This window comes from Psychromonas sp., assembly GCF_047632955.1.
Lineage (GTDB): Bacteria > Pseudomonadota > Gammaproteobacteria > Enterobacterales > Psychromonadaceae > Psychromonas.
Genome location: NZ_JBLIED010000002.1, coordinates 57,672 through 173,014, shown reverse-complemented (window position 1 = coordinate 173,014; position 115,343 = coordinate 57,672). Strand labels below are relative to the sequence as shown.

Sequence of the window (115,343 nt, the reverse complement as noted above, 5' to 3'; positions counted from 1 at the left end):
GGACAGCCAGTATCCTTCGTTGATCACTCTGGGACGGTTATTGTTTATGAATATTTTCCCGATGCGATTTGCTAACGAGTGGATGGCGGTTTTACCCGGGATTGCCGATCAGCATGGCCGCGCGCCTTTTTGGGAGCATGTGGGGCGGAAGTTCTTTGGTATTGATTACAACCAGGTTGAGCATTACAACGGCACGCGTAATAAAACCTTTATTGCGGAAATGATGCCCTATCATCCTCTGTACGTGGCTTTGATTGATGAAGAGGCACAAGCCGTGATGGGGTTAGTACATAAAGATGCGGAATTACAATGCTCCCTGCTCAGTGATCAGGGATTTGAGGCGGATAAGTATGTTGAGATCTTTGATGCAGGGCCTATTTTAACGGCTCCGCGCAATGGGCTTTCCCTTTCGCAAAAGATTCAACAGGTCAAACTGACGCCTATTACCAGCAAGAACGCGTCACACACTTATTTACTGGGTTTAGCGGAAGGTAATAGTTTTAAGGCTTGTTTAGTACAAGCGGTGTTACAGGGCAACCAACTTCAGGTGTCCCAAGAGAATATTGAGCAGCTCAATTTGAGCCCGGAGCAGCGCGTTTTCTGCATTAAATTGTAAGTAATGGCACAAAAGTCTAAGGAAATATAACCATGATGTTCATTCGCCCGATCCACAGAGAGGACAAGCAGGCTCTTTTGCAGCTTGCCGCAAAAACAGGCTCAGGTTTTACTTCTTTACCTCATAATGAAAACCATCTTGAACAGCGCATTGAGAGAATGATAAACACATGGGAGGGAACAAGTCCGTTGTCAAAACAGGGTTATTTGTTCGCATTGGTTGACTCTGAAACCCATACCTTAGTAGGGGTAAGCGGTGTTGAGGTTGCCATCGGCCTTAACGATCCCTGGTATGATTTTCACGTGGGAACGCAGGTCCATGCATCCAAAGAACTGGGTATCTATAGGCAGATGAAAAAGCTCAGTTTAAGCAATGACCATACGGGTAACAGTGAATTATGCACGCTATTTTTAGATCCGGACTATCGAATGGATAAAAATGGCCAATTGTTATCCAAAAGTCGTTTACTGTTTATTGCTGCATTTAAAGACAAATTTTCGAAAAGAATTATCGCAGAAATGCGCGGTGTCAGTGATCAGGATGGCAGATCTCCTTTCTGGGAAAGCTTGGGCCGACATTTCTTTACCCTTGAATTTGATCAGGCGGATTATCTGACCGGCATCGGCAAAAAATCCTTTATTGCCGAGCTGATGCCTAAACATGCTTTTTATGTTGATTTTTTAACGGAAGCGGCACAAAAAGTGATTGCAGATGTCCATCCAAACACACAGCCTGCGCGCAGAATTTTAGAAAGTGAAGGAATGCGCTATGAAGGTTACGTTGATATTTTTGATGCCGGCCCCACGCTTGAGGCATATACCGAGGATCTGCGCATCGTCAGAAAAAGCCGACTGCGCGAAGTTTGCATTAGTGAGGCAGCGTTATCAGGCGATCAAACCTTGTTAATGGGCAATGAAAAGTATCAAAACTTTCGTGCCATTATCGGCAACCCGATGATCGACGCGACTCAGATTTATCTAACGAAAACACAAGCAGAAGCGCTCTCTGTTATTAACGGGGAGCCATTACGTGTTGTCCCTTTATTTGAAAAGGAACATTTTTTATGAACATAAAATCACACTTTATTAATGGTTGCTGGGAAGCCGGCAATGGCGAATATTTCGAAAAAACCAATCCCGGTGATAATACCGTTATTTGGACGGGTCATGCGGGTTCAGAGCAGGATGTAAGGCTTGCGGTTAATGCAGCAAGAGCCGCTTTCCCGCAATGGGCGACAACGACGTTACAGGAAAGAGTTGCATTATTACAGCGTTTTGCAGAGAACCTTGCAAAACAGGCAACTCAGTTAAGCCAGGTTATCTCCCAGGAAACAGGTAAACCCGAATGGGAAACAAAAACTGAAGTGCAGGCGATGATCAATAAGGTCAAGATTTCGATTCAGTCTTACCATGAAAGAACCGGCGTAAAAGTCACCCCAATGGCGGACGGACAAGCCGTATTAAGGCATCGGCCTCATGGTGTACTGGCGGTTTTTGGCCCTTACAATTTTCCCGGGCATCTGCCTAACGGGCATATCGTCCCGGCATTATTAGCGGGTAATTGTGTGGTATTTAAAGCCAGTGAATTAACCCCCTGGACGGCTCAACTGACACTGGAAATTTGGCAAAAATCAGGTTTGCCAAAGGGGGTCCTTAACTTAGTACAAGGTGCTAAAGAAACCGGTATTGCGCTGTCTAAGGATCAGGGCCTCGATGGTTTGTTATTTACGGGCAGTGCAAATACGGGTTATCAATTGCATCGCCAATTATCAGGCCAGCCGGAGAAAATTTTGGCGCTGGAAATGGGCGGCAATAATGCCCTGATTGTTGACAGTTTTACCGATTTGGATGCCGCGGTGAATATTGTGCTGCAATCGGCTTTTATCAGTGCCGGGCAGCGTTGTACTTGTGCACGTCGTTTATTAGTGCCAACAGGTGCGCAGGGCGATCAATTTATCGCGCGTTTAATTGCGGTAACAAAAAACATAACCGTGGGAAAATGGGATGCTCAACCCGCGCCTTTTATGGGCTCGGTGATATCGAATCAAGCTGCGGATAATCTCTTCGCTGTGGAGCAAAATCTGTGTTCTCTCGGCGCTGTCTCACTGTTAAAACTGACTCGTTTACAAGCGGATTGCGCGTTGTTATCGCCCGCTATTGTGGATGTGACGCGGGTCGATAATTTACCCGATGAAGAATATTTTGGTCCCTTGCTGAGTATTATTCGCTATGAAAGTTTTACTCAAGCGATTGAAATTGCAAATAAAACACGTTTTGGTCTGGCGACCGGTTTAATTTCGACTGAACGTGAAAATTTTGAGCGTTTATTAATTGAAGCCCGTGCCGGCATAGTGAATTGGAATAAGCCATTAACCGGTGCTTCAAGCAATGCGCCTTTTGGTGGAATTGGCGCTTCCGGTAATCACCGCGCCAGTGCCTATTACGCTGCTGATTATTGTGCCTGGCCAATGGCATCAATGGAATCAGAAACTATCGCGTTTCCTGAAACCAATTTGCCCGGTTTACACTTTAATTAATAATTAATAATTTGAAGGACAATTTAGATGTCAGCATATGAAGTGAATTTTGATGGGTTAGTGGGTTTAACGCATAATTATGCCGGACTTTCCTTTGGTAATGTCGCCTCGACATCCAATAAAAGTGCCGTTGCCAACCCCAAACTTGCCGCTTTGCAGGGGCTGGAAAAGATGAAAGCACTGGCCGACATGGGCTTTAAGCAAGGGGTTCTGCCGCCACAGGACAGACCTTGTATTAAAACCCTGCGTGAGGTTGGTTTTAGCGGTGATGATCTCAGCGTGCTTAGGCAAGCAGCAAAAACAGCGCCGCATTTACTGACCGCGGTAAGCTCAGCGGCCTCGATGTGGGTTGCCAATGCGGCAACCGTGTCGCCTTCGGCTGATACGGCCGATGCAAAGGTGCACTTTACCGTGGCCAATCTTAACTGCAAGTTTCACCGCGCCATTGAAGCGCAGACAACCGGTAATGCACTGCAGGCTATTTTTTCTAATAAGCAATATTTTGCGCATCACCAGGCACTGCCTCAGCAGAGTATGATGAGTGATGAGGGAGCCGCTAACCATAACCGCCTATGCGCAGCTTATGGCGAACCCGGCGTTGAGGTTTTTGTCTATGGACGGCAGGCATTGGGTGGCTCGGTTGAGCCGACAAAATACCCGGCAAGACAAACGCGCGAGGCCAGCGAAGCGGTTGCCAGACTGCATCAGCTTGCTCAGCAACAAACGGTTTTTGTGCAGCAGAATCCGAGCGTAATTGACCAGGGGGTCTTTCATAATGATGTGATCTCAGTCAGTAACGGCAATGTATTATTTCATCACCAGGAAGCGTTTTTAAATCAAGCCTCAGCCTTTGCTGAAATTGATCAAAAACTACAGCGACTGGGGACGCAATTTATACCTATCGAAGTGCCTAGTTCAAAGGTCAGTATTAAAGATGCAGTGACTACCTATTTGTTTAACAGCCAACTATTGAGCAAAAAAGACGGCAAAATGATGATAGTGGTGCCTGAAGAGTCACACCGTAATCCTCGGGTTTGGGCTTACCTTAATGAACTGCTTCAAGCTGATAATCCCATTGATGAAATGCGAGTTTTTGATTTGCGTGAGAGCATGTGTAATGGCGGTGGCCCCGCGTGTTTACGTTTGCGTGTAGTCCTTAACGAGGCGGAGCTGCAGGCAACCAACCCGCGAGCTTTGCTGAGTGATGGTTTATATCATTCGTTATGTGATTGGGTTAATAAACATTATCGGGACCGTGTCAGCGAAGCTGATCTCGCTGATCCTAAATTACTGATGGAAAACCGCATTGCGCTGGATGAATTAACGCAAATCATGAACCTCGGTTCTATCTACTCATTCCAGAAAAATTGAGGTTAATATGTTTGATTTTCTAGCCGAAACGCTAGCAGGGGATGAAATCATTGACGCTTCAGGCGAGACCGGCGACGTTGCCTGGTCTCGACCTGAGCCTGGGGTTATGATTTTTGAACCTAGTTGCGGCTATAGCCAAAATATCATTATATCCGCGGCGATTCATGGTAATGAAACGGCGCCGATTGAAATTATTAACCGCTTGATAGGGGATATTTTAAATCATCAATACCCGCTTAAAGTACGTTTAATGGTTATTTTCGGCAACCTTGAGGCTATGCGTAAGGGCGAACGTTATTTAAAGGTCGATTTAAACCGTTTGTTCAGCGACCATTATTTACAGCATGAGTGTTGTTATGAAACCAAAAGGGCGGCGACTTTACAGCAACTAGTTGCCAATTTTTACAGTATCGGTCCCGATAAACCAAGGGCGCATTTTGATCTTCACACGGCGATCCGCGCTTCCCGGCATATTGCTTTTGGCTTGTTGCCTTATCAGGCATCAGGTTGTTATCAAGCGACAATGATAACTTGGTTACAAAGTGTCGGACTTGAAGCGCTCGTGGTTAATCATGCTCCAGCTGCAACATTTAGCTATTTTAGCAGCCATCAATTTGGCGCAAACAGTTGCACATTAGAGCTAGGCAAAGCAAAACCGTTCGGGCAGAACGACTTGCAGCAGTTTTCAGGCATCAATCAAGGGCTGATTAACTTAATCACCGAGCAAACCCCCGATACAAGCATCGGCAATACCTTAACTGTCTATAAAGTCGCCGAAGTAATTAGCAAAAGGAGCGAGCAATTTATCCTTAATGTTGCCGATGATGCGGCAAATTTTACGGCATTCCCAAAGGGTTTTATTTTGGCATCGGATCGGGATGTTAAATATCAAGTGAAGGCAGAAAATGGTTATATTCTCTTTCCAAATAATAAGGTTAAAATCGGTTTTCGAGCCGGCTTATTGTTAAGCAAAGCTGACTTATCTGCGCTTACTCTGGTTTGATAAAAATAAATTAACTGAACCGAACTCGGCTTAAGGAAAAAACTAGATTACGTCATTCCAGCAGTATTTTAGCTCGAATATCAGTAAGTTAAAATTTGAATAGGTCTTCTCACATCTAGATCTTCGATTAAAACAACTCGAAGATGACAATGTTGAATTATAAAGATGACAAGAAGAAGTAATGTCCAATTTAACCTTTCTCCCTTCTTAAAAATTGTTTCTGCCTTACCGCCCTGAGCGGTGAAATTATCTGTTATCCCCTCTAAATATCATCCTAAAGTATGAGTTTTTTCATGCCGATGGCGCATGGTCGTATTCGCTTTACTCGCGTTATTATAATTCCCGTAAAACACCTACTACTTCAATAAATAACCAGGCAGATATAATCCATCGGCCGACTATAAGAGGTTCATTATGATCTATGCAAATCCAGGCAATGAAGGTTCTGTTGTTACATTTAAAGAAAAATATGAAAACTTTATCGGTGGGAAATGGGTTGCTCCGGTAAAAGGGAATTACTTTAATAATATAACACCAGTCACCGGCGAGCTGATCTGTCAGATTCCGCGTTCCAGCGCCGAAGATATCGACTTGGCACTTGATGCTGCACATGCAGCCGAAGATGCCTGGGGAGCTACGTCCGTGCAGGTGCGCGCAAATATTCTATTGAAAATAGCCGATCGTATTGATACCAACCTTGAACTTCTTGCGGTTGCCGAAACCTGGGATAACGGTAAACCGGTTCGTGAAACAATGGCTGCCGATCTGCCCTTAAGTTCCGATCACTTTCGCTATTATGCCGGCTGTATCCGTGCGCAGGAAGGTAGTCTGTCACAGATAGATACCGATACTGTTGCTTATCATTTTCATGAACCTCTGGGTGTGGTCGGACAGATTATTCCCTGGAACTTTCCGATATTAATGGCTTCCTGGAAACTGGCTCCCGCCTTAGCGGCCGGCAACTGTATTGTTCTGAAACCTGCCGAGCAAACGCCCGCCAGTATTTTGGTGCTGATGGAATTAATCGCTGACCTGCTGCCGGCCGGTGTATTAAATATTGTTAACGGCTACGGCAAAGAAGCCGGCGAAGCCTTAGCTACCAGTAAACGTATTGCTAAAATAGCCTTTACCGGTTCAACCCCCGTGGGCGAGCATATATTAAAATGCGCGGCGGAGAATCTTATTCCCTCTACCGTTGAGCTTGGTGGTAAATGTGCCAATGTATTTTTCAGTGATATTACTCAGCATGAGGATGATTATCTGGATAAGTGTGCCGAGGGTTTTGCACTGGGATTTTTCAATCAGGGCGAAGTCTGTACCTGTCCTTCCCGTGCTCTGGTTCAGGAAGACATTTTCGATAAGTTTATGGAAAAAGTCATTGAAAAAGCGAAAAATATTGTTCGCGGAAATCCACTGGACAGCAGCACTATGGTCGGCGCTCAGACATCGGCACAGCAGTTTGATAAAATCATGAGCTATCTTGATATAGGCGTAACAGAAGGGGCGAAAGTACTGACCGGTGGTCATCAGGAGATCCTCGATGAAACACTCAATAAAGGTTTTTACATTCAGCCGACCATCATGCAGGGTGATAATTCCATGCGCATCTTCCAGGAAGAGATCTTCGGACCGGTTATCGCGGTAACCACCTTTAAAGATGAAGCTGAAGCACTAGAAATTGCCAACGACAGTGATTTTGGTTTAGGCGCAGGGGTTTGGACACGAGATGCCAACCTTGCACATCGAATGGGCCGCGGCATTCAGGCCGGACGAATTTGGACTAACTGCTACCACTTATATCCCGCGCATTCGGCTTTTGGTGGATACAAAAAATCCGGTATCGGCCGTGAAACACATAAGATGATGCTCGACCATTATCAGCAGACTAAAAACTTATTAGTCAGCTACAGCACAAAACCGATGGGTTTCTTTTAACGACTAGCGAAGGCCTGCGAGCTGCGAGTCACTAGTGACGGGCAGCTCAAAGCTTGAAGGTTCGAAGCTCGAAGGCTCGAAGCTCGAAGCTCGAAAGCTGGAATCTCTAATATCGTAGGGTGCGCTCCGCGCACCGATTGCCACTGCTTGCGGTGCATAGAATGCACCCTACCGATAACTCTGCTCGAATCCCGATACTCGAATCTCGTAGGGTGCGCTTCGCGCACCGATTACTACTGCTTGCGGTGCATAGAATGCACCCTACCGATAACTATTCGACTCGACGCTTGAATCTCGCAACTCGAAGCTCAACTCTCGCTTTCCCGCCCTCAGTCTCGTTTCCCATCGACCATCTTTGTTATAGTTTTGCCTCATTTTTTAAAATTAACCTTTCTCACGCATTCATTTAAAAACCGGGATTTCCCATGACTAAGATTAAAACCATCACTGCGCTGAGCAGCTTAAGCGATGCCCGGCTGGCCAGTGAAGAGATACATCGGCAGCTTAATCATGATGATATTGGTTTTATCCTCTTTTACTGCTCCTCCGCTTATTCGTTACCGACCTTAGCGTTGTCGATGCAGGCTCTATTTGACAACATTAAAGTGGCCGGCTGCACCACTGCAGGCGAAATAAGCTGCGCAGGTGACCAGCAGCATTCAATTGTCGCTATCGGATTTTCTACAAACTATTTTTCTATCAGCGCAGAGTTAATTGAGTCGATGGCCGGATTTGATCTGCTTGACGCGCAAAAAACCATTAACAGACTCAGTGAACAGTGCAGCTCAAAAGCATTAACGCCTATTAAAAATAATACTTTCTTACTGACTTTACTGGATGGACTCTCCTTTGAAGAAGAGCACTTTTTAGCGTCTTTAAACTCGGCCGCTGCCGGCATTCCGCACTCTGGTGGATCTGCAGGCGGGGATGATAATCTCAGCAATACCCATGTCTATTATAACGGTCAGTTTTATCAGCAGGCGGCCGTGGTTATTATGGTCAGCACCCTCTGCCCCTTTGAAGTATTCAACTGCCATCATATCAAGCGCGCCACCGAAAAACTGGTGGTGACCAAGGTTGATGCGCACAGCCGCACCGTATACGAACTCAATGCCGAGCCAGCTGCACTGGAATATGCGCGCTTATTAAACCTTGAGGTTAAGGATCTCGGTCCGACGGTTTTTTCGCTTAATCCGCTGGCCGTAAAAGTGGGGGGTGAGTATTACATCCGCTCTATTCAGAAAGTCAATGAAACCGATTTAAGCTTAACTTTTTACTGCGCCGTAGATATCGGTATTGTGCTGACGGCCGTAGAGATGGACGATATTCTGCATTCTTTATCCGCTAAGCTTATGGAACTATCCGAGCGTTACGGTAAACCGGAACTGGTGCTTGCCTGTGATTGTGTTTTAAGGCGCCTGGAAATTGAGCATAAAAATTTAAACACTCAGATACAGGCATTAAACAGTGAATATAAAATAGCCGGCTTTAATAGCTATGGTGAACATATTAACGGCATTCACCTGAACCAAACCTTTACCGGCGTTTACATCGCGGGTGGCGCCAATGAATGAGATGCTTTTAAACGAAGAAAACCAACGGTTGAAATATCAAAATGCCAAACTGCTGAAAATTAATAGGGCGCTGATGCAGCGCGTCGAAGAGGGCGGTAACCAGTCGGCACCCTATGCAGCTTTTGAGCATTCAGTACATTTAGCCAAGCAGGTCAGAGAGAAAACCCAAGCCTTGAATGAAACACTGTCGCAGCTGGAACGCCGCAACCGTCAATTGAAAACATTTCAGCAGCGCTTTACCGATGCCATCGAAAGCCTTTCCGAAGCCTTCGTTTTATTAGACAGTGACGGGCGAATTATTTTTAAGAACAGCAATTTTGAAGCTTTTCTGCAGACATCAAATCTGCCCTCGGAAACCGTGCTTAACCTTAAAAGAGTGACCGAAAAAAACCACGGTAATAATAAGCAGCTTAAACCGGTTTACCTGTTGTCCGACGGACGCTGGTTTCAGCTTAACGAACGCTCGACCGTGGAAGGCGGAAGGGTTTTGCTTTATACGGATATCAGCGCATTAAAGGAAGCTGAAACAGTACGTTACGATCAGGCGATGGCACAAAAATCGGTGCAGCTTCATCATCTGGTGGATAATTTGTCCCAGGGTGTGGTGCTGCTTAGCCGTGAAAAACAGATTGAAGTCTGGAACAGCCGTTTTGTTCAACTTAGTCAGTTAGACGTGGCACAGCTGCAAACTGATTCGAGCTTGTCTTTTCTGCAGACATTGACTGAGCTACCACTGCCCGCGCAACCACGCTTGGGTAGTGACTCTGATGTGCAGACTTTAAGTGATGGCACCGTACTGGAAATAAGAGTGCACCAGCTTCAAGACGAAAAAACCATTATAACCTACACCGACATTACCGAGCGCCACCGCTTTCAGCAGTCTCTGCAGGAAAATGAGCGCCGACTGCGCCTGATAACAGATAACGTACCGGCGATGATTGCTTATATCAGCGCCGATCTTAAGTTTGAATTTACCAATCAGGTTTATATTGACTGGTACGGCAGATCGCCGCGCGGGCTGGGTATTTCAGCGCTGGATAAAAGCCTTAATTATAAGCAGATTCAGCCCTTTGTTAAGCGCGCTCTAAACGGTGAAAGTGTCATTTTTGAAAGCAAAGAACTAAACCGTGCAGGAGAGCCTAATTATCTGCTCAAGTCCTATGTTCCAAACCGTGATAGCAGTGGCGCAGTACTGGGTTTCTTTGTGTTAATTCGCAACATTACCGAGCGCAGGATAAATGCATTAGCCCTGCAGAAAGCCCATGATCAGCTGGAAATAAGGGTCGTTGAACGCACTGCGCAGCTGCAAAGCCTCAACCAGAAACTGCTCGATGAAGTTGAAGAGCGTCGCCGAGTACAAACTGATTTACTGGCGGCAAGCAAAGAAGCAGAGCAAGCTAATTTTTCTAAAACAAAATTTCTGGCGGCGGTCAGTCACGATTTACTGCAGCCGCTTAATGCCGCGCAACTGTTTACCAGCTCCATTATTGAGAGCAGCCGTGATGATAATTTAACCCCTTTAATTAACTCGGTCAGTAGCTCGCTTAATGATTTAGAAAACCTGATCTGCACGCTGGTTGATATTTCTAAATTAGATGCTGGGGTGGTGAGGGCGGATAAATGCACTTTTAAACTTTCCGATTTACTGGATAACTTAGCTAAAGAGTACCAGCAGCAGAGCGGCCTTTATGATGTGCAGTTACGCTACGTCAGTTGCGGTAGCCTGGTGTACAGCGACAGTTTTTTATTAGCGCGCATCCTGCGTAATTTTTTGTCTAATGCCTTTCGTTATACCGACAAAGGCAAAGTCCTGCTTGGCTGCCGGCGTGTTGGTGATCAGATCAGCATCGAAGTATGGGATAACGGCGCAGGGATCGAGCAGGATCAGCGCAGCGAAATATTTAAAGCATTTAAACGTCTGAAATCATCACGCAGCGCATTCACCAACGGTCTTGGTCTGGGGCTGGCGATAGTTGATAAAATATCCAAGGTACTTGAGCATCCGGTGAAGGTCTCCTCTACATTCGGTAAAGGTTCGCTGTTTGCAGTGACAGTGCCGCTCGCTGATAAAACTTATTTGCCCGAGGTGGCAGCGCCGCAAAATCTGTTATTAACTAATACAGAATTAGCCGGGAAGACAGTGTGGCTGGTAGATAACGATTTTAATATTTGTTTGGCAATGAAACAGCTGCTTGAAACCTGGGGTTGCTCAATCATCAGTGCGGCAAGCCTTGCTGATTTACAAAAGCGGATTGATATTGGCAATGACCATGCGGATATTTTAATCGTTGATTATCATCTTGATGATGGCACTAATGGTCTGGAGGTTGCAGAGCAAATTAATCAGCTGCGCAGCGCACCGTTACCGGTATTAATGATCACCGCCAATTACAATAAATCATTACAAAAAGAAATTAAAGAGCACGGTTTATTGTTATTACATAAACCGGTCAAAGCGATAAAATTGAAAACAACCATGCTGTATTTATTGAATAAGAAATAAAAAAATCTGCTGTCGGCTGTCGGCTGTCGGCCGTTAGCCGTTAAATGTGAGTTACGGGCTGCGAGTTTCGAGTTTAGAGCTTCGAGCTCTCGAACATCGAGTTTTTAGCTCACAGCTCGCAGCTCGCCACTCGCTTTTATCCTTCTCGCTTTTAGCCCTCGCCCTATCCGCTACTCACAGCTTATTGCTCGCAGCTAGTGGCTCGATACTCGTTGCTTGTTTATAGGTGCTGATTAAAATCAATATCACTGCAGCCGAGCACCACTTTAACGCGGTTAGATGCGCCCAGTTTTTTGAGAATGGAAGAAACATGGCTTTTAACCGTTGCCTCTGAAATAAACAGATTAACGGCAATCTGTTTATTTGCTTCTCCCTGGGAAAGGTTTTTTAATACCATCAGTTCGCGGCGTGTCAGCGTTGCAATTTTTTCCGGTAAAACAACAAATTCATTATTCGGTTTTGGCACTTTCGGCAAACGCATGATATCCGCCGGCAGGCAGACATTACCCGCAAAAACACTTTCAAGCGCATCAACAATGCACGTTTTAGAAGATGATTTAGCAATAAACCCGACCGCACCGTAGGAGAGTGTCTGCAGTATTGTGTGTTTATCCCGTTCTGCCGAAATAATCACCACGGGTATTGTCGGGCATTCATTACGCAACGCTAATAACCCCTGCAGACCGGACATTCCGGGCATATTAAGATCTAAAAGAATGAGGTCAAGATCGTCATGGTGTTTAACAAATTCAAGCGTTGATTCAATATCTTCTGTCTGTTCTACGCGCGATCCATCAAAGCTTTCAGCAATAATATTGGCGATTGCATCTCTGAACAAAGGATGATCATCTGCGACTAAAATTTTATACATACGAAGGGCCTCTGCGTAATAAATAATGCAGGCACTTTAACAGTTTTTTTGTGCGTACAGACAAGGATACGCCAGCCATGTGATGTTTGACGCCCTTTCAAGTTCATTATTATGAACGCTTTGGTTTATGTCTATTTTTTGATGTTAAATTTATGTTTTTTCGCGAGGAAGAAAGAGCGGCGAGTCTTGAGCTTCGAGCTCTCCACTCCTAGTTATCGGTAGGGTGTATTTTATGCACCGTTAAAGATGTTCGGTGCGCGGAGCACATCCTACGGGTTATGTTATCGGTAGACTGCCTTTTATGCACCGCAAACAGGTAATCGGTGCACGGAGTGCACCCTACGAGCCTTAGTACCGAAACGCACCAATATTGCATGCTTAGAACCCCGATTAAAACATCTCGGGGATGACGTTTGGAGGACGCATGTTTTTCCTGTCATTCCCGAAGTCACTTAATCGGACAGTGACAAATTTGTCAGGAACAAATTTGAACGTTGGAATTTACGACAACGACCTGAAAGGCGGAGGGCAGGACGCCCAGAGTAATTTACGGGAGTTCAGTCTTATGAACGGGCTAAGCTCTGCGTGCCCTTTCTCAGTTCCAAAAACACAAAAGCTCTACTTTTAAGTGGCACTCTAAATTGGAATCCCGCCTTCAGGCGGGCAAAAGCAATAACGAGTGCTAACCGGCATAAACTTGCAAGCACCGAGCATGAAGGCTCAGTCCCAAAAACACAAAAGCTCTGCTTTTAAGTGGCACTCTAAATTGGAATCCCGCCTTCAGGCGGGCAAAAGCAATAACGAGTGCTAACCGGCATAAACTTTCAAGCACCGAGCATGAAGGCTCAGTCCCAAAAACACAAAAGCTCTGCTTTTAAGTGGTACTCTAAATTGGAATCCCGCCTTCAGGCGGGCAAAAGCAATAACCAGTGGTAAGCGATTTAAATCCTAGGACACTAGCAAGTGCCGAGCCTGAAGGCTCAGTTCCAAAAATATCCCGACATCGCCTTCAGGCCTTTAGGCCCTCTAGCCGTTCTTCCTAGCCTAAGTTAGGTTTTAACACCTCAAACATGGCTTCAATATGATCATCGCGATCATTTAACGCGGCGATATAGCGATATTTTTCACCGCCGGCGTGTTTAAATATCTCGCGATTTTCAACTTCAATCTCTTCCAGAGTTTCTAGACAATCCGCGCTAAAAGCAGGGCTGATAATGGCGATATCTTTAATGCCTTCTGCAGGATAACTTTTTAAGGTTGCATCGGTATAGGGTTTTAACCATTCGGCTTTACCAAAACGACTTTGGAAAGTGCTGACAACGCACTCCTTATCCAGGCCAAGTTTTTCGACTACCAGACGGGTTGTTTGCAGGCACAAACAATAATAAGGGTCGCCATTATTCAAAAACTGTTTGGGCATTCCGTGATAGGAGAAAACTAATTTTTGCGGCATGCCATTTTTCTGTAAATCCTCACTGACACTGTTGGCTAACGAATTGATGTAGGCTGCATTTGTGTGGTATCCATTAATAAAGTGCAGCTCGGGTACCCAGCGCCATTTGCATAAAACTTTAGAGACAGCGTCAAATGTTGAACCGGTTGTAGGGCTTGAATATTGCGGATACAAAGGAAATACCACAATGCGCGTAAAACCCTTTTCACGTAATTCTTCCAGACCCGCTTCAATGGAGGGATTACCGTAGCGCATGGCCATCACTACCTCGGTATTTTCATACCCCCGGTCTTTTAAAAGGGCGCTCAGTTTATCGCGCTGAACACCTGTCATATGCGTTAGAGGGGAACCATCCTTGGTCCAAACACTTTCATACAGTTTGGCAGAGCGTTTAGGCCGTGTTCTAAGAATAATGCCGTGTAAAATCATCATCCACAGTAAACGCGGGATTTCAACGATACGCCGGTCGGATAAAAACTCTCTTAAATAGATGCGTAACGCTTTGGGGGTCGGGGCGTCGGGGCTGCCGAGGTTGGTAAGTAAAATGCCGGTTTTTTGATGAAAACGTCCTTCATGGGGGTTGTCGGTAATACCTGAAAATCGTGACACACAAAGCTCCTTTTGAGCAGATAGATTTAAAATAAACACTGCGCTCTAAACGTCAGTGGTTTTAGAACATTTTCTGAGTGAAGTGATAGGGCACTCATTTTGATCGCCTAGGAAGCACAAGTCAGCGGTTTTATGCTAGTGGTGACATAATTGACCGATAGATCCCATTTTGAAATCGACCAGCGCCATAACAGCGGATTAAAGGCAAAACCCTTTTTATCTAACGGTCTAAGCCCGGCTTTTTCGGTAATACCGGAAAGCTCGTTTGGGGTGATAAACTTGCCCCATTGATGCGTGCCGACCGGCAGCCAGCGCATCACCCGTTCAGCGCCGATAATGGCCATCATATAACTTTTAGGATTACGATTGATAGTGGAACAGATCATTAATCCGCCGGGCTTTAATAAAGCCGCGCAGGCATTGAGAAAAACCTGCGGATCAGCAACATGCTCGATCACCTCCATATTAAGGATCACATCAAACAGCTCACCCTCATCCACCAAAGCCTCGGCCATGGTATGACGATAATCAATGCTTAGTCCCGATTTCTCCGCGTGAATTTGCGCCACGGGAATATTCCGCGCAGCCGCATCCGCTCCGACCACCTCAGCACCGAGCGATGCCATCGGCTCGCTTAACAAACCACCCCCGCAGCCGATATCGAGCAACCGTAAACCTTCAAAGGGCTTATGAGAATTGCGGTCACGGGCGAACTTGGTGGTTATCTGCTCAACAATATACTCTAGCCGCGTGGGGTTGAGCATATGCAGGGGTTTAAACTTTCCCTTTGGATCCCACCACTCGGCTGCCATCGCTTCAAATTTAGCAATTTCGAATTGGTCAATCGTATTTGTGGATTGTGTTGCACTCATATTATTAACCTACCATTATTAATCTGAATTCGGATTACAGCTCAATATTTTCATCTTCGCCTTAACACCGTCAGCTTCGCCTCAACACCGTCATCTTCGAGGTGTTTTAATCGAAGATCTCGATGCGATAAGGCTTCTTAGAAAGAAAAATAGTTGGCTAACATTATGGCGCTATAAACCATTTCGGTGGCGCTCTTTTAGTCCATTTCGCAAATTTGCTTTTATCACCCCGATAAAAATTTCGATAAGCCGATACCGGATCGTTGATCACTTTATACTGATTAGGCATGGCCTGAGGAAAGGTGGTTAATCCGATAGGCAGAAATGAATAATCAGACATTTCAGTCAGCACAGCGATAGATTTGTGATCACAATGCTTGTCGTATCGATATTTGTATTCTTCATTCAGCTCAAGGACTAATTCACTCAGCCACTGAAAATTATCAAAAGAGGCTTCGGCCCATAAAACCGAGGGATGATTTACATGCGTTGATTTATAAGGGGTAGAAAAGCCTTTTTTATTCAATGCAGTACAAAGTATTTGCACACTTTCCAGAATCATTTTAACGACGTGCTGATCACAATGATATTGTGCACATGTTCTAATATCATTATCCAGAATGAAAATATTCATTAAAGCCTCACTATCTGTTTTCCTGATATTTTATGCTAATACTGAAAATATTCTTTTATAAATTTTCATTGTCAGCCAATAAATTTGATATTCTTTTAAAAAAAATGTCCAGAGTCTCTTTTTTCTGATAATCAAAATCGTGTGAACCGTGAAACATTAACGTAACAGTCAAATCCTTATAGGCCAACCAGCAGGTATATCCGTCGAAATCCTGAGATGCACGAATACCGGAAAGCTCATAAACGCCATCAAGCTTGCTGCCCTTAGTGGTTACTAAATTAAATATCTGTAACAGGTTTTGTTTTTTTATTCGATCTAAATACATAACTTCGCTCTCCTGAATATCTTAAAGTCATTTATTTAAAAACTGAGCTTATTAATCATTGAATCAATCAGTTCAAAGGTTAAAAGCCCGACCGATCATAAATTTTGGCTATCAGATCATTTATATACGAGTCAAAAGGGGATAAAGATCAATTGTTGTAGCAGCTCAGCATATTGAAGCTAATTTAAAATCAGTCGAATATATATTTTGCGTAAATTGTTTCACTTAGTTTAATGAGATAGTCTTTACCGTAAGGTCCATTTTCAATGTCCTGTTCAAGAAAATCCGGTAAATCTTTAACGTACTCATCGCAGAAATACGCAATACCACAAGCAATGGATGCCACGCTATCGGTATCTCCGCCAAGCTTGACAGATTTATCAAGCACCTCACTCAGAGAACTAGATTGAGATAAAACCGTTAAAACGGCATCAATAGTATCAATCGCATTACATTCTGTTCTGCTCGCTTTATCCTTTTGAAATATCTCCTGTGTCTGTTGGCAAACATAATCAAACAAACCCTCTTTTTTGCCTAGTTGATTAACAAAATAGTACACCGCTAAAGCGACGGCTTGTGAGGCAACAATGCCTTCATAGGAATTATGAGTCACTGCAGCTTGAATGCGCGCTTTCTCAAGCATCTCGGTTTTATCTTTAATCAAACCTAAGGGCACCGAGCGCATCGCCGATCCATTACGCACGCTGTCAGAAAACATATTTTCAATAAATTCCGTTGCTGTTTGGGTATTCACTAAAAAACCATAAAAATCGTTGGAATAAGATGCGCGGGGATCGCGTTTAAAAGCCTTTAAAAAGTATTCAGCGACCAGATGTTCGTTCCACGGACCAGACTCATTAACCATTAATTCAGCAATCGCTATCGACATTTGCGTGTCATCCGTATAACAACCGGCAGGGGTTTTATCTAAGCAAGCCTGATGATATTTGCTAAGGCAGTGGTTTTCTTTAATATACTCGTCTTCAGTAAACTCAAATCCCGCACCGTAAGCATCGGCCATGGCAATCACTAATAACATTTACTCGTCCTTTTTGTCTCGATAGGGATATGCGCTTGATAATGTTAACTATTCAGTCTGCTGCGCACTAGTAGTTAGATTACCCCCTTTGATTTAAAATACCATTGAGTTGTTTATTTGTGCATTTTTTATCTCACTATTGGTTATTAACGAGCTTGCCATTCAGGAATTGGCTTCTAAGCAGGCTCTACCTTGTATAAAGCACTACCAATTTCGCTTGGGGTTTAATATGCCTGTCCTGATTTTACATACCTTTATTTTTCAGTCTAAAATCTTCAATCCAAATGGCCAGCGTTTGTCGTTCTTCAGAGGACATATTCGTTAAGTTAGCTAAGGGCATATCCTGGTTAATCACAGTGCGCGTATAAATTTTTTCAGATTGTGTTTTAACCGACTCCATGGAGTCAAACATCAAACCCGCCGGTGCGCTGCTAAACATAGCGGAACGTGGTGTTGCGCTATGGCATTCAGTGCAGCGTTTTTCTATTATTGACCATGCTTGCTGATTAGAAACCTGCTTTGCATTAGTCCGTGGAGCAAAGCTTGACCAGGGTGCAATGGCAAGCATCAATGCAAAGAATGCCGCTATGCCACTGATTAAAATAGAGGGTTTATTAATGTGACGCTGTTTAAGGTTAAAAAAGTGTCTGATCCACATGCCGATCATAATTAAAGCGATTAAAACTAACCACCCATATTGATGGGTATAGGTATGAGAAAAGTGATTACTCAGCATAATAAAAATAATGGGTAGCGTCGCATAGTTATTATGTATTGAGCAACGTTTAGCTTTTAATCCGACCTTGGGGTCCGGCGTTCTACCCGCTTCTACTTCGGCCACTAAATAACGCTGACCGGGCATTATAATATGGTAAACATTGCCCGCCATACAGGTGCCGATCAGCGCACCAATATGAATATAGACCGCCTTATCTGCAAATAAGCTATCTAATCCCCATGCCCAAAAAGCTAATAAGACAATGATTGTTGCTGTAAACAAGTAACTTCTTTCAACTAAAAATGAGTTACATAACAGTCGATAAACCGTGTAACCAAGCGCAATACTTGCAAGCGATGACAAAATGGCGTTTATTTTGGAAAGGTCACTTTTGCTGCTGTCTAATAAATTGGCATCAGCCCCTACGTAATAGAGTAAGCTGAACAGTAAAATACCAGTGATCCAAGTAGTATAGGCTTCCCACTTAAACCAATGTAAGGTTGTGGGCATCTGCTGTGGCCCGTTTTGATACTTGGCTATTTCGTAAAAACCACCTCCGTGTATTGCCCATAAGTCACCACTGATCCCTTTGTCTGATTTTTCCTGCGGAGGTGTTTGTAAGCTATTGTCTAGCCAGGCAAAATAAAATGATGCTCCAATCCATGCGATGCCCGCAACCACGTGAAAATACCGTAAAACTAAATGAGCAATTTCGATTAAATAATTTTCCATAAAACATCCTATTTATTTCTATCCGTTTTTTACGTTGCGATCGAGTCTGCAATGCCCGCCGTTTTTGCAGTGTTACAAGGTGAATTTTGAAAAAGGGCTGCTTAATAAAATCAGCTTCCCCGGTAAGTTGAGTAGCCATAAGCCGCCAGAAGTAAAGGAATATGATGATGTTTGCTATCTTGTATTCGAAAACATATTTCTGCGCTTGGGTAAAAAGCCGGGGTGTTTTGCTGCAGCCAATAATCATCCAGTTCAAAAACTATTTTGTAGGTCGCAAAAAGTTGTTGCGGATCCTTATTTTTGTACCAGGTATTGCTTTCCCAGTGGTTAATTCGGCCATCATCATTGGTCACCGCGCTAGAGAGCAGTTGCCACTCTTTACCGTTTAGAACAAATAATTGGGTTTGTACATTAGCGGCCGGCTTGCCCAGTGATGTATTTAATATGTGGGTAGTAATAGGAGATTTATTCATAATAATTTTTCCAAACGTAGTGTGGTTATTTTAGCTTGTTCGTTAGCGGCGATATTAAGCTCGTTTAAGCTGTCATTGCTGATTCTCTTTTTGATTAATTCCAACATTTGCGGTGCACTTTTACCCGACGCACAGACAATAAAAATGAAACCAAATTTTTGTAAATATTGCTGGTTTAGGTTGTGCATTTCCTCAACGACTGATTTTTCTGCATCGGACATTCCTGCCTGTTCGTGACCTGCGCTATCTGACGTGTTGGCATACTTTGCAAGCAAGGTTGTTAAATCGCCTATTTGCGGGTGCCCCGCAAAAGCGGCAAGATAATCGTTTTTGGTCAGCTGCAAAAAGCTTTTTTCTGATGCTGTCAATAAAGCAATGGAATCAGCAAAAGGGCGCGCACTAAGCATGCTTTCTACCCAGTTCGGTGCACAGCAGCAGTTTTCTAACAGCGCATAGGCTTGCGCTAAATTTGCACTGTTTATCTCATTCAAACTCATTCTTTTTCCTTTTCAATATTGATCGCTATTAAGCACCAGGCAGCGCTTTTAAAATAATTGATATGCAGCAATGAATATTGCATATCTTTGCTCCGGCATATCTCCACTATGGTGCGTAAGTCATTTAAAATGTGCATTTTTGGTGCTGCTTGTGCATTTTTTAGTTGCACATATTCAGTCAGTCAGTGAACAACTTTATTTCCTTTTTTTTACTCCTTCCCTTGCCAGTAAAGGTTTGTCAGGCTTTTTTATTGACATGTTGTTAACATTTTTAGAACAATTAATTAATAGTTGGTAAGGTTCTTGCTTAGATCATACCAACTTTGACCGATCGGACAGATTGTTTCATCAGTCATATCACGCTGAGCGAGATAACCTCCAGCTGGCAGGTCGTAATCCAGGCTTTATTATTCAATTATCATGGCAGAAAAAGGGAATTATAAATGAACAATGGTAAGCGCTTAGCGATGCTTGGAATTACTAAACAATACCCTGGTTGCAAGGCTAACGATAAGGTTTCTCTGACTATAGAGCACGGTGAGATTCATGCGTTATTAGGTGAAAATGGTGCGGGAAAAAGTACCTTGATGAAGATGTTATATGGTGTTGTAAAACCTGATTCCGGAGAGATATTGTGGAATGGTAAAGCAGTAAAAATAGACCAGCCGGCGGTCGCCCGAAGTTTGGGTATAGGCATGGTTTTTCAACATTTCTCACTATTTGAAACCCTTACTGTCACTGAAAATATTGCTTTGGTATTAGGCCGTGAAGCTGGCAACCCCAAAATCTTAGCGGATCGTATTAAAACAACCTCCGAGCGTTATGGTATGCCATTAGATCCCGACCGTCGTATTTCGAGTTTATCCACCGGTGAACGTCAGCGGGTTGAAATTGTGCGCTGTTTATTACTGGATTTACAATTACTCATTTTAGATGAACCTACTTCTGTATTAACGCCGCAAGAAGTGCAGGCGTTATTTAAAACATTAAAAAAATTAACCAATGAAGGCTGCTCGGTGCTTTTTATCAGCCATAAATTGCACGAAGTGGCAGAGCTTTGTGATAGTGCGACTATCCTGCGCGCAGGCAAAGTTACCGGGCATTGTAATCCCAAAAATGAGACCCCGGCATCCATTGCTCGAATGATGGTGGGTGACGATATCGCCATCAGTAATGAAACTCATCGCTCACTGGGGGGGGAGGTGTTTGCCCGGATTGAAAATTTATCAACCGCGTCGCAAGGGGACTTTGATGTCGCACTAAAAAACATCAATTTAGAGGTTAAAAAAGGTGAGATTGTGGGTGTCGCCGGGGTTGCCGGTAATGGGCAGGAAGAGTTACTGAAGGTGCTCTCCGGTGAGGTGATTAACCCTCACTCAAAGGCGATCAAATTTGCAGGTAAGATTGTCGATCAATTATGTCCATTACAGCGTCGTCGTTTAGGGTTAGCTTTTGTGCCGGAAGACCGCCTGGGAAGAGGTGCCGTCCCCGATTTGGACTTATGTGATAACACCTTGTTAACCAGTTTCGATTCTAACTTGGTGAAAAAAGGGTTTCTAAGAAAACCAGAAATAACCCGTCTGACAAATAAAATAATCAAAAATTATAAGGTAAAAACAGCGGGGAATCATAGTCATGCAGCAAGTTTATCAGGAGGGAATTTACAAAAGTTTATTATCGGCCGCGAGATTGAACAGGAACCGCGCTTTTTATTGATGTCGCACCCAACCTGGGGAGTTGATATTGGCGCTCAGGTGGCTATTCACGATGCCATTTTAAAGCTCAGAGATCGTGGCTGTGCGATTTTAATTATCTCTGAAGATTTGGATGAACTGTATAAAATTTGTGATCGCTTAGGGGCTATTTGTGATGGCAGTATTTCAGATTTTTTACCACCAGAAGAGCTTCCGCTAGTTCAACTGGGACAGTGGATGGCAGGTGTTTTTGAAAACGCGTCAGTCGCAGGCTCAATGAATGCAAATTTAACTGGAGCAATGACATCATGATCAAGTTAGTACCTCGAGGTCAAACCTCTGAAAAATGGCGTTATTTGTCGCCAATCCTGGCTATTTTTTTGACTTTACTTGCCAGTTTAATACTTTTTTGGGGATTAGGGCAAAATCCTCAAGAGGCTATTTACACCTTTTTTATTAGCCCTATCGATGATTGGTATGGTGTTAGCGAATTACTGGTTGTTGCTATCCCCATTTTGCTGTGCGCCTATGGACTCGCTTTATGTTACCGCGCTTCGATTTGGAATATTGGTGCTGAAGGGCAACTGTTATTCGGTGCGGTAGTGAGCACCACCATGGCGCTGCAGTTTGTTGATTCAACCAGCGACTGGGCAATGCCTTTAGCCTTGCTGGCAGGTGTCGCCGGCGGCATGGTTTGGTCGGGCATCGCGGCTTTTTTAAATTTGCGTTTAAATTGTAATGAAACATTGGTCACCATCATGATGAATTATATCGCCCTGAATACCTTGTTATGGGCGGTCTACGGACCGTTAAGGGATCCTAATGGTTATAACTTCCCTGAAAGTGCATTGTTTGGGGACAGTACTTTACTCCCGGTTATCTTTGAGGGAACCCGGCTGCATTTAGGATTGTTGTTGGTGTTACTCGCTTTAGTCATTGTCTGGGTATTTATAAGTAAAACCTTTTTAGGTTTTCAAATAAAAGTATTAGGCCTGGATAAATCAGCGGCACGGATGGCTGGGTATAAAGAGCAAAAATTGGCATTTATGGTTTTTTTGGTGGGTGGTGGATTAGCAGGTCTTGCCGGGGCAATCATAGTCACAGGAACAACCGGCCAATTAATTCCCGCAATTTCTCCCGGTTATGGTTATTCGGCAATTATTGTCGCCTTTCTTGGGCGTTTACACCCAATAGGAATAACTCTGGCAGGCTTGTTAATCTCTTTGATTTTTATGGGAGGAGAAATGTCGCAAATGACCTTAGGGCTGCCGAGAGCGATAACCGGTATTTTACAGGGATTGATACTGTTTTTCTTGCTCTCCTGCGATGTGCTTATTCGATACCGAGTGGTAGTGAACTATAAAATGGCTGAGAAGCCATTAAAAACGATATAGGAGATCAGCAGATGGATCTGGATTTAATAACTAACATTTTGTACGCCATGATCATGACGGGCACGCCACTGCTGCTGGTTGCGCTCGGTGAAATGGTTTGTGAAAAAAGCGGTGTTTTGAATTTGGGGCAAGAGGGCATGATGTTAATCGGTGCTGTTGCGGGTTTTATCGCCATGTATCAGACCGAAAGTTACTTTATTGCCTTTGCCTGCGCCGTGCTGGCGGGTATTTGTATGTCGCTGTTGTTTGGTTTTATCGTCCTGAACTTTAATGCTAACCAAGTTGCTGCAGGATTAGCCTTGACCATTTTTGGTAGCGGGTTGTCTGCCTTTGCCGGCAGTGGTTACGAAGGCAAACAGATTGCGGTTTTACCAACCTTATCGATTGACGTATTACAAAATATTCCACTTATAGGTAAACCCTTATTTGCACAGAATTTTATTGTCTATTTAAGTTGGATTTTAGTGTTTGCCGTGTATCTGTACTTTCGTTATAACCGTCATGGTTTGGCGGTTCGTGCGGTAGGAGAAGATCCAAACGTTGCCAGTAATTTAGGTTTGCCGGTTATGCGTATTCGCTACTTGACCGTCATTTTTGGTGGCGCAATGGCAGGCCTCGCAGGAGGCTATTTATCAATTGCTTATACTCCCATGTGGAGCGAGGGAATGGTTTCAGGTAAAGGCTGGATTGCACTGACATTAGTTGTTTTTGCCAGTTGGCGAATCGAGCGGGTGATTTTAGGTGCCTATCTGTTTGGTTTGGCAAGTATCATGCATTTAGTTGCGCAAGGGCTAAATTGGTCTGTTTCATCAAACCTGTTAGCTATGTTGCCCTATCTGGCGACCCTCGGAGTGCTTATTTTACTTAGTCGAGATAAACAAAAATTAAGACTGTTTGAGCCCATGGCGCTGGGTAAACCGTGGCACAAAAATCACTAAATAGAGAGAACCAAATAAAGAGAACCAAATAAAGAAAATCATGATATCACCAGAATGGGTTTGTTTATCATGGGGTTGCAGGGAAAGGGTTGGATTTAAGTGGTGAAAATAGCATGTAAGCTCATAACTAAGGAACTATTATGAACAGAGAAACACAATCAGAGCTGATTTATCAATTAAACGATAAACCTTCAGCCAAAGAGTCATTTTTTGCTGCGGTGCAGCATGTTCTGGCCAGTTTTGTTGGCATTATTACCCCGACATTAATTATCGGAGGCGTCTTAGGTTTAGGGAGTGAAATTCCTTATCTGATCTCAATGGCTTTAATGGTTTCTGGGGTTGGCACTATCATTCAAGCAAAGACAATTAAGCGTATTGGTGCCGGAATGATTTGTGTTCAAGGTACCAGCTTTGCATTTTTAAGCTCTATTTTAGCAGCGGGTTTTATTGCAAAAGCACAAGGTGGCGGTCCTGATGAAATTTTATCTCTGATTTTTGGGGTTTCTGTATTGGGCGCATTTGTTGAAATTGGCGTGAGTCAATATTTACACAAGCTTAAACGTGTGATTACGCCCATTGTGACAGGTACAGTGATCACCATTATTGGTGTGAGCCTGATTAAAGTCGGTTTTACCGATCTTGCCGGTGGTCAGTGGGTAATGGACAATAAACCTGAGTTCTTTGGCAGTTTTCAGAATCTCTTTTTAGGTTTTATTGTCATGGCAACTATTATTTTGGCGCATAAGTTTGGCAATCAATGGGTAAAACTCTCTTCTATTGTAATTGGTATGTTGGTGGGACTGGTTGTTGCCATCTTTATGGGGAAAGTTGATTTACATCTTATGACCGAAGTACATTCAGTGGTAAGTATTCCCATACCGTTCAAATATGGTTTTTCCTTTGATATTGCCGCTTTTATTCCGATTGCACTGATTTATTTGATCACCTCTATTGAAACGGCAGGAGATCTTACTGCAAATTGTCTTGTTTCCAAAGAACCTATTCAAGGTGAAGGTTACCTTCAACGTATTAAAAGTGGTGTTTTAGGTGATGGTGTTAATTCTCTTATTGCAGGTGTTTTTAACACTTTTCCCAACACAACTTTTAGTCAAAATAACGGGGTTATTCAAATGACCGGTATTGCCAGCCGATATATCGGTATTTGGATTGGTGCTATTTTGATGATTCTTGGTTTGTTCCCTCATATTGGCGCGCTTTTTAGAGCTATTCCAAATTCTGTTCTGGGTGGGGCGACGATCATTATGTTTGCAACTGTTGCAATCGCCGGGATTAAAATCTTGTCAACCGTTGATTTAAACAGAAAAAACATGATGATTTTAGCGGTCTCTTTTGCGATAGGGCTGGGTGTGCTATTAGTTCCTGAGGTTGTTAATGCTCTTGCCGCTAATATAGGCGGTAGCCCAGGGAAAATATTTGCCAGTATATTTGGCTCTCCGATTACAGCAGGTGGTTTAACCGTTGTTGCTCTGTCTTTATTTTTAGGTGAGTACTCCGATGATTTTGACCCTGTTATTCAGGACTTTCCTTTTGAAGAGGATCTAGTCACTACTGATAAGGTTAAATAACCACAGAGATATAAAAGCATGCGCTTATTTGGCGCTATGCTTTGATTGATATTTTAATCTATTCTCTTGTTTGTTGAGTATTGAAACAAAGATAAATGTTAAGAAAGGGGCAAAATGAATAAAAAAATTTGGATTAAATCACCTTTAGCGATATTGGCTGAGAATGCCGACAATGGCATTGTTATACAAGGCAGTAAGATAGTTGAATTAGTTCCTAAAGGCGCGCTGCCAATGAGTGCTTTTGATGAGATTTATGATGCCGCTGAGAGTGTTGTTCTTCCTGGTCTTATCAACACTCATCATCATTTCTATCAAACCCTGACACGTGCTCATCCCGATGCGCTTAACAAGGAACTGTTTCCGTGGTTGACTTCACTTTATAAGGTCTGGACTCACCTTGATGAAACCATGATTTACCATTCTACAAAGTTGGCCCTGACCGAATTATTGCTCTCAGGATGCACCACCGCCAGTGATCACCATTACGTTTTTTCAGAGAACTTGGAAAATGCAATCGATATCCAAGTTGAAGTTGCGCGTGAACTTGGCATGCGAGTGGTCTTAACGCGCGGCTCTATGAGTCTCGGGCAAGATGATGGCGGCTTACCGCCGCAGAGTGTTGTTCAAGATGAACAGCGTATTTTAGATGATTCTACTCGGCTGATAAATACTTATCATGAAACCCATCAAGGTGCGATGACGCAGATAGCGTTAGCGCCATGCTCACCATTTTCCGTCTCTACTGAACTGATGATAGAAAGTGCAAAAATAGCGAAAGAAAATAAGTTGTGTTTACATACACACTTAGCCGAAACTATCGACGAAGAGAATTTTTGTCTTAAAAAGTTCGGTATGCGCACCGTCGATTATCTTGAACATGTTGGTTGGCTTCATGATCGAACATGGTTAGCGCACGGTATTCACTTTAATGATGAAGAGATACAAAGACTCGGTGCGGCGAAAGTCGGTATCGCACATTGTCCCACTTCGAATATGATGTTGGCTTCAGGCATTTGTAAGACCCTTGAGTTAGAAAAACAAGGGGCAATTATCGGCATTGGCGTGGATGGTTCCGCATCAAATGATGGCTCCAATATGATAACTGAGGTGAGAATGGCCATGTACCTGCAAAGATTAAAGTATGGCTCTTCGAAAATCACCCATCAAAAAGCCTTTGAATGGGCGACCAAAGGCTCTGCGCAAATACTTCGGCGTGATGATATCGGTGAAATTGCGGTGGGCAAAGAGGCCGATTTGGCACTGTTTAAATTGGATGAACTTCGTTTTTCAGGTTCTCACGACCCGCTTGCTGCACTGCTTTTATGCGGCGCAACCAAGGCTGACCGAGTGATGATCGCGGGAAAATGGAAAGTGATTGATGGGGAAGTTTTAGAAATGGATATTAAGCAGCTGATGTTGCAGCATAGCGCGCAGGCAAAAAAATTATATACCGCCGCATTAAATAATTAAGGGCAGATTTTTATTAGTTGCACTACATGTTTCAATGACTGACCCGCTTAATGCGAACACGTGCTTATTGCCCGTGTCGCTTTGAGCATCTGCCGATTGTCTTCACTCTCCTTTTTGGTAGGCGCATTCGCCCATGATATAAGTTTCACTAATAATCCGGTCATCGCCGAGCATCATCAGGCTAAATAATCTCTCTTCTAAACTTGAACACTGCTTTAATCGAAAACCCAAGAATGGTGTGGGCGCATTATCTAAGACCAAAAAATCAGCTTCACAGCCGGGCATGAAATTACCTATTGTTCCCTCTAAATCCAGTGCTTTAGCACCTGCCAACGTGGCCAGATAAAAACCTTTAAAGGCCGACATTTTATTACCTTGTAATTGCTGCACTTTATAGGCTTCATTAAAGGTTTGAAACAGTGAAAAACTGGTGCCTGCACCCACATCTGTTCCCATAGCAACGGTAACACCATGTTGCTCGCAAGCTTTTAAATTAAACAAGCCGGAGCCAAGAAATAAGTTTGAAGTAGGACAATGGGAAATAGCGGCCTGATGTTTGGCTAAACTTGTTAACTCTCTCTCGGAGAGATGAATGCCATGCGCAAAAACGGCGCGTTTTTGCACCAGATCCGCAGACTCATATACCGCAAGATAATCTGAATGTTGCTCAAACAAATTTTTAACTAAGCTGCATTCGTCAATATTTTCCGACAAGTGAGTATGTAGATATAAACCCGGGTATTCTTTCAGTAATTTACCGCAGTTGTTGAGTTGCTCCGGCGTTGAGGTCGGGGCAAATCTGGGTGTTACGGCGTAGCTTAAACGGTCAACACCGTGCCATTTTTCGATCAATTTCTTACTCTGTTGATATCCGCTTTCCGCCGTATCGGCAAGCTCTGTCGGGCAGTTCCTATCCATCATCACTTTACCCGCTATCATACGTAAATTGCGCTTTTGTGCCTGACTGAAAAAAGCATCGACAGATTGCGGGTGCACGGTACCAAAAACTAATGCTGTGGTGGTGCCATTGCGTAATAACTCATTGATAAATATATCTGCAATCTCCTTGGCGTAGGTCAGATCAGCGAATTTTTGTTCCGCAGGAAAAGCATATTTATTCAACCAGGTTAATAATTGCTCGCCATGAGCTGCAATCATTTCCGTTTGCGGAAAATGGATGTGGGTATCGATTAAGCCGGGAATAATCAACTGACCGGTAAAATCTTTAATCTGGCTGTCTGGTTGCGCTAACAGTGACGCATATTGCGCTTTTATTTCTTCAGCAAAACCGGCCTTTACCACTTTCCCTTGTTGAATCAGCAGCGCGCCCGGTGAAAAATAACGATGTGCCTGTTGGTCGAGTTCATTGGGATCGCCAACACAATCTAAAATGTCGCCTAAAACTAATAAAATTTCTGACTTTGTAACTGTCATATTTTGTTACCTTTATGAATGGAAAGTATGGGGCGTTCGGCTCGTCGCTAGAGATAAAGTGACTAATAGCGCTGCAACGGTAAGAGATCAGGGGAGTATATAAAATCTTAATCATATGATTTTTTGCTGTGTTCAAATTCTGACTCAGTTAAACGGGTTAAAGTGTTTTTAAGGGTTTGCCACTGTAATCCTTGTCGTTTTTGCTGTTGTTGTTGTTGCTTATGGGCCTGTGTGCCTTGGTATAGCTCAATTAATTGCCCGGCAATAGAAACGGCCACTTCCATTGGTAATTTACCCGTCACTTGGCTTAATCCAACGGGGCAGATCATTTTTTGGATCTGTGCGGGAGAGAATCCTCGATGGGCCAATCTATGCTGGAATTTTTTATTTTTAGTGTTGGAGCCTATCACGCCCAACCACAGTGCATCATCACGTTTGATAATGGCCTGGCATAATTCAAAGTCTAATTGATGGTTGTGGGTTAAAATTAAAAAGGCACTGTTTGCCGCTGCGCTTGAGACTTGTGCTACGGGCTCGTGATCGATAATTTGCTGAACATTAGCGGGCAGTTGTGCAGGGAAAATATCCGCGCGACTGTCAATCCAGCGGATTTTAATAGGTAATTGAGCCAGCATCGGAATAAGCGCCTGCGCGACATGACCGGCTCCATAGATATCTAATGGTAAATTATCACAGCTAAACACCTCCAACATGACAACCGCATTGCCACCGCAACATTGCCCCAGGCTTGCACCCAGTTGAAAATTTTCAATTGCCTGGCAAGCTTTACCCTGCTCTATTAAGCAGCGCGCTTGTTCAATGACTTTAAATTCTAAATGGCCACCGCCTATGGTGGCGTAAATATTGTTTTGGCTGACCACCATTTTTGTGCCGCTGCCACGAGGTGTTGAACCGGAAGTCCCTAACACAGTCACCAATACATAAGTTTCACCGCTTGCCTCGAGCTCCGTTGCGGCTTGTAACCAGCTATGGCCGTGTAAACCTTGGCAAGATACGTTAAGCATAACTATCCCTTCTCTTTGTCGGCTGGCTGATTTTTCTGCCACTGCTGCGCTTGTTGTACTGCTGCTAAAATAGCTTCAGGTGTCGCCGGGGTATTTAAACTTGGCGCAAATTGATACTCGGTGATACTGGCGATCGCATCTCGTATTGCACACCACACACTAATGCTGAGCATTAAAGGGGGTTCGCCTACCGCTTTTGATTTAAACACTGTCGCCGCTGGATTTTGTGAATCATAGAGTTTTACATTGAACTGTGCAGGTGTATCTCCTATCGCCGGGATCTTATAGGTAGCAGGGCTGGCACTCGCCAGTTCGCCACTGTCATGCCAACGTAAATCTTCAGTTGTTAACCAACCCATGCCTTGAATAAAGCCACCTTCGATTTGGCCAATATCCAAGGCGGGGTTAATTGAGTTACCCACATCATGTAAAATATCGACCCGGGTAACGGTGTTTTCACCCGTTAATATATCTATTTCCACTTCACTTAAAGCCACCCCATGGGCATAGTAAAAAAAAGGATGACCTTCAGCTTTTTCTCGGTCGTAATATATTTTTGGGGTGGCATAGAAACCCGTGGCTGATAATGAAATTCGGTTTTGATAAGCGAGATTGATAAGTTCTGTAAAACTAATTTGACCTTTGGCATGAACAACTTGGTTATCAATCCATTCAATGGAATCGGGAGCAACAAGAAAGTGCTCACAAACAAAATCGAGCAGCCTTTGCTTAATGATATTTGCAGCATTTAAGGCCGCCATGCCATTTAAATCTGTCCCACTAGATGCCGCAGTGGGCGACGTGTTGGGTACTTTATCGGTACGGGTGGCATTGACTAAAATGTGTTCCATATCTATCGCGAGGGCTTGTGCAACGATTTGTGCAATTTTGGTATTTAAACCCTGGCCCATTTCGGTGCCGCCGTGATTTACGTGTACAGTGCCGTCGGAATAGATAACCAGCAGTGCACCCGCCTGGTTTAAATGTTGAACGGTAAATGAAATACCAAATTTAACGGGGGTTAATGACAAGCCTTTTTTAATAAGAGGGGAGTGTTGATTAAACGCTTTAATGGCAGCTTTACGCGCCCAATAATCAGCCTCTTGCTCGACCTGAGTGATCATATCCTGCAATATAAACTGTTCAACTTTTTGCTTATAGGGGGTAATGTCCCGGCCGGGCTGATATAAATTAAGTTTACGAATTTGCAGCGGATCTTTACCCAAATAATAGGCGATATCATCGATGATCCGTTCGGCTATGAGAGTCCCCTGCGGTCCGCCAAATCCTCGAAATGCGGTATGGCTGACGGTATTTGTTTTACAGCGATTACCGTTAATATAAGCGGCTGGATAATAGTACGCATTGTCGGCGTGAAACAGTGCTCGGTCGACGATCGCATCAGATAAATCAGCAGAATAACCGCAATCCCCATTTACGTTGATATCGGTGCCCTTTATCAGACCATTGTCATCAAAACCGACCCGATAGGTATTGTAAAAGGGATGGCGTTTACCGGTAATTTTAAAATCGTCACTGCGTGCCAGCCGAATTTTAACGCTTCTGCCCGTGTAATAAGCGGCAAGTGCTGCAAGGCAAGCCCAAGGTGCTGCTTGTGTTTCTTTGCCGCCAAAAGCACCGCCCATACGGCGCATTTCAACGGTCACAAAATGAAAGGACTGGTTAAGCACTTTAGCCACTAAATGCTGAATTTCGGTCGGGTTTTGTGTTGAGCAGTGAACAAACATACCACCATCTTCAGTCGGTGATGCGATGCTGACCTGTCCTTCTAAATAAAAGTGTTCTTGGCCGCCTATGTACATTTCACCGCTTATTTGATGCTTTGCCTGCTGAATCGCTTGCTGTGGGTCGCCTTTATGTAATGCATGCGGGGGACGTACCCAGCTTTCATTTTCGATTGCCTGTTTAATATCAAGTATCGGTGGGGTGCTTTGATATTCAATTTTCACACGTCGCGCGGCAATACGTGCTGTTTGATAACTGTCTGCAACCACTAATAAAATTGGCTGACTATGGTATTGAATAAGGTCATCGGTTAATAATATATCACCCGAAAAAACCGGGCTGACATCATTTTTACCGGGAATATCCTGGGCACCGTAAATAGCGATAACACCGCTTATCTTGAGCGCTTCCGAGGTATCAATCGAGATAATTGTACCGCTGCTGATGGTCGATAATACCGGGTATGCATGCAGACTGTTTATCTCTTCAGGCCGATCGTCAATATAAACAGCTTTACCCGTTACTTGCTTAATGGCGCTTTCATGGATAAATGATCGGCCAATCGCATCGCTTGCCGGGTTGCCGAGTTTATCGGTTTCAAAGTGCCGCATGATTTATCCTTGTGTGAATGACGTTGCTGGAATCGTCATCTTTCGCGAGTTGAATTTGACCCGATGCTTGAAACCAAATACGGTCAAATAAATTTTTACTGACTTGCAGGCGATAGGCAGAAGATGCTCTGACATCAGATAAAGGCTTAAAATCGAGTTCAATTTGTTGTGCTGCCAGTTGTAAATTTTTCAAACTGAGGGTTTTGCCATTTAATGCAGCTGCTACGTGTTTCGCTGCTGCCGGGATTGCTGCCATTCCCCCCATCACACATTTCACTTGCTGCATTTTTTGATCATTAAGCTGATAACTCAATACTAAACAAATGGCGGAGATATCATCTTCCATGCGTTTAGATATTTTGTGACAGCTTAATTTAAGTGTGGCATTGCGTTTGGGGAGATGGATTGCAACGATCACTTCATCGTCTGCTAATTGCGTTTGACGGTAATCGATAAAAAAATCTTCTAATGCCATAACCCGTTGGCCGCGAATGCTGTGTAGCTCAATCTTGGCATCTAGCGCAATCAGCAAGGGGGCAGGATCCCCGATCGGTGAAGCATTACCTATGCTGCCACCAAGCGAGCCGGCATTTCTAATTTGCAGCGAGCCTAAGCGTTCCAATAGTTCACTGGCTTCGGGGTAAATCTGGCAAAACGGTTCAATAAATTCACTATAAGGCAGTGCGGCACCAATATGCATGCCATCATCGTTTTGACTAAATTGCATTAGCTCAGGGCAATAACGTACCGAAATTAACTGCTTACTCAATTTCAATTGCTGATTAAACTCGACGGCTAAATCCGTTGCTCCTGCGACAAATTTTGCCTGCGGATGTGTGGCTTTAAGGTGATAAAGTTGATCTAAATTTTGTGGTAAATAAAAATATTGTTCAGCACTTTCAATGAATGGAATCTCATTTAAAGCCAGTGCTTTTTTCAGCGTCATGGTTAAGGCCATCACTTGGCGGCTGAAACGATTGTCTTTATGGGCAATATTTTGCTGCGCGTTATTGTCATAACTGAAACATTTTTCAGCCGCTTTTAAAATAGGCTGATAACCGGTACAACGGCATAAGTTACCCCCTAACGCTTGAATAACGACTTCTTTGCCCGGATAAGCAGAATGATTCATATATAAAGCAAACAAACTCATGATAAAACCCGGAGTACAAAATCCGCATTGAGATCCATGGCATTCAACCATCGCTCTTTGTACCGGATGCAAATTTTCTATAGCCGGTTTTCTGCTGACCGTTAAGGCTTCAACTGTTATCAGATGTTTACCGTGTAAATTGCCCACTAGCATTAAGCAGCTATTAATGCTTTTGTAATGCCATTGACCATTAACCAAATCACCCACCACGACGGTACAAGCACCACAATCTCCAGAAGCGCACCCCTCTTTGCTACCAATTTGCCCTATGTTGGTGCGCAACCAGTCCAAAATGGTCAAACTTGGTACGAATGATGTCAGTTCAATCATTTCGTCGTTAACTAAAAACTGAATCACATAAACCTCTCTTAACTTTTCCGGCCCTTTATTCGCAGGCTGTTAACGTTGTGTTTTGCTGGTGGTTGAAAATATTTACAAATAACTAACCAGTTGGTCAGTTTATTGCATTGCATAGTCTGTACCAAAATTAATCTGGTGTTCAAAATGATCGTTGTGCTGGGCGCTATTAAGCGATTTTTAATAACTTAATAATGAATGTAAGTATTTTTAAGGGTGTCATCGAACCAATTATCGAATCATCCATTTCTTATTTTTAGCTTTATACAGGGTGTATAAAGCTAAAAAATCAACATTAATACATTGGAGAAAAACTATGAAAAATACGTTTAAAATATTGTGCCTAATGCTTAGCTTAAGCATTTCGGCCTTTTGCTTTGCAAAAGAACCTTTAAAGATTGGATTTGTTTATGTCAGCTCAACGGGTGAAGCCGGCTGGACCTATACCCATGATCAAGCCAGACTTAATTTAGAGAAAGTGTTTGGCGACAAAATTAAAACTACTTTTATAGAGAACGTCGCCGAAGGCCCTGATGCTGAACGCGTCATTACGCAATTGGCACAAAGTGGTCACGAACTGATATTTACTACTTCATTTGGTTATATGAATCCAACCCTGAAGGTCGCTAAAAGATTCCCCAATGTAAAATTTGAACATGCGACAGGTTATAAACAAGCGGCCAATGTGGGCACTTATTTTGACCGTATTTATGAAGCGCGATATCTAACCGGAGTCGTTGCCGGGTATATGACTAAAACCAATATAGTAGGTTACATAGGTGCTTTTCCAATTCCAGAAGTTGTACGCGGTATAAATGCCTTTACGCTAGGTCTGCGTTCTGTAAAACCGGATGCAGTGGTTAAAGTCGTATGGGTAAATACCTGGTTTGATCCGGCAAAAGAGCGCGAAGCGGCAAACAGCCTGATAGATCAAAAAGCCGATATCATTACCTTTCATACCGACTCGCCAGCAGCAGTGCAAGCAGCTGAAGATGCCGGAATATATGCGGTTGGTTATCACTCGGATATGAGCGCCTTTGGGCCAAAAGCCCATTTAACCGCCGCGGTTCACAATTGGAATGGTTTTTATGTTAAAAAAGTTCAAGCAGTGTTGGATGGTACTTGGAAGGCTGACGATGTATGGGAAGGCATTGGTTCAGGTATGACCGAAATTGCGCCTTTCAATAAGGCGGTACCTGAAGATGTAGTGAATAAAGTGAACGCACTGTCAAAACAGATTGCTGCCAAAACGTTCCACCCATTTACAGGGCCGATAAAGGATCAATCAGGTAAATTAATCCTAGCAGAAGGTGAGGTGATGCAGGACAAAGACTTGCTCGGTATGAGTTATTATGTGCAGGGTGTGGACGGTAACTTAAAATAGAAGCATGGAGTTATCATCACAATGAGAATATTTAGTGTGACGACTAAATATTCTTTTTTTTACGCACCTATTTGCTCAGAAAAAGAACGGGATTCGCATCTTCTTTTATCTTTTTCTTATTCAGATAGTGAGTGAATAAAGGGGACAGCAAGGAGGTTAAAATCATTGCCCCCATCAGCGAATATTGATGAAAATCAAAAGACTCATTCAATAAAAATAACCCCATTAAAATTCCCGCTATCGGATTGCTAATACCTGTAAAAGTAAATTCAACCACACTCATGCGGCTTAATAACCATACATATAAGGTATAAGCTAAAACCGTATTCGGCAGAATTAACCACAGTAATCCTAATCCGTTTAAGCTGTTAATATTTTGCCACACATTAATATATTGTGCAGGTGAAACAATGGCTTGCAGACTTGCTGCCAGCGCTAACAGCGCTCCCCCTAAAATTAACTGCCAGGATAAAACCGTCCACCAGTGAATATTATTACTTAACGATTTGGTGATGTTGCTGCCAACCACAACACAACCAATCGCAGCAGCTAATGCCAGTAAACCGAGACTGCTTAATTGTATCTGCTGTGGATCAAATAAATTCCAGGCTAAGATAATTAATAATATTCCGGAGAGGGTTTGTACTTTAGTGGGCAATTTTTTATTAACAAGCCAATGGAATAACATCGCAAAAACAGGAACGTAAATCATTCCCATACTTGAAATGGCCGAAGGCAGGGTTTGTGACATAACAAATAATAAGGTAAAAAATAGCGCAATATTAATGGCACCTAAACGCAATAAAACAGCCCAGTCATTAGGTTTGGGTAAATTGGGTTTAATCATCAATAACAGTAAACCCGCAGGTAAAGCGCGGAGTGCGCCCAGTAATAGTGGTGGCCAACCTTCAAGGCTGTATTGGGTGACTGCATAGGTCGTACCCCAACAAAAATAAGTCACCATTGCCAATATAATATTCATTTTTGTATCTCTGTATATCTTTACGCTAAGATAAATACTTTAGGAAGTTTCACTCGTCGAAACTATCTTTACGTTAAGGTAAATAGTCTGCGCTAATTTAAGCTTTATGTAAAGTATCTTTACGTGAAGATATGTTGCATCTGTAGCCATGATACTTCAAGATACAATTCGGCTTACCCTAATGGGATTGGCTTAAAAATCAGCGCAAAGAGACACTACCTTATTCCCGTTGAGTAAAGTCGCTGGATGGAAGGCGTAAACATCAATATTAATTTAAGGGTAACATTTTGGATAAATTAGATCTGGTGGTTAAGCAGTGGCATATCGAGAAACCGCATCTAGATACAACCCCGATGGCGTTAATCGGACGTTTATTACGTATCAGCAAACATTTAGAAACACGCATAACCCAATGCCATAAAAATTTTGCTTTAACCTTGGGTGAATTTGATGTCTTGGCGACGTTAAGGCGCGCTGCTAATAATTCCTGTTTAACCCCTTCTGAGTTAATTTCTGCTTTATTATTAACCTCGGGGGCAATGACTCATCGGCTAGATACATTAAGCGAAAAAAAATTAATCCTACGCGCCCATAATGCACAGGACCGGCGCAGTGTGACGGTGGCGTTAACGGATCAGGGGCGCGCTTTAATTGATCAAGCGATTGAGGCGCATGTAGCGGTACTGAAGGAATTAGTTAACTCATTAAGTGCTGCCGATAAAAGTATGTTAAATGGCACGTTAACTATTTGGTTGGGGCAGTTTGAAGCCGAGTGTGTTAACGAACTTTGAGCTGATTTTATGATTTCTCTAACTTCACAATAAAATATAAACGTTTTTACCGGTGCCTGTCAATCTATAGAGTATTGCCAATATATGAATAAAAGAGTAATAAAAAGTACTAAAAGTCGGCGTAAGTTAGCCAATATACGTAAAGATAATTTGCAGCAAATTCTACAAGTCGCTGAGAATATATTTGCCGAGCGTGGTTATAGTGGAACGACCATTTCATCTATTGCCGATGAAGCGGGTTTACCAAAAGCCAATATCCTTTATTATTTTAAAACCAAAGAAGGTCTCTATAAGGGAGTGCTCAATCATTTATTGATTATATGGATGAATCATATGAATGAAATGACGGAATGCTCACATCCCAGAGACGCCCTGCGAAATTACATTGTCAAAAAAGTGCGTCAATCTAAAGATCATCCTAATGCTTCTCGTATTTTCGCCGCTGAGATTTTACATGGCGCACACTACCTGAGAAGGGCACTTGAAGAGGAATTAAAAGATCAATTTGATGATACTTGTCGAGTATTTCGTAGCTGGATTGCCAAGAAATGGATGGATCCAATCAACCCGGAACATTTGTTATTTATGCTTTGGACTTCAACCCAAGCCTATGCGGATCATAGTCTGCAAATCAGCATCTTAATGGGAAAAGAACGTTTAGATGAGCATGATTTTGAACAGGGGATCGAATTATTAACGCAGGTGATTTTAAAAGGGTGTGGCGTTCAACCTAAGTAGATAATATTTTAAATTAGGATTCGATTGGCATATATCCCCGGTCTTAAAATGAATTTAATAAACCGAATATTAGCTAAGTGGCTTTAGATTCTTTGTATCAGCTCATAATAAATAACGGCAGCTACCGCTTATATTAATCCCTATTGATAGCAATACAGTCCTATTACTACAGAATTGAGGAGATACAGAATGGATCAAAATAACCCGCGTGATTATATTGGTTACGGCAGAGATAATGTACCTGATGCTGACTGGCCAAATAAGGCCAAAATAGCGCTGCAATTTGTTCTTAATTACGAAGAAGGGGGTGAACATTGCGTATTGCATGGCGATCAACATTCAGAAACCTTTCTTTCTGACATTGCCGGTGCTGAGGCCTACCCTGATCGCCACATGAGTATCGAATCCTTATATGAATATGGATCCCGTGCCGGCGTGTGGCGCGTATTGAATGAATTTAAAAAGCGCGAATTACCGCTCACAGTGTTTGCTGTGGCAACGGCACTGCAGCGCAATCCGGAAGTGACTCAAGCATTCATTGAAGATGGTCACGAAATCGCCTGTCATGGTTTAAAATGGATTAGCTATCAAAATACGCCCATCGAGCAAGAACGCCAGGATATGCAGCAGGCATTACAGATAATTACCAACTTAACAGGCCGGAAACCTTTGGGTTGGTACACCGGACGAGATTCACCGAACACACGTTTGCTTGTCGCTGAACAAGATGAGCTGCTTTATGATTCCGATTATTATGGTGATGATCTTCCATTTTGGACGCAGGTACCATGCCAGCACAATAAACAGCAGACACGCGGGCATTTGATCATTCCCTATACATTAGACAGCAATGATATGCGTTTTCATTCACCCTATGGATTCAGTCACGGGGAGGAATTTTTTCAATATTTAAAAAATCATTTTGATTGTCTCTATGCCGAAGGGGCGACTAAACCGAAAATGATGTCGATTGGTTTGCATTGTCGTATTATCGGTAAACCGAGCCGTTTTATGGCGCTGAAAAAGTTTTTAGATTACGTACAATCCCATGAGGGTGTATGGATAAGCAAACGCGAAGATATCGCCAAGCATTGGATAAAAACCCACCCTTATCCTGGTTAGAAAGGGCTCAACGGCTGCAATCATAAGGTCAGGCCGTTTATTGGCAGCTCAAGATAAGGTTACGATCTTGTGCCGCCAATACTGTTTTCGTTCACAAGTTATAAAGCCGTATTAAATGTTCCTGCATCAGATTTCCCCTTCAATCTCGATAATTTTTTCTGCTGTTATCTTTTTTTGCACCAACAAAGTGCTTTCCTGCACCATTTTTTGTTTTTTGTCTTCCTAATATATTTGCAATGTAAGTTTAACTAATTGTTTTTAAATGGTTTAAATTTCATATCTTTTTTGGCGCGATTGTTGCAGTTATGTTTGTTGTTGTTCCAATCGATTTATTTTTTAATGCAGTTATACGGAGATAGCAGATGAAATTATGTAAAGTATTATCAAGTGTATTCACATCTTTATTGTTAGTGTTTACGATCCATTCAGCGCAAGCTGATCAGCTCGAATCTATCCAAAAAAGTGGGGTGCTAAGAGTCGCTGTCCCGCAAGATTTTCCACCCTTTGGCTCTGTGGGTACTGATTTCAAACCTCAGGGTTATGATATTGATATGGCTGCCTATTTAGCTGATGAATTAAATGTGAAGCTTGAACTTGTTGCTGTCACCAGCGCCAACCGCATTCCTTACCTGCAAACACGTAAAGTAGATCTTGTTATATCGAGTCTGGGGAAAAATCCGGAGCGGGAAGCCGTCATTGATTTTAGTTCAGCTTACGCGCCATTTTTCCTTGGTGTCTTTGGAACCGATGATGAAATAGTTTCTTCTCCAGCGGATCTTAAGAATAAAACAGTCGGTGTTACTAGAGGTTCAGTGGAAGATCTTGAACTGAGTAAACTGGTCACATCAACGACGACCCTGCAACGTTATGAAGATAATAATGCTACTTTATCAGCCTTCTTATCTTCTCAAGTGAGTCTTATTGCGACAGGTAACTTAGTTATTGCTGAAATTGCGACTCGCTTTCCAGAAAAAGCCCCTAAAACAAAATTTTTATTAAAAAATTCACCTTGTTATATTGGCGTAATGAAGGGTGATGCAGTGTTACTTAAAGAAATTAATCGCCTTGTTGCTAAAGCTAAAAAAGTTGGTGTACTTGAAGGATTTTCACAGAAATGGCTAAAAGCTCCATTCCCTGCAGATCTCAGCGTATAACTTACTGACAATAAAGGAACTTTTCTATGAGCTATAATCTTGATTTTTATGGGTTGGTTCCTTACCTGCCACAGTTTGTGGCAGGTGTCGGTACAACAATACAATTAACTGTTATTTCTACCGTTTTGGGGTTAATACTCGGAACATATTGTGCGGCAGGGCGTATTAGTAAAGTGCGTTGGTTAAATTGGGTTTGCGCTGTTTATATCGAAGTGACGAGAAATACGCCTTTTATTATTCAATTGTTTTTTATCTTTTTCGGGTTGCCCGCATTAGGCATCAAGTTGTCTGCGTGGCAGGCCGGAATGATCGCGATGGTGTTTAACTTAGGTGCTTACAGTGCCGAAATTATTCGCGCAGGTATTGAGGCAACGGCAATAGGCCAATGGGAAGCTGCAAAAACCTTAGGTCTTACACACCGCCAAATTTTCATGCACGTTGTTTTGCCACCCGCCTATCAACGTGTTTATCCGGCGCTGGTAAGTCAATGTATTATTGTGATGTTAGGCTCTGCCGTGATATCACAAATATCAGTTGAAGAACTGACTTTTGCGGCGAACTTTGTTCAATCGCGTAGTTTCTTGAGTTTTGAATCTTATATGTTGACCGCGTTGATTTACCTCGTGTTGGCTATTTTAATGCGTCAACTATTCTCGCTGATAAAAAAATTCATCTTTAAATCATCTGCTGTGTAGGGAACCAAATAATGATGCAATTTACAGATTGGGATATTTTAAGAAATTTATTGTTTGCAGCGCGTTGGACCTTGCTGCTTTCTCTCTTTGCTTTTATTGGCGGAGGGCTGGTAGGACTGGCTTTGACCTTTATAAGAAGTATTAAAAATCCGTTTCTGACTAAACTGGTGCAAATTTATGTGGAGTTATTTCAGGGAATTCCATTATTGATGCAACTGTTTTTAACTTTTTTTGGATTGTCTTTAATTGGCCTTGATGTTGATGCCTGGTCTGCCGCTATTATATCACTGACTTTATTCAGCAGTGCTTTTTTGCATGATATTTGGCGTTCATGCATTGAAGCCTTACCCAAAGGTCAATGGGAAGCTTGCAGAACATTAGGCCTCACTCATGTGCAAATGATGCGTCATGTCATTTTTCCTCAAGCTATAAAAATGGCAATAGCACCTACCGTTGGATTTTCTGTGCAGATTGTTAAAGGAACCGCATTGGCATCGATTATCGGTTTTGTTGAATTAACTAAAGCGGGCACCATGCTAAATAACGCAACATTTCAACCCTTTAAAGTATTTGCGCTGGTTGCTTTGCTGTACTTCGTTATCTGTTTCCCGTTGTCTGTTTTAGCTCGCTATCTGGAGAATAAAAATTATGTACGTCGTTAGTGTTGATCAAATCCATAAATATTATGGTGAAAACCATGTACTAAAGGGAGTTAATTTAAAAGTTAAAGCAGGAGAAGTGATTTCCATTATCGGTCGCAGTGGTTCCGGTAAAAGTACTTTACTGCGCTGTATGAATGGATTAGAAGAGTTTCAGCAGGGGGCCATTATTGTTGATAACCAGGCCGTTGAAAATGATGAATTTAAATTACGCTTATTAAGCCGTAGTGTTGGTATGGTGTTTCAAGGATTTAATCTTTTTCCGCATAAAACAGTGGCTGAAAATATTATGCTTGCACCCGCTTTAGTCTTAAAGAAAACACCGGAAGAATGCCGACAATTGGCTAAAGAGTTACTTGATAAAGTGGGTTTAAGTGATAAGTTTGATGCCTATCCGGCTAATTTATCTGGGGGACAGCAGCAACGAGTTGCTATCGCTCGCTCGCTGGCTATGTCACCTAAGGTCTTGTTATGTGATGAAATCACCTCTGCGCTGGATCCTGAGCTGGTCGGAGAAGTATTAAAGGTTTTAGAAAAATTGAAAGCAGAAGGAATGACGTTAATACTGGTCACCCATGAAATGAACTTTGCTCGCAATGTGGGTGACCGTGTGGTGTTTATGAATCAAGGAAAAGTGTGGGAAACCGGGCCCAGTGATGAAATTTTTTCCAATCCGCAAACACCCGAATTACAAAGCTTTATTTCAGTCGTCAGATAACAGTATTTATTTTAAATTAGGCCTAACTTCATGACACGAACGAACAACCCGTTGAGTGAGCGAATTACTAAAAATTATGCTCAATTGACAAAAAGCGATCAACGTTTAGCCGATTATCTACAGATTAATCCGGAAAAAATACTGATCCTGTCAACCAATGAAATTGCTGAAGCATGCTCGGTATCAAAAACCAGCGTCAGTCGTTTTATTCGTAAATTGGGTTATGAAGATCATTTGTCCTTAAGAAATGAATTGCTCGCAGCCAGAGATAAGGGAGAGCCTTTATCAGTTACTGCACTTGAGGATTCCGAATTTCGTCAGGAAGTGCAGTCCTTAGAGCAATTATGGGCGCAACTGAGCGAGATGGATCTGGAACAGTTAATCGAAAAAATAGCCACAGCCAAACGCGTTAAAATTATCGGTTATCGTAACAGTTATCCGCTGGCACTGCATTTTCGCCAGCAGTTGATGCAATGTCGCCCAAATGTTGACTTATTACCTTTACCGGGACAAACGATAGGGGAAGATTTGGCCTCTATTGATGCAGATGATTTTATTATTATTATTGGTATTCGTCGCAGGGTAAGTAATTTTTCCAATATTATTGAACAATTAACTAACCATGACTGCTTACTGATCACCGACCAGTCAGGTCAGAAATACGCGCAAAGCGTGTCGCACTTTTTAATCTGTTATATGAATAATCAAGCTCCCCTTGATAGTTATGCGGTACCCATGAGTTTAATTGCGCATTTGGTTAATAAAACCTATCGCCTGCTCGGTAGCGAGGCGGTCAAAATAAGCAGAAAAATCAGCATGAATTATTCACAGATCAATGAATTAGAATAATTTAAAAAAACAATAACCCCTATTTTAATAAGTGTGTAACCATATGAATATAATAAAAAAATTAAAAAAAGAGTGGTTTCTGATCAGTATGGCGTTCGCTATTGTTTTAGCGATATTGACGCCTGATGTAGGGCGATCGGGTGGCTGGGTTCACCTTGATCTGCTGACTGGCCTGGGAGTCGCGCTGGTGTTCTTTTTGCACGGCTTAGGTTTGTCACCTAAAGCTATCAAAGCGGGGATTAGCAACTGGCGATTACATATTTATATTCAACTGGCTACCTTCTTGTTTTACCCCTTAATTTGGGTTGTATTGGGTGAAAGCTTTCTTGCTTATATGCCGCCGGCATTGGCGTTCGGTTTCTGTTATCTGTTTGTGTTGCCGAGTACCATTTCATCTTCAGTGGCAATGACCAGCGTCGGTAAAGGTAATGTCCCTGCGGCCATTTTTAACGCTTCGCTTTCCAGTATTCTGGGCATTTTTATCACCCCGTTATTAATTCAGCTGTTTATGGGCTACGAAGGGGTTGAGCTGGATTTAATGGCATCGGTCACCTCTATTGCTCAATTGCTTTTATTACCGATGATTGTTGGGCAGTTAGCGAGACCTTTTTTGCTTGCTCAAGCTGAAAAACATAAATCAGTAGTGAACAAAGTGGATAAATACGTCATTTTAATGATTGTTTACAATGCATTCTGTGATTCTGTTGCAAATGGTATTTGGCAGGAATTTTCACTGGGATTATTGGTGACCTCATTTGCTATTTGTTTGGTTATCCTTTTAATCATGGTGCATTCGATTCAATGGGGGGCGCGTCGTTGCAAATTTGATCTGCCCGATGAAGTTGCCGCGGTATTTTGTGGAAGCAAAAAAACACTGGCCGCGGGTATACCTATGGCGAAAGTGATTTTCGCCGGCGATCCTGCTCTCGGTATGATCTTATTACCGATCATGCTCTACCATCCTATACAGATTTTCTACTGCGCAATGTTGGCGAATCGTTATGTAAAACAAAAAGAGCAGAATGAACAGTTAGCGACTAACCAGCGATAAGGAATGTCAGATATGAATGGATTAGCAGCAAGAGATAAGCGCGTATATTGTCAGCAGGGGCCGCAAATGCTATCCCCCATTAATGCCGGAGCATTATCTGGTTATACGTTTGTTTTTAAAGATTTGTTCGATGTCGCAGGTTATTTGACCGGCGCAGGTAATCCTACTTGGCTTGCAACCCATAAAATTGCAGCGCACAGCTCAGAGTTGATTTTGGGATTATTAAAACAAGGTGCAAGTTGTGTCGGACGGGTACAAAGCGATGAGCTTGCTTACAGTTTAAATGGTCAAAATATCCATTACGGCACGCCGCTTAATCCGATCGCGCCAGATTGCCTGCCGGGAGGATCATCCAGTGGCAGTGCGGTTGCTGTTGCTAATAAAGAAGCTGACTTTTCAATCGGTACCGACACGGGTGGTTCGGTTCGTGTGCCTGCGAGTTACTGCGGGTTATATGGTTTAAGGCCGACCTTGGCAAGGTTTAATCTTGAGCACTGTTTTGAGCTGTCAAAAAGTTTTGATACTGCGGGTATTTTTACCCGCGACCTCATTTTAATGCAAAAGGTGTTTACGGCTCTTAATCAAGCTCCGGCCGAGGGGACATCAGCGCGAACGATTTATCTTGATAGTACCTTAGCAACGCAGCTGAGTAGCGAGCGTTTAAAACGTTTGCAGGATTGCTGTACAGAGGCGGGGATCACGCTGCTTAATGGTGATTTTCTGGCTGAGAATCGTCTGACTCTTGAAGCCCTGAGTCTGTTATTTCGCACTATCCAAGGCTATGAAATCATAAAAAAACATGGTCAGTGGTTAGCGGAATTTGGGCACCGTTTAGATCCCTCTATTTATCAACGGGTGGAGTGGTCTCGCAGCATAAGTGCAGAGCAATATGCTCAGGCCAAAAATCGTCAAACTGATTTTCAGCAACAGCTGTTAATCCTCCTTCAGCAACAAGCGGGTTTATGGCTGATACCGACAACGCCTTCCGGGCCGCCAAAGTTAACATTAGCAGGTGATGAACTAGCCAAGTACCGTTCCGATTTAATGGGCCTGACCAGCATTGCGGGTTTGAGTGGTTTTCCACAGTTGCACTTACCCATGTCCGGGTTAGCAGAAGGGCCCTGCGGTATTTCTTTGTTAGGTTTGCCAAACAGTGAAGGGCAGCTGTTTGCAACAGCGCAGCGCTTAATTCAAGGAGAACAGCTATGAACTACCAATCGGCGTTTAGCGCGTCGCATTATAAAGCGGCACAAGCAGGCCAGGCGATATTAGATGCTGGAGGAACCGCGAGCGAAGCGATGGTTGCCGCGGCGGCAATGATCTCGGTGCAATATCCGCACATGAACAGTATTGGCGGAGATAGTTTTTGGTTAATTAGTCAACCGGGCAAAACCCCCATTGCCATTGATGCTTGTGGTGCGGCGAGTCAGTCAATCGAGGTTGAGGCTTATCGTGCTAAGGGTGCAACTTTACCCGAGAGCGGTGGCGAGTCTGCGATAACCATGGCAGGCACAATATCGGGCTGGCAAAAAGCATTAGAAATTAACGCCGGGCAGTTTAGCCTTAGAGAATTGTTACAACCTGCCATAGATGCGGCGGAGCAAGGCATTGATGTGACCCAAAGTTTAGTTGACGCCAGCGAAAAAACCTTTGAGCGTTTACATGCGCTCGATGCTTTTGCCGATCTTTATTTAAATCAATCTCAGACATTAAACGTTGGTGAAAATTTAGTTAATCCGGCGCTGGCTGCGACCTTAAGGCGTCTTGGTGACGCCGGGTTAGATGATTTTTACCGTGGTGAAATAGCAGAAAAAATAGCTAAAGATTTAGCGCAAGCGGGAAGCCCGATTACTCTGGCTGACTTTCACGCCCATCAGGCAAAGGTGATGGATCCATTAACGGTCGATATATCCAAAGGGCAACTTTATAACTTCGGGGCACCAACCCAAGGCCTTGCCTCATTATTGATCCTCGCTATTTATGATCAACTGGTCAGTAAAGCCGGAAATGAGCTTGAGCACATGCATTTGTTGGTCGAAGCGACCAAACAGGCGTTTATTATTCGCGATAGATTGATAACCGATGAGGCTTATTTAAAGGAGCCTCTACAAGACTTACTGAGCGCAAAAAACATTAAAGAATGTGCTGCTCGTATCTCATTAGAAAAAGCGCAACCATGGCCGCATCAGGCAAAAGTGGGTGATACAGTTTGGATGGGTGCGACGGATCAATACGGGACTATGGTGAGCTTTATTCAAAGCCTTTATTGGGAGTTTGGCTCCGGAGTTGTTTCACCCAGTACCGGTGTTTTATGGAATATTCGCGGGCAAAGTTTCTCCCTTGATGCTAACCACCACAATGTTTTAGCACCGGGGAAAAAACCTTTTCATACCCTTAATCCCGCGTATGCGAAGCTGCACGATGGCAGGCGTATGGTTTATGGCACCATGGGAGGCGAAGGGCAGCCGCAAACTCAAGCCTGTGTGTTTAGCCGTTATATATATCAAGGGTTGAATCTGCAAGATGCTATCGCTAAACCGCGTTGGTTACTGGGCCGCACTTGGGGAGATACAACCAATAACTTACGTTTAGAACAAAGCCTTTATGACGCTAGTGCGGTGCAGCTAAGTAAGCTGGGTCATGAGGTTACTTGTGTTACAGATAACAATGAATTAATGGGGCACGCGGGAGCAGTGGTCATCGACTATCAAGGTCGAGCTTGTGCAACCAGTGATCCCCGTAGTGATGGCAACAGTTTACTTGGAGATTTTAATGAACAGCACTGACCTTTTTGAAACCCTTAACCCTCCGCAACGTCTATTGATGGGACCCGGTCCAATCAATGCTTATCCGCGTGTGCATCAAGCTATTTCTGCCTCACTGATTGGTCAGTATGATCCGGTGATGACAGGTTACATGAATCAGGTGCAATCTTTATATCGTGGCGTATTTGAGACCAATAACCAGCAAACATTATTGGTGAATGGGACAGCGCGTTCGGGTATAGAGGCTGTATTAGTGTCGATATTACAACCGGGCGATAAAGTATTAATCCCGGTGATCGGGCGTTTCGGCCATTTGCTCTGCGAAATTGCACAACGTGTTGGTGCACAAGTGAAAACCATTGATGTGAAATGGGGAGAAGTGTGCTCGCCGGAGCAAGTGGAAAAAGAGATTAAAGCGTTTCAACCAAAACTGTTAGCCACGGTGCAGGGGGATACCTCTACGACGATGAATCAACCTTTGGCGGAAATAGGCGAAATTTGTCAACGCTACGGCGTCTTATTCTACTGTGATGCAACCGCATCGATTGCAGGTAACGAGTTAAAAATAGATGAATGGCATCTTGATGCCGTATCAGCAGGCCTGCAGAAATGTTTAGGCGGGCCATCTGGCAGCGCGCCCATTACCTTAAGTGATCGCTGTGCAGAAGTCATTAATCGCCGTAAACATATTGAAGCAGGTATTCGTGCCGATCATCACGTTGAAGGTTGTGATGCGATGATTCAATCTAACTATTTTGACCTTTCTATGATCATGGATTATTGGGGCCCTGAGCGTTTGAATCACCACACAGAATCAACCAGCATGTTATACGCAGCACGTGAATGTGCGCGCCTTTTTCTGGAAGAAGGTGCGGATAATGTGATTGCCCGTCATAAACAAGCGGGCGATGCGATGGCATCTGGCCTTAAAGCCATGGGCTTGAGCTTATTTGGGAATCAGCAATATAAAATGAATAATGTGGTCGGTGTTTATATTCCGCAGGGTATTGATGGAGATAAAGTGCGCCATGAACTGCTGCATCGTTTTGGCATTGAAATTGGCACGTCATTTGGACCATTACACGGCAAGGTTTGGCGTATCGGCACTATGGGTTATAACGCCCGTCAGGAGTGTGTTCTCACTACCTTGGTGGCGTTGGAATCTATTTTATTAAAATATAAAGTGAAAATTAATTCAGGTCAGGCTGTGTTAGCTGCAATGGCTCACTATATTGATTAAATAAACAAAAGGAGACGCAATGAAAATGGAAGATGGGGCCAACAAAATCATGCGACAATCCGAGCAGCTTGCTCTCTTTAGTTCAATGCAGGGAGGTCTAACGCGCGCTTATTTAACGCTCGAACATGCGCAAGCACATCAGCAATTAGGCACGTGGATGCAGCAAGCGGGACTTGAAACCTGGCAGGACAGCGTCGGTAATCAATGGGGACGTAAAGTCTCTGCCAACCCAACATTAGCCACCTTAATTATTGGTTCACACAGCGATACCGTCAGCAATGCGGGTAAATATGATGGTAATTTGGGCGTATTGCTTGGCATTGAAGCACTGCATGCCTTAGCAGATGTGGAATTACCGTTTCATGTTGATGTTGTCGCTTTTGCCGATGAAGAGGGTACGCGCTTTAATACCACACTGATTGGTTCAAGCAGTGTGGCAGGTTGCTTTCAACCTGATTGGTTGAAGGTGAAAGACAAGCAAGATGTGACCATGGCAGAAGCGTTAGAATCTTTCGGTCTGCAAGCCAATCTGGTGGGCAGTGATGCACGTAACGCACAGGAAACCTTAGCTTATTTAGAAGTGCATATTGAGCAGGGCCCGGTATTGGAAGAACGGGATTTAGCCGTTGGCGTAGTGACCGGTATTGCGGGAGCAAAACGTTATCAATTTACCCTGAAAGGAATGGCGGGGCATGCGGGAACAGTGCCCATTGATATGCGCCAAGATGCACTTTGTGGCGCGGCTGAAATGATATTAGCCATTGAAAGTTATGCAATACAACATGATGTAGTAACGACTGTTGGAAAGTGTGATGTTCTTCCAGGTGCGGTTAATGTTATCCCCGGAGAAGCGACCTTTACGCTGGATATCCGCAGCTTAAAACAACATATATTAGAATCAAGTACCGTTGAATTATTGGCGCAATTAAAAAAGATTGCTCAACGTCGAAACTTAACCGTACAAAGCGAACAGTTATATCAAGCTCAAGCTGTACCTTGTGATCCAAAGTTACAAAAACTCTGGGCTGAAGTCGTTGCAACAGAAACGGGAACACCGGCATTCTACCTTGCAAGTGGTGCAGGTCATGATGCCATGGTGATGACCCAAATTACCGATATTGGTATGTTGTTTGTGCGCTGTGAAAAAGGCATAAGTCATCATCCAAGAGAGCAAGTATTGCAAGATGATGTCGGCGTTGCGCTGGATTGTCTAATAGGCATGATTAACAAAATGGCTAGCGAATACACTAAATAAAATCATTTGGCATTAAAATCGAATCGGAGAAAAAGTACTTTATGGCGGACGATAATAAACTCTTAAAGCCTTTGTTGGGGCTGGGTATTGCCGGGAATTCGGCGGGGCATTTACAACAAACAGGCGAGATAAAGGGGTTAAGTGCAATTGATGACGCTGCAAAACCGCAGGCATTATTTCCCTTTTTTGTAAGCCATGCAAAAGACGCTTACCTCACTTGCATGCCGTACTCAACGACTGAACTTCGCTTACCAAATGAGCTGGGTGCGAAGGTGCAAATGGAGGCCGAGTTAGCGCTCAAACTCGCAGTCGTTTATGACGCAGAGGGGAAGGTGATACAACTGACTGCAATTTCGATGACAGTGATGAATGACGCCACCTATCGAAATGCCAGCGTATGCAAATTAGCCGAGAAAAAAAATTGGGGCCTGGCGACTAAAGGTATTGCTGAACATGAAATTCTGATTGATAAGTTTGTGGCGGGCGGTGAGCTGGATCATTTTCGACTGTGTGGATTTCATCAATCTAATGGTCAATGGCAATTATGCGGACAAGATTCAGCCGTAACAGAATACACTTATTTTTATCAACAGTTGTTGCAGTGGTTAGTAAAACAAATCCGGCAACAGCAGGATAAAAACGCACTGCATAATATACAAGATCTCCTCTCACAAGCGGGTAATCCCGAGCAAATTTTAATCTCGATAGGAGCAACCCGCTATAGTGTTTTTGGCGAACAGCACCAGCTTTTACAGGGTGATCAATTGGTTGTCGCATTGTATGACAGCCGAGCTTATGATTTTCAAGCGCTAGCGAGCGAGCTTGAAAAAACCGGGACTTTGAACGTATTGTCCAAGAATAAAATTATTTTTCTGCAGCAACAAGTTGTTTAAAATAATATTGTTGGCACTGATAGAATCGCAGTGTATTAGCTGCCTAAAATCAAACATAACATCTCTTTAATTTATAAATGATCAAGCTCTCCGTCTGTTAAAACTCTTTTTGGCCATTGCAATCCGCCGCTGGAATAGATTAAACCTGCCCAACAGTAAAGTGCTTGTTCAGTTATATTAATGGCCTTTTAAAACGCCACCGTCTACAGCAATACTCTGTCCCGTAATATAAGAGCCTTTTTCGGAAGCGAGAAAAGTTGCAAGGTCAGCTAATTCTGAAGGCTCTCCCAATCGACCCGCCGGAACCATGGCTTTTATTTGTTCTTCTGATAGCTTTAAGGATTTTAGTCGATCCGTATTAGTGTAACCGGGTAAGAGTAAATTGATGGTGATACCAAAAGCGGAGAATTCATTAGCGATGGATTTTGCAAGACCAGACAAACCTGCTCTTAATCCATTAGAGGTTGTTAAACCTGAAATGGGTTCTTTTGCAGCCACTGAAGTCACCATAATGACTCTTCCGTAATTATTCTCTTTCATATGAGGTAAAACGGCCTTTATTGATTCAACCGGGCTCATCCAGATAGACTGAAAATCTAAATGCCACTGCTCGTCAGAAACATCGAGAAAGTTGGCCTTTTCAGGTCCGCCTGTATTGGTCACAAGAATATCTATTTGACCAATTCTTGCGATCACTCTTTCGATCAATTCCTTTGAGGCCAGGGGTTTAGAAAGGTCACAAACCTCATATCCGGCGGCACCGATTTCTTCTTGGCAGTCGCGAAGTTTTTGTTCAGAGCGAGAACAAATATAGACCTCCGCTCCTTCATTGATCAAAGACTCAGCAATCGCTTTGCCTATGCCTGCACTGGCTCCCATCACCAGGGCTTTTTTGTTTTTAAGATTTAAGTTCATTTTAACTCCGTATGAAATTATTTTGAATATAGGAAGAATAAAAGCCTTTTACTCAAAACAATGTTGATTTGAATAGGATGTTTGATCTCATTATGCTCCGATTGCGATAAAACTTTATCAGAATTTTTTATTCTCCTTCATAAATTTCGGTATGCTATGTCGGTTTCTAACCGATTGGCATTCTCCAGCATGATAAATTCAATTTTATATATATATATAATCTGGTAATTACAGAGTTATGACAGTGATAATAAAGTTTATTTATTAGGTTATGATTTTAGAATCAGATCGTTACGATAGAAATTAGTCCGAAAAGTGTTACTATTCATAACATCATTTTAAAATATATTTTTTCCTCCCTGATTTATATTTAATGTGAAACTGTTTGCTTTAACACACTCTTTTCACAAATTTTTTTATAATTTACTCATGGAAATCAATGGTAAATAATCCCTTTTTTGTTACAAACGAGTTGATGATGCTTAACAAAAACCAGCAATACTATGAGAACAATGCACAGGATTTTTACGATTCGACAGTGACAGTAGATATGCAGACGCTTTATGAACAGTTTTTGCCGTTAATTCCTGCTGGTGGAGCAATCTTAGATGCTGGTTGCGGCGCGGGGCGTGACAGTAAAGCTTTTTTGGATCTTGGTTTTTATGTTGAAGCCTTTGACGCGAGCGATAAATTAGCTTTACTGGCCTCAGAATTAACGCGCATAAAGGTATCTGTGGATCTCTTTCAAACCTTTGAAAGTAAAAAACAGTTTGACGCAATTTGGGCTTGTGCTTCTTTATTGCATGTTTCGTTACTGGAGCTTCCTGTAGTATTTTCATCTTTATCTAAGATGCTTAAATCAGACGGTCTTTTTTACTGCTCTTTTAAATATGGGGAGGGAGAAGTGGCTCGTAACGGACGCGTATTTACCAATTTAAATGAATGCGGTTTAGCCATGCTGATTAAAGGTTCACCTTTACGTATTAAAGATCAGTGGATAACGGCTGATTTGCGGGAAGGGCGTGAAGATGAGCAGTGGTTAAACGTTATTTTACAAAAGGATTAAGCCAAGTTGACTGCCATCGCATTTAATAATGTATCACTGGCTTGTGATGCAAAAAAACTAACAACAGGTGGCGATGATCCCTTATTGCCTAAACTTATTCATGCCATTAATCATGCTAGTGAAATTGAGATTGCCGTTTCATTTGTACAGTGCAGCGGTTTGAATTTATTATTTGAACCCTTAAAAGATGCCATTCTCAATGGCGCAAGCTTAAAATTATTAACCTCTGATTATCTTGATATTACTGATCCAGTGGCATTAAGAGAATTAATGTCTTTGCCTGAGCGTGGGGCTGACATTCGCATTTATCAAAGTGATAACAAGCAAGCCTTTCACATGAAATCCTATATATTTGTCAAAACGGATTCAGGGGAAAAGGTTAATGAACTGCTTGATGGTTGTGCCTTTATCGGCTCAAATAATATTAGTAAAAGTGCATTAACGACTGGGCATGAATGGTGTTTCAGACATGATTATCTACCACCAAAAACGTCACAAGAGGCGCTCGAATTTAACTATATACGCAGTGCTTTTGACGAAATTTTTGCCCATCCTTTAGTGCATAAGCTAGATAACAATTGGATTTCAGCTTATTTAAATCGGCGTAAAAAGATGCAGTTTGTCAGCGTCGATCACCGCTTATACCCAGAAGAAGATTTTGAACCAGTAACCCCTAATCATATTCAAATTGAAGCATTAACGGCTTTAGCAAAAAGCCGGGAAATTGGCTATAAACGAGGTTTAGTTGTTCTGGCCACCGGAATGGGTAAAACCTGGTTAGCCGCCTTTGATGTGTTGCAGCTAAAAGCTAAGCGGATTTTATTTGTCGCCCACAGAGAAGAGATATTACTGCAGGCTCAACGTACCTTTGCACAGTTAATGCCGGAAAAAAGCAGCGGTTTTTATAACGCACAAAATCGTCAAAAAGAGGCTGAACTATTATTTGCTTCAGTGCAGACGATAGGCAGAGAAAATCATTTACAACAATTCTCAAGAGATCACTTCGATTATGTTGTGGTGGATGAATTTCATCACGCCAGTGCATCTGTTTACAGTAATTTATTAGCTTATTTTAATCCGGATTTTCTACTTGGTTTAACCGCAACACCTGAACGAACGGATCAATCAGATATTCTCTGTTTGTGTGATAATAATTTAGTTTATGAACGTAATTTAACACAGGGAATCGATGATAAAATTCTGGCGCCGTTTAAATATTACGGGATCTGGGATGAATCTGTTAACTATCAGGCAATCCCCTGGCGCAATGGACGTTTTGATCCGGAATCTATTGATAATCAGTTTGCTACCCAAAAACGGGCAAGTCATATATTAAAAAAATGGCATCAATTCAAACAACAAAAAACCTTAGCTTTTTGTATTTCCGTTAAGCATGCAGATTATATGGCCGAGAGTTTTAACAACGCGGGTATTAAGGCTGTATCAGTGCATTCTAAGTCAGAAATTAGACGCAATGAGGCTCTTACTCAGTTACAAAATGGCACCGTCGAGGTAATGTTTTCTGTTGATCTATTTAATGAGGGTACAGATCTACCTGCCATTGATACCATCTTAATGCTCCGCCCCAGTGATTCTAAAATTTTATTTCTACAGCAGTTGGGGCGGGGATTACGCCGACACAAGAACAAAACACATCTTGTTGTACTGGATTTTATCGGCAATCACCATTCATTTTTAAATAAACCCTACGCACTCTTTGGCAGTTTCACGACCCGAGAATTAGTGAAAAAGGTGCAAACACACAAGCTCGCCGACGGCTGTTTTGTTAATTATGATATTGAAATAACCCAATTTTGGGAGCAACTGGCAAAACAGCAGCGTACAACGGCTATTGAAGATTACCAAAATTTATATGGGCAACTTGGACATAGACCAACAGCCAGTGAGTTTTTAAATGCGCATGGTGATTTACATAAGGTTAATAAACAGCACAAAAGCTGGATGGCGCTAGTGGCTGCGCAACAGCAGGAGCCTGAATTTTTAGCGCTAATTGAAAACTATGGGGATTTTTTGCTGGAGGCTGTTCAGGCAACAGCAATGGCAAAATCTTTTAAAGCGATTCTATTAGAAGCATTTTTACGTTTAGATGGTTTTGCAAATCCGCCAATATTAGAATTACTCGCCAAGGATAGCAAGTTGGTTTTTGAGCGTTACCCTCTGCTTAAACAAAGAGAATTATCCGAAAAGCTGCAACATTGTCAGCCAGACTCTGCACAATGGCTAGAGTATTGGAAAAAATATCCCATCAAATATAGCTGCACAGAGTACAAAAAAACGGGAAAACAGTGGTTTAAAGTCGAAGATAACAGGTTAGTTGCCAACATTGATGTGAAAGAGCAGGACAAACCAGCACTGCATGATGCCGTTCAGGAATTGTTAACATTACGATTATTACAATATTCACAACGTCCAAATAAAGTTAGTAAGGAAGCTGTGAGCCAACAGGAAAATAACAGTTTAATTAATCGATCCAAAGCCACTCGACTTGCGTTTTATCCCAACTTGAAAATCGCTTGTGGTCATTTTAAAACAGGTGATGATTCACAAGTGGACTATGTAGATGCACCTGAAGGACATGGTCGCTTGCTTGGTAATAAACATTTTTTGGCAAGAGCTACAGGCAACTCCATGAATGGTGGTAAGCATCCAATCCAAGACGGGGATCTGTTATTGCTGGAATTAATATCCCCTGAAAGTGCCGGTTCATTACAAGGCCAAACCGTTGTTATTGAAAATCACGATGTTAGTGGTGACGATCAATATTTACTGCGGGATGTAAAAAAATTGGCAGACGGGCGGTACCAGTTGCTTGCCAAAAATAGTGATTATGAGCCTATATTGGCCGATGAGGCGATGAAACCATTAGCCAGATTGAGGGCGGTGGTAGCGTAAGCTAAGCAGCATGTCTATACATAGTCCGTGGTGGCAAGTTTTTTGGGGCATGTGTATTTTTATTTTAGCCCTGTAATCTCCTGTTTAAGAACATGCTGATACATAAATATAACTGCGCATAACGCTAAATTCTGAGAGTGTAAAAAGAATTGTGTAACTGTTTATTATCTATAACCTTAAAACAGGCCAAAATAATGATTAACACAGTTTGTTTTACACCTTCCACCTGTCAGCTAATAATTTTCATCGTTATTAATTCTGTGATTGAGTTAGATCCTTTCGATGCTTCTTCAATATGTTCACTCCACCAACTCATTAATACTCTACGGCGTTCAATGTAATCTGTGCGATTGTAAGCGCTTCTTACTTTATCTTTATCTACGTGTGACAGAGCAGCTTCAATAACGTCTGCTTCGAAGTTTTGCTCATTCAGGGTGGTACTTGCCAGTGCACGTAATCCATGTGATGTTTGACGGCCTTTAAAGCCCATTCTCGATAGGGCTTTGTTTGCAGTTTCTTTGCTAATGTGTTTTTTGTTAGTTTTATCTGCCGGGAAGATATATTCACTGTCACCCGTAATTGCATCAATTGTCTCTAACAGAGCAAGTGTTTGGTCTGTTAAAGGGATTGTATGCGGCCTGCCTTTTTTCATGCGTTCGGGTGGAATATGCCAAAGTTTATTTTCTTTATCAATTTCATCCCAGCGAGCGCTAGCTGTCTCAGCAGGACGGGTCATAGTGTGCAGTTGCCATTCAATCAAACAGCGTGTGATAAGTTTTATATTAGCGTAGTTAAGTGCTTTTAATAGCTCAGGAAGTTCTTCTGGCTTTAACGACGCTTGATTAGTCACTTGAGCAGTTGCAAACGCTTTACCAATACCTGCAAGCTTGTTGTGTTCGATAATTCCGGTGTTAACTGCAAATGTCATTATTTCATTAAGTTGACGGCAAAGCCTGCCAACAGTTTCGAGTTTGCCTTGGTTAGCAACTGGCTGAAGGATTTTAATCGCTTGTGGTGCGGTGATTTCAGAAATAGGGAATTTACCAAGATAAGTTAACAGATATTTATCTAAACGTTGCTTGAGTTTTTTAGCTGTGAGTTCTTTAATGCTGGTTTTTTTAACGGCAAACCAATCTTCAAATACAGCCTGGAGTGTATTTGAAAGCTCAATTTGTTGAACTTTAAGTGTGGTGTCTCTTTGTTCTTTAGGATCAATGCCATCAGCAAGCAGTTTTCTGGCTTCAATTACTTTAGTTCTAGCTTTGGCTAAAGATACTGAAGGGTATTTACCTAAAGCTAAATGCGCTCTTTTCCTACTGACAGGCCGAGAATAAGAAAAACGCCATAACTTTGAGCCTGACGGCAAAATTTTTAAAGATAAGCCATCACCATCTCCTAGGTTATAAACTTTGTCTTTTGGTTTAGCTTGAAGCACTTGTGTAGCCGTTAAAGGCTTAACTTTTTTTGCCATAATGTAATCACTTAAAAGTCTGCTTTGAATTGATTATATTAAAGGTTACTTCAGAACGTAGATTTTACAAGACGGTAATAGACGTCATAAGATTGCTATATGTGAGGACGTGTTAATTTTAGAGTGTTTGTTTGAGGTTTGTGGACTTATAGAGACGTTCTGGGATGGTATAAAACAAGATTTTGGTGCTCGCTACTGGACTCGAACCAGTGACCCACGCCATGTCATGGCGGTACTCTACCAACTGAGCTAAGCGAGCGTATAGTTGGTTGCCTTTGAAAGCGAGGTGATTTTGCTTGATGGCCGCTAAAGTGTCAATAATTCTTTTTATATTCCAGTCTGTTTGATGTTTTTTTGTTCATATTTAAAATGAAACTGTTAACTGCAACAAAATAAGCCGGTATTTAGGTTTCATCGTCGGCTAATTGTGTTGTGTTTTCTGTTTCTGTTTTTGTTTCTTTATTGGACTCGGTTTGTTGTTCTTTGGTTTTCATTAGCGTTTCTAATGCTTGATTACCGTTTAACCAAACCTGTTTACTGGTATCTTTCACATCATCCCATGCTTTAGCACTGCTTTCTTGCGTATCAAGCCAAATGTCACGCGAATTTTCTTTGGTCACTTGCCATAACTCATCGCTTGTTTTTTTACTTTTTTGTAAAATTTCGCCGCTTGATTTTTTGCTTTTATCCAATAACTCTTTACTCGATTGTTTACTTTTTTCCCAAACGTCTTTACTTAATTGTTGGCTATCTTCCCAAAGTTGCTGTGCTGATTTTGGAGTGGTAGTGGTGTCTTTTTGTTGCTCATCTTGGGCAGGTTGTTGTGCTTTTTCCGCGTTTTTTACCGGTGCTGCTGTTTGATCATTACATGCCATAAGAGAAAGTAATATAGGGCTGAACATTATAAACTGGATAATTTTTTTCATTAATTGCCACCAACAGAGAAGTGAATATGAGAAATATGCCGATTTTCATGGCTTTGCTATTAGTCAGTAATATATTTTAATAGTTCCATTAATAGCGCTTTAAACTTGAATTTGTTATATCAGTATACTACTGTGTAAAAAAACAGTTAGTGAAAAGGTCCCATGAAACTTTATATTGCCGAAAAACCAAGCCTGGCACGTGCTATTGCAGATGCGCTACCGAAACCACATCGCAAAGCAGATGGTTGCATTTATGTCGGTAATGGAGATGTTGTAAGCTGGTGCATCGGGCATCTTTTAACTCAGGTTGACCCTGAAGCTTATGATCCTGAATATAAAAAATGGAAATTCGAACACCTGCCGATTATTCCCGAAAACTGGAAATTAAAATCAACGCCGCGCACCAGTAAACAACTGAGTATATTAAAAAAACTGATCAAACAGGCTGATAACCTTGTGCATGTTGGCGACCCGGACCGTGAAGGGCAGTTACTAGTGGATGAGGTGATTCATTTCAGCGGTGTTAAGGGCAATAAACTAAAACAGGTAGAGCGCTGCCTGGTCAGTGATTTAACCACCAATGCGGTAAAACGTTCGCTGCAGCAACTCCGCTCTAATCAGGAGTTCATTGCACTCTCAACCTCGGCGCTTGCGAGAACGCGTGCTGACTGGTTATACGGGCTGAATTTGACCCGGGTTTATACGTTACAGGCACAAAAGTCGGGTTATCAGGGGGTGATCTCGGTTGGCCGGGTGCAAACACCTTTATTAGGGTTGGTGGCGAGGCGTGATAAAGAGATTGAAGCTTTTGTGAGTAAACCCTTTTATGAAGTGGAAGCGCATTTAACGACGCTCAAACCTGAAACAATCGCGTCTTTTACGGCTAAATGGAAGCCCAGTGAAGCCTGCGAAAAATATCAGGATTCGGAAGGGCGTGTACTGGTTAAAAAATTGGCCGATAATGTTGCGCAGCGTATTTCTGAACAGCCCGCTGTGGTGAAAAGTTTTACGGCTAAAAATAAAAAACAGGTTGCGCCTTTACCCTATAATTTATCGGCGCTGCAGATTGATGCTGCAAAGCGCTTTAGCTATACAGCGCTGCAGGTATTAGATATCTGTCAGGCATTGTATGAAAAATATAAGTTGATTACCTATCCTCGTTCTGATTCCCGTTATCTGCCCCAAAATCATCATTCTCAGGCAGGATCGGTGACTAAGGCGATTGCTAATAATCAGCCTGATTTAAAAAAGGCGGTAAGCGATGCTAATCTTTCACTCAAGAGCCGTGCATGGAACGATAAAAAGGTCGATGCCCATCATGCGATTATTCCGACGGATAAACAGCAGTCTTTAACGAGCTTAGATACCGCCTCTAAAAATATTTACGGCCTGATTGCCCGTCAGTATTTATGCCAGTTTTATGCTGATTATCATTACGGTGAATGCGTGGCTGAAATAGAGATAAATAACGGCTTGTTTATCAGTAAAGCGAAAGCGAAAATCAGCGACGGGTGGAAGGTATTATTTGATAAGCAGGAGAAAGACAGTTTTTTACCTGCGCTTAGCAAAGGGCAGGAGCTGTTTTGTGATAAAGGCGAGGTGATTGAAAAAAACACTCAACCGCCGGCACATTTTACCGATGCGACTCTGTTAGCCGCAATGAGTAATATAGCCCGTTATGTGAAAGATAGTGAATTGAAAGGCATATTGAAGGAAACCGATGGTCTGGGAACAGAAGCGACACGAGCGGGAATTATCGAACTGTTGTTTAAACGTTTGTTTCTGCAGCGCACGGGTAAACTTATTAAAGCGACTGAGACCGGCCGAAAGTTAATTGAAAGTTTGCCGGAAATGTTGACCCTGCCCGATATGACTGCGCAGTGGGAGATGCAGCTCAATGCTATCAGTCAAAAAGAGCAAAGTTATCAGGGGTTTGTGGTGCCGTTACAAAATCAGCTCACAAGCATTATAGAAAAGGCGATTGCAGACGGGCCGCGGGCACTGGCGAATTTACCAAGCAGTGTTAATACTTTTAAAAAATCCTACAGAAAAAAATCACCCAAAAAAGGCACTTATAAAAAGAAAAGCAGTTAATATCGGGGTGCTGTTATTCTGGGTACGATGCTGCCTTATTTTCCGTCATCCTCGAAGTGTTTTAATCGGGGATCTAAGTATGTGACGTCGGTTTTTTTTCGCAACTGAGTCTTCAGGATCGGCACTCGTTAGTACCTTCGGACTTATACCAGTTACGACTAGTTATTGCCTTTTGCCCGCCTGAAGGCGGGATTCCAGTTTAGGGTATTACTTAATGGCGGATTTTATGTATTTACAGCACTGATCTTCTTTTGCCGGCCTGAAGGCGGGATTCCAGTTTGAGGTATTACTTAATAGCGGGATTTTTTGTATTTTCAGAATTAATCTTCTTTTGGGTGTTTTCGGAATTGAGCCTTCAGGCTCCGCACTTATGCCAGTTACGACTGGTTCTTGCTTTTGCCCGCCTGAAGGCGGGATTCCAATTTTTGGTATTACTTAATAGCGGGAATTTAAGAAAACTATCTCACATTAAATGCCAGTAATATCTTGGTCATTTCATCTATACGCTGGTGAAAACTTGTTTTTTTAGCGCGTTCATGGATTGTATGATCACCATCACCAAAGGGCCCAAAACCATCAAGCGTTGCGACACCGGCAGCCGAAACTATATTAGCATCACTCACACCGCCACGTTTTTCCGTTTTCAGCGGATAGCCTAGTATGCTTTCCAGTTGCTCTAATAATTGAGCTTGATTATCAGATGGCTGCATAACATCCCGCTGTATTCCCCCGGTCATTGTTGCAGTTACGCCTTCAACAAAGGTCTGATCAATAATCGCTTGAACAGCAAGTAATAATCGTTCTTTCTCGTGGCTTTGGGTATAACGTATTTCGACAACAATTTCGGCTTTAGGTGAGATGGTATTTGCGCCAATCCCGCCGCTAAATTTACCGGCATTTACGGTCGTACCTTCGGCTAAATTAGTTAACTCTGTTAGTTTGATTATCATGTGCGCAGCGGCTAAATTCGCATTACATCCACTAATATAATGGTTGCCTGCATGCGCCGCCTTACCTAATAATGAAATAGTGAAAGTACCTACCCCTTTTCGGCCAATGACCACTTCATGGTCAACACCTGCCGCTTCAAAAACCAGGCAAAGATCATAGTCTTTTGCTAATTCAGCGGTTAACTTTTTACTGTCATCACTGCCGCTTTCTTCATCACTCACCAATAACATATCAATATTACTGATTGCGCCATGCGTAGCTTTTACCGCTCGTAACGCTTCAAGGGCAACGATGTTTCCCCCTTTCATGTCACATACTCCAGGGCCATATACCCACTCTTCATCTTCTGAAAAAGCAACAAAGGTATTAGGAGGAAAAACCGTATCTAAATGTCCCAATAATAAAACGCGCTTGCCCTCTTTTTGCAAGGGCGCATTAAATAACAGATGATCTCCAATCTCTGTCCGTGGAAATACGGTACATTTATAACCCAGCGCTTCCATCCATCCTCGGAAAATGACGCCATTTTGATCGACACCACATTTATTCTTGGTATATGAATTCAAATTGATAATGCTAGCTAATTCTGAAAAATCCATTGTGTTGATTCCTATGTGACGCTTTGAGTAATATTGCTTCAATAAAAGTAAAGTTCAAACTTCTTAAGCAAGACTGATACCAAAAAAAATAAATCTTACATTATCAGCAGAAGCACTCAGCGTAAGGCTTTTAGCCGATTTATTTTTTATTTAATGCCTATAAAAAAATTTAATTGTCCTAAATAAGGCAATTAAATGCCCCGTGCGCCCAATCTTGGTGCATGCAAAACAGTATATTATCGGATAAAAAAAAATATTCTATAGCGAGGAAAAATTTGACTGTTTTTTAACCACCAAACTTAAATAACACCTTGATTTAATGACGCGATTTGATTTAAACTTTATTAAAATTATTTATGTTTGATGTTTTCTGTGGGCTTTGATCTTTTTGTGCTAGCTTTGATCTTTTGGCACGAGCCTTGCTATTTAATTATTGAGCATAGGGGAATATTTTATTAATCGTAAAAATACCTCGCGTTTTTATACGCCAGGATCTACTTGAAACGGGGCCATCAAAAAATGAATAACAATAAAAATTTAGGGTCAGAACCAACGGTTGGAATGTGGCTATATAAAAACTCTGGGGGCATTGAAATACAGCAAAAATTAATCGATATACTTGCAAAAAAAGGCATCAGGACAATAACGGATCTAAATTTAGGAGATTCTTATGCATCTGGAGGTGAAATAATTTGCAACGGCATTAACATGGAAAACTTAAACGCATTTTTTTCATATAATGCAGGCGAGCAATCAGCTTTTCAAATGTATATGTATCAAGCACTTAATCAAACTATTTCGACTCTTAATAATTACGATGCTTTTGCTTTGACCGAAGATAAGTTTTTAACCGCTCATGTATTAAATCAAGCGGGAGTAAGAACCGCTGAATATCGCATGATTCATCGTGATGATATGGCATTATTAAAAAAAACAGTCAGTGATTGGCAGGGCCAAGTTGTCTATAAGCCTACCGATGGATGGGGAGGAAACGGATTAGTTAAAATAGAAGATGAAAGTGCATTCGATGTTTTAATTCCCTTTTTAACCAAAATGGGCATGGAAAACCTTTATTTAGAAAAATTTATTAATTATGATAAAACAGATTGGCGAGTTGATATTGTTAATGGTGAATTTGTAGGCTGTTATGGCCGTAGCGCTCCAAAAGGTGATTGGAAAACCAATATCACCAGCGGCGGTTCTATTTTATTACGGGAACCTAATGATGATGTTGTTGAATTAGCGATCAAAGCCGCAAAAGTTACCGGACTCGAAATTGCTGGTGTCGATTTATTATATGATTTAGATCTCCAAAAATATGTTGTGCTTGAAGTGAATGGCATACCCGCATTTGCAACACCAGAGCAAGAAAAATTAGGGCTAAATTTTAATGATCTTAAAATTAATAAAATAGCGAATCTTATAGAAAGTACTATAGAAGGTGAACAGAGTGAAAAAATCCACACCAAAATCGTTGCCTAAAATTGGTTTATTATATTTAGACCATGTATTACGGTTTTTTGACAAATCAAATTTTAAGGGTTGGCCTAATAAAATAGATATCGTTATTTACCATTGGAGAAATGATAAACAACGCTTTATTGATGAAGTAAAAAGAAAGAACATTGAAATATTAATCGGTAATATCCCAGCCACTGCCTATGAAACGTTTAGAGATATATCTCGCGCATTGCCAAACGTACAGTTTATACCTTCATTAGATACACAGTTTTCCAACAAATCTAAGGAAAATGTGACTCAATTTTGTGAAAAATATAATATTCCAATTCCTAAAACAAAAATATTTTACGAACCAACAGAGGCCGAGCAGTTTTTTAAAGAAACGGTTTACCCTAAGATTATTAAAAAATCCTATGGTCCTTCTAATTACGGCGGATATTTTGTTCATAAAGTAGATAGTTACCTAGAGGCCACTGAATTACTTAATAAGAAAAAATATTATCCCGTTTATACCCAAGACTTTGTACCTATGGCTGCTGATATCCGCGTCATGTTAATCGGTCATAAACCCGTTTGTGCTTTTTGGCGCAGACCACCTGAAGGCGAATGGTTAACCAACACCAGTCAAGGTGGCAGTATGGACTATATGGATGTACCGAAAGAAGTATTAGATCTTGCGGTTAAGGTGTCAACAGATGCCAATGCCGAATACTGGGCCTGTGATGTTGCAGTAGGGGTTGATGGGAAATATCGTATTTTAGAATGTGCGACAGCCTTTGCTGCCTTCCCTTATATTCGTGATTGGATAGGTCAGTATTTAATGTGGAAATTTTCAGCAGGACAATTCAATCAACCTCATATTCCTCTCTACAATTGGGAAGAATTGTGTAAAATAAACTCACATCTTTTACGTACTATGCGCTACATCACTTTTGGACGAAAAGTCTATCCAAGTTGTGATAGCGGTGAAATGTTTACGGCACTCAGTGATGATAATTACCCAATCATCAATACGATTGATGGTAAGCAGGAAGAATGGCCGAGTGAAGTCTGGAACAGACAAGATAACTATCGTAAGCAAGTCGCTAATAAGTCAGTCGCAACGACTACAAGTGTAGCCGTTAAGGAGAGTTTATTATCTTTAACAGAATCTTGCGATATCCCCTCAAAAGAAGAGTGTAGTGAATTACCTGTACTTGATCATTCTTTAGCGGGATCCGATGATATTCCCTCAAAGGAAGAGTGTAGTGAATCACCTGTACTTAAAAAGATAGAAGCAATTTTAACCATGACCGTTAATGATGTTGAAACATTTTTAATGGGTATTAAGGGCATAGGTAAAAAACAAACCGGGCTTATTATTCAAACTCTCGGTGTTGAAGGTATTTATAACGCCTTGCAAGGTGATGGCAGTCATTTTTATCAAGTGAAAAATTTAAAAGATAAAAAAGTTGCCCGCATCATGAAAGCTTGGCAAGTGTTTAAACAGAAGTTTAACTATTAGAGCTTAGAGAAACAATGAAAAAACAATATTTTTCGTATCAAGAAACGATTGATTTCCTTAACACGGCAGCCACTTTGTACCCTAATTTAATCAAGGTACAAAGTATTGGCGAAACGTGGGAAAAGCGCCCGATTATGATGGCTACGATTAGTCTGGATGTTGCAAATGCAGACTCTAAACCTGCTTTATTATATACCGGAACTATCCATGCGAGAGAATGGATAGGCATTGAACTCGCGAATAATTTCATTAAATACATTATTGAAAATCACCAATTCAATCCTAAGCTGCAACATGCGTTAACGCTTAATACGCTTTATATTGTTCCCTGTTTAAACCCCGATGGATTTGAGTTCTCTCGAACTCACTTTTCATTTTGGCGAAAAAATCGCCGCAATAATGGTGATGGCAGCTTCGGTGTAGATTTAAACCGTAACTTTGGTGTGCGCTTTAAAACCCGCGCCGATACCAGTTCAAATACTTACAGTGGCCCATCTGGCTTTTCAGAGCCGGAAACCTGTGCGATTCGTGATTTTGTGGAAAGCCATAAAAATATCACCACTGCACTTGATTACCACTCGCAGGGTAATGTTTTCTTCCCGGCTCATAAATTTAATCATGAAGCTGAAATCGATACCACAGATCTCAATACTCTGTGCGCCAATATGGCATTTGAAATAGAGAAGGTGACCGGTAGAAAATACGGCATTCATCGCGGAAAACCACCAACAAATTTAATTAATGGTAGCGGTCGAGAGTATTATTATAATTTGGGTATACTTTCTGCCGTTGTCGAAGTGGGCACAAAAAATATTCCTGACTATATGGAAAATATGTCACAAAGTGTTAATGAAAATATACCCGCATTGGTGCATGCGTTAGGCTCTGCAATTAGCTACTCTGATTTGGCACCTAAACGTGTAGACAACTTTAATATTAAAGAACTGACTGAAAACAGCGTGACATTTGAATGGGAATATAAAAATAACGATAATATTTATTTTGAAATATACCGTAGTGTGCGTCATAAAAGCCCGTGTAGAGACGATAACCTGGTGGGCATTACTAAATCGTTGTTTTTTACCGACGTACAATTAAAAAGTGGTCGGCACTATTTTTATAAAATTCGTGCGGTTGAGCAAAACACAAAAATCAAAGGTCCGTACGCGCCAGAAATAAAGTTAAAAACCTTACTGGCACATGATCAATACAATAAAACTTTATTTCCTGCCAGCCAGGATATCGGTTATGTCGGCCAATACACAGAAGAAAAAAACCATGATCACTTTGGCTTAAATTCTTTATTCATCGGGGTCAATAAGTCGCGTGGTATTTGTTACGGTGTTATCGCCTTCTCACTTGATAAATTACCCGATGATGCGACTATCAAAGAAGCCAGTTTTTCACTTTATCCGATGAACAGGGTAAGTGCGAAAATTGAAGGCTATGGTGAATGGGGTCTGTCGTTTTTAGATGCGAGCTCTGTTCCTGATATTCGTGACTATAACGATATTGCCAATGCCACCGTCATTCACTCGGGACAAACGATTGAATCCGATCGCGTCACTCAAGGTGTCTGGAGTGCCTGGCATTTAAATGCGAAAGAGCGCGATATTCTGCAAGAGCAATTAAAAACCGGTACCGTGCTTATTCGTATTGATGGCCCGACGCTATTACCTAAGGGTAATGATTCGCAAATAATGCAGTTTGACATCGGTTATGGTCGCTTTGGCTCTGGTATTCATTACCGTCCTAATTTAGATATCACTTATAGCCGTCAACCTAAAACCGTTGAAGTATATCCTACCGCTGTTAATACTATCTCTGAAAATGGGGTGGTTTCGGGTAGTCTGCAATCGGGTTATGATGGAAATGGCCATAAAATATACGGCCAGTTAGCATTTGCCCTGCATTCTATGCCGGATCCAGAAAAAACAGTGATCACCGATGCTTATTTAGAGCTGGAAAACACCAATGCCCTTGGTGATAAAAAAGATATTCGTTTTACCGTCGAGCTTGCTGAATTTGAAGACATTAATTTTGAAAGTATTAAGCAGCGTGACAGTATTCAGTATATTGGATACGAAGTGGGTAACGAGCAGTTACGCTATAAAACCCAACATATTTTTGACTTTGATACTTTCAGTCGAGTTGAGCTGGAAAGGTTTCTTTTAGAAAATAAGCAGGCCTATTTCATTATTCGTGCAACTGCCGCATTGAAAAATGGGCAGGGTGAATTGATTAACTGGCTTAATGATCCCATTCATGACAAACAGGCTAAATTAGTCATTCAATATATCGAACGCGCTAAAGTTGCCTTACAAGCGCCAAGCGATATAAAAACATCAATAGAAAATGGTCAAACTAAAATTACCTGGGAAAATCCTAAAAACAAAGATTTATTAGGATCGTTTGTGGTTAGAAACTGTTTTCATCCGCCGCGTACGCCTTTTGATGGTGTTAAAATTTATGCGGGTCAAGATACCTATACCTATGATAGTTTTGGTAACCCCAATATACCGAAATATTATTCTATATTCTCATATGATGACGTGCCTAATTATTCAATTCCAGCTTGTATTCACTTCAGTGTTAAAGAAACCATTCCGGTGATCGAAATTGATCCCGAAGAGGTTGAAGTGCAAGGGGATGAAAATATGCAGAGTTCGGCTGATAATAATTAAATAGCTTATAAGCCTGCAAATAGGCTCTTTATAAGGGCTTGGTAAAGAAACAGCTAGGGCAGCTTACAGTGATGTAGGCTGCCCTAAATATTTTGCATTATCTATACTTTATCCAACACTTCAACAGTTTCAGCCATCTTTCCTGAATTATTAATAATTCTGAAAGTCGCATAGATCGGATTGTGGTCTGAGATTTTCTGGGTATCAATTGCTTCGGCTTTGAGCAGTTCCAGATCTCTATAGAAAATATGATCGAGCGGTTTTTTAAAGATCTGTTTGACGTGATGCCCTTCCTGAATGTCTGCTTTTTCCAATCCGAGTGCGTGTTGAAAAGTATCCAGTGCCATGATCCGTTTTTTAGTCCAATTATTAAAATCACCTGCAACTATTATCGGACCGCTGCAACTGTGCAGTACTGCTTTTATCTTCTCCAGCTCTTTTATAAATATTTTTATGGAGACAAAATTGATGCCATGAATATTGACAATATGCAGGGGTCGGCCGTCGGGAAGTTGGTGATACGTGATGAGCATACTTTTATGGGTAATAAGACCGATTTCTCGCCGATGCGTAAGGTGTGGGCTGATGGTTGCAAAGGCGGTTTTGGTCGCAGTTAAAACGCCGTAGATATGCTGAAAAGTCTCTATATTACTGGCCATCGCATAGGAAAACTCATTCAATACCGGGGCGATTTTTTTTAGGAATTTGACCTCTTGAAAGAGTAGAAAGTCACAGGGGTACTCTTCGAACAGAGTTGCAAAGCGCTCTAGAAATTGTGTGTGCAGGTTCTCTTTATGAATATTCCATACAATAAGAGAAAACTTGTCCGTCAGCTTGTGCTGCTGGTGATCAAGTCTTTGCGGGAAAATATGTGGTATAAAAATAAGTTATCCCTTAGGGTCTGTTGACCTTTTGTATGAGTCTAAAAGCGTCCTGCGCTGCGTTATGCGTGTTTACATAGAGTAATACCAAACGCATTAATAAAGTGATCTGATTTGCTATTTAAAATTGATCATAAATTTAATAGCTGTCTTATTTGAACGCCAACTAGCACGAAGCATGACAACAAACGCATTGCTCGTAGGGTGCATTCTATGCACCGATTTCCGCTATCCGCGGTGCATAGAATGCACCCTACCGATAACACCATATAAAATGCATTAATAAAGTAATCAGATTTGCTATTCAAAATCATACCGACGGCTTTGTGAGCGTAAATTTTTCCTTTGAAGCAACTGAATATAAATTAATGCTTTTGGTATAACTATCTTCTCTCCTCATGCCTTACTCAGAACACTTTTAGATTGAACTAAATTTGTACTCCAAAGGTCAGCAGACCTAGAGTTGCGGGGCTATGATACGCATAAAATTTTCGGCAATACGACGTAGTCTGGAAGCCTCTTGCATTTGTGTGTCAGCCTTAGTGATAAAACCCTGCATCCACTTTTCTATTCCGTAGATAATGGCTTTAGAATAGGCAAAGCTGACGACTTCATAATTAAGCAGCAGGGAGCGGTTGTCAATATTGACCGAGCCTATCATAACGGCATCTCGGTCAAATAGAATAGCTTTGGCATGCAGCATCTTACCTTTATATAAGACCAGATTGATTCCCTCTTCCTGCAGTTCTCGCATGTAAGAGCTGCGTCCAAGGTCGGCGACTAAATGATCGGACTGCTTGGGTGTGATCAGTTTGATATCAACGCCATTGTGTTTGGCAATCTTTAATGCATGCATCAACGTCTCGTCGGGCAAAAAATAGGGAGTGACTATCCAGATGCGCTCTTTTGCGGAGTGAATCGCACTGATCAGTGCTTCATAAAGGGCATCACCTTTGATATCGGGCCCGGACGGCACAACTTGGATATAGGCATCACCACAGACCTTTTGTAAGGGCCGGGCTGCCTGACGCAGGGGAGAGTCGGAGGCATAGGCCCAGTCAGCTTCAAAGATCTGAGCATACTGGTAGGCGGCATCCCCTTGGGTCTTAAAAAGAATATCTTCGCATTGATCCTGTTTTTTTGCGGGCCCCATATACTTATTTGAGAGATTCATTCCTCCGGTAAGCAAGGTGGTCTCGTCAAAGAGATAGATCTTACGATGGTTGCGCAGATTAATGGAGTTTTGATAGGGCAGACGAAGCAGCGGCATAAAAAAGTGGACTTCGCATCCCGCTTTTCTAAGTTTTCGCAGTGGACCTTGAAAAAAATAGAGTTTATAGGAACCGAGTGAATCGACCAGCAGTCGCACATGAACACCGCTTGACTCTTTCTCTATCAGGGCATTGATGATTGTTTTAGTGACCTTGTCTTGTTTTAGAATATAGGTACTGAAACTAATGCTCTTTTTCGCATTTTTGATTTCATTTATTAATATATTGTAGGCGTTGACGCTCTCACTGATAAACTCAAAACTGTTATGCTCACTTGCTCCGGTAATACCGTTAGCACGTATAATACCGTCTATACTGTTGATTTTTCCGCTACTTTCGCTGGTACTTTTGACATGTAAAGATGATTTTTTCTTTCTAACCGGACGTTTGCGAACACCGATCAGAAAATAAAGTAAAAGAGAGAAGTAGGGCAGTATGATCATCAGCAGAAGCCAGGAGATCATGCTCGTCGGAGAACGTCTTTGGTAGAGCATGTGCAGCATAGTAAACACGATAAGAATTTCGGTTATAATAAAAACACTGTTGAGTGTCAAATACTTTAAAAAATCATTGTCCATAAAAAAAGCTTCCCTATGTCTTGAATAATCAGAGCAACCTCGTACCCAAGATGAGATTGTTATTGAGATCTTAGTGGCAGAGAATAAGCAGACCGGCAAAGAGGGGAAACTTTTAAAAGTAAAAAAGTAAATTATCCTATCGTGTATTCATCTCATAATAGTAGCGACAAAATCACTATTAATAGTCCGATAAAATCTAAGTCGCTTTCCCCCGGAAGGGCTTGTTATCAGCCAATGGCGTAGTGTTTGGGATGCCTTTTAGTAGTATAAGTATATTTTTAAAGCTGCACTGTGCATGTTAACACGTTATCCATAGTATGAAGAACACACAAAAAAAATACGAGTCTCAATAATCAAGCATTTCAATGAGTTCTGAATAATCTCCTTTGAGTAGCTGATTAATTTTTACAAAAGCCTTCTTAGCACATTTCTGTTATGTCATATCCTCATTTGAAAATGCCACGAATTTTCAATAGCAGTTTGCTTATTCATTATTATGCGCCCACTGGCAGATATTTGTATTTATTTATATTCAGTGACTGAACATGTGCCGGGCTGATTGATGGCCAAGCATGAGCTGTTTTAGCCGAAAAAACTCGAAGCCTGAAGCTGAAAGGCTCGTTGCCCGCCGCTCATCGCTCAAAACCCGTAACTCGCAATTCATCACTCGTAGCTCGTAACCCACAGCTCAAAACCCATAGCTCATAACCAAGCTACACTTCTTTATTTGAATCGGTATTAGTAACTGATTGGTGTTATTAAATTTAAAGGAATAAGTCTCATGAAAAGGATCATCTTCACACTCGTTTTAATTTATTTATCTGCCTGTACTATCCAACCTGACACACAGAGTCCGGTTGACGTTAATGAGATCCAATGCATTGGTAGTCTTGAATTAAATCCGCAGCTCGCGGAGCTGTTTATTGTTGCCGATGATCAGCAAATGCTGCAGCGTGCGTTAGGGGAGGCTGAGCATGGAAAATTGTGTCAGGGTCGTGTATATCAACTTAAACAGGGGCAGAATCTGCCGCTGTATCGCTCCTAGAATAGTACTAATCCAAACAGTCAAATGGGTAACTGGTGGGCGTTTAATAAACCTACTGGCAAGGTCAGTTTATACCGCAGTGATTATGAAATCTGTTATCAGTGGTCGGCATTAGATAAATTAACCCAGTGTCAATTAAAAGCAGGCGCAAAGGTGGTGATTGGTAATGGGCAAAGTGCGCAATGTTCCGATTATTTATCTTATCCGGTTTCAGCTGTACAGCAGGTTTATATTGAGGACAGTAATGAGTTAATGCTGGACTGTGAGCAGTTTGATGGTGTATTTAAATGGCAGTGAGATGTGATTGAATCAAAACTTAGATTCAAATAATAAAAGGGCCGTTATGGCCCTTAAATCAATTAGCTGATCTTGATTAACGACTTTTATAGTTACGTTTTCGAGATTTTTTCTTTTCTATTTTATTTTCTGCCTGTTCAGCCATTAGCTGTGCGACGGCCACTTTTTCTACTTTTGCCATTTCCGGTGTTTCAATACTTAAAGGACCCAGTGCTCCGGATCTTAATTCATTAAGTAAAATGGTGGAAACCTTATAGATATCAAAATGACCTCCGGCGCGTAAACAGCCTCGACGTAATGCAATGCCTTCCATTAGCTCATGATCACTTTCGGGTAAGGTCTCAAATTCGTAACGTTCTTTTAGACGGTCGGGATAATTTGCCAGCAGGTACTCAGCGGCATAATAAGCGATATCTTCATATTCAATGGCGGTATCTTTTATCGCGCCTGTAACGGCAAGACGGTATCCGGAATTTGCGTTTTCAATTTTAGGCCATAAAAATCCGGGTGTATCGGAAAGCATGATGCCACTGGGTAAACGGATCCGCTGCTGTTGTTTGGTGACGGCGGGCTCGTTACCTGTTTTAGCGATGATACGATCAGCTAATATATTGATAATGGTTGATTTTCCAACATTTGGAATGCCCATTATCATAGCTCTAATCTGTTTGTCCTTACCCAATTTGTTGGGTAACATCTGTTCACACAATTTGGTGATTTGATGTACCTGCTCAGGTTTGCTGGTGGTAATAGCGAGTGCTTTTATACCCTGCTCTTGCTCTAAATAAGTGATCCACTGCGCAGTGACCTCCGGATCTGCCAAGTCAGATTTATTAAGTACTTTGATGCAGGGGGTTTTTTCACGAATATTAGCAATTAACGGGTTTTCACTGCTGTAAGGGATGCGTGCATCAACGACTTCGATAATAATATCAACCTGGGGCAAGACCTCTTTAATCTGCTTGTGTGCCTTGTGCATGTGCCCGGGAAACCATTGGATATTAGCTTTACTCATTTGATTTTAAACTCTTTTGTTTTTTATAGTATCCAATGGGGTCGTTCTTGGGGAACTAAATGTGATTATGGAAATGATGGACAGTGAGACTGCCTGAGGAAAGTTTAACTTATTGGACGTTAACCATCAAATATCATTGCTGGCGAGAATGTCTTATATTGCCCGATGCAGCCGTATTTTTAAGCTCGGTGCAATTTCACTCTATAAAATGGCTACTGCGTTTTAATAAACCTAAATTAGGTGATGATGCAGGCATCGTCACCTAATTTGGTTATCTATCACTATCTTGATCAGCGGCTCTGTTTTATTCGCTCTTGGCCGTGGAATGATTGTTTTTTCTCTCGCGAATCTCTTGAGCAGCTTCTTCCGCTGTTTCTGGTACCGTTTTTTTCACAGCTTCTTCGGTTGTTTCCGGTACAGCTTCTTTCACAGTTTCCTGCGCGGCCTCTTCAGCTTCTTTCACAGTTTCCTGCGTGGCCTCTTCAGCTTCTTTCACAGTTTCCTGCGTGGCCTCTTCAGCTTCTTTCACAGTTTCCTGCGTGGCTTCTTCAGCTTCTTTCACAGTTTCCTGCGTGGCTTCTTCCGTTGTTCTCAGTACAGTTTCTTCCACAGTTTCCTGTGCACCCTGTTTTTCTGCCGAAGGTGTTTTCAGTTGCGGAAAGGGCACGTCGGCATCAGCTGCGTCAAGCAGATCCTCGGACTGGCCGGCCATATGGGTATACAACGCCTGATAACTGCTGGCGACTTGTCCCATCAGCTTGGCGCTGTCGGAAAAGTGGTTGCTGACTTTAGATTTGTAATGATCCAACTCTGCTTTAGCAGTGTCGATCTCTTGCTGCTGCGCGGCTTTTTGTCTTCTGCCTAATGTCATACGGCATATTACAAAGCCGATGATACCACCGACAATCCCGCCAATAATAAAAATCAAAACTTCGTTTATTTCAGACATGTGCACCCCTTATTATAATGTAAAACAATTTACCACATCATCGGCATAACGATTTGAATAATATAGATTAAGACAATGCAGATAGACTTTGGACAAAGTATAGTAAGAATAAACACTATTTATAATTATGCAAACCCTTCTTTTTTCGCCGTGCTGTCCGTATCAATCATCTGAAGTTCTGCCGTCGAGTGGATCTTATTGCAAAGATCATCAATTTTTATAAAATGACTATTCACTACCGAGGGCGTAAACGTTAGAATATTAATATTAATCAAAAATGACGGAAGGTAGCGATGGCTTATATACCCAGTAATTATAAAAGTTTAGAAAGCGATTATCGAGATAAAGCATTAAAATTATTTCCTTGGGTCTGTGGAAAGTGTGCGCGTGAATTTGTATATTCCAATCTGCGTGAATTAACGGTCCATCATGTTGACCATGACCATGCTAACAATCCGGCAGACGGCAGTAACTGGGAGTTGTTATGTATCTATTGTCACGACCATGAACATGATAAATATACTCAGGCTGACCTCTACGGCAGCAGCGTTAAGGCGGGTGATGATGACCACGTGGGGGCCACCTATAATCCATTTGCGGATTTACTGAGTAAAATAAAAAAATAGACTCAATAATATTTATTAAATAACTTTACTCCGTGTCGTACATTGAAACTCGCATTTACAGACTGCATCGGTATAATCGCCTTTTTTCTTGAGACCTTAGAGTAAATTATGGAAAACTTATTGGACAAACGTTTTCGGGGCTTTTTTCCGGTCATTATTGATATTGAAACTTCTGGTCTTAATGCGCAAACCGATGCTATTTTAGAAATAGCGGCTATTTTTCCGGCGATGGATTCGCAGGGGTATCTTTATGCCGCTGATAAAGTTCATTTTCATGTATTACCTTTTGAAGGTGCAAATTTAGATCCAAAAGCTTTAGCCTTTACCGGTATTGACCCTTTTAATCCTCTGCGTGCTGCGGTGGATGAACGGGATGCATTGACTGAGATATTTAAATTAGTGCGTAAGCATCAAAAGGATAATAACTGCAACCGGTCAATTATCGTTGCCCATAACGCCTCATTTGATCAAGGTTTTATCAATAAAGCCACTGAACGCCTCAACTTAAAACGTATGCCATTTCATCCTTTTGCGAGCTTTGATACCGCCAGTATGGCCGGTTTGATTTTGGGACAAACGGTTCTTGCCAAAGCCTGCCAACAGGCTGATATCGCCTATGACAGTAAGCTGGCTCATTCGGCTTTATATGATACGGAAGTGACCGCAGAGCTGTTTTTTTATATGGTCAATAAATGGAAGGCGTTAGGAGGCTGGCCGATAGCTTCAGTTTAACAGGTTGAATTATAAAACAATAAGCTGAAATATTGGGATTTTTTTTGGATGGTTGTGATCGCTTTACATCGGACTTTCAAAGAGAAAAGCAGGATAATTACTTTTGGTAATGGATAGGCAAAAAAAAAGGATACATTCAGTATCCTTTTTTTTTGTGTCGCGATTTAGACTTTATTCTTGCTCGGCAGTTGCTGTTGCCGCAACGGCTTGCTCGATGATTGGTTGTAATTCACCTTGCTGAAACATTTCCATAATAATGTCACATCCGCCAACCAACTCACCAGCAACCCATAATTGAGGGAAGGTTGGCCAGTTTGCATATTGTGGCAGTTCTGCGCGAATATCTGGATTTTGTAGAATATCTACGTAAGCAAAAGGGTGACCACATTGCATTAACGCTTGAGAAGCCTGAGATGAAAAACCACAGCTGGGTAATTTTGGTGAGCCTTTCATGTAAAGCAATACTGCATTTTCACTGATTTGGCTTTTGATTTTATCTAATGTTTCCATTTTTAATATCCGGTAATTATGTTATTGGATCGTGCCCACACCTTAGCATAGTCAAAACGCTTTATAAATATGGACTAATTGAATCTACTTTAGCATAAATTTTCATTGACATGGATCATTTTCTTGTCGAAAATTAGGAGTTAGGATTACAATAAGTTAAGATCAAACACAAGAAATTAAGATCGAAAAATGATAGCAATAATTCTATCACTCATAACTACATCAAATTGGAGATTACAACCATGGCTTTTGAATTACCAGGATTACCCTTTGCAATCGATGCGTTAGAACCACACATTTCTGCTGAGACTCTTGAGTACCATCACGGCAAACATCACGCAACTTATGTTTTAAAATTAAATGGGCTAGTTGAAGGTACTGATCTGGCTGAAAAATCATTAGAAGAGATCGTTAAATCTTCTGAAGGTCCTGTTTTTAATAATGCGGCGCAAATTTGGAACCATACGTTCTACTGGAACTGTCTTGCACCAAATGCGGGTGGCGAACCTACTGGCGCTGTTGCAGATGCAATTAACGCAAGCTTTGGTTCATTTGCAGCATTCCAAGCGGCTTGGAATGATAAAGCAGTCAACAACTTTGGTTCATCGTGGACTTGGCTAGTGAAAAAAGCAGACGGTTCACTGGATATTGTTAACACATCAAATGCAGCTACACCATTAACAGACGCTTCAGTAACGCCTCTACTGACTGTTGATCTATGGGAACATGCATATTACATCGATTACCGTAATGCGCGTCCTAGCTACTTAAACGGTTTCTGGGCATTAGTTAACTGGGATTTTGTTGCTAAAAACCTAGCTTAATCGCTTTATGCTGCCTCTTTAAAACACTGAAGAGGTCCAGCTAAGCAGCTATTGTTAATATTAAAAAACCTTAATAGTGATATTAAGGTTTTTTTATGGGCTTTTTTATAGGTGAAAGTAATAAATCTAAATCATTATTTAATTGAAAGAGATTGCTGTTATTTTAAATTTTGTTGGTTTTGTGCAATTAATCTAGGTATCAGGCCCGACAGACGATAATAAGATGCTTCAATTCTTTTAAAAAACAGTGCCATAATAATGGTGCCGACTAAAAAAGATAAGACAAATAATAACAACATGGTTGAAAAACTTTTTTCCTGATAATCATTAATTAAGCTGAGAATTTTTTCCTGCTCAAGTGAGATTCGTATATAACCAATCTTCTCATTGTCTTTATAAAGTTCGGCTATGTGCGGAATGATCCCCTGCGACCGTTGCTTATCGGAAGACTCTATTTTAAGCAATAGAGGTAATGGAATTGCATCTTTTGATTGAAAAATCACTTTTCCAAATTGATCGTAGATTGTGACGTCCCTGACGATAGGATCATGTCTTAACTCTTTGATAAGTAATTGTAAATCTTTATCTTTCTGCTGTGATAGATAACGAGAAGCCTCCGAGGCTGCCAAGTTTGTCAATGAATATGCAAATCTTTCTGTTTGCTGATAACGAATGCCATCGGAAGTATTACGCAAGCTTATAAACTGATAGGCAATAACGCTACAGATAATCACTAAACTTGAAATTTGCAATGTCCGCAGCAGATAATACATCTTTTTATGCATTTATTATTCCTCAAGAACTGACGGGTAAAACTTGCAATGCCAAATCGCAATAGTTATGGTGTCATCCATAATTTAAACCCTTTAGATGTAGGTATTTTACAGTGAAAGTAATCAAAAATCTTTGCAACCCTTCAAATTCTCAATCACTAATTCAATGGCGAGATTGTTTAAAACAAGAAGTTAGTCAATTAGAAAATCTTTTTTACCATCAAGGAAACTTAACACAAGCATTCGTTTCTGATTTTACAGTGAAAGCCGAGCTTATTGTGATGGGTAAACAATTTACAACACTGGATTTAGATAACTTACTTACCCTTTTAGAAAATGAAAAAATCGACTCGATACAATTATTTTCACCTGAAATAATAGAAAATATTGTGGTTATGCGTTTTGCTTTAAATGCTTTCCCACAATCTTTAAAGGCTAAATTAGATAACTTCGCAGCAACGTTGAAGTTGGATTTTGCGTTGATGGAAAAATTCCCTGACTGGTCTCAACCCGGTTTAGTATTAATGGATATGGACTCTACCACGATTCAAATAGAGTGTATTGATGAGATTGCACGACTGTTTGGTGTCGGCGAGCAGGTCTCAGCAGTCACCGCGCTTGCGATGCAGGGAAAAATAGATTTTAATGAAAGTTTAAGGACACGAGTCGGTAAATTATCCGGGGCACCAGTATCAGTTTTAAAAGAGGTTGCAGATCATATGCCCTTGATGCCGGGCTTGCTTGAACTTATTAAGGGGCTAAAAGAAAGTGGCTGGAAAGTAGCTATTGCGTCCGGTGGATTTAACTATTTTGCGGATCGCCTAAAAGAGGAACACGGTTTTGATAAAGCTGTCGCAAATTCCTTAGAAGTTGTGAATAATCACTTAACCGGTCAAGTTGTTGGTGAAATAGTTAATGCAAGCGTCAAGGCGCGGACACTGTCTGAATTAACGGAGCAGTTCGATATTCCATTATCACAAACCGTTGCTATTGGTGATGGTGCGAATGATTTAATGATGCTGCAGGCTTCGGCGATGGGCATTGCCATCCACGCTAAACCAATTGTACAAGAGAAAGCGGCAGTAGCGCTGAACCATCTGGATTTGTATGGTGTATTAGGTATTTTAAGTGCTAATAACTGCACTCATTGGTAAATTTAGTTTCAATTTAATGGCTAATCAAAACCGATGGGTCGAGTTTGAGATTTGAATACATCATTAAGATTAGTCTATACCCTATTGATTTATAACAAAACAATAGGGTATCGTACTAATTATTAAGCATTATGTAATTGATTGGACTTTGTTTGCTCAGCTATATCAAGTTCAACGATACGCTGCAAATGGATTAAATTGTCTAAATTTACTGTCAAAAATTGAATGCCTAAAACACCAAGTTGTTGGTGCACAATAATACCACTCAATTTAAGTTCGATATCTACTCCTTCTAATATTAACGTCATGCGAACGTTATCATCCTGCATACCAGGCCAATTGTCAGGGCATTCAATTGAAGCCCCCTGAGCGTTGATATCTAATATGTCACTCTGCCATGTTTCTAAGTCTGCCACTCCTTCTCGACTCAATATGCAATAACCAATATGATGGATGCGTGGAAACTCCCGTTTTTCTTTCATACCATTCCTTATGTCTTTATCATGGTGTTTCGATATTACAGATGAACTGCTTATATATGATAGGTAACTGTTCGCATATAAGCGATTTTGCTAATACATTATTAGCTGAAATTGTTGCTTCTATAAGGGGCAAGGTTAATTTATCAATTGCCTGTTGAGCAATTGGAAAATAGCTTAAATGCCAAGGTTCAATGGCCACTCCACCGTTATATTTCTGGTAGGGACGATAAAATCCAAAGCTTTTCATATTCTCCGAGAGCCATTGAGTGAGTTCAAAAAAGTAGCCTGCTTCGCTGTATTCACTCACTGTTAATTGTAAGTTTTTACCTGCCGGAAGACAATCTGGATCAAAAAAATCAAAATCGGTTCCCCAATGATGGCGACTGGTACCCGGTAAAGCAGACCAGTGGAGAATGGCAAATAATTTTTCACTCTCAGAGAGTTTCTCTACTGCTAAGGGCACCCCATTTTTATCTAAGATCGGGGTTTTGTCCGAAAACTTGTTATTCCAGATTAATTGCTGCCGTTCAAAACTACGAAATCCGCTGGCTATTTGCAGATTAAAGCCCGCTTTTTGTGCTGCCATTTGCAGGCCATTAAAAGCACCGACAACCTCTTTATGTACATAAATATTATTTGAAAGTTGGGTTAAATGAGAAAACACTTGACCGGTTAATTGCTCAGCTAGCATGTTAATAATTTTTCCAATGTGAGCCGGTAAATATCGACTAACTCTTCAACATCAGTAATTTTCACTGATTCATTCACTTTGTGAATGGTTTTATTACCGGGACCGAGTTCTACAACTTGCGCCCCTGTCGGTGCAATAAAACGTGCATCGGAGGTGCCGCCACTAGTGGAAAGCTCAGTTGTTAAACCGTTCACAGAAAAGATAGCCTCACTTACCGCATTAGTCAATGAACCCGGCTGGGTAATAAACGGAGAGCCGTTATAGGTCCATTTAACCTGATAATGAAGTTCATGTTTTTGCAGCACAGCAACCACGCGTTCAATAATCATTTCGGCTGTTAACTCGGTAGAGTAGCGGAAATTAAACTGAATCTGTGCTTCTCCGGGAACAACATTACTCGCACCCGTGCCGGCATTAAAATTGGTGATTTGAAAACTGGTCGGTGGAAAATAGTCGTTACCGTTATCCCACTGCATCTGCGATAATTCAGTGAGCGGCCCAACGCAGGCATGAATCGGGTTTTCGACCATATGTGGGTATGCCACGTGACCCTGCACACCATTAATGGTTAAATCGGCCGTTAATGACCCTCTGCGGCCATTTTTAATGGTATCACCAACATGATCTGTGCTTGAAGGCTCTCCAACAATACAATAATCAATTTTTTCATTACGCGCTTCAAGTGTATCAATCACGCGCACTGTACCGTTGATGAAAGGTCCTTCTTCATCGCTGGTGATAAGCAGCGCAATGGACCCGTGATGATCCTGGTGGGTTTTGATGAACTGCTCTACAGCAATCATAAAAGCGGCAATACCACTTTTCATATCTGCAGTGCCGCGGCCAAATAAAATACCGTCGACAACGGTTGGCTCAAAGGGAGGATAAGTCCAATTTCCTTCGGGACCAGTTGGTACCACATCGGTATGTCCCGCAAAACAAAAAAGCGGTTTTTCTGTTCCTCGACGTGCCCACAAATTGGTGGTATCTGCGAATACCATTACTTCACACTCAAAGCCTAATTTTTCAAGTCTAGAGATTAATAACTGCTGGCATCCTTCGTCGCTTGGGGTAATCGAACGTCGGCTTATTAAATCTTTTAAAAGAGCCAAAACTGGGCTGTCTGACATAGTGTTTCCTTTATAATGAAAATAGAGTTTGGTAGGTGTCGATGTTAAAACCAAGCTGATAGTGATTATCGTGGATCAGAAGAGGGCGTTTGATCAATGTTGGGAATGCGATAAAAAGTTCGATAACAGTTTCGGCAGATAAATTTTCTTTCTGCTGAGCAGTCAGTTGCCTGAAGCTAGTACTGCGTTTGTTGATAAGATCTGTCCACTTAATATGTTCTAAAAAAGAGCCAAGCAGGACTTTATCTAAACCGTCTTTACGATAATCATGGAAAATGTAGGGTAAGTTATTTTGCTCAAGCCATTTTCGGGCTTTTTTAATGCTATCGCAATTGGGGATGCCATAAACTGTGGTAATCATTTTTTACTCGTTAGCAATAATAGTTGAAATATTGTAACAATTAATAATAATAAGATCAGCACAGAAACAAAAAGAGTCGCATCAGCGACTCTTTTAAAGGTTAAAATAAGTTTATATTATTTAACGATTTTAAGCACAGCATCAACGCCAACTACAACAGTACCAGACATTTTTTGCAGTTCTTTAATCTCATCCATGTTTGAAATAACAACAGGTGTCAGGATTGATTTCGCATTTTCAGTAAGAAACGCAAGATCAAACTCAATGACAGTATCACCCATTTTTACTTTTTGGCCTTCAGATGCAATACGTGTAAAACCTTCGCCTTTAAGCTCAACGGTATCAATACCGAAATGCACAAAAAGCTCAATACCCGTGTCAGACTCAAGAGAGAATGCATGGTTTGTTTCAAAGATTTTACCAATGGTTCCGTCACAAGGAGCAACCATTTTATTACCGGTAGGACGAATGGCAATACCATCACCTACTATTTTTTCAGCAAAAACAACATCAGGCACATCTTCAATTGCAACAATTTCACCGGAAAGGGGCGCGATGAGATTGATTGTATCTTCAGTTTGAGCGCCACCTGTAACCGCTTTTTTCAGTGAATCGAAAAAACCCATATTTTAACTCCCTATTATTGTTAATTATTATATTTTTAAATAAACTATTTTTGTTTTTATTTACATTGTAGTTCGTTTAAATATTTAGTTAATGCCTTTAGTTTTATTAAACTCATTAACTAATGCTTCTATTTCAGCTGCTGTTGCGACCGATAATGCTTTATCAGCAAGTGCTTTTACGTCTGAAAAATTAGTATTACGGATAATTTTCTTAACCGTTGGGATAGAGATAGCACTCATCGAGAACTCATCAAGACCCATACCAACTAACAATAATGTGGCTTTTTCATCACCGGCTAACTCACCACACATACCCGTCCATTTACCGGCCGCATGAGAAGCATCAATTACTGTTTTAATGAGGCTTAATACAGAAGGTGTCATCGGATTATAAAGATCAGAGATAAGTTCATTACCGCGGTCTACAGCAAGCGTATATTGGGTTAAATCATTTGTGCCAATACTGAAAAATTCAACTTCTTTAATCAGGTGATGCGCAATAGTTGCAGCTGCAGGCGTTTCGATCATCACACCAATTTCGATCTCTTTATCAAAAGCCAAACCTTCATCGTCAAGTTCAGCTTTCAGTACTTCTAAAATATCTTTTAGTTTACGAATTTCTTCAACCGAGATGATCATTGGGAACATAATACGAATTTTACCAAATGCAGATGCACGTAATAAAGCACGTAATTGAGGGTTCATTATTTCTGGTCGATCAAAACAGATGCGGATTGCACGCCAACCTAAGAAAGGATTCATTTCCGTTGGTAAATCAAGGTAGGGTAAATCTTTATCACCACCAATATCCATCGTACGAATAATACAAGCTTGACCATCCATTGCTTCCACAACGTCTTTGTAAGCTAAAAACTGTTCATTCTCAGTGGGTAACTGGTCACGGTCCATAAATAAGAATTCAGTGCGGTACAGACCAACACCTTCAGCACCATTACGTTTTGCACCTTCAGTATCTTTAACAGTACCAATATTTGCACAAACTTCCACATGATGCCCATCAAGCGTAACAGCAGGAAGGTCTTTCAATTTAGCAAGTTCAGCTTTATCAGCCAAAAATTCTGCTTTGATAAGTTTTGCCGCTTCAATTTGTGCATTCGTTGGGTTGATAGTGATCTTATTATTAAGTGCATCTAAAATGATTAAATCACCATTTTTCACACGCTTAGTAATACCGTTTGTGCCAACGATGGCAGGAATTTCAAGGGAGCGAGCCATGATTGAAGTATGTGATGTTCTGCCACCGATATCAGTGATAAAACCCAGTACTTTATCGAGGTTAATTTGTGCTGTTTCTGATGGCGTTAAATCATTAGCAATTAACACAACTTCTTCAGCAATCTCACTTAAATCAACAATTTTAATACCAAGTACATTTTTCAGTAAACGGTTACCGATATCACGGAAATCAGCGGCACGTTCACGTAAATAAGGATCATCTAGTTGTTGAAGCATGTTTGCATTTTCTTCAACAATAGAATGAATAGCAACATCTGCGGTACATTTGTTTGAACGAATATAAGAAACGATATCTTCTTCTAGCTCTTCATCATCAAGTAACATCAGATGACCTTCAAAGATTGCCTCTTTTTCTTCGCCAAATGTTTCGAGTGCTTTTTGTTTGATAATTTCAAGCTGAGTTGCTGTTTTTGCTCGCCCATCTTTAAAGCGTGCTATCTCTTTATCAAAATCACTCACTTTTGCCGTATTAAGGGTAATTTCATCTTCTTGTAATAATAATGCTTTGGCTATCGTTATACCAGGAGATGCTAGAATACCAGATATCATAATCTATCCTTTAAATTTCTAATTAAAATCTGGACTCTGCCTAGTAACTCGTTGTAATTAAATAGTTATTCTTGAAACGGTCACGTGTGGCAGAGCCTAAAGTTTACATATTATACAATGAAACTATACCAACGTTGCCATTAGAGCAATTAACGATTCTACTGCTTTCTGTTCGTCGCTACCTTCAGCTTTAATATTTACTTCAGTTCCTTGAACTAAACCTAAAGTTTGTAGTTTAAAAAGACTTTTCGCACTTGCTGATTTTTCACCAACTTCAACCGAAATAGTTGATTCATAAGATTTGGCTTCTTTTACAAATTGTGCTGCTGGACGAGTATGAAGGCCGTTTGGTGCAGTGATAGTAACTTTTTGTTCAAACATAGTAATGTCCTAATATTATAATAAATGGGTCGTTATTTATTCACCTTAATACTTATAAGGTAAGGTGATAACAAAGAAGTATTTTTGTGTTGTTTAAAATAACTAATAAAGTTAACCCGAGTGTTAATCTAGGTCAAGTTTTTGTCTGCCAATGAATTATTAAAGGGTAAAACATCATTTACCGGGCAGATGATATTGGTTATTCTAAAAATGTTGATGATACTCCGCAAAAATGGTGAGCAGGTCAATATATTTTTGCATGGAAGTGACAATAACTCAATCATACTCTGTTTTTTGGTGATTTTTCATATTAAATAGAGGCGGGGGATTGGCAAATGATATTTAATAGTTTAAAGGAGGTAGACCAAAGCTATTGCGACTACCTGCATCTTCGCCTGCTTTGTAAATCGCGAGCAGATAATGTACTCGCGACGTTATTATTTCAACACGGCTTAAATATGGGCGAAATTTTCACCTTCAAAAGCACCTGCAAAAAGTGCACTTGATAAGTAACGTTCAGCTGAACTTGGTAAAATAACAACAATATTTTTGTCTTTAAACTCTTCTAATTCGGCTAAACGAGCAGCAGCAACAACAGCAGCACCCGATGAAATACCTGCTAGAATTCCTTCTTCTTCCATTAAACGACGTGCCATTGTGATTGCATCTTCATTACTGACCGCTTCAACGCGATCAATTAAAGAAAGATCTAAATTTTTAGGAATAAAACCAGCGCCAATACCTTGAATTTTATGTGGACCAGGCTTGATTTCTTCACCGGCGAGCGTTTGTGCGATCACTGGCGACTCTGCTGGCTCAACAGCAACACTGATAATTGCTTTACCTTGCGTCTTTTTAATATAACGGGTAACACCGGTAATTGTACCACCAGTACCTACACCGGCAACAAACACATCGATTTCGCCATCGGTATCATTCCAAATCTCAGGGCCTGTTGTTTTTTCATGAATTTCAGGGTTAGCGGGATTATCAAATTGTTGCACTAACAAGTATCGAGAAGGATCTGAATTGACAATCTCTTCGGCCTTGTTAATCGCACCTTTCATACCCTTCGCGCCATCCGTTAATACTAAATTTGCGCCTAATGCTGTCAATAGTTTACGACGTTCCATACTCATTGTATTTGGCATCGTTAAAGTGATTTTGTAACCACGAGCAGCGGCAACAAATGCCAGTGCAATACCTGTATTGCCACTTGTTGACTCAACAAGTTCAATATCTTTAGTTAACGTTCCTTTTTTTTCCGCGTCCCAAATCATGTTTGCACCGATTCGGCATTTAACACTGAAGCTTGGGTTGCGGCTTTCAATTTTTGCAAAAACATTACCTTTGGTAACGTTATTTAAGCGGACAAGAGGTGTATTACCGATAGATTGTGAGTTGTCACTTAGTATGTTGGCCATGTTATTCCCTTTTATTATCGAATATTTGTTAACGTTATTGCAGCAATATAGCAACAATACAGTGGTAGTCACAATATAGCGAACCTGCTGATTGTGCGGAAATGAAATTTTGTTCTAGCATAGAGGATTTTACGATAACTTAGCTGTTAAGGGGCTTCCCGCATGTTTTTTGGAAATTTTAAATCACCCATTAAATTACTTGGCATATTAAAGGGTTAGAATCGAGATTCAAAACCTACTAATGCTTTACTGGTTCCATAACCCGGAATCTCGTTATTAGAGAAAACAATTTTGATTTTGCTGTCCGAGCCGGTATTAAAACTGATGCCGGCACCCAGTGCCAGATCGCTATTGTAGATATCAAATACTTCAGAATTGTTGCGGTAATTGTAAAGAAGATGATCCGCCGACAAATTACTTAAATACTGTGAAGACGGATTTGAAAAATTACCAAAAAATTCCAGCTGAAAACCGTCTTCATTGGTTGGAATGATTGGGATAGCAACAAGTTGAGAATAAGCATTTTTTTTAAATGTACTGTTTGCTATCGAAGTATTAAAAGACAATCTTTGGTAAAAAGAAGAAAACACAGAGTCGAGATATTTGTAGGTTGCTTCCGGAATCTGAAAAACAGGATTTAAATAAAATTCACTTGGATTTTGTTTTGTTTGCTTGAAATTTTGCTGATATTGCATCTGTAATGCATTAGTCGGCACCATGTCGGCAAAGCAACCTGTTGATAGAAAAGAAGCTAAAATAATAATAGGTTTTATCACAAGGTTAGCTCTCTCTTCTTAGTCGTTAAAATATGACTTGGCTTACTAATCAAAATACTCGCTAATTTTAGGATTATCAATTGATTATTCATAGTGTAAATAATTCAAGTATTCATATAGTTGCTGTAATAATTCTATTTTTGCGGGGTTGCTCTGATTTTCCAGCGCCAGGGCTTCAAGTTTTTCGATATATGATTGACTATTTTCCAATAAATAAGCCTGGCGGTGCCTTGCCCATCTCTCCTGCTCTGCTAAATCCAATGAATCTGCTGCATTTCTGGCTCTATAGTGCCATAACAGAATATCCAGTCGCTCATCTTCAAAGTTAAATTCTTTATGACTTAACTCCTGCCAGCTGCTGTTACAAACCTGTTCTATCTGCGCTTTGTCTTTTGCAGAAAAGAATCCGCCGCTATATAACATCTCCTCCACTGATTTGTCTTTTGAATTGGGCATATCCTGGGTAAACACTTTCTGCAGCTTTTCTGCAAGACCCTGCTGAGTTTTTAAAAAATCTAATGAAAGCCTGCATTGCTGACGATTAATTCCCAATTGATCTGCACGTTCCTCGGTCAAGGTTTTTGCCGGGGCAATGATCGGGCATTTATTAATATGTATTAATTTGATAGCAGGGCGCTCAATACCTTCCGGTAAATCAATAGTGGGGGTATATAGGTAGTTTTGAATTTGTTCTACTGAAAGTGTTTCTAACCCGGTTAAATCTTTATTTAAATCAACTACGATCACCGCATTTTTATTAGTAGGATGCTGTGTAATCGGCATCACGTAGGATGCGCAACCTTGAATGGCGGGAAACATTCCTGAGATATGTACTACGGGTGTATTACTGCCCAATTTGAGTTGTGCCATGACATTGTGTTTTTTACGCAGGCCAAAGAAATAATCATAAAGCTTGGGATGTGTCTCTTTTATCAACTTCGCAATTGCAATCGTGGCATAAACATCGCTCATCGCATCATGTGCATGTTGATGCGCTAGGTCATTCTCTTTGGTTAACAATTCTAAACGAAAGGAGGGCGCATCATTCTCATCCAAAGGCCATTTTATACCCTCGGGACGCAAAGCATAACAAGCTCTTACCATGTCGATAATGTCCCAACGAGAGCAGCCATTTTTCCACTCACGCTCATAGGGATCGCGAAAATTTCGATACAGCGTAAAGCGCGTCACTTCATCATCAAAGCGTATATTGTTATAACCGACAACACAGGTATTTGCCTGGCTGAACTGCTGGTTAATATGATCAATAAACTCACTTTCTACCAGACCTTTTTGTAATGCGCGTTGTGGTGTGATTCCGGTAATTAAGCAAGCTTGTGGATTTGGAAGGTAGTCATTGGGTGGGCGGCAGAACCATTCATCAGGCTCAGAGATAATATTTAAATCGAGATCGGTACGAATACCCGCAAATTGAGAAGGGCGATCTATTCCGGGATTAAGTCCGAAAGTTTCATAATCGTGCCAGTATAGCGTTGGCTGATCACTGGTGTTTTTTTGCGTTGTTTGTTGTGATGAATTACCCATTTAAGACCCTGTTTCTACTGTTTTTATTTTTATTATTTATGATTGTTACACGTCGAGTTTTAATTTTCAGCACTGCTTGTATTATTTTTGTCTTGCTTTGCAGCGCAGTCATATACGGAGATTACTTTTAATTTTCGTTTTCAATGGCTTGGCAATGCTCAATATCAACCAATTGTACGTTATCAAGAGGTTAGACTAGGTGAAGCGCGAGAGCAAGTGATTAAGCTATGACGTGCGCTGTCTGATGGTTAACTATCTGTTTAACAGTAGCCCTAGAAATTAGTTGTTGGGCCATATAACACTGTGATTTTGAACATTACGTGTTAATAGGTAATTGCATGAATAACCCAAAGCCTTTGTCATCTAATGGCTAATGAGTTGACTAATACCTACTTTAAAAATGTAGTCCAAATACAACATTAAATAGTCACTGATTTAACCAATAACTTGCAGGGCGATAAATTACTGCAGAAGCATTGTTCTTACCATGTTTAAATCTATGCAACGTATTTAAACATGGATAAGGAGAGTAAAATGAATGAACTGAAGATATTGTTAACTGACTATCAGAAAAAGCATAATCAGAGATGTGCTACATTCATTCAAAAAGTAGGTTATAAAAACATATCAAAAGGATTAATCGTGCTAGATGTTTTTATTGCGCGCCCTGATAATAATGCTTTAAAGTACAACTATGTAACCAACATGATATTTCGGTTGAGTCTATGCATAAAGCGCTAACATTAATATGAAATAGATGTTTCAGAAAGACTCTTAGATTCAAATAATAAGTGTTACTGGTTGACTAGATCAACCGCTTCGCGGGTTAAGCGTCCAATTTCATCCCATTGTCCATTATCAATAAGTTTTTTATCAACCATCCAGCTACCTCCACAAGCAATAACACGATCAATCGCGAGATAATCATTGATGTTTGCGCTGTTAATGCCACCAGTCGGCATGATTTGAATCTGCGTATAGGGAGCAAGAAGGGATTTAAGCATGTTAATCCCTCCGGAGGCTTCTGCTGGGAAAAATTTTAATGTAGTCAGTCCCATTTCTAGAGCCGCTTCAACGGTTGATGGGTTATTAACGCCAGGGACAATATCGATGCCTAACTCTTGACAAGCTCTTACTGTATTAGGGTTAAAACCCGGGGATACAACAAATGTTGCACCAGCCTCTTTTGCTGCGATAGCTTGTTCACGATTAAGTACAGTGCCAGCACCGATAAGCATATCCGGTTGAGCTTTGCTCAGTAATCGAATCGCTTCTGCAGCTGCATCTGAGCGGAAGGTGATTTCAGCAGCTGGTAAGCCATTTTCAGCTAATGCTTTGCCTAAAGGAATAATATCTTCAGCGCGTTCAAGCGCGATAACAGGTATTATTTTAATTACAGCCAGCTGTTCCAATATTATACTCATTGTATTGTTTCCTTATTGTTCGAATTAGTTGTTACATTAAAATTGATTGATTCAGTCGCAGAGTTGGGAATGATTGCGCCTTTGTGTTGGATAACGATACCGGCTAATTGATGTCCTTGCTGCGCGGATTCTATTGAGTTTTTGCGGGTTAAGTAACCAGCGAGGAACCCCGCGTTAAATGCGTCTCCTGCTGAGGTGGTATCGATAACGTTTTTGACAGCTTGCGTACTGATCAGTTCTGGTGTGTCGGTATTAAAATCTGTGTATAAACAACCTTTTGCGCCCATCTTTAATACCACTTTATTAACTCCGCTATTGTGCAGACGTTGCAATGTATATTGTGTTGAAATATCTCCCCAAAGGGCCGCTTCATCATCATCGGTGACTAGTGCTAGATCAGTGTGTTTTAATACTTGCTGGTAACAATCGCGCGCTTCTTGAGGATCTTTCCATAACGCTGGACGATAATTAGAATCAAAGGATATTTCGACCCCTTTGACTCTTAGTGCTTGCAAGAGATCCATTAGTTGTTGCCTATCGGCTGCGGGTAAAATCGCAAGGCTAATACCGCTAAGGTAAACCATATCAACGTCTGCAAGATGATTTGCTATCAGAGAAAATTCACTATGCTGTAGAAGATAACGGGCGGCCGACTGATTGCGCCAATACAAAAACGTCCTTTCTCCTTGCGCGTCTAGTTGGATAAAATATAAACCGGGTTGGCGAATTGAATCTCTCAGTACATAGTTAGTATTAATACCTTCTTGCTGCCAGCTTGCAATCATACCGTTACTGATAGTGTCCATACCTAGTGCACTGATGTAATCAATCTTAACAGATTGTCCAGCGGTACGAGATAGATAAACTGCCGTGTTCAGTGAGTCGCCGCCGTAGGTTTGTATCATGGCACCGAAAGGGGTGCCATTTAACTCAATCATGCATTCGCCAATGATTGCGATACGTTTCATACGCGCTCTCCAGGTAACTTAAAGTAGGTTTTTGCATTGTTAAATGCGATATCTTGCACCAGTTTACCCAGCATCATTATGTCATTGGGTGCTTCACCATTTTCAACCCATCGACCAATCATATTGCACATAATACGACGAAAATATTCATGGCGAGTATATGATAACAGGCTACGAGAATCGGTTAACATCCCCACAAACTGACTTAATAGACCCAGCTGCGACAACTGCTGTAGTTGTCGTTGCATGCCTTCTTTTTGATCGTTAAACCACCAACCCGAGCCAAATTGCACCTTTCCGGCAATACCGCCGCCTTGGAAATTGCCTATCATAGTGGCCAGCATTTCGTTATCACGCGGATTCAAACAATAAAGAATCGTTTTTGGTAGTTCATTGCTGATGTCCATGGCATTTAATAAAGACGCTAACTGTAATGCAAAAGGACGATCGCCAATCGAGTCAAAACCACTATCGGCGCCTATCAGCTTAAACATACGGGTGTTATTATTACGTTGTGCGCCAATATGCAGTTGCATGACCCAACCTCGTTTCGCATATTGAGACCCTAACCATACTTGAACCGCAGTACTGAATTGATCAACCTCCAGTTCTGTTAGGGTTTCATTGTTGAGACGGCGGTTAAGCATGGCATCGAGACTTTTTTCTGAGGGCACGCTGCTATAACGCATAATTTCAATGCCGTGATCTGCTGCGCGGCAGCCATGATTTGCAAAATGTTCAAGGCGAGACGCTAGTGCGCTGAGCAGATCAGAAAAACGACTGATCTCAATATTTGCCACCGTACCTAACAGCCGCATATATTCAGTAAAACCGGCCAGCTCAATCTTGAATGCGCGATCTGGACGCCAGCTTGGGGCAATTTCAATATCGAAAGTGGGATCATTGGCAATGCTCTGGTGATGTTCGAGGCTATCAATAGGATCATCGGTTGTGCCCGCCATTACTACGTTCATCTGCTTCATTATGCCCTGCGCGGAGAATGCCGGCGTTGCTAATTTCTCATTACACTCGTGCCAAATATCTTCAGCGGTTTCCGGGTTGAACAGTTTACCCGTGATTGCAAATGGACGTTGTAACTCCAGGTGTGTCCAGTGATAAAGCGGATTACCCAGTGTTTTTGGAACGGTTTTGGCCCATGCCATATATTTTTCAAAATCAGAGGTATTTTTACCGGTAATAAGTGATTCGTCGATACCTGCCGAGCGCATAGCTCGCCATTTGTAGTGATCACCTTCTAGCCACATTTGCCCAAGGTTATCGAATTGGCGGTTTTGAGCGACTTCCTGCGTATTTAAATGGCAGTGATAATCATAGATAGGCATCTCTTTTGCATAGTCGTGATATAAACGACGTGCGACCTCATTGCTTAGCAGAAAATCTTCACATAAAAAATCTTTCATTAATGACTCCAGAAATAGCCCCTTGAAAATACTATCTTCATGGGGGTGGAAAATGGTTAAAGTGAGGCAACTGCGTTGCGTGCACCTTTACTGATAATGAGTTCATAAGCCTTGCTTACTTCATCAACAAATTGATCGTTTTTAATCAAATCTGTGCTGAAGATAGCTTCGATACCTAAAAGTGCTTTAACCACCGAGCGGTTTTTGCCGTGTTGTTGGTAGATAGTTTTAAACTGCTCACTCATTGGATCCCGCACATCAATCGCATTGCCTTTTTCATCAACGCCACTGACGTAAACCATCCAACCTGCAATCCCCATGGCCAGCCATCTATAATCTGTTTCGTTTTGTAAATGAAAACGCAGCGAACCGCCCATACGTTGCGATATTTTCTGACTACCATCCATAGCGATTTGCCAGGTTTGGTGTTTCAGACTCGGGTTGCTATAGCGATCAATCAGTAGCTTGGCGTAGGTATTTAAATCAGTTCCTTCAGGCATATTTAAAGTTGGTGCCTGCGCTTTCATCATCATATCAAAAGCGGCTTTGCGGTAGTGCTCATTAGTCATTGTATCGGAAATGTGAGCATAACCGCCTAGGTAGCCCAAATAAGCTAAAAAGGAGTGACTGCCGTTTAACATGCGCAATTTCATCTCTTCAAAGGGTACAACATCGGGCACAAATTCTGCGCATGCCAGGTTCCAATCAGGGTGACCATTAACAAAGTTATCTTCAATTACCCACTGGATAAAAGGTTCACAGGCAATGCCGCAAGGATCGCTCACGCCCAGTAAGTCAGTGATTTCAGATAATGTTTCAGCTGTGGCTGCTGGCACAATACGATCAACCATAGTGCATGGAAAGGTGACATTAGTTTTAATCCAATTAGCCAGTTCAGGGGCGACCAAGTTGGCAAAATCCAGCACAGCCGCACGTGCAACATGGCCGTTTCCCTGGATGTTATCGCAGGACATCACAGTAAACGGCTGGATATTTCGTACTCGCCTGATACGCAGGGCTTCAACTATGTAAGCAATAGCTGAAGTCGGCTCGCTTGGGGTGATTAAATCGGCTTTAATCAGGGCATTATTTTTGTCTAAGCATCCCGTGGCAGGATCAATGCAATAGCCTTTTTCAGTGATGGTCATAGAGACTATTGCCACTTGTTCTTCAGCCATTTTTTCAAGAACCGCTTGCTGACCATCAAATGTTGGGTGCAGTGATTCGATCACTGAGCCAATGATTTTTACGGTAGTGGTATCTGCACCCTTTTCAGCCACGCTATAGAGGTGATCTTGAGCGCGCAATTGGGTAATAAGCTCTTCCCCCCCAAATAGGTTTATTTCACAAATACCCCAGTCAGCGGAAGTTTTTGCTAACACTTCACTGGTGATCAATGCTTGGTGAGCACGATGAAAAGCGCCAAATCCCAAGTGGACAATTTTTGCTTTTAAGCGTTTTCTATCATACGTTGGCAAGCTTATGCCGGCATTTAATGTTGTGTTGCTAATATTGTGAGTCATGAAAATATCCTGTTAAATTGTCGCAATGGGGAGCGATGCAAGAGTGAGTTTCTGTGATGTTTGATAAGGTTTGCTATTGATCATTAACTGCCGTGTTTCTCCCTTAGCCAGACAAAGTTCAAACTCATGGTAAGCTGGTTGCCAGTGACCTTGACGCGCAATGGTGAGGTTAATGCTTTGCACCGTACACTGTAATTCGATGTTTAGTTTGCAGTAGTTATCTGTTAGATACTCATTACTTTCGCCATCATCATCAAAGAGGTTAATTGTCGCTGAGCCACAGCCTTGAAAAGGCATGATCAATAGTTGTCTTTGGCTGTCTTGGTTTACATCGATATAACCTATACGTGAACTAGTCGGAATCACACTGCCTGCTTTAATAAAAAGCGGTATCTTCTCCAAGGGGGCATCAACGTTAATAGTTTGTCCTGCGCCATACCATTGGTGAGTATAAAAATCGAACCAGCCATGGTGATTGTTGGGCAGATAAACGGAGCGTTCACGTTGTTCGGGTTCAACCACTGAGGCCACGAGAAGATCTTGGCCTAACAGGTAATCATCAGATTCTTCAAATGTGTGCGGATCGTTTTCATGATCCAAGAATGTAGGGCGTAAAATAGGTTGATTATCGGCATGGGCCTTCCACAGCAGATTATAAAGGTAAGGCAATAATTGGTAACGTAATATTATCGCATCACGGATCATCGGAGTCACTTCCGGATACATCCAAGGCTCATTGACGGTAGCATCATCGTTCCATGAATGAATGGTAAAACGTGGGTGCATCACGCCGTTTTGTACCCAGCGAACAAAAAGTTCAGGCTCAGGACGCAGACCAGAAAACCCGCCAACATCATGACCCACATTAAAAATACCTGATAAACTCATGCCGAGGCCCATACGAATATTATAACGCAGGGTATTCCAGTTGGTTCGATTATCACCTGTCCAGGTTTGCACGTAACGGTTCATGCCTGGGCAGCCAGAGCGGGAAATTAAAAAGGGGCGTAAATTCGGTTGAAATTCCTGTTGCGCTTCAAAGGAAGCCCGCATCATCAGTAATGGCTGTAGTGGGCGGATCAGACGAATGGGGATCGTTTCACCAAAACCATAACAGCGTGCATTGGCATCCCAGATTTCATACTCATTGTTATCATTCCATGTTGAATCAATGCCTTTTTCTAACAGTTGCTCAGTGACATTTTGCTTCCACCAGTTGATGGTATCAGGATTGGTGAAATCCAGGTGCGATCCTTCATCATCCCAAAATATCGAGCGTTCTGGCTGATTGTTTTCAGAATCTTGAATAAATAGACCTTTCTCAGCAACCTCTTGATATTTTGGATGATCTTGTAATAAACAGGGTTTGATATTGGCAGCAAGGTGGATCCCTGCTTTATGGAAGCTGGCACTCATCTGCTCAGGATTGGGTACTTTATTGTAGTTCCAATTGAATACATAACGTTTATCGCCAATAGAAGTATAACCAGAGGAAAGCTGGAAAGAGTCACAGGGCATCTCATGTTGTTTACACAGCTCTACAAACTTTAATAACTGCTCTTGTGCATTTGGCGCATCGGTATAATGCATAGTTGAGCCGCTATAACCTAAGCTCCATTTTGGACCAAATAGTGTACCGCCAGTGAGTTGCGCATAGCGGCGTGTTACATCAATCACCTGAGGGCCATAAATCATATAATAATCTAAGTCACCGTCTTCCGCGCGGTAGCTACGGTAGGGAGTATGGTAGTTGTCTAACTCATTACCAAGATCAAACCAGCAGCTGGCGAGATTATCATAAAACAGACCATAACTGATATCTGCGTGGCGAGTAATATAAAAGGGGATATGTTTATAAAGCGGATCGGTAGTTTCTGCGTTATAGCCCATCGCATCGAGATTACGCATTTCAAAACGGCGACCATAACGATTCAAGTTACCGCTTTTTTCACCCAGCCCAAAATACTGATCATTTTGGTTCCGTGACATAAAATGGCTTACACTATTCTCTTTAACCCCTAGCATATAAGCACCGGTTTGACGATCCGATGCCATGGTTTGCCATTGTCCATCAACGTGATGCTGCCATTCAATCCATAGAGGATCATGCAGGGTGAGTTTTAACAGTTCGGTTTCAATTTGTAGTGTATCGGCATTTTCAGTGAGTGTGTATTGTGGCAAGTAGAAACCATCGGTAGAGAGTTTATCGCGGCCTTGCCAAGCCACGTCTTGTTTATCGGGGGCGATAGTCCAGGTTTTATTTAAACGCAAAATACCGTTCTTTTTCACTAATACGCGAATAATATCTTTTTCTAAAATAAAAATATGTAGGATATGGCGGCCGTCACATTCAATATCAACGCGATTATCTTGTTGCCCAATAAGACGCCATTTTTTAATGCTCTTCATAACTGAAAATCCTTATTAAATCAGCAGAAATAAGCTTTCTACTGATTTTTTTGTGTGCTTGTGGACTGCTTTAAGATCTTACTTTAGTAGCCAAGCAAGGTTTGTGGCAGGATGAGGCTGAGTTGAGGAATAAAAGTGACCAGCATTAACGCAAGTATCAGCACCGCATAAAAGGGTAATAAAGGCCTAATAACCTTGTTGATTCTAACTTTGGCTACGGAGCAACCAATAAACAGCGCGCTGCCCACGGGAGGGGTGCAAATTCCGATACATAAATTGAAGGTCATCATAATTCCGAAATGTACCGGATCCATGCCTAGATCCAAGGCAATAGGGAGGAAAATCGGGGTGAAAATTAGTAGTGCTGGCGTCATATCCATAAACACGCCAACTACCAGTAAGATGATATTAATCATCAATATAATAATGATAGGATTGTCCGAGACAGCCATTAGTGCATCACTGATCATATAAGGAATATCAGCATTGGCCATCGCCCATGACATGCCCATAGAGGCGCCAATCAATAACATCACAATCGAAGTGGTGAGTACCGATTCTAATATGATACTAGGCAGTTGCTTGATGGATACTTCTCGGTAAAAAACCATGGCTAGCATTAAGGTATATACAACGGCAATGGCAGAGGCTTCCGTTGCGGTGAAAATGCCGGCAATAATCCCTCCCATAATAACGATGATCAAGCCTAAGCTGGGTAGTGCCTCCAAGGTTTTACGTATGACTTCTGCTTTACTGGCACGTGGTGCAATCGGATAACCGCGTTTTTTAGCAATAAATCCCGCAACCAACATAAGTCCAAGCCCCATCATTAAGCCGGGGATATAACCCGCTAAAAACAGTGCCGCAATGGAGGTGCCGCCAGAGATTAAGGAGTAGACAATAAAGGTATTACTAGGCGGAATGAGTAGCCCGGTTGGGCAGGAGCTAATATTAACGGCCGCTGAAAATGAGGGATCATATCCTTCCTTTTTCTGTAGCGGCGACATAGTGCCGCCAACCGCTGCAGCTGAGGCGACTGCGGAACCGGAAATGGCACCGAACATCATATTAGCGATCACATTAACGTGTGCCAATGAACCTGGTAAACGCCCACCTAGAATTTTGGCAAATTCAATTAAGCGCATAGCAATGCCGCCTTGATTCATTATATTACCGGCCAAAATAAAAAATGGGATAGCTAACAATGCAAAACTGTCCAACCCTGTTGCCATTTTTTGCGATATCACCGTAATTGCCGCATCAAAGGGGAGTGAAAGCATGATGGTTAACAGTGAAGAGACACCAATTGCAAAGGAGATAGGTACGCCTATCCCTAAAAAAACAAAAAAACTGCCAAATAAAACACTAATTACGAGCCAATCCATTAGATTATCCTTAACTATAGAGTTTCGCCATCTGCTGGCTGGTGAGGGGACGCGATCAATTGCACGTGATTATCTAAAAAGTCTCGGCATAAGTAGAGCGTCATAAATATACCGCTCAGAGGGATAGCAGCGTACACAAATCCCATTTCTATACCCAATGTGGGTGATATTTGCCCTGTGCTTAAGGTGCTCAGCATTAATTTACCTCCACCGTAGATCATAATAACAGAGGTGAAGAAAAAGCTAGTTAAGTTGATAAATAGTTGTATTACCGCTTGTTTTTTAGGTTTATAATCCAACGACATATGTAATAGGTCGATCGCTAAATGACGCTTCTGACCGAGTGTGTAAGCTGCACCCATTAGACCGACCCAGATAAACAGAAACCGGGCAAGTTCATTGGTGACTGTGCTAGGCGCATTTAATACATAACGAGAAAATACCTGCCAGACGACACAAACAACCAAAAAACAACTCAGTGAGACACAAAAAAAAGACAGTATTTGGTCTAATTTTTTGATAAATCGATTCATATATATTCCTTTTAGACTTGGCCGCTATAACAGCCGTGATAGTTAATCGTATGTGACTGAATTGCTGATGGCAGAATTGTAAAGTATTTTTTTGGTTAACCACGTGCGGGAGATCACATATAATTGGTAGAGCCAATAAGAGTGGTTTTTCTGTGACATTGGTCGACCAATTGGTTTTTTTGTGTTGACCAGTGTGCAAAATAAAGAGAGATTAATAAGGCAAAAACGCTTAATCAACAATGACAGGTTAACTGTAATTAACTTGGCCGGATAAATATCAAGCTAGTAGCTTGGTATTTATCTACCGTAAATAAAATGGAGTGTCTTTAATGTTTGCTAAAAAGAAAGTAGTCGCCACCATATTGTCCAGCCTATTCGCTGCTGGTCTATCATTTTCAGCCATTGCTTCAACAACGCTAAAAATCAGTCATAATCAAGATAGAAATCACCCCGTACATAAATCAATGCAATATATGGCTGATGAAGTAAAGGAATTAACTAATGGGGAGTTGAAAATTCGTATCTACCCAAATGGTCAACTGGGTACGCAGCGTGAGTCCATGGAGTTATTACAAAATGGGGCACTGGATATGGCAAAGTCTAATGCCAGTGAGTTGGAGTCCTTTGAGCCCGCCTATGGCGCATTTAACGTCCCTTATATCTTTCACGATCGCGACCACTACTACCGTGTGATGTCCAGTGAAGTGGGGGAAAAAATTCTGGCTTCATCGCATGATAAAGGCTTTATTGGCTTGACCTATTATGATGGAGGAGCACGTAGTTTTTATGCTGGTAAGGCAATTAACAGTCCCGCAGATTTAGAAGGCATGAAGATTCGTGTGCAGCCAAGTCCGACTGCTGTGAATATGATTAAATTGATGGGCGGCTCAGCAACCCCTCTTTCTTATGGTGAGTTATATACGGCATTACAACAGGGGGTAGTTGATGGCGCTGAAAATAATCCTATGGCATTGACTACCTCTCGTCATGGCGAAGTGGCCAAATTCTTTAGTCAAGATGAGCATACTATGATACCTGATGTGTTGGTTATTAGCACTAAAGTATGGGATGAACTGCCAATCGAACAACAGAAAGCACTGAAAAAAGCGGCAAAAGATTCGATGATTTATCACAAAAAAATATGGACAGAAATGACCAAAACCAGTATTGAAAAAGCGAAAACGTCGATGGGTGTTAGCTTTGTCAAGGTCAAAAAACAGCCCTTTATAGATGCTGTAAAACCGATGCATGATCAAGCATTGAATAACCCTGATATCAGCGAATATGTGCAAGGTATTGATGCCTTAGCGAACGACTAATTTTTAGCTAAGGGTACTTAGGTACCCTTTTCAGCGACGGGGCGATTAAATTACCCCGCATAAGTGTATTAGTTTTTATGAGTAATTGGTTAACCAATGTATTGACCTATTAATCATAAATGCTATGATTTACCTCAGGTATACCAATAAATAGAAGATCATTATGAATGCAGTTGAAACACCTCGAAAACGGCTCTATCAAGAAATTGGTCAACGTTTAAAAGATCGTATAGTAAGTGGTGAATTCGTTGTTGGCGATCGCCTTCCACCAGAAAGAGAGATCGCAGTGCAATGCCAAGTGAGCAGGTCTGTGGTGCGAGAAGCATTGATTATGCTGGAATTACAAAATTTGGTGGAAGTAAGAAAGGGCTCGGGTGTGTATATTATTAATCAACCTGATGAAGAGCTTGATCAGAAAACCTATTCCATTGAGCATGATGATGCGGGGCCTTTTGAAATGTTACAGGCGCGGCAATTGTTAGAAAGCCATGTGGCAGAGTTTGCGGCAACGCAAGTGACTAAAAATGATATTTCACGTTTGCGCAAAGCCTTGCAAATGGAACACCAGCATCTTGAAGATGCAAGCTTAGATTATGATGGCGATGAGATGTTTCATATGGTGATTGCTGAAGCAACACAAAATAGTGTCTTGGCGGACATGGTGAAAGCATTATGGGATCGTCGGCAAAATAGTTCGATGTGGAGGCAGTTGCATACACGAATTGGTGATCAAGATTACCGCAAAGCCTGGCTACATGATCATGAAAAAATATTGTTAGCCTTGCAACGCAGAGATCCTGCGGGAGCGCGACTTGCAATGTGGCAACATTTAGAGAATGTTAAGCAAACATTACTGGAGTTATCGGATATTGATGATCCGCAATTCGATGGTTATTTATTCAGTAGTTACCCCGTGATTGCAGTGTCTTAGCGATTATTTAAAAAACATTTAACCCGATCGAGAACAACGGACTGATATTAACTTAACTTAACTGTTTAAAAGGTGGAATTTATGGAACAAACATGGCGTTGGTATGGCCCTAATGACCCCGTATCACTTGATGATATTCGTCAAGCGGGAGCAACGGGCATTGTAACCGCGTTACATCATATCAAAAATGGTGAAGTGTGGAGTAAAGAAGAGATTGCAACACGTAAGGCTTTAATAGAAGCGAAAGGATTAACCTGGTCGGTCGTTGAAAGTGTGCCAGTGCATGAGCAGATTAAAACCCAAAGTGGTAATTTCTTGCAGTGGATTGATAACTATAAAGAGACCCTAAAAAATCTTGCCAGTTTTGGGATTGATACTATTTGTTATAACTTTATGCCAGTGGTTGATTGGACGCGCACTGACTTAGCATTTGAGATGCAAGATGGCTCTAAAGCATTGCGTTTTGACTATATCGCCTTTGCCGCCTTTGAACTGCATATTTTAAAGCGCCCGAATGTTCAGGATGATTATAACGAGCAAGAACAACATCAAGCGAAACGCTATTTTGATGCTATGTCCGCTCAAGATATTGAAAAACTGACCAACAATATTATTGCAGGACTACCCGGTGCTGAAGAAGGTTATACCCTTGATAAATTTCAGATTCAGCTTAATCAGTATCAGCATATTAATAAAGATAAACTACGCGAGCATTTAGCCTATTTCTTGGCGGAGCTAATGCCAATTTGCGAAGAGAATCATCTTAAGATGGCAATCCATCCGGATGATCCACCTCGTCCTATCTTAGGTCTGCCTCGAATTGTCTCGACAAGTGATGATATCGAATGGTTAACCACCGCCGTGCCAAGTCAAATGAATGGCATTACGATGTGCACTGGCTCCTATGGAGTACGCGCCGATAATGCCTTAGTTGAAATGACCAAGCGATTTGCTGATCGCATATATTTTACCCATCTACGTTCAACGCAACGAGAAGATAACCCCAACAGCTTTCATGAAGCTGCTCATCTGGCGGGTAATGTTGATATGTATGGTATGGTGATGGCTCTTTTAGCGGAAGAGCAACGTCGAGCACAGTGTGGTGATCATCGTTTAATTCCAATGCGGCCCGATCATGGTCATCAAATGTTAGATGATTTGCGTAAGGCAACCAATCCTGGCTATTCAGCCATCGGTCGGTTAAAAGGCTTAGCTGAAGTTCGAGGTATGGAATCAGCGTTAAAACAAGCTTTTTTTAATGGCTAACACTCGCTAACTCTTTTTCCTATTTCCATCGTTTCTATGACCTTACTTCACCATATCAGGTAGGGTCATCGCATTATTCCCCACTTATTCTACATACCTCAATTAGCAAAATGTTCGTGGTGACATGATTCTGTTCTACTTAGGGTCATGACGTCAGTTTAGTGCCCATAGGCAGTTTCTTTCTGATGACTTTGTAGGTTTAGTATTTCGATTAAAATCAATATACGACATTGGCATATCGCACTAACGTTAGCGTTAAGCAAGCAGATTCTATTACCGGTTGTAGTCTTTTTCTTGTTGGTCTTAATCAGTAAAAACAACTTCACAATGGCATAATGTTAGAAGTTGCAGTACTGTTGGCCGCGATGCCTATGGGGGTTGTTGTCATTTTACCTACCGAAATGTACCAATTGGATCCATATTTAGTGAATGCGTACTGGTTAGTAACTTCACTGATTTTCATCGTCATGTTACTGTTCTCTCCTGCACTATTGTATTGTTTGCAGGGGGGGGATTTATTTATGATATGATGAATTTCGCCAAAACCGCACGATAAATAAAAATCATATCTTAAACCAGTCAACACAATAACTGGGTTTAACAGAAAATGTATTGCATAAATTCGCAATACTTTTTTGATCGCTAATCTCCGTCGCGTGAATGCCGCTAGTTATAAACAAACTGGGTATAGAGGCGCCATTTGCACCCGCAATATCGTGTTCTAAGCTATCACCAACGGCAATTGCACTGTCCCATCCGCCGACCAATTCATTGCACATCTTATAAATATCGCTCTGTGGTTTCCCGTGCCAGTGTACAATTCCTCCCATCTCTTGATAAGCTTTTGCAATGCTTCCCGGGCAGGTTTTTAGCGATCCGTCAGGGTTCATGGCAACAAGATCTGGATTACTAACCACTAATTCAAGATTGCGCTGATAAGCTAATTTCAAATCATGGGTATAATGGCTAAGATCTCCACGAGCAACGCCACAACAGAGAATAAATGATGCATCTTGAATATTCGACTCTGTTAATCCGCAATCATCGAGCACACTGGTATCTTCATTCCAAGAGAAAAATAAGGCGTTTGTACCAAGCGTTTTAAATTTTCCTGAATTGAAATTGTGGCGCATATGATCGCCAGATGTTAACACGTCGAGATAGGAATCACGGCTGATCCCTGAGTCCTGTAAACGTGTATAAGAAAACTCTCCTGTATTACCGCTGTTAGAAAGAATCACTACTTTCTTGTTATGCTCTTTTAAAAATTGTAATGCTTGAATAGCTTCTGGAAATGCTTCGCCGCCGTTGTGCAATACTCCCCATTGATCCAAAATGAATGTATCAAAGTCATCGATTATATCTTTAAGGCCATTAATCATTTTCATTTTAGAGAATTCCTGTTGTATTAACAGCGATCGGATAAATCGCCAGATTTGCACTTATTAGGGGTGGGGATAAATAGTCCATTCAGCAATCAGATTTAACGCATCTGTTGTTAAAGCTGAGGTGAAACGTGAATTGTTCGAGACCTGAATGAAAAAGTTACAAAACTAAAAATTAATACTACACCCTATGGTACTAAACGATACCTTTAACTTAACCATCAACTTAATCAGTAACTTAGTAATAACGTCTAAAATCATCGAATACACTGAACATCTTTTAATTACAACCAGCTGATTTTATTAGCCGATTGTGCAGCTCCTATCTATTGAGGCTGATATTGGCAGATATTATCTTTGCAACTCTCTCAAACTCCTGCAGTTCTTGGGCCGTCAGGTTTTCCTGCATCTTCTGGTGCACATCATTTTGTGTTTGACTGATAAGTTCTCCGAGCAGCTTTCCCTCTTCTGTCAGTGACAGAAGCTGACTTCTTTTATCCTTGGGGTTAGCTATTTTCTTAAGCCAATTTTTATCAATCATCTCTTTTATGAGACGTGCTATTTGTGCTTTATCCTTGACAAAATAATTAACTATATCGTTAGCGGTACAGCTCTCGTGTTTTTTGATGAAGGATAAGCATTTGACGTGCATCAAGTTTAACCCTATTTCATTAGCTTTAAGCGCCGAACGCATCGCTAACCTATAAGCGAGTGAGAGACTCAAAACAGTATCGGGAATAGTGTCATTTTTCATATTATTAACCTTTTTATTTAGTTGACAATATCAACCTCTTGCATTATTGTTGACTTTATCAACTTATTGGATCATATACAAGTAAAAAGGGCCGCGAATGAAGCAGCAGAAAAAGGCAACGGTACGATTAACCCATATCTCAGAAGTTATTGAGTTAACTCCTCATTTACGCCGCATTATCGTTGCAGGTGAGAGTTTAAAAGACTTTCCGACGGGCATGGAAGGCGCCCATGTGAAGGTTGTACTTCAACAGGGAGACGAGTCTGAAGCGAAAATGCGATCGTACACAATTCGCTCTTTTAACCCAGAAAGAAACGAGCTCGCTATTGATTTTGTGGTTAACCGCCATAATGGACCTGCAACCAATTGGGCTATGCAGGCGAAAGTCGAAGACAGTGTCGGCATTGCCGGCCCCGGGCCAATGAAAATAACTAACTACAATCATTCCAGTTATCTGTTGGTGGGTGATCTTACGTCGCTAAACGCGATAAACGGTTATCTACCCAGGTTTGAAAAAGCAACGGATATTAGAGTGATTCTGGCCGTGCCTAATCGTGCCGATATAATAGAAATGGATTATGATGATTCACTCAATACTGAATGGTTTATCGAAGATGAGGCCATGATAACACTAGAAGAGAAGGTTATTGAGACGGCTCGAGGGATGCCTAAGGATACCCATGTTTTCTTAGCGCTTGAAGCTAGCTGCATTCGCTCACTTCGCCCTGTACTGCAGGAGGATATTGGTTTTGATCGGTTGAATACCGTTGCGGTAGGTTACTGGAAGAGGGGAGTTGATGCGGATCGTTTCGGGGCTCAAAAGAAGAAAAATCCACTTTAAAAACTGAACTTTCACTTTGTATCACTATACGCGCTGGGTTTTATGGTGATGATCAAAAAGATTGTTGCCGAACGCCAGCACAGTAAATCAGCCCCACTGATTGTGATGCATCTGTTTTCCGTTATGCCTAAAACAGAGACATTATAAAAGGCAGGTCATGTAATAAACTATTATTTATAATAAAGATGATGGGATTGGATTTTATTGCAGATGGTGTTTTTAAGTTAGTTGTTGATAACAAAGGTCGCGTAAATTATGCGCCCTTTGTTATTTTCAGGAGTTTAAATTAAGAGATTAACTAACTTCAATCACTATTTTTCCGCGGGTACGGCCTGTTTGACTTTGCAAATGAGCCTCTGCAATCTGCTCTAATGGAAAACGATGCTCAATAAGCGGCGTTAGCTGGTTCGCTTCAACCAGAGTATTTAACTCGCGTAAAATACGGCTGCTCGGTTCAATAAACACAAAAGCGGCTTTAACGCCATGCGCCTTGGCAACTTCTTCACTGGGTTGATCCGCCACTGAAACTAACATTCCACCTTTTTTTAACAACGCCCAGGATTGCTCTTGAACTTTTCCACCCATGGTATCGAGAATCAAATCGACCGGCTCAATCTGTTCGTTTAACGGAGCCTTAGTATAATCAACCGCTTGATCTGCACCCAATTGGGTTAATAAATCCTGGTTAGCCGTTGATGCAGTCGCAATCACAGTCGCGCCTTGCGCTTTTGCTATCTGGATAGCTAAATGGCCAACACCACCGGCGCCCGCATGAATTAATACCCGCTGACCGGCACTTAGTTGACCCACATCGACCAGACATTGCCAGGCGGTAATGCCCGCCAGAGGTAAAGCGGCTGCTTGTGCAAAATCTAATTTCGCAGATTTCAAAACGGCTTCATCGGCTTTTACTGAGATATAGTCTGCATAGCTTCCGTCGCGGCTTATATCCGGGCGGCTAAAGACTTCATCACCGACTTTAAATTCAGTGACCTGTGCGCCGACTGCTGTGACAATACCGGCAACATCCCAACCTAAAGTCACCGGCAGTAGATAAGGGATAAATTCCTGCAAATAGCCTTCGCGTATTTTCCAGTCAACAGGATTAATGGCTGCTGCTTTAACTTTAATTAAAATATCATCTGCATTTATCTTAGGGGTATCAATTTGCTCTAGTTGAAGAGTGTCAGTACCACCGTATTGGTGAATTCGAACTGCGCGCATGATTTATTCCTTATTTATGTGCTGGGACTTTAAGTGTTTGTAATTAAAAATATTTTTATAGGTCGATAGATTGACGCTAAACTATAACGCTACACCGTTTACGGTTAATTTAACATCAATATTACCGCGTATTGCGTTTGAATAAGGGCAAACCAAATGCGCTGAACGGACCAATTCTTCAGCTGCCGCTTGTTCAAGTTCGAGTACTACTGATAACGCCACCGTCAGTGCAAAACCATTACTGTCATTTGCGCCGATTCCCACTGTTGCTGTCGTCGGTGCCGATTTGATTGCTACTTTAGTTTCGCGTGCCACGTGTAAAAGCGCATTAGAAAAACAAGCCGAGTAACCCGCCGCAAATAATTGTTCAGGGTTTGTTGCCTCGCCCGTTCCACCCATCTCTTTTGGATAACTTAGAGCAAGGTCTAATTTTTTATCGTCAGTTGATACTTGGCCATTTCGACCTGCATGGGCTGTTGCTGATGTTGTGTATAAAGCAGTCATGTTTATTTCCTTTTATGAAGTGATGTTGATTGTGCGCGTTTAAGTTGTGCGCAATTTATTTTAAGCCATGCTAATTGAATTTTAATCACAATGCAAGTATATTGTGCACAATGTATTTAATTTATGGATCACAATCTCATGACCAAAGCGAAGCAATCATCGAACCTTACTCTAGATAAACAAATTTGTTTTTCTTTGTATAGCGCATCCAATGCTATGGGTAGGGCTTATCGGCCTCTACTGAAAAAATTGGATTTAACTTACCTACAATATATTGTCATGATGGTGCTCTGGCAACATTCAAGCATGAACGTAAAAGAGCTCGGCGGCAAAGTGCATTTAGATTCCGGAACCTTAACACCGCTGTTAAAGCGCTTAGAAGCAAAGGGATTAATTATCCGTTCGCGTAGCCAGGAAGATGAAAGGGTGCGTATAATTTCTTTATCCGATGAAGGTAGAGACATACGTCAGCAGGCGGAACAGGTGCCGAATGAGATGTTGTGTAGATCAAAAATGACGGTTGATGAATTAATCAAACTGAAACAGGGTTGTGATCTTTTACTGGCAAATTTAAATAACTAGTCAGGCCAACGTTTAAGTCAGCCAAAATTTAAGTCAGGCGAAGTTTATATCGGATAAGGTTTAAACATTCCCTGCTCAAGCGATGCGGTCACTAAAGCAGGTCATATTAAAACCAGTAAATCAGCTAAACTGCCGATCGCGGTTATGGGGTGCTGTCCAGTCTTGCTTGTGCCCGACTGGTACTATGCCATAAGGGTTGATAGTCCGATGACTGGCATAATAGTGGCGTTTAATATGCGCCATATTGACCGTTTTAGCGATATTGGGCATTTGATAGAGCTCCAGCATATAATTGTATAAGTGGGTAAACTCTTTGATTAAATTCAAGTTACATTTGAAGTGGGTATGATAAACGGCGTCAAACCGCACCAATGTTGGCCATAAGCGCCAATCGGCTTCGGTAAGTTCATCTCCTACTAAATAACGTTGTGTAGCGAGCTTGTTGTCAAGTTGCTGTAAAGCTGAAAACAAGTCATTTACATTATGGTCATAGGCTTGCTGGCTGGTGGCAAAACCGGTTTTATAAACACCGTTATTAATGTTGTGATAAACCAACTCATTGATCTGGTCAATTTCCCCGCGCAGATGCTCAGGGTAAAAATCCAACTTATTACCGGTAATCCCGTTAAAAGCGGAATTAAACATGCGAATAATTTCCGATGACTCGTTATTTACAATCACTTTTTGATGTTTGTCCCACAATACCGGCACACTGATCACACCGGTGTAGTCGGGCGCTTGTGCAAAATATTTTTCAGACAAATATTCGCTACCATATAAGTCGTCACCGGTGGTGCCGTATAACGCTTGTGATTCTTTATCGTGCTTAAAAGACCAGCCGTTTTCAAACATATCAGGGTGAACCACACTAACGGTGATAATCTTCTCAAGGCCTTTAAGCTGGCGGAAAATCAGAGCGCGATGGGCCCAGGGACAAGCCAGAGAGACGTACAAGTGATAACGGCCAACTTCGGCCTGGAATCCGCCACGGCCAGTCTTACCTGCACTGCCGTCGAGAGTGATCCAATTTCTAAATTGTGAATCTTTACGGCGATATTCACCCGCATCGATACTGCTGTTCCAACTGGATTTTACTGTTTTCATTTCAGCTACCTCTTTGGTCTTGTGTTGAGTAAATATGAGCCTTGTTAGATGATACTGGCTGCTTGAGCAAATGTAAGCCGTGGCCCGCGCGGATAATTACCGCTGCTGTCACCATAACCAAGGTTAATTAAAAAGTTAGATTTATAACGCCCCTCGAAGAAAAATTCCGCATCGACAGCATCATTATCAAAACCGCTCATAGGACCGCAATCTAAACCTAACATGCGCGCCGCAATAATCAAGTAAGCGCCTTGCATGCTGCTGTTTCTATTGGCTGTTGCCTCACTAAAAGCGGCATTGCCTGCAAACATCTCTTTGGCATTTGGCATTGCCGGAAATTGCTCCGGCAGGTTATTAAAAAACTTAGTATCTGCGGCAATAATAACAGTGACGGGAGCCGCTAATGCTTTTTCCTGATTACCCGCCATCAGCGTTGAATTTAAACGTTGCTTTGCCGCCGCTGTTTTAACAAAAACAAAATGTCCCGGCTGGCTGTTCATTGATGTTGGCGCCCATTTCATCAGCTCGTATAGCTGCACAAGGATCTCATCGGTAATGGTTTCCGGAGTGAATTTATTAAAAGTACGGGCATTGGAAAAGGTTTGCTCTAGCGCTGTGCCGGTTAATGATTTAGACATAATAATTTCCTGTAAAGTCAAAAGTGTTTGATAATATTTTAATGTTGAGCATTTTTTATTTCAATAACTCTTCATTTCAATGGCCTTCCATTTCTATAGCTTTCATTTCAATGACTTTCCATTTCTATAATAAGGAAATGCGCATAAGGCACTTGCAACGAAAAATTAATCTTGCCGGCAGCAGACAATTCCAGTGAATCCCGTTCATTAAGTGACGGGTAACCTTCAATCTGCAGACTGCCTTCAATGCAATTAATATAAGCTTGTCTGCCCGGTTGTAATTCAAACTTGACAACAGCGCGTGAATTGGTGAGTTCAGAGACATACAAATTAACATCGGAATTGATAGTCAAAGGTGCGGTGTTGTTGTTTTCTGGATTACCGACAATCTGTAATAACTTGTTTTCTCTGTCTTCTAACTCAAATTGTTGGTGATGGTAACGGACAGCTCCTCCCTTTTTCGGTGGCATGATCCAAATTTGTAAAAGTCGACACCAGTCATCCTGCTTATTCAGCTCAGAATGCCAGACGCCCGAACCCGCTGAAATAGCTTGAACATGGCCGCGGCCAATGGTCTCCTCCTTGTTGGTGACACTATCCCAATGGGTTAATTTACCTTTAACGATATAACTGATAATTTCCATGTCGCGGTGCGGATGACGGTCAAATCCATTGTGCGGGGTGATATCATCATCGTTTAAAACACGCAGGGCGCCAAAATTCATTCTTGCCGGGTTGTAATAATGAGCGAATGAAAAATGAAAACGGGTGTTTGCCGGATGCATATCACTACTGGGCAAGTAGTATAATTCCGATGCATTGATTTTTTGATGGCTTGCTTTCATATTGACTCCCCTAATATAAACTTGATTGTTGATCATCGACGCTTGATTAAAAGCGTCTTCGGTTCAATTAATTTGTGCGTTTTGTTAATAAGTTATCTAAAGACAATTTACCCGCGCCGCTGAGCATTAACGAGGCCGATGCCGCCAACAACGCAAGCGCAAATTCATAACCGTTGTTACTCATGAATAAGCCATTGCTTAAATGCACGCTAAAGATGGCAACTACCATCGTGATAACAAGCATAAAGGCAGCAGGGCGGACCAACAAACCAAGCAGCAATGCCATACCGCCAAAAAACTCTGCACTGCCCGCCATTAGCGCCATTTGGTAGCCGGGTTCAATGCCAATCGATGCCATCCACTGGCCCGTTCCTTCCAGACCATATCCACCAAACCAGGCAAATAATTTTTGTCCGCCATGCGCCATAAAGGTGATCCCGATGGGAATTCTCAGTGCTAATGTTGACCAGCTCTGAGTAGAGGTTGTTAATTTATTAAGTAATGATGTAAACATGTTATTCACCTGATTTATTTATAATGGTTCATTGTTTTTGAAGGTTGAAGCTATTATATTTAAGGCCGCTAACGATTAATAACGGTAATAATTGAACTATTAGTTCAAAAGGATTGAAGTAATGAATTCTCCCATCACACTCGATGCGTTAAAGGTACTTGATGCTATTGAACGCCAGAATAGTTTTGCCGGTGCAGCCGATGAATTGTTTCGCGTGCCTTCTGCTATCTCCTATACGGTCAATAAGCTTGAAGACGATTTAGGTATTGCGCTCTTTGATCGCAGCAAGCGCAAGGCGGAGTTAACCGCCGTGGGTAAATTGATCGTCGAGCAGGGCCGTCTTATTTTACAGGCAACCGATGAACTCACTCATATGGCAAAACAGTCGGCCAGCGGCTGGGAATTGGAGCTGCGCATTGGGATCGACAGTATTTTACGCTTTCAGCCTGTCTATGCGCTTATTGCACAATTTCATGAGTTGTATCCGTGGATTGATATTAAAGTGACTGAAGAAGTCTTCGGTGGCACTTGGGATGCGCTTGCTGGCGGGCGCTGCGATCTCATTATTGGTGCAACCGGCGCTGCGCGTGACAACCGTTTTAATACCTATGAGATAGGAGACATTGAATTTATTTTTACCGTGGCAAAAAATCACCCGCTTTGTCAGGAGGCGCAACCTTTAAGCAGTAAAATAATTAAAAAATACCCCGCCGTGGTGGTCGCGGACAGCTCTCGAGAGCTAGCAGCACGTTCAGCGGGTTTACTCGATGGTCAGATGCGTATTACAGTTCCCACTATTGATAAAAAAATAGAGGTGCAGTTACTTGGTTTAGGAGTGGGATATTTGCCCGTGCATCGTATTCAGCAAGAGTTACAGATGGGGCAGCTGGTGGCATTAACGGTGGCAAATCCTGAAAATAGAAATCATGATTTGTGTGTCGCATGGCGTAAAGATAATAAAGGCAACGCACTGGCGTGGTTTGTGGAAAAAATTCAGGCATTGCAAAGTAATGTGTTTTTAAGTAATTGAGTAATACATTTGGTATAACAACCAGCCGAGTGGCTATCGGCTGGTTGTTATACTTGAGATGAGTCATGCCATATAAATTTACGGCCTTTTCCTTAATCTAAAACGGGAAATTGATATCATGACCGCCATTTGTGGCCTTAGCCTTTAAATAGGATTCGTTATCGTCTTTAATAAATACCGAAGTACTAATTACCTTGTCAACGGTTATTCCGTAATCCCGTAACGCCTTAACTTTTCGCGGGTTGTTGGTTAATAGCTGTAGATTCTTAATATTGAGCGCTTCAAGCATTTGTCCTGCTTCTGTGAAATCTCTAAGGTCATCTTCAAAACCTAACTGGTTATTTGCTTGATAGGTGTCCATGCCTTCAGCTTGAAGTTTATAGGCATCAATTTTGTTATATAAGCCAATTCCACGACCTTCCTGACGCAGGTAAAGAATAATGCCACCTTCTTTGCCCATTAGCTCTATGGCTTCATTTAATTGCTCTCCGCAATCACAATGTGATGAATGAAAAACGTCTCCCGTTAAACATTCAGAGTGAATTCGAACGATCGGTGATGTTGAGCTCTCGTCTGCTTTTCCAAAAATAATGGCAATATGCTCTTTATCGGAAATTAAGTCATTAAAGGATGCAATCTGAGCCGAAATGCGACTATTCACGCCTATTTTTAGCGAAATTTTGGTTCTTACTTTGGCCATAATATTTAACCTTATCTATTTTTAACCCGTTATGATCGTTGTTAACTATGAATTCAACTAAACGGTTTGAGCGGCTCAGCAATTTCGCTATGAGCTAACACATTGGTGAATTTTTACATCTGCTTTGCTGCCAGTCGCGCAAGCACTGATGTTGGTAATAGCCGGCGGTGATAAAGTCGGTTAGCTTTGTATCTCAAATATGGCCTTTATTGTCCTGACAACATTGTTCGGCAACATCCTAGTGAAATTATGCAGCGCCTATAGTTTATAGCAAAAATATTAATGACGTGAACAATGATTAATAAGGCTAACAGGATGGGGTTTGAATTCGATCGTTCAAAAAATCCTATGGAACGATTTTGAACAGTTTTAGCAGACCTCAAATGGTGAAGGGCAGGATGTTCTGAATAAAACTCACAACGAAGTCAGGGATAATTTTAACTCAAAAGGTGAACTACCTTTTGAGTTTTTTAGTATTAGCGCTTCATGCCGCGGATCGGGTAGTTATTATCCGGGTTTCGTACCCAGGCTAAACCATTTACCAATGCCTGTAATTCAGGTCTGACAAATGGATTATTTGAAATATCAATAACCTGAATGATGCCTTGCGCGTTAACTACAAAAAGTCCGGGCTCCGCAAAAGGATGATCGGTTTCCTGCTCGGAGCGGGGATCTGATATATAAAGTCCGAGTGATTTCATCTGCGCAACGGTTAAACCATAGGCAAAGGGAAAGTTAACCGATAACTGTGTCAGATGACTTTCGAGCTGTGCTTGGCTGTCGCCGGAGACGGCAATCAGATCAACCCCGGTGGCCAGCAACTGATCTTTAAAATTGGCCAGCTGGTTTAAATATTTGCTGCACAGTGGGCAGTGACGGCCACGATAAACGATAACCAATTGCCAGTCTGCGCCATTACTAGGCTTACCTAACTGTACTTTTTCACCAGAAAACAGGTTAACTGCTATATCTGGAAATGAACTTCCTGCGTGTAATTTATCGGTATAAATTAGATCTGTTGACATGCTTCTCTCCTAAAAATCAGCATTAATATGAGTTTCCAAACGTTTGAAATCGTTTTCTATATTTACATTTTTCATCACATCTAAACAAACAAAGATATTCATTGGTGCGGGTTAATAATTATTCATAAAAAATGCCAAATATTCTGTAATCGATTACATTAATGGTATATTTTAGTCACCTGAAAACAATTAGCAATTAGTATACTTTTGGTAACCTGGTATTTGGTGAAATTAAATTATGAACAATAAAATAAAAACAGACAGTAAAGGCAGGAAAAAAGTATTAAATGAATGCTTCGAGCCTTGCGCGATTGAAAAAGGCATGCGTTTAATCGGCGGAAAATGGAAGGGTTCTATTATTTATCATTTGAAGGATGAGCCAGTTCGGTTTAATGATTTAACCCGAATGCTGGGGGGAGCCAGTAAAAAAATGGTTGATCAACGCCTCAAGGAATTAGAGCGCGAGGGAATGGTTTTAAGAAAAGTCATCAGTGACAGGCCGATTGCCGTTACTTATGAACTGACCGATTTTGGAAAAACGGCGCTTAGCATTTTAGATGAGTTAAGAACATGGTCAGAATCTCACCAAATATAATGGTTGTGGGTTTGGCACCTATCCGCCGGAATGAATCGCTTTGGGTTAAAAGTTGAATAGCAGAAATTGGAAAAACTTTAACTAAGGTGAATCAGTTCCGGGTTAAACTTGACTGGGAGTCGATGCTTTCTATACTCAACCAGCAAAATAGTTTTTGATTATAGGTCGGCAATTTGAGTGGACGGGCTTATTATCAAGAAAATGATCCTCCCATCGCAGTAATTTTCAGGAATAACTATGTCAACTAATGCTTCTACCAAAGTTATCATTGCAGCTTTAATCGGTAATGCAGCTATTTCGGTGACCAAGTTTTTTGCCGCGTTTACGACCGGCAGTTCAGCCATGCTCTCGGAAGGCATACACTCACTGGTTGATACCGGCAATCAGATTTTACTGCTTTACGGAATGAAACAGGCAAAAAAACCGGCCGATGATGAATTCCCATTTGGACATGGTAAAGAGATCTATTTCTGGAGCTTTATTGTCGCGATCCTGATCTTTGCCGTTGGTTCCGGCGTGTCGATTTATGAAGGCATTCGTCATGTGATTCACCCGGCACAGATTTCAAACCCTATGGTCAACTATATCGTATTGAGCCTTGCCATCGTCTTTGAAGGTGCTGCATGGTTTTTTGCCTTTAAAGAGTTTAGCAAAGTAAAGGGGAAGCACGGTTACATCGAAGCTGTGCAGAGGGGGAAAGATCCTTCCATGTTTGTTGTGCTGTTTGAAGATTCCGCCGCGTTGTTAGGTTTGTTTATCGCCTTGCTGGGTATCTGGTTGACCCAGGTTACCGGCATTGCCATTTTTGACGGCATCGCTTCTATCCTGATCGGCTTGATTCTTGGCGGTACGGCTATCTGGTTGGCGATTGAAACCAAAGGCCTGCTGATTGGAGAGGGCGCCAATAAAGAGGTCATAAACAGTATCAGAAAGATCGTAAATTCTTTTGCCGAAGTGGATAAAGTCAATGAGCTTCTCACCATGCACATGGGGCCGGAATTTATACTGGTTAATATTAGTATTTGTTTTAAACGTAAACAGTTAACCCGCGAACTGGAAGACGTCATTCAGTTACTTGATGCAGCAATTAAGGCTGAGCATAAGATGGTAAAGCGAATATTTATCGAAGCTGAATCGGTCTGAGTCATTCAGGCTTAACTATACAGACCGGAGTTGAAGTTATTCCTCTTCGGTTTTTCTCGAGTGAGTTTTTTAAAATACAAAGGGCAGATAAGCAGACATAAAATCAAATAAAAACGTTAAAAGAGAGGCTGCTAACCTCCTTTTTTTTATGTTGATTGAATGCTTGGAGTATTAGCGATTAATAACAGCGTCAAAATCGTTTAGCGTGACAACGTCACCGGCAACCATACTATCTATATGGATATCGCCAATCCGAACTCTTACCAGTCTTAATGTGGCAAAACCAACAGCCGCGGTCATTTTTCTTATCTGACGATTTTTCCCTTCACAGAGAGTGATAGATATCCAGCTGGTGGGGCCGTGTCTCGAATCGCGGATTTTACGGCCACGAGTGGGGAGTAGAGGCTCATTGTCTAACTTGAACGCTTTACAAGGCAGGGTGAGATATTTAGTGCCATTAATACCAATCTCAACACCATTTTGCAGCAGTGACATTGCATCGAAGGTGATCGAACCATCAACTTGCACGTAGTACTCTTTTTCTATGCCTTTGCTTCTGACTTTGTAGCTCATCATACCATCGGTAGTGAGTAACAATAATCCTTCAGAGTCGTGATCTAATCGCCCAATCGCCATGATCTTATCGGGGAAGTCAAATAGCTCGCCTAGCAGATGTTTCTTCTTTCGCGGTTCAGGTACAAACTGACTTAAAAAACCATAGGGTTTGAATATTTTAAAGTGCTGGTGGGTTTGCCTTGTCTCAGCGAGTTCTGTTAAACAAGTTTGGTTAGTGGTTGGCATTAAACAGGGCCTTAATCGTAAAATCTGAGTGATAACGCATTATACGGCTAGTCCGTACTAGATGCACTGCGTGTGCTAACTGCTTCAATATAGTGACATCTTAATTTTTGCTTGCACGGATAAACAGGATAACAGGGACAAAATAGGGGATCTCAATATTGTAATCTGCAATGAATTTTTAGTCCGGTAGGTGGTTTATACCACAGCCTCGAAAAAGCCAAGTGAGTTTAATTGATACGCCTTATTATCATTGTGTTTCCCGCTGCGTTTGCCGCTCATTCCTGTGCGGTATGGATAAGTATTCAGGTCAAAGTTACGATCACCGTCGGGGTTAGGTAGAAGACCGCTTGCTGTTTTTATCTGCGGTCTTTGCGATTGACATATGTGCCTACGCGGTGATGAGCAACCATACTCATGTAGTGTTGCACGTAGATAAAACCCAAGCTGATGGTTGGAATGCCGATGAGGTACTAAGGCACTACCACATCTTGCATAAAGGCACGCTGTTAACCCAGAAGTATCTGAAGGGTGTTAAGCTAAGCCCAGGCGAACTGATTAGTTTTGATGAAACAGTTGAGCTTTACCGGCAACGCTTGTTCGATATCAGTTGGTTTATGCGTAATCTGAACGAGTACATTGCTCGAGAAGCCAATAAAGAAGATGGTTGCACAGGCCGATTTTATTCGCTGCCATCCATGGCGCTCACCCTTCCCACTCATTTATTCCTTATAAATGAGTGGGAAGGGCGGTTTAAGTCTCAAGCCTTGTTAGATGAAACTGCAGTGCTAGCCTGCATGGCCTATGTGGACTTAAACCCCATACGGGCAAAAATGGAAAAAACACCTGAAAGGTCAAAGTACACCAGCATAAAAAAACGCACCCAGGCAGCAGAAAAAAACCTGCGGCAACCGAAATATTTAATGCCTTTTGTAGGTGATTCCAGACAAGACATGCCTAAGGGCATTGCCTATTCATTGAAAGACTACTGTGGTTTAGTCGAGATCACAGGCCGCTGTATTCGGGAGGATAAAACAGGGGCTACTATCAATAGCAGCTACTGTCCCATTTTAGAACGCTTAGGCTTAGACTCACAATAGTGGTTGATCTTAACTACTGAGTTTGAAAAGCACTTTTATTATGCCGTGGGCGCAGAGTCGACGATGAATACCTTTAAACGCCATACCCACCATCAACGCATGAGAGGAATGGGCAAGGCGAAGGTGTTACTCAAACAAGCCTGAAAATCCCTCTTACATAAACCAAAAAAACGACACTTCATCATAGCGTTTTGTGGGGTATTTCGCTGCTCGAAATTTGTCGAAATGACCATTTTGTACTTTAGTTACTGCTTCACAGACCCAATAATGGCGTGATTTACGCTCAGTACCTTTACTAACTCTGCTCTTCGATGGTGGTGTTATTCCAAGCATTAAATAATTAACATGGGCGTTTTGTTAAATTTTTTTTCTCACTCTATTAGCATACGTATTGTTAATTCACTTATGTGCTGATTACTTTATTCATGTTGTGGCTAACTACTTGATAGTCAATACTATTGTATAATGCCATCGCAGCTGAGTTGTGATGAAAAACATGAAGCCCTAAACTTGTAGCTCCTAGATCGGCTACTACTTTCTCTATACAACGAAGTCCAGATTTTGCATAACCTTTTCTACGATAATATTCATATATTTCTATGTCATATATGAAAGCAGATTTTGTACGTATGTTCTCTTCAACTTTCACCCAAATATGACCTACATTCTGGCCACCTTTATTTTCAATGATATTAAATAAATAGTTGCTTTTACTTCCTACTCCTTCAGGTAAGAGACGATCAAAATCCTGTTTAGAGCGTTCTATTGCTTCAGATTCTTCCCAACGACCAGATTCAACATTATCCTTGGCGTAAGCAGGTATAGCTTGCTTTCGATAATCAGAAAATGACGCTTCATTCATAGCTTTTAATGATACTTGCATATTATTGCTAATCCTCGATTAAGGTACCAACGCCGCACTAAGCGAACTAATTAACCTACTGTTTAAGTGCCTTGTTCCTAGTGTTACTTGAATTCAAGATGCTCAGGTACGTTACTATTCAATGAATACCAACTGGTTTTTTGAGAAACCCAAATGTGATTTATTTCTTTGGATTTTGGATCATCATCCAATCAACCTAAACGCAAAATGATGTGCTCAATACTATCTTTTTTTGCATATATTTGAGTTGCACAATTTGGACCGAAATACCTATTTTTACCAGAGGATGATTCATAACAACCTAACGTCACATCACTTACTAGTTTAAAATCTGATTCTTTGACAGCAGCAACACTTGAAAACGCAGAGCCATGAGCTTTACGACAAGTTTTACAGTGGTAATGAACTATATCGCCAATTTTGCCAGATATTTTATACTTAACATTACAGCACAAACAACTTTCGGTTATATTGAAACCTCGATACTGGATTACGAATCCGACTTGATTACCTTATGTTATTTGAATTTGACCATGTCGTTCAATAAACGCATCCTTGAAATTCAATTACTGT

105 protein-coding genes, 1 tRNA gene and 1 pseudogene (2 of these 107 cut by a window edge) are annotated in these 115,343 nt (G+C 41.6%); 51 read left to right on the top strand and 56 right to left on the bottom strand.

Annotated elements, in window-relative coordinates; genetic code table 11:
- The 8 genes from ACJAZP_RS02515 to ACJAZP_RS02480 form a co-directional block, all read left to right on the top strand.
- On the top strand, window positions 1-616 hold the 3' portion of the coding sequence (locus ACJAZP_RS02515; protein WP_415229159.1) for an arginine N-succinyltransferase. The gene continues 398 nt to the left of window position 1, outside the view; only the last 616 of its 1,014 coding nucleotides appear in the window; the start codon falls outside the window, past its left edge; its stop codon occupies window positions 614-616.
- A 32-nt stretch (window positions 617-648) separates the two neighbouring features.
- A complete protein-coding gene (astA, locus tag ACJAZP_RS02510) occupies window positions 649-1,683 on the top strand; it encodes an arginine N-succinyltransferase (RefSeq protein WP_415229158.1) in 1,035 nt (344 codons plus the stop codon).
- Window positions 1,680-3,152, top strand: coding sequence for a succinylglutamate-semialdehyde dehydrogenase (gene astD, locus ACJAZP_RS02505; protein WP_415229157.1), 1,473 nt, complete (start codon window positions 1,680-1,682; stop codon window positions 3,150-3,152). Before astA ends, astD begins: the two co-directional genes overlap by 4 nt.
- A gap of 27 nt (window positions 3,153-3,179) precedes the next feature.
- On the top strand, window positions 3,180-4,523 hold the full coding sequence (gene astB, locus ACJAZP_RS02500) for an N-succinylarginine dihydrolase (RefSeq protein ID WP_415229156.1): 1,344 nt from the start codon (window positions 3,180-3,182) through the stop codon (window positions 4,521-4,523).
- 7 nt (window positions 4,524-4,530) lie between these two features.
- Window positions 4,531-5,526: a succinylglutamate desuccinylase gene (gene astE, locus ACJAZP_RS02495; RefSeq protein WP_415229155.1), complete on the top strand. Its 996-nt coding sequence runs from the start codon at window positions 4,531-4,533 to the stop codon at window positions 5,524-5,526.
- Between the two features lie 414 nt (window positions 5,527-5,940).
- On the top strand, window positions 5,941-7,461 hold the full coding sequence (locus ACJAZP_RS02490; protein WP_415229154.1) for an aldehyde dehydrogenase family protein: 1,521 nt from the start codon (window positions 5,941-5,943) through the stop codon (window positions 7,459-7,461).
- Window positions 7,462-7,886: 425 nt separating this feature from the next.
- Entirely contained in the window at window positions 7,887-9,035 is a 1,149-nt protein-coding gene (nosP, locus tag ACJAZP_RS02485) for a nitric oxide-sensing protein NosP (protein ID WP_415229153.1), read from the top strand.
- Window positions 9,028-11,538, top strand: coding sequence for a NahK/ErcS family hybrid sensor histidine kinase/response regulator (locus ACJAZP_RS02480; RefSeq protein WP_415229152.1), 2,511 nt, complete (start codon window positions 9,028-9,030; stop codon window positions 11,536-11,538). Before nosP ends, ACJAZP_RS02480 begins: the two co-directional genes overlap by 8 nt.
- A 220-nt stretch (window positions 11,539-11,758) precedes the next feature.
- On the opposite strand, the gene ACJAZP_RS02475 is transcribed toward ACJAZP_RS02480, so the two are convergent.
- The 9 genes from ACJAZP_RS02475 to uraD all read right to left on the bottom strand — a co-directional run bounded on the left by ACJAZP_RS02475 (window position 11,759) and on the right by uraD (window position 19,761).
- Entirely contained in the window at window positions 11,759-12,409 is a 651-nt protein-coding gene (locus ACJAZP_RS02475; protein WP_415229151.1) for a response regulator, read from the bottom strand.
- A gap of 1,039 nt (window positions 12,410-13,448) precedes the next feature.
- Window positions 13,449-14,471 carry a ferrochelatase gene (gene hemH / locus ACJAZP_RS02470; RefSeq protein ID WP_415229150.1) on the bottom strand — a complete coding sequence of 341 codons (1,023 nt, stop codon included), beginning with the start codon at window positions 14,469-14,471 and terminating at the stop codon, window positions 13,449-13,451.
- A 107-nt stretch (window positions 14,472-14,578) separates the two neighbouring features.
- Window positions 14,579-15,343, bottom strand: a complete 765-nt coding sequence (gene ubiG / locus ACJAZP_RS02465; protein ID WP_415229149.1) for a bifunctional 2-polyprenyl-6-hydroxyphenol methylase/3-demethylubiquinol 3-O-methyltransferase UbiG — start codon at window positions 15,341-15,343, stop codon at window positions 14,579-14,581.
- Between the two features lie 163 nt (window positions 15,344-15,506).
- A complete protein-coding gene (locus ACJAZP_RS02460; RefSeq protein ID WP_415229148.1) occupies window positions 15,507-15,977 on the bottom strand; it encodes a pyrimidine dimer DNA glycosylase/endonuclease V in 471 nt (156 codons plus the stop codon).
- A gap of 55 nt (window positions 15,978-16,032) precedes the next feature.
- Entirely contained in the window at window positions 16,033-16,302 is a 270-nt protein-coding gene (locus tag ACJAZP_RS02455; RefSeq protein WP_415229147.1) for a DUF3081 domain-containing protein, read from the bottom strand.
- Between the two features lie 190 nt (window positions 16,303-16,492).
- Window positions 16,493-17,341: an ADP-ribosylglycohydrolase family protein gene (locus ACJAZP_RS02450; protein WP_415229146.1), complete on the bottom strand. Its 849-nt coding sequence runs from the start codon at window positions 17,339-17,341 to the stop codon at window positions 16,493-16,495.
- Between the two features lie 244 nt (window positions 17,342-17,585).
- Window positions 17,586-18,791: a urate hydroxylase PuuD gene (locus ACJAZP_RS02445; RefSeq protein ID WP_415229145.1), complete on the bottom strand. Its 1,206-nt coding sequence runs from the start codon at window positions 18,789-18,791 to the stop codon at window positions 17,586-17,588.
- Between the two features lie 110 nt (window positions 18,792-18,901).
- Window positions 18,902-19,264 carry a hydroxyisourate hydrolase gene (gene uraH / locus ACJAZP_RS02440; RefSeq protein WP_415229144.1) on the bottom strand — a complete coding sequence of 121 codons (363 nt, stop codon included), beginning with the start codon at window positions 19,262-19,264 and terminating at the stop codon, window positions 18,902-18,904.
- On the bottom strand, window positions 19,261-19,761 hold the full coding sequence (uraD, locus tag ACJAZP_RS02435; RefSeq protein WP_415229143.1) for a 2-oxo-4-hydroxy-4-carboxy-5-ureidoimidazoline decarboxylase: 501 nt from the start codon (window positions 19,759-19,761) through the stop codon (window positions 19,261-19,263). The genes uraH and uraD overlap by 4 nt, the downstream gene beginning before the upstream one ends.
- 443 nt (window positions 19,762-20,204) lie before the next feature.
- Here uraD and ACJAZP_RS02430 point away from each other — a divergent pair, with 443 nt between their 5' ends.
- The 5 genes from ACJAZP_RS02430 to ACJAZP_RS02410 all read left to right on the top strand — a co-directional run bounded on the left by ACJAZP_RS02430 (window position 20,205) and on the right by ACJAZP_RS02410 (window position 26,843).
- Window positions 20,205-21,767 (top strand): ABC transporter ATP-binding protein, encoded by a 1,563-nt coding sequence (locus tag ACJAZP_RS02430; protein WP_415229142.1) that lies wholly within the window; start codon window positions 20,205-20,207, stop codon window positions 21,765-21,767.
- A complete protein-coding gene (locus tag ACJAZP_RS02425) occupies window positions 21,764-22,849 on the top strand; it encodes an ABC transporter permease (RefSeq protein ID WP_415229141.1) in 1,086 nt (361 codons plus the stop codon). Before ACJAZP_RS02430 ends, ACJAZP_RS02425 begins: the two co-directional genes overlap by 4 nt.
- Window positions 22,850-22,860: 11 nt before the next feature.
- The gene (locus ACJAZP_RS02420) at window positions 22,861-23,787 is read left to right on the top strand and encodes an ABC transporter permease (RefSeq protein WP_415229140.1); all 927 of its coding nucleotides are present in this window, start codon (window positions 22,861-22,863) and stop codon (window positions 23,785-23,787) included.
- 140 nt (window positions 23,788-23,927) lie between these two features.
- Window positions 23,928-25,373 (top strand): uracil-xanthine permease family protein, encoded by a 1,446-nt coding sequence (locus ACJAZP_RS02415; protein WP_415229139.1) that lies wholly within the window; start codon window positions 23,928-23,930, stop codon window positions 25,371-25,373.
- Between the two features lie 114 nt (window positions 25,374-25,487).
- A complete protein-coding gene (locus ACJAZP_RS02410) occupies window positions 25,488-26,843 on the top strand; it encodes an 8-oxoguanine deaminase (RefSeq protein WP_415229138.1) in 1,356 nt (451 codons plus the stop codon).
- A gap of 102 nt (window positions 26,844-26,945) precedes the next feature.
- On the opposite strand, the gene guaD is transcribed toward ACJAZP_RS02410, so the two are convergent.
- The 4 genes from guaD to xdhA all read right to left on the bottom strand — a co-directional run bounded on the left by guaD (window position 26,946) and on the right by xdhA (window position 33,169).
- Window positions 26,946-28,277, bottom strand: coding sequence for a guanine deaminase (guaD, locus tag ACJAZP_RS02405; RefSeq protein ID WP_415229137.1), 1,332 nt, complete (start codon window positions 28,275-28,277; stop codon window positions 26,946-26,948).
- Window positions 28,278-28,384: 107 nt separating this feature from the next.
- A complete protein-coding gene (gene xdhC / locus ACJAZP_RS02400) occupies window positions 28,385-29,308 on the bottom strand; it encodes a xanthine dehydrogenase accessory protein XdhC (protein ID WP_415229291.1) in 924 nt (307 codons plus the stop codon).
- Complete coding sequence (gene xdhB, locus ACJAZP_RS02395; protein WP_415229136.1) at window positions 29,305-31,659, bottom strand: xanthine dehydrogenase molybdopterin binding subunit; 2,355 nt, start codon at window positions 31,657-31,659, stop codon at window positions 29,305-29,307. Before xdhB ends, xdhC begins: the two co-directional genes overlap by 4 nt.
- Window positions 31,646-33,169, bottom strand: coding sequence for a xanthine dehydrogenase small subunit (gene xdhA, locus ACJAZP_RS02390; protein ID WP_415229135.1), 1,524 nt, complete (start codon window positions 33,167-33,169; stop codon window positions 31,646-31,648). The genes xdhB and xdhA overlap by 14 nt, the downstream gene beginning before the upstream one ends.
- Window positions 33,170-33,485: 316 nt before the next feature.
- On the opposite strand from xdhA, the gene ACJAZP_RS02385 reads away from it, so the two are divergent.
- Complete coding sequence (locus ACJAZP_RS02385; protein ID WP_415229134.1) at window positions 33,486-34,553, top strand: BMP family ABC transporter substrate-binding protein; 1,068 nt, start codon at window positions 33,486-33,488, stop codon at window positions 34,551-34,553.
- A gap of 67 nt (window positions 34,554-34,620) precedes the next feature.
- Here the strand turns inward: ACJAZP_RS02385 and ACJAZP_RS02380 are convergent, their stop codons facing one another.
- A complete protein-coding gene (locus ACJAZP_RS02380; RefSeq protein ID WP_415229133.1) occupies window positions 34,621-35,535 on the bottom strand; it encodes a DMT family transporter in 915 nt (304 codons plus the stop codon).
- 287 nt (window positions 35,536-35,822) lie between these two features.
- Here ACJAZP_RS02380 and ACJAZP_RS02375 point away from each other — a divergent pair, with 287 nt between their 5' ends.
- The 14 genes from ACJAZP_RS02375 (at window position 35,823) to ACJAZP_RS02310 (ending at window position 49,465) form a co-directional block, all read left to right on the top strand.
- Window positions 35,823-36,326 (top strand): MarR family winged helix-turn-helix transcriptional regulator, encoded by a 504-nt coding sequence (locus tag ACJAZP_RS02375; protein WP_415229132.1) that lies wholly within the window; start codon window positions 35,823-35,825, stop codon window positions 36,324-36,326.
- Between the two features lie 84 nt (window positions 36,327-36,410).
- Window positions 36,411-37,064, top strand: coding sequence for a TetR/AcrR family transcriptional regulator (locus tag ACJAZP_RS02370; RefSeq protein ID WP_415229131.1), 654 nt, complete (start codon window positions 36,411-36,413; stop codon window positions 37,062-37,064).
- Between the two features lie 189 nt (window positions 37,065-37,253).
- Entirely contained in the window at window positions 37,254-38,186 is a 933-nt protein-coding gene (gene puuE, locus ACJAZP_RS02365) for an allantoinase PuuE (protein WP_415229130.1), read from the top strand.
- A 362-nt stretch (window positions 38,187-38,548) separates the two neighbouring features.
- Window positions 38,549-39,340 (top strand): transporter substrate-binding domain-containing protein, encoded by a 792-nt coding sequence (locus ACJAZP_RS02360; protein ID WP_415229129.1) that lies wholly within the window; start codon window positions 38,549-38,551, stop codon window positions 39,338-39,340.
- A gap of 26 nt (window positions 39,341-39,366) precedes the next feature.
- Window positions 39,367-40,035 carry an amino acid ABC transporter permease gene (locus ACJAZP_RS02355; RefSeq protein ID WP_415229128.1) on the top strand — a complete coding sequence of 223 codons (669 nt, stop codon included), beginning with the start codon at window positions 39,367-39,369 and terminating at the stop codon, window positions 40,033-40,035.
- An 11-nt stretch (window positions 40,036-40,046) separates the two neighbouring features.
- Window positions 40,047-40,697 carry an amino acid ABC transporter permease gene (locus ACJAZP_RS02350; protein WP_415229127.1) on the top strand — a complete coding sequence of 217 codons (651 nt, stop codon included), beginning with the start codon at window positions 40,047-40,049 and terminating at the stop codon, window positions 40,695-40,697.
- Entirely contained in the window at window positions 40,684-41,412 is a 729-nt protein-coding gene (locus ACJAZP_RS02345; protein ID WP_415229126.1) for an amino acid ABC transporter ATP-binding protein, read from the top strand. The genes ACJAZP_RS02350 and ACJAZP_RS02345 overlap by 14 nt, the downstream gene beginning before the upstream one ends.
- A gap of 30 nt (window positions 41,413-41,442) precedes the next feature.
- Window positions 41,443-42,261: a MurR/RpiR family transcriptional regulator gene (locus ACJAZP_RS02340; RefSeq protein ID WP_415229125.1), complete on the top strand. Its 819-nt coding sequence runs from the start codon at window positions 41,443-41,445 to the stop codon at window positions 42,259-42,261.
- A 43-nt stretch (window positions 42,262-42,304) separates the two neighbouring features.
- Window positions 42,305-43,312, top strand: a complete 1,008-nt coding sequence (locus ACJAZP_RS02335) for a bile acid:sodium symporter family protein (RefSeq protein WP_415229124.1) — start codon at window positions 42,305-42,307, stop codon at window positions 43,310-43,312.
- Between the two features lie 12 nt (window positions 43,313-43,324).
- Entirely contained in the window at window positions 43,325-44,521 is a 1,197-nt protein-coding gene (locus ACJAZP_RS02330) for an amidase (protein ID WP_415229123.1), read from the top strand.
- Complete coding sequence (locus ACJAZP_RS02325) at window positions 44,518-46,098, top strand: gamma-glutamyltransferase family protein (protein WP_415229122.1); 1,581 nt, start codon at window positions 44,518-44,520, stop codon at window positions 46,096-46,098. The genes ACJAZP_RS02330 and ACJAZP_RS02325 overlap by 4 nt, the downstream gene beginning before the upstream one ends.
- Window positions 46,085-47,317, top strand: coding sequence for a pyridoxal-phosphate-dependent aminotransferase family protein (locus tag ACJAZP_RS02320; RefSeq protein WP_415229121.1), 1,233 nt, complete (start codon window positions 46,085-46,087; stop codon window positions 47,315-47,317). Before ACJAZP_RS02325 ends, ACJAZP_RS02320 begins: the two co-directional genes overlap by 14 nt.
- A 19-nt stretch (window positions 47,318-47,336) precedes the next feature.
- On the top strand, window positions 47,337-48,572 hold the full coding sequence (locus tag ACJAZP_RS02315; protein ID WP_415229120.1) for an allantoate amidohydrolase: 1,236 nt from the start codon (window positions 47,337-47,339) through the stop codon (window positions 48,570-48,572).
- A 41-nt stretch (window positions 48,573-48,613) separates the two neighbouring features.
- The gene (locus ACJAZP_RS02310) at window positions 48,614-49,465 is read left to right on the top strand and encodes a DUF5718 family protein (RefSeq protein ID WP_415229119.1); all 852 of its coding nucleotides are present in this window, start codon (window positions 48,614-48,616) and stop codon (window positions 49,463-49,465) included.
- A gap of 177 nt (window positions 49,466-49,642) precedes the next feature.
- Here ACJAZP_RS02310 and ACJAZP_RS02305 read toward each other — a convergent pair whose 3' ends face one another.
- Window positions 49,643-50,380, bottom strand: a complete 738-nt coding sequence (locus ACJAZP_RS02305) for an SDR family oxidoreductase (protein WP_415229118.1) — start codon at window positions 50,378-50,380, stop codon at window positions 49,643-49,645.
- Window positions 50,381-50,819: 439 nt separating this feature from the next.
- Here ACJAZP_RS02305 and ACJAZP_RS02300 point away from each other — a divergent pair, with 439 nt between their 5' ends.
- Window positions 50,820-51,446, top strand: coding sequence for a class I SAM-dependent DNA methyltransferase (locus ACJAZP_RS02300; protein WP_415229117.1), 627 nt, complete (start codon window positions 50,820-50,822; stop codon window positions 51,444-51,446).
- Window positions 51,447-51,452: 6 nt separating this feature from the next.
- On the top strand, window positions 51,453-54,359 hold the full coding sequence (locus ACJAZP_RS02295; protein ID WP_415229116.1) for a DEAD/DEAH box helicase family protein: 2,907 nt from the start codon (window positions 51,453-51,455) through the stop codon (window positions 54,357-54,359).
- Window positions 54,360-54,588: 229 nt separating this feature from the next.
- On the opposite strand, the gene ACJAZP_RS02290 is transcribed toward ACJAZP_RS02295, so the two are convergent.
- The 3 genes from ACJAZP_RS02290 to ACJAZP_RS02280 all read right to left on the bottom strand — a co-directional run bounded on the left by ACJAZP_RS02290 (window position 54,589) and on the right by ACJAZP_RS02280 (window position 56,756).
- Window positions 54,589-55,830 (bottom strand): integrase domain-containing protein, encoded by a 1,242-nt coding sequence (locus tag ACJAZP_RS02290; protein WP_415229115.1) that lies wholly within the window; start codon window positions 55,828-55,830, stop codon window positions 54,589-54,591.
- Between the two features lie 183 nt (window positions 55,831-56,013).
- Window positions 56,014-56,089: transfer RNA gene (locus ACJAZP_RS02285), tRNA-Val, on the bottom strand.
- 145 nt (window positions 56,090-56,234) lie between these two features.
- Complete coding sequence (locus ACJAZP_RS02280) at window positions 56,235-56,756, bottom strand: hypothetical protein (RefSeq protein WP_415229114.1); 522 nt, start codon at window positions 56,754-56,756, stop codon at window positions 56,235-56,237.
- A gap of 162 nt (window positions 56,757-56,918) precedes the next feature.
- Here ACJAZP_RS02280 and ACJAZP_RS02275 point away from each other — a divergent pair, with 162 nt between their 5' ends.
- Window positions 56,919-58,850 (top strand): DNA topoisomerase III, encoded by a 1,932-nt coding sequence (locus ACJAZP_RS02275; protein WP_415229113.1) that lies wholly within the window; start codon window positions 56,919-56,921, stop codon window positions 58,848-58,850.
- A 458-nt stretch (window positions 58,851-59,308) separates the two neighbouring features.
- On the opposite strand, the gene ACJAZP_RS02270 is transcribed toward ACJAZP_RS02275, so the two are convergent.
- Complete coding sequence (locus ACJAZP_RS02270) at window positions 59,309-60,400, bottom strand: M20 family metallopeptidase (RefSeq protein WP_415229112.1); 1,092 nt, start codon at window positions 60,398-60,400, stop codon at window positions 59,309-59,311.
- Between the two features lie 519 nt (window positions 60,401-60,919).
- Here ACJAZP_RS02270 and ACJAZP_RS02265 point away from each other — a divergent pair.
- The 3 genes from ACJAZP_RS02265 to ACJAZP_RS02255 are packed head-to-tail and all read left to right on the top strand — an operon-like array spanning window position 60,920 to window position 66,049.
- Window positions 60,920-61,882, top strand: coding sequence for an ATP-grasp domain-containing protein (locus tag ACJAZP_RS02265; protein ID WP_415229111.1), 963 nt, complete (start codon window positions 60,920-60,922; stop codon window positions 61,880-61,882).
- The gene (locus ACJAZP_RS02260; RefSeq protein WP_415229110.1) at window positions 61,851-63,365 is read left to right on the top strand and encodes an ATP-grasp domain-containing protein; all 1,515 of its coding nucleotides are present in this window, start codon (window positions 61,851-61,853) and stop codon (window positions 63,363-63,365) included. The genes ACJAZP_RS02265 and ACJAZP_RS02260 overlap by 32 nt, the downstream gene beginning before the upstream one ends.
- A 14-nt stretch (window positions 63,366-63,379) precedes the next feature.
- The gene (locus tag ACJAZP_RS02255) at window positions 63,380-66,049 is read left to right on the top strand and encodes a M14 family zinc carboxypeptidase (protein ID WP_415229109.1); all 2,670 of its coding nucleotides are present in this window, start codon (window positions 63,380-63,382) and stop codon (window positions 66,047-66,049) included.
- A 101-nt stretch (window positions 66,050-66,150) separates the two neighbouring features.
- Here ACJAZP_RS02255 and ACJAZP_RS02250 read toward each other — a convergent pair whose 3' ends face one another.
- On the bottom strand, window positions 66,151-66,918 hold the full coding sequence (locus ACJAZP_RS02250) for an endonuclease/exonuclease/phosphatase family protein (RefSeq protein ID WP_415229290.1): 768 nt from the start codon (window positions 66,916-66,918) through the stop codon (window positions 66,151-66,153).
- Between the two features lie 469 nt (window positions 66,919-67,387).
- Window positions 67,388-68,779 (bottom strand): phospholipase D-like domain-containing protein, encoded by a 1,392-nt coding sequence (locus tag ACJAZP_RS02245; protein WP_415229108.1) that lies wholly within the window; start codon window positions 68,777-68,779, stop codon window positions 67,388-67,390.
- A 781-nt stretch (window positions 68,780-69,560) separates the two neighbouring features.
- Here ACJAZP_RS02245 and ACJAZP_RS02240 point away from each other — a divergent pair.
- Complete coding sequence (locus ACJAZP_RS02240; protein WP_415229107.1) at window positions 69,561-69,824, top strand: hypothetical protein; 264 nt, start codon at window positions 69,561-69,563, stop codon at window positions 69,822-69,824.
- A 24-nt stretch (window positions 69,825-69,848) separates the two neighbouring features.
- The gene (locus ACJAZP_RS02235; protein WP_415229106.1) at window positions 69,849-70,121 is read left to right on the top strand and encodes a hypothetical protein; all 273 of its coding nucleotides are present in this window, start codon (window positions 69,849-69,851) and stop codon (window positions 70,119-70,121) included.
- Between the two features lie 76 nt (window positions 70,122-70,197).
- Here the strand turns inward: ACJAZP_RS02235 and ylqF are convergent, their stop codons facing one another.
- Window positions 70,198-71,136, bottom strand: coding sequence for a ribosome biogenesis GTPase YlqF (gene ylqF, locus ACJAZP_RS02230; protein WP_415229105.1), 939 nt, complete (start codon window positions 71,134-71,136; stop codon window positions 70,198-70,200).
- 83 nt (window positions 71,137-71,219) lie between these two features.
- Between ylqF and ACJAZP_RS02225 the strand changes: the two genes are divergently transcribed.
- The gene (locus ACJAZP_RS02225) at window positions 71,220-71,402 is read left to right on the top strand and encodes a hypothetical protein (protein ID WP_415229104.1); all 183 of its coding nucleotides are present in this window, start codon (window positions 71,220-71,222) and stop codon (window positions 71,400-71,402) included.
- Between the two features lie 38 nt (window positions 71,403-71,440).
- Here ACJAZP_RS02225 and ACJAZP_RS02220 read toward each other — a convergent pair whose 3' ends face one another.
- Window positions 71,441-72,085, bottom strand: coding sequence for a ZapG family protein (locus ACJAZP_RS02220; protein WP_415229103.1), 645 nt, complete (start codon window positions 72,083-72,085; stop codon window positions 71,441-71,443).
- Window positions 72,086-72,378: 293 nt separating this feature from the next.
- On the opposite strand from ACJAZP_RS02220, the gene ACJAZP_RS02215 reads away from it, so the two are divergent.
- Both ACJAZP_RS02215 and rnt read left to right on the top strand, forming a co-directional pair.
- Window positions 72,379-72,711 (top strand): YajD family HNH nuclease, encoded by a 333-nt coding sequence (locus tag ACJAZP_RS02215; RefSeq protein WP_415229102.1) that lies wholly within the window; start codon window positions 72,379-72,381, stop codon window positions 72,709-72,711.
- Between the two features lie 108 nt (window positions 72,712-72,819).
- Complete coding sequence (gene rnt, locus ACJAZP_RS02210) at window positions 72,820-73,443, top strand: ribonuclease T (RefSeq protein ID WP_415229101.1); 624 nt, start codon at window positions 72,820-72,822, stop codon at window positions 73,441-73,443.
- 171 nt (window positions 73,444-73,614) lie between these two features.
- Here rnt and grxD read toward each other — a convergent pair whose 3' ends face one another.
- Entirely contained in the window at window positions 73,615-73,953 is a 339-nt protein-coding gene (gene grxD / locus ACJAZP_RS02205; RefSeq protein ID WP_415229100.1) for a Grx4 family monothiol glutaredoxin, read from the bottom strand.
- Between the two features lie 242 nt (window positions 73,954-74,195).
- Here grxD and sodB point away from each other — a divergent pair, with 242 nt between their 5' ends.
- The gene (gene sodB, locus ACJAZP_RS02200; RefSeq protein ID WP_415229099.1) at window positions 74,196-74,777 is read left to right on the top strand and encodes a superoxide dismutase [Fe]; all 582 of its coding nucleotides are present in this window, start codon (window positions 74,196-74,198) and stop codon (window positions 74,775-74,777) included.
- A 158-nt stretch (window positions 74,778-74,935) separates the two neighbouring features.
- Here sodB and ACJAZP_RS02195 read toward each other — a convergent pair whose 3' ends face one another.
- Window positions 74,936-75,562, bottom strand: coding sequence for an AhpA/YtjB family protein (locus ACJAZP_RS02195; protein ID WP_415229098.1), 627 nt, complete (start codon window positions 75,560-75,562; stop codon window positions 74,936-74,938).
- 101 nt (window positions 75,563-75,663) lie between these two features.
- Between ACJAZP_RS02195 and serB the strand changes: the two genes are divergently transcribed.
- On the top strand, window positions 75,664-76,704 hold the full coding sequence (gene serB / locus ACJAZP_RS02190; protein WP_415229097.1) for a phosphoserine phosphatase SerB: 1,041 nt from the start codon (window positions 75,664-75,666) through the stop codon (window positions 76,702-76,704).
- A 122-nt stretch (window positions 76,705-76,826) separates the two neighbouring features.
- Here the strand turns inward: serB and ACJAZP_RS02185 are convergent, their stop codons facing one another.
- From ACJAZP_RS02185 to ACJAZP_RS02105, 17 genes are all read right to left on the bottom strand, one after another.
- Window positions 76,827-77,186 (bottom strand): PilZ domain-containing protein, encoded by a 360-nt coding sequence (locus ACJAZP_RS02185; protein ID WP_415229096.1) that lies wholly within the window; start codon window positions 77,184-77,186, stop codon window positions 76,827-76,829.
- 19 nt (window positions 77,187-77,205) lie between these two features.
- The gene (locus ACJAZP_RS02180; RefSeq protein WP_415229095.1) at window positions 77,206-77,877 is read right to left on the bottom strand and encodes a M15 family metallopeptidase; all 672 of its coding nucleotides are present in this window, start codon (window positions 77,875-77,877) and stop codon (window positions 77,206-77,208) included.
- The gene (dapE, locus tag ACJAZP_RS02175; protein WP_415229094.1) at window positions 77,871-79,007 is read right to left on the bottom strand and encodes a succinyl-diaminopimelate desuccinylase; all 1,137 of its coding nucleotides are present in this window, start codon (window positions 79,005-79,007) and stop codon (window positions 77,871-77,873) included. Before dapE ends, ACJAZP_RS02180 begins: the two co-directional genes overlap by 7 nt.
- Before the next feature lie 10 nt (window positions 79,008-79,017).
- Window positions 79,018-79,368 (bottom strand): ArsC family reductase, encoded by a 351-nt coding sequence (locus ACJAZP_RS02170; protein ID WP_415229093.1) that lies wholly within the window; start codon window positions 79,366-79,368, stop codon window positions 79,018-79,020.
- Between the two features lie 116 nt (window positions 79,369-79,484).
- Complete coding sequence (gene crr / locus ACJAZP_RS02165) at window positions 79,485-79,994, bottom strand: PTS glucose transporter subunit IIA (protein WP_415229092.1); 510 nt, start codon at window positions 79,992-79,994, stop codon at window positions 79,485-79,487.
- Between the two features lie 84 nt (window positions 79,995-80,078).
- Window positions 80,079-81,800 (bottom strand): phosphoenolpyruvate-protein phosphotransferase PtsI, encoded by a 1,722-nt coding sequence (ptsI, locus tag ACJAZP_RS02160; RefSeq protein ID WP_415229091.1) that lies wholly within the window; start codon window positions 81,798-81,800, stop codon window positions 80,079-80,081.
- A gap of 123 nt (window positions 81,801-81,923) precedes the next feature.
- Window positions 81,924-82,181, bottom strand: coding sequence for an HPr family phosphocarrier protein (locus tag ACJAZP_RS02155; RefSeq protein ID WP_415229090.1), 258 nt, complete (start codon window positions 82,179-82,181; stop codon window positions 81,924-81,926).
- A 452-nt stretch (window positions 82,182-82,633) separates the two neighbouring features.
- Entirely contained in the window at window positions 82,634-83,605 is a 972-nt protein-coding gene (gene cysK, locus ACJAZP_RS02150) for a cysteine synthase A (protein WP_415229089.1), read from the bottom strand.
- Window positions 83,606-83,820: 215 nt separating this feature from the next.
- The gene (locus tag ACJAZP_RS02145; RefSeq protein ID WP_415229088.1) at window positions 83,821-84,381 is read right to left on the bottom strand and encodes a hypothetical protein; all 561 of its coding nucleotides are present in this window, start codon (window positions 84,379-84,381) and stop codon (window positions 83,821-83,823) included.
- Between the two features lie 84 nt (window positions 84,382-84,465).
- Window positions 84,466-85,926, bottom strand: coding sequence for an exodeoxyribonuclease I (sbcB, locus tag ACJAZP_RS02140; protein ID WP_415229087.1), 1,461 nt, complete (start codon window positions 85,924-85,926; stop codon window positions 84,466-84,468).
- A gap of 794 nt (window positions 85,927-86,720) precedes the next feature.
- On the bottom strand, window positions 86,721-87,350 hold the full coding sequence (locus ACJAZP_RS02135; RefSeq protein ID WP_415229086.1) for a bifunctional 4-hydroxy-2-oxoglutarate aldolase/2-dehydro-3-deoxy-phosphogluconate aldolase: 630 nt from the start codon (window positions 87,348-87,350) through the stop codon (window positions 86,721-86,723).
- Window positions 87,347-88,318, bottom strand: coding sequence for a sugar kinase (locus ACJAZP_RS02130; protein WP_415229085.1), 972 nt, complete (start codon window positions 88,316-88,318; stop codon window positions 87,347-87,349). Before ACJAZP_RS02130 ends, ACJAZP_RS02135 begins: the two co-directional genes overlap by 4 nt.
- Window positions 88,315-89,739 carry a glucuronate isomerase gene (gene uxaC / locus ACJAZP_RS02125; RefSeq protein WP_415229084.1) on the bottom strand — a complete coding sequence of 475 codons (1,425 nt, stop codon included), beginning with the start codon at window positions 89,737-89,739 and terminating at the stop codon, window positions 88,315-88,317. The genes ACJAZP_RS02130 and uxaC overlap by 4 nt, the downstream gene beginning before the upstream one ends.
- A gap of 56 nt (window positions 89,740-89,795) precedes the next feature.
- Complete coding sequence (locus ACJAZP_RS02120) at window positions 89,796-91,262, bottom strand: mannitol dehydrogenase family protein (RefSeq protein WP_415229083.1); 1,467 nt, start codon at window positions 91,260-91,262, stop codon at window positions 89,796-89,798.
- 12 nt (window positions 91,263-91,274) lie between these two features.
- A complete protein-coding gene (locus ACJAZP_RS02115) occupies window positions 91,275-93,671 on the bottom strand; it encodes a TIM-barrel domain-containing protein (protein WP_415229082.1) in 2,397 nt (798 codons plus the stop codon).
- 83 nt (window positions 93,672-93,754) lie between these two features.
- Window positions 93,755-95,056 carry a TRAP transporter large permease gene (locus tag ACJAZP_RS02110; RefSeq protein WP_415229081.1) on the bottom strand — a complete coding sequence of 434 codons (1,302 nt, stop codon included), beginning with the start codon at window positions 95,054-95,056 and terminating at the stop codon, window positions 93,755-93,757.
- Between the two features lie 14 nt (window positions 95,057-95,070).
- Window positions 95,071-95,589 carry a TRAP transporter small permease gene (locus tag ACJAZP_RS02105; protein ID WP_415229080.1) on the bottom strand — a complete coding sequence of 173 codons (519 nt, stop codon included), beginning with the start codon at window positions 95,587-95,589 and terminating at the stop codon, window positions 95,071-95,073.
- A 329-nt stretch (window positions 95,590-95,918) separates the two neighbouring features.
- On the opposite strand from ACJAZP_RS02105, the gene ACJAZP_RS02100 reads away from it, so the two are divergent.
- The 4 genes from ACJAZP_RS02100 to ACJAZP_RS02085 all read left to right on the top strand — a co-directional run bounded on the left by ACJAZP_RS02100 (window position 95,919) and on the right by ACJAZP_RS02085 (window position 99,635).
- Window positions 95,919-96,908, top strand: coding sequence for a TRAP transporter substrate-binding protein (locus ACJAZP_RS02100; protein WP_415229079.1), 990 nt, complete (start codon window positions 95,919-95,921; stop codon window positions 96,906-96,908).
- A gap of 163 nt (window positions 96,909-97,071) precedes the next feature.
- Complete coding sequence (locus tag ACJAZP_RS02095; protein ID WP_415229078.1) at window positions 97,072-97,839, top strand: FCD domain-containing protein; 768 nt, start codon at window positions 97,072-97,074, stop codon at window positions 97,837-97,839.
- Window positions 97,840-97,920: 81 nt separating this feature from the next.
- Window positions 97,921-99,105 carry a mannonate dehydratase gene (uxuA, locus tag ACJAZP_RS02090; RefSeq protein ID WP_415229077.1) on the top strand — a complete coding sequence of 395 codons (1,185 nt, stop codon included), beginning with the start codon at window positions 97,921-97,923 and terminating at the stop codon, window positions 99,103-99,105.
- A gap of 335 nt (window positions 99,106-99,440) precedes the next feature.
- On the top strand, window positions 99,441-99,635 hold the full coding sequence (locus ACJAZP_RS02085; RefSeq protein ID WP_415229076.1) for a hypothetical protein: 195 nt from the start codon (window positions 99,441-99,443) through the stop codon (window positions 99,633-99,635).
- A gap of 33 nt (window positions 99,636-99,668) precedes the next feature.
- On the opposite strand, the gene ACJAZP_RS02080 is transcribed toward ACJAZP_RS02085, so the two are convergent.
- Together ACJAZP_RS02080 and ACJAZP_RS02075 are read right to left on the bottom strand one after the other, a co-directional pair.
- Window positions 99,669-100,493 (bottom strand): TIGR01459 family HAD-type hydrolase, encoded by an 825-nt coding sequence (locus ACJAZP_RS02080; protein ID WP_415229075.1) that lies wholly within the window; start codon window positions 100,491-100,493, stop codon window positions 99,669-99,671.
- Between the two features lie 319 nt (window positions 100,494-100,812).
- Entirely contained in the window at window positions 100,813-101,244 is a 432-nt protein-coding gene (locus tag ACJAZP_RS02075; protein ID WP_415229074.1) for a MarR family winged helix-turn-helix transcriptional regulator, read from the bottom strand.
- Between the two features lie 97 nt (window positions 101,245-101,341).
- On the opposite strand from ACJAZP_RS02075, the gene ACJAZP_RS02070 reads away from it, so the two are divergent.
- A complete protein-coding gene (locus ACJAZP_RS02070) occupies window positions 101,342-102,085 on the top strand; it encodes a siderophore-interacting protein (RefSeq protein WP_415229073.1) in 744 nt (247 codons plus the stop codon).
- Window positions 102,086-102,379: 294 nt separating this feature from the next.
- On the opposite strand, the gene ACJAZP_RS02065 is transcribed toward ACJAZP_RS02070, so the two are convergent.
- Window positions 102,380-103,309: an NADP-dependent oxidoreductase gene (locus tag ACJAZP_RS02065; RefSeq protein ID WP_415229072.1), complete on the bottom strand. Its 930-nt coding sequence runs from the start codon at window positions 103,307-103,309 to the stop codon at window positions 102,380-102,382.
- 81 nt (window positions 103,310-103,390) lie between these two features.
- Window positions 103,391-103,813, bottom strand: a complete 423-nt coding sequence (locus ACJAZP_RS02060; RefSeq protein ID WP_415229071.1) for an organic hydroperoxide resistance protein — start codon at window positions 103,811-103,813, stop codon at window positions 103,391-103,393.
- A 138-nt stretch (window positions 103,814-103,951) separates the two neighbouring features.
- Between ACJAZP_RS02060 and ACJAZP_RS02055 the strand changes: the two genes are divergently transcribed.
- Window positions 103,952-104,395 (top strand): MarR family winged helix-turn-helix transcriptional regulator, encoded by a 444-nt coding sequence (locus tag ACJAZP_RS02055; RefSeq protein WP_415229289.1) that lies wholly within the window; start codon window positions 103,952-103,954, stop codon window positions 104,393-104,395.
- Window positions 104,396-104,515: 120 nt separating this feature from the next.
- Here ACJAZP_RS02055 and ACJAZP_RS02050 read toward each other — a convergent pair whose 3' ends face one another.
- From ACJAZP_RS02050 to ACJAZP_RS02035, 4 genes are all read right to left on the bottom strand, one after another.
- On the bottom strand, window positions 104,516-105,499 hold the full coding sequence (locus ACJAZP_RS02050) for a glutathione S-transferase family protein (RefSeq protein WP_415229070.1): 984 nt from the start codon (window positions 105,497-105,499) through the stop codon (window positions 104,516-104,518).
- Between the two features lie 44 nt (window positions 105,500-105,543).
- Window positions 105,544-106,137, bottom strand: a complete 594-nt coding sequence (locus tag ACJAZP_RS02045) for a malonic semialdehyde reductase (protein WP_415229069.1) — start codon at window positions 106,135-106,137, stop codon at window positions 105,544-105,546.
- A gap of 107 nt (window positions 106,138-106,244) precedes the next feature.
- Window positions 106,245-106,982 carry a pirin family protein gene (locus ACJAZP_RS02040; protein WP_415229068.1) on the bottom strand — a complete coding sequence of 246 codons (738 nt, stop codon included), beginning with the start codon at window positions 106,980-106,982 and terminating at the stop codon, window positions 106,245-106,247.
- Window positions 106,983-107,049: 67 nt separating this feature from the next.
- On the bottom strand, window positions 107,050-107,496 hold the full coding sequence (locus ACJAZP_RS02035; RefSeq protein ID WP_415229067.1) for a DoxX family protein: 447 nt from the start codon (window positions 107,494-107,496) through the stop codon (window positions 107,050-107,052).
- Between the two features lie 121 nt (window positions 107,497-107,617).
- Here ACJAZP_RS02035 and ACJAZP_RS02030 point away from each other — a divergent pair, with 121 nt between their 5' ends.
- Entirely contained in the window at window positions 107,618-108,526 is a 909-nt protein-coding gene (locus ACJAZP_RS02030; protein WP_415229066.1) for a LysR substrate-binding domain-containing protein, read from the top strand.
- A gap of 97 nt (window positions 108,527-108,623) precedes the next feature.
- Here the strand turns inward: ACJAZP_RS02030 and ribA are convergent, their stop codons facing one another.
- Together ribA and ACJAZP_RS02020 are read right to left on the bottom strand one after the other, a co-directional pair.
- Complete coding sequence (gene ribA, locus ACJAZP_RS02025) at window positions 108,624-109,226, bottom strand: GTP cyclohydrolase II (protein ID WP_415229065.1); 603 nt, start codon at window positions 109,224-109,226, stop codon at window positions 108,624-108,626.
- Between the two features lie 476 nt (window positions 109,227-109,702).
- Entirely contained in the window at window positions 109,703-110,251 is a 549-nt protein-coding gene (locus ACJAZP_RS02020) for a redoxin family protein (RefSeq protein WP_415229064.1), read from the bottom strand.
- Between the two features lie 238 nt (window positions 110,252-110,489).
- On the opposite strand from ACJAZP_RS02020, the gene ACJAZP_RS02015 reads away from it, so the two are divergent.
- Window positions 110,490-110,846: a winged helix-turn-helix transcriptional regulator gene (locus ACJAZP_RS02015; RefSeq protein WP_415229063.1), complete on the top strand. Its 357-nt coding sequence runs from the start codon at window positions 110,490-110,492 to the stop codon at window positions 110,844-110,846.
- Window positions 110,847-111,083: 237 nt separating this feature from the next.
- Window positions 111,084-111,989: a cation diffusion facilitator family transporter gene (locus ACJAZP_RS02010; RefSeq protein WP_415229062.1), complete on the top strand. Its 906-nt coding sequence runs from the start codon at window positions 111,084-111,086 to the stop codon at window positions 111,987-111,989.
- A 171-nt stretch (window positions 111,990-112,160) separates the two neighbouring features.
- Here ACJAZP_RS02010 and ACJAZP_RS02005 read toward each other — a convergent pair whose 3' ends face one another.
- Window positions 112,161-112,790: a pseudouridine synthase gene (locus ACJAZP_RS02005; protein ID WP_415229061.1), complete on the bottom strand. Its 630-nt coding sequence runs from the start codon at window positions 112,788-112,790 to the stop codon at window positions 112,161-112,163.
- A gap of 197 nt (window positions 112,791-112,987) precedes the next feature.
- Here ACJAZP_RS02005 and ACJAZP_RS02000 point away from each other — a divergent pair.
- Window positions 112,988-114,031, top strand: a pseudogene (locus tag ACJAZP_RS02000) (transposase).
- A gap of 259 nt (window positions 114,032-114,290) precedes the next feature.
- Here the strand turns inward: ACJAZP_RS02000 and ACJAZP_RS01995 are convergent.
- From ACJAZP_RS01995 to ACJAZP_RS01985, 3 genes are all read right to left on the bottom strand, one after another.
- The gene (locus tag ACJAZP_RS01995) at window positions 114,291-114,770 is read right to left on the bottom strand and encodes a GNAT family N-acetyltransferase (RefSeq protein WP_415229060.1); all 480 of its coding nucleotides are present in this window, start codon (window positions 114,768-114,770) and stop codon (window positions 114,291-114,293) included.
- 191 nt (window positions 114,771-114,961) lie between these two features.
- Window positions 114,962-115,225, bottom strand: coding sequence for a GFA family protein (locus ACJAZP_RS01990; RefSeq protein ID WP_415229059.1), 264 nt, complete (start codon window positions 115,223-115,225; stop codon window positions 114,962-114,964).
- 85 nt (window positions 115,226-115,310) lie between these two features.
- Window positions 115,311-115,343, bottom strand: the 3' end of a protein-coding gene (locus ACJAZP_RS01985; RefSeq protein WP_415229058.1) for a GNAT family N-acetyltransferase. It continues 480 nt past the right edge of the window; 33 of the gene's 513 nt are visible here — the last part of the coding sequence; its start codon lies off the right edge, out of view; the stop codon is at window positions 115,311-115,313.

Coding starts and splice junctions, on each gene's coding strand:
- astA (WP_415229158.1), top strand. CDS start 649: ATGATGTTCATTCGCCCGATCCACAGAGAGGACAAGCAGGCTCTTTTG.
- astD (WP_415229157.1), top strand. CDS start 1,680: ATGAACATAAAATCACACTTTATTAATGGTTGCTGGGAAGCCGGCAAT.
- astB (WP_415229156.1), top strand. CDS start 3,180: ATGTCAGCATATGAAGTGAATTTTGATGGGTTAGTGGGTTTAACGCAT.
- astE (WP_415229155.1), top strand. CDS start 4,531: ATGTTTGATTTTCTAGCCGAAACGCTAGCAGGGGATGAAATCATTGAC.
- ACJAZP_RS02490 (WP_415229154.1), top strand. CDS start 5,941: ATGATCTATGCAAATCCAGGCAATGAAGGTTCTGTTGTTACATTTAAA.
- nosP (WP_415229153.1), top strand. CDS start 7,887: ATGACTAAGATTAAAACCATCACTGCGCTGAGCAGCTTAAGCGATGCC.
- ACJAZP_RS02480 (WP_415229152.1), top strand. CDS start 9,028: ATGAATGAGATGCTTTTAAACGAAGAAAACCAACGGTTGAAATATCAA.
- ACJAZP_RS02475 (WP_415229151.1), bottom strand. CDS start 12,409: ATGTATAAAATTTTAGTCGCAGATGATCATCCTTTGTTCAGAGATGCA.
- ubiG (WP_415229149.1), bottom strand. CDS start 15,343: ATGAGTGCAACACAATCCACAAATACGATTGACCAATTCGAAATTGCT.
- ACJAZP_RS02460 (WP_415229148.1), bottom strand. CDS start 15,977: ATGAATATTTTCATTCTGGATAATGATATTAGAACATGTGCACAATAT.
- ACJAZP_RS02455 (WP_415229147.1), bottom strand. CDS start 16,302: ATGTATTTAGATCGAATAAAAAAACAAAACCTGTTACAGATATTTAAT.
- ACJAZP_RS02450 (WP_415229146.1), bottom strand. CDS start 17,341: ATGTTATTAGTGATTGCCATGGCCGATGCTTACGGTGCGGGATTTGAG.
- ACJAZP_RS02445 (WP_415229145.1), bottom strand. CDS start 18,791: ATGGAAAATTATTTAATCGAAATTGCTCATTTAGTTTTACGGTATTTT.
- uraH (WP_415229144.1), bottom strand. CDS start 19,264: ATGAATAAATCTCCTATTACTACCCACATATTAAATACATCACTGGGC.
- uraD (WP_415229143.1), bottom strand. CDS start 19,761: ATGAGTTTGAATGAGATAAACAGTGCAAATTTAGCGCAAGCCTATGCG.
- ACJAZP_RS02430 (WP_415229142.1), top strand. CDS start 20,205: ATGAACAATGGTAAGCGCTTAGCGATGCTTGGAATTACTAAACAATAC.
- ACJAZP_RS02425 (WP_415229141.1), top strand. CDS start 21,764: ATGATCAAGTTAGTACCTCGAGGTCAAACCTCTGAAAAATGGCGTTAT.
- ACJAZP_RS02420 (WP_415229140.1), top strand. CDS start 22,861: ATGGATCTGGATTTAATAACTAACATTTTGTACGCCATGATCATGACG.
- ACJAZP_RS02415 (WP_415229139.1), top strand. CDS start 23,928: ATGAACAGAGAAACACAATCAGAGCTGATTTATCAATTAAACGATAAA.
- ACJAZP_RS02410 (WP_415229138.1), top strand. CDS start 25,488: ATGAATAAAAAAATTTGGATTAAATCACCTTTAGCGATATTGGCTGAG.
- guaD (WP_415229137.1), bottom strand. CDS start 28,277: ATGACAGTTACAAAGTCAGAAATTTTATTAGTTTTAGGCGACATTTTA.
- xdhB (WP_415229136.1), bottom strand. CDS start 31,659: ATGCGGCACTTTGAAACCGATAAACTCGGCAACCCGGCAAGCGATGCG.
- ACJAZP_RS02385 (WP_415229134.1), top strand. CDS start 33,486: ATGAAAAATACGTTTAAAATATTGTGCCTAATGCTTAGCTTAAGCATT.
- ACJAZP_RS02380 (WP_415229133.1), bottom strand. CDS start 35,535: ATGAATATTATATTGGCAATGGTGACTTATTTTTGTTGGGGTACGACC.
- ACJAZP_RS02370 (WP_415229131.1), top strand. CDS start 36,411: ATGAATAAAAGAGTAATAAAAAGTACTAAAAGTCGGCGTAAGTTAGCC.
- puuE (WP_415229130.1), top strand. CDS start 37,254: ATGGATCAAAATAACCCGCGTGATTATATTGGTTACGGCAGAGATAAT.
- ACJAZP_RS02360 (WP_415229129.1), top strand. CDS start 38,549: ATGAAATTATGTAAAGTATTATCAAGTGTATTCACATCTTTATTGTTA.
- ACJAZP_RS02355 (WP_415229128.1), top strand. CDS start 39,367: ATGAGCTATAATCTTGATTTTTATGGGTTGGTTCCTTACCTGCCACAG.
- ACJAZP_RS02350 (WP_415229127.1), top strand. CDS start 40,047: ATGATGCAATTTACAGATTGGGATATTTTAAGAAATTTATTGTTTGCA.
- ACJAZP_RS02345 (WP_415229126.1), top strand. CDS start 40,684: ATGTACGTCGTTAGTGTTGATCAAATCCATAAATATTATGGTGAAAAC.
- ACJAZP_RS02340 (WP_415229125.1), top strand. CDS start 41,443: ATGACACGAACGAACAACCCGTTGAGTGAGCGAATTACTAAAAATTAT.
- ACJAZP_RS02335 (WP_415229124.1), top strand. CDS start 42,305: ATGAATATAATAAAAAAATTAAAAAAAGAGTGGTTTCTGATCAGTATG.
- ACJAZP_RS02330 (WP_415229123.1), top strand. CDS start 43,325: ATGAATGGATTAGCAGCAAGAGATAAGCGCGTATATTGTCAGCAGGGG.
- ACJAZP_RS02325 (WP_415229122.1), top strand. CDS start 44,518: ATGAACTACCAATCGGCGTTTAGCGCGTCGCATTATAAAGCGGCACAA.
- ACJAZP_RS02320 (WP_415229121.1), top strand. CDS start 46,085: ATGAACAGCACTGACCTTTTTGAAACCCTTAACCCTCCGCAACGTCTA.
- ACJAZP_RS02315 (WP_415229120.1), top strand. CDS start 47,337: ATGAAAATGGAAGATGGGGCCAACAAAATCATGCGACAATCCGAGCAG.
- ACJAZP_RS02310 (WP_415229119.1), top strand. CDS start 48,614: ATGGCGGACGATAATAAACTCTTAAAGCCTTTGTTGGGGCTGGGTATT.
- ACJAZP_RS02305 (WP_415229118.1), bottom strand. CDS start 50,380: ATGAACTTAAATCTTAAAAACAAAAAAGCCCTGGTGATGGGAGCCAGT.
- ACJAZP_RS02300 (WP_415229117.1), top strand. CDS start 50,820: ATGGTAAATAATCCCTTTTTTGTTACAAACGAGTTGATGATGCTTAAC.
- ACJAZP_RS02290 (WP_415229115.1), bottom strand. CDS start 55,830: ATGGCAAAAAAAGTTAAGCCTTTAACGGCTACACAAGTGCTTCAAGCT.
- ACJAZP_RS02280 (WP_415229114.1), bottom strand. CDS start 56,756: ATGAAAAAAATTATCCAGTTTATAATGTTCAGCCCTATATTACTTTCT.
- ACJAZP_RS02275 (WP_415229113.1), top strand. CDS start 56,919: ATGAAACTTTATATTGCCGAAAAACCAAGCCTGGCACGTGCTATTGCA.
- ACJAZP_RS02270 (WP_415229112.1), bottom strand. CDS start 60,400: ATGGATTTTTCAGAATTAGCTAGCATTATCAATTTGAATTCATATACC.
- ACJAZP_RS02265 (WP_415229111.1), top strand. CDS start 60,920: ATGAATAACAATAAAAATTTAGGGTCAGAACCAACGGTTGGAATGTGG.
- ACJAZP_RS02255 (WP_415229109.1), top strand. CDS start 63,380: ATGAAAAAACAATATTTTTCGTATCAAGAAACGATTGATTTCCTTAAC.
- ACJAZP_RS02245 (WP_415229108.1), bottom strand. CDS start 68,779: ATGGACAATGATTTTTTAAAGTATTTGACACTCAACAGTGTTTTTATT.
- ACJAZP_RS02240 (WP_415229107.1), top strand. CDS start 69,561: ATGAAAAGGATCATCTTCACACTCGTTTTAATTTATTTATCTGCCTGT.
- ACJAZP_RS02235 (WP_415229106.1), top strand. CDS start 69,849: ATGGGTAACTGGTGGGCGTTTAATAAACCTACTGGCAAGGTCAGTTTA.
- ylqF (WP_415229105.1), bottom strand. CDS start 71,136: ATGAGTAAAGCTAATATCCAATGGTTTCCCGGGCACATGCACAAGGCA.
- ACJAZP_RS02220 (WP_415229103.1), bottom strand. CDS start 72,085: ATGTCTGAAATAAACGAAGTTTTGATTTTTATTATTGGCGGGATTGTC.
- ACJAZP_RS02215 (WP_415229102.1), top strand. CDS start 72,379: ATGGCTTATATACCCAGTAATTATAAAAGTTTAGAAAGCGATTATCGA.
- rnt (WP_415229101.1), top strand. CDS start 72,820: ATGGAAAACTTATTGGACAAACGTTTTCGGGGCTTTTTTCCGGTCATT.
- grxD (WP_415229100.1), bottom strand. CDS start 73,953: ATGGAAACATTAGATAAAATCAAAAGCCAAATCAGTGAAAATGCAGTA.
- sodB (WP_415229099.1), top strand. CDS start 74,196: ATGGCTTTTGAATTACCAGGATTACCCTTTGCAATCGATGCGTTAGAA.
- ACJAZP_RS02195 (WP_415229098.1), bottom strand. CDS start 75,562: ATGCATAAAAAGATGTATTATCTGCTGCGGACATTGCAAATTTCAAGT.
- ACJAZP_RS02185 (WP_415229096.1), bottom strand. CDS start 77,186: ATGAAAGAAAAACGGGAGTTTCCACGCATCCATCATATTGGTTATTGC.
- ACJAZP_RS02180 (WP_415229095.1), bottom strand. CDS start 77,877: ATGCTAGCTGAGCAATTAACCGGTCAAGTGTTTTCTCATTTAACCCAA.
- dapE (WP_415229094.1), bottom strand. CDS start 79,007: ATGTCAGACAGCCCAGTTTTGGCTCTTTTAAAAGATTTAATAAGCCGA.
- ACJAZP_RS02170 (WP_415229093.1), bottom strand. CDS start 79,368: ATGATTACCACAGTTTATGGCATCCCCAATTGCGATAGCATTAAAAAA.
- crr (WP_415229092.1), bottom strand. CDS start 79,994: ATGGGTTTTTTCGATTCACTGAAAAAAGCGGTTACAGGTGGCGCTCAA.
- ptsI (WP_415229091.1), bottom strand. CDS start 81,800: ATGATATCTGGTATTCTAGCATCTCCTGGTATAACGATAGCCAAAGCA.
- ACJAZP_RS02155 (WP_415229090.1), bottom strand. CDS start 82,181: ATGTTTGAACAAAAAGTTACTATCACTGCACCAAACGGCCTTCATACT.
- cysK (WP_415229089.1), bottom strand. CDS start 83,605: ATGGCCAACATACTAAGTGACAACTCACAATCTATCGGTAATACACCT.
- sbcB (WP_415229087.1), bottom strand. CDS start 85,926: ATGGGTAATTCATCACAACAAACAACGCAAAAAAACACCAGTGATCAG.
- ACJAZP_RS02135 (WP_415229086.1), bottom strand. CDS start 87,350: ATGAGTATAATATTGGAACAGCTGGCTGTAATTAAAATAATACCTGTT.
- ACJAZP_RS02130 (WP_415229085.1), bottom strand. CDS start 88,318: ATGAAACGTATCGCAATCATTGGCGAATGCATGATTGAGTTAAATGGC.
- uxaC (WP_415229084.1), bottom strand. CDS start 89,739: ATGAAAGATTTTTTATGTGAAGATTTTCTGCTAAGCAATGAGGTCGCA.
- ACJAZP_RS02120 (WP_415229083.1), bottom strand. CDS start 91,262: ATGACTCACAATATTAGCAACACAACATTAAATGCCGGCATAAGCTTG.
- ACJAZP_RS02115 (WP_415229082.1), bottom strand. CDS start 93,671: ATGAAGAGCATTAAAAAATGGCGTCTTATTGGGCAACAAGATAATCGC.
- ACJAZP_RS02110 (WP_415229081.1), bottom strand. CDS start 95,056: ATGGATTGGCTCGTAATTAGTGTTTTATTTGGCAGTTTTTTTGTTTTT.
- ACJAZP_RS02105 (WP_415229080.1), bottom strand. CDS start 95,589: ATGAATCGATTTATCAAAAAATTAGACCAAATACTGTCTTTTTTTTGT.
- ACJAZP_RS02100 (WP_415229079.1), top strand. CDS start 95,919: ATGTTTGCTAAAAAGAAAGTAGTCGCCACCATATTGTCCAGCCTATTC.
- ACJAZP_RS02095 (WP_415229078.1), top strand. CDS start 97,072: ATGAATGCAGTTGAAACACCTCGAAAACGGCTCTATCAAGAAATTGGT.
- uxuA (WP_415229077.1), top strand. CDS start 97,921: ATGGAACAAACATGGCGTTGGTATGGCCCTAATGACCCCGTATCACTT.
- ACJAZP_RS02085 (WP_415229076.1), top strand. CDS start 99,441: ATGTTAGAAGTTGCAGTACTGTTGGCCGCGATGCCTATGGGGGTTGTT.
- ACJAZP_RS02080 (WP_415229075.1), bottom strand. CDS start 100,493: ATGAAAATGATTAATGGCCTTAAAGATATAATCGATGACTTTGATACA.
- ACJAZP_RS02075 (WP_415229074.1), bottom strand. CDS start 101,244: ATGAAAAATGACACTATTCCCGATACTGTTTTGAGTCTCTCACTCGCT.
- ACJAZP_RS02070 (WP_415229073.1), top strand. CDS start 101,342: ATGAAGCAGCAGAAAAAGGCAACGGTACGATTAACCCATATCTCAGAA.
- ACJAZP_RS02065 (WP_415229072.1), bottom strand. CDS start 103,309: ATGCGCGCAGTTCGAATTCACCAATACGGTGGTACTGACACTCTTCAA.
- ACJAZP_RS02060 (WP_415229071.1), bottom strand. CDS start 103,813: ATGACTGCTTTATACACAACATCAGCAACAGCCCATGCAGGTCGAAAT.
- ACJAZP_RS02055 (WP_415229289.1), top strand. CDS start 103,952: ATGACCAAAGCGAAGCAATCATCGAACCTTACTCTAGATAAACAAATT.
- ACJAZP_RS02050 (WP_415229070.1), bottom strand. CDS start 105,499: ATGAAAACAGTAAAATCCAGTTGGAACAGCAGTATCGATGCGGGTGAA.
- ACJAZP_RS02045 (WP_415229069.1), bottom strand. CDS start 106,137: ATGTCTAAATCATTAACCGGCACAGCGCTAGAGCAAACCTTTTCCAAT.
- ACJAZP_RS02040 (WP_415229068.1), bottom strand. CDS start 106,982: ATGAAAGCAAGCCATCAAAAAATCAATGCATCGGAATTATACTACTTG.
- ACJAZP_RS02035 (WP_415229067.1), bottom strand. CDS start 107,496: ATGTTTACATCATTACTTAATAAATTAACAACCTCTACTCAGAGCTGG.
- ACJAZP_RS02030 (WP_415229066.1), top strand. CDS start 107,618: ATGAATTCTCCCATCACACTCGATGCGTTAAAGGTACTTGATGCTATT.
- ribA (WP_415229065.1), bottom strand. CDS start 109,226: ATGGCCAAAGTAAGAACCAAAATTTCGCTAAAAATAGGCGTGAATAGT.
- ACJAZP_RS02020 (WP_415229064.1), bottom strand. CDS start 110,251: ATGTCAACAGATCTAATTTATACCGATAAATTACACGCAGGAAGTTCA.
- ACJAZP_RS02015 (WP_415229063.1), top strand. CDS start 110,490: ATGAACAATAAAATAAAAACAGACAGTAAAGGCAGGAAAAAAGTATTA.
- ACJAZP_RS02010 (WP_415229062.1), top strand. CDS start 111,084: ATGTCAACTAATGCTTCTACCAAAGTTATCATTGCAGCTTTAATCGGT.
- ACJAZP_RS02005 (WP_415229061.1), bottom strand. CDS start 112,790: ATGCCAACCACTAACCAAACTTGTTTAACAGAACTCGCTGAGACAAGG.
- ACJAZP_RS01995 (WP_415229060.1), bottom strand. CDS start 114,770: ATGCAAGTATCATTAAAAGCTATGAATGAAGCGTCATTTTCTGATTAT.